Below are 113,177 nucleotides of genomic sequence, written 5' to 3'. Positions count from 1 at the left end.
CGAAGTTCTGGATCGCATCCAGGCGCTTGACGATCACCTTGCGCCGCGACAGCAGCACCGCACCCTTGGCCAGGGTGGAGGTGACGATCATCGGCAGCATCTCCGGCGTCAGGCCCACCGCCACCGACAGCGCGAACAGAAACGCCTCGGTCCAGTCACCCTTGGTCCAGCCGTTGATCAGCAGCACGAACGGCACCATCACCAGCGCGAAGCGGATCAGCAGCCAGCTGACACTGTTGACGCCGGCCTGGAATGCGGTCGGCGCACGGTCGGTGGCGGTGCTGCGCTGGGCCAACGTGCCGAAGTAGGTGCGGTTGCCGGTGGCCAGCACCACGGCGGTGGCCGTTCCGGACACCACATTGGTGCCCATGAACAGCAGGTTGTGCTGTTCCAGCAGGCCGGCCAGGCCGTCGCCCGGGTGCGCGAACTTTTCCACTGGCAGCGATTCGCCGGTCATCGCGGCCTGGGCGACGAACAGGTCCTTGGCGGTCAGTACGCGGCAATCGGCCGGAATCATGTCTCCGGCCGACAGCACGATGTGGTCGCCGGGCACCAGCTCGCGGATCGGCAGGTCCAGCAGGCGTGCCGGGCGACGGCTGTGCAGGTGCGCGCCGAAGTACTGGTCGGCCACATCGGCGGCCTCGGTGCCGGGATTGCGGCGCAGCACGCGCGCAGTGTTGCCGACCAGTGCCTTCAGCCGCTCGGCGGCACGGTTCGAACGCCCCTCCTGTACGAAGCGGATCAGCGTGGACAGCAATACCATCGCACCAATCACCACGGTGGCCTTGATGTCCTCGGTCAGCCAGGACACCGCCGCCAGCACGGTCAGCAGCAGGTTGAACGGATTGCGGTAGCACTGCCACAGGTGGCGCCACCACGGCAGCGGCTTTTCGTGATCCACCTCGTTGGGGCCGAGCGTGGCCAGCCGTTCCTCGGCCTCATGCGGGCTGAGGCCATCGGCATGCGACTCCAGTGTGGCCAGCAGCTCGGCTTCCTCCTGCTGGGCGAGGGTAACCAGGCCGGTGGTGAGCGCGAACGGCGCGGCCTCGGCGCTGCCCGGGCCAAAGCCGGCTTCGGGCATCGCGCGGCGGCGGAACAGGTTGCCTGCGCGACGGCTGCGCAGGAAGGCATTGAACCAGGCGTTGAGCAGGCTCATGGGACTCTCCTCGAATGTCAGAGCCGGCCGCGGCCGGAACACGAACGGAACGGATGGAACAGATCAGGCGTGGCGCATCGCCAGCACCGCCGGCGACCACGGCTGCATGTGCAGGCGCTGGCTGCCGCCGATGCATAGCGGCTTCATGGCATCGCGCAGCGGGTAGGGCAGATGGCGCAGCACGGTGATCCGCTCGCTGATCGGCAGCAGCGACAGCGCGTCGGCCACCACGCGCGGCGAACCGAGCGACAGCGAACGGGCGAACATCACGGGGCCGTGTTGCAACAGTTGGCTGCGCAGGCCGGCGACATCGCGCTCACCGATCAGGCGGCGCAGGGTGATGTAGAGGATCTTGTAGGACATGGGGGCGATCTCCAGGCAAGCAGCGCCTGGCGGTCCCCCGTCACTCAGGCAGGCAGGGACCGGCGGGCAGGCGCCAGGAACAGGCGGATTGCGTGCATCGGGGGCGCGGTGCGCCCGGCAGGGTCGGGGTCCATCTGCGTCTCCAGGAGGGGAGGGTGCCGGCCAGGATTGCCCTGGCCAATGGCGCTATTGTCCGCCCCTGAATGGGGCTGGCCTAGAGGCTCGTGGGTTAGCTGGGCTATACCTTGGTATTGCCGGGTGGTGTGACTGGCACCTGATACCCGGCCCCGTAGAGTCGACTGTGAATCGACTATCGCGCGCAGCGCGGGCCTCGAAGCAGTGTCGCCAACTGCAGTCGACTCACAGTCGACGCTACTACCTCGCACGGTGGGATGCCGGCCAGCGGCCGGCACTACCCACCTGTTCAGAAGCGGTCGGCAAAGGCATCTGTCGCGCGCACGAGCGCATCGACCGTGGCCGGCTCGTTGGCGCTGTGGCCGGAGGTCACCATCTCCAGCCGCGCTTCCGGCCAGGCCTTCGCCAGGTCCCACGCGCTGCGCGGCGGGCAGATGATGTCGTAGCGCCCCTGCACGATCACGCCGGGCAGGTGGCGGATGCGATCGATGTCGCGCAGCAACTGGTCGTTTTCCAGGAAGATGCCGTTGCGGAAGTAGTGCGCTTCGATACGGGCCTTGGCCAGCGTATCCAGCGGATCATCGGTGGATTGCGCATCCACGTCGTGCTGCAGGGTGGCGGCGTTGTCTTCCCAGCCCAGCCAGGCCTGCGCGGCTTCGATGCGGGTCGCCTCGTCCGGGCCGTCCATGCGCGCCCAGTAGGCCGCGATCATGTCGCTACGCTCGGCTTCCGGAATGTAGGCCTCATAGCGGTCCCAGCGCTCCGGGAAGATCCAGCGCGCACCCCCATCGGCCTCGGCGAACCAGCGGTTCTCCATTTCGCGGCCGAGGAACACGCCACGCACGATCAGGCCGGTGGCGCGCCCGGGATGCGCCTGCGCGTAGGCCAGTGACAGGGTCGAACCCCAGGAGCCGCCATAGACCAGCCAGCGTTCGATGCCCAGATGCTCACGCACCTTCTCGATATCGGCCACCAGGTCCTGCGTGGTGTTGTCGCGCAGCTCGCCGAACGGCGTGGAGCGGCCGCTGCCGCGCTGGTCGATCAACACGATGCGGTAGCGCGCCGGGTCGAAGAAGCGTCGATGGGTCGGCGAGATACCGGCGCCCGGGCCACCGTGCAGGTACACCACCGGAATGCCCTCCGGCGTGCCGCACTCTTCGATATGCAGCCTGTGCAGATCGCTCACCGGCAGGGTGAATTCGCGGTAGGGCTCGATGGCCGGGTACAGGGTGCGCATGGCGGGTGTCTCACAAGCAGGGGCGGCCAGCATAGCGCCGCCACCTGCGGCTTGCAGCGGTGGCCTCCTGCGCGGCGCTGGAAATGCGCTGGCCGATGCGCATAAGCTTCCGCGATGCAAGCGACCACGACCGGGACGACCACGTTCAACCTCACCCTCGGCAGTGGCGCACGCGAGCTGCTGAAGTGGATCGCGCTGCTGACCATGACCGGCGACCACGTGGCCAAGGTGGTCTTCGGCGGCTACGTGCCGGTGATCAGCGAACTGGGGCGTATTGCCTTCCCGCTGTTCGCGCTGGTGATGGCCTGCAACCTGGCCCAGCCCGGCGCCGACCTGCGCAAATCGATCCGCCGGCTCGCGCTATGGGGGCTGATCGCGCAGCCGTTGCACGCACTTGCGTTCGGTTCCTGGCTGCCGCTCAACATCCTGCTCACCTTCACCCTGGCGGTGGTGGCCGTGCATGCGCTTGCGAAAAATCGGCCTGTGCTGCTGTTGCTGGCTGCCGGCGTGCTGCCGATGTTCGTGGACTACCAGTGGGCCGGTGTTGGCGCCGTGCTGCTGGCCTGGATCGCGTTCCGGCATCGGGCGTGGTGGATGTTGCTGGTTGGGCTTGCAGCGGTGTGCGGGGTCAACCACAACGGCTGGGCAGTGCTGGCTGTTCCGGTGGTCGCGCTGGCGACGCGGGTGGCGTGGCGACTGCCGCGCTGGCGCTGGGTGTTCTATGGGTACTACGTGGGGCATCTGGCGGTGCTGGCGGTGGTGGCGCGCGTACTTTCGTGATCAGTGCGTGCGTGGTCATGCCTTGTGTCGGTAGATCCACGCCAGGCGTGGATGCGTTTGGCGGATCACCATGGAACCAGCCAGGCATGGCCTGGCTCTACAGTTTCCGGCAGATCCACGCCATGCGTGGATCCCGTTGACAGTTTGTCGTCCGGCTCAGAAATCCATCGTCGCAGAGAGCAACACCGTCCTCGGCGCACCCAGCGCCAGGCTTGAAAGCAACGGCATGCCCCAGTACGCCTTGTTGGTCACGTTGTTCACGCTGGCCCGCAGCGCAAGCGGTCGACCCGCCACGGTGGTGCTGTAGCGCGCGCCCATGTCGAACAACGTACGCCCCGGCACCGACAGGCTATTGTCGGCACTGATGTACTGCTTCGACATCGCCGTGGCATTGCCGGTCAAGGTGAGGCCCTGCAAGGTCGGCACATCCCATTCCACGCCCAGCTTGGCCTGCCGCTGCGCCACGGCGGTGGCGATGCGTCCTTCATTCACGCCGCCGGCCGTGCGGGTCAGCTTCGGCTGCACATAGGCCACGCCACCGAGCAGGCGCACGCCGTCCAGCGGTGCGCCGAAGAAGCCCCATTCCACGCCGCGGTTCCGCTGTTCGCCGCCAAACGAGAAGATATTCGTGACCGGGTCGGTGTAGCTGCTCGGACGCTTGATCTCGTACACGCTGAAGGTGTGCGCGAAGCTGCCCAGGTCAAGCTTCAGGCCCAGCTCTTTCTGCTTGGTGCGGAACGGTGCGAACACATCGCCGGCATTGGCAGCGGTCATCGGCGCGGTGGCGCCCTGGCTGAGGCCTTCGATATAGTTGGTGTAGAGGGAGAGCGTGCCGGTGGCCTTCACCAGCAGCGCCGCTGCCGGCGTGGTGGCGCTCTCGTCGTAGCGCGAGGTGCGCGCGCCGGTAGCGACGCTGAAGGTCTCGCTGACCACCTGCTGGCGACGCACGCCCAGCGTCAACTGCACGCGGTCATCGGCGAAGGAGAGGGTGTCGGCGAAGCCGAGGCTGTCCAGCGTCAGCTCGGTATGCGAGATGTGCGGTGCCACGAACGGTGCCGCAGGGCCCCACGCCGGGTTGTACAGATTGGTGGTCCAGTCCCAGCCCGGCACGCTGCGGCGGCCGTAGTCGTTCTGGGTGTGCTGGTAGTGGGTCACGTTGGCGGCCCACTGGTGGCCGACGCTGCCGGTGTGGAAGGAACCGCGCAGGCCGGCATCTCCGGACTGCTTCTTGATGTCGAAGGCGAGCTGGCCGATCACCGTGGTGAAGTCGCCAGCCGGATTGAGGATCTGCGCGCTGATCGAACCGTTGTAGCGGTAGTCGGTCTTGCTGGTGCCGTAGGCCAGATAGGCCATCAGGCTATCGTTGATATCCAGTTCGCCGCGCAGCATTGCGCCCTTGTCCTGGCTGTCCACGTAGGCCCAGTCCGGGTTGATCAGCGTATCGCCACGCGGCGGCCGCGGAATGGCCACGCCCGGTGCCAGGCCGACGCCACGTGCCGGGCCGTCCACGCGATCGTCGGCGCTGTACAGATCGGCCGACAGCCGCGCACGTTCGCCGCGCCAGTCCAGTGCCAGCGAACCGAGCTGTACCTTCTTGCGCTGCTTGCCGACGGCGCCGTCACCATCACGGTAGGCAAAGTTGAAGCGGATGCCGAACTGCTTGTCGGCACCGAGGCGGCGACCCATATCCACATGGGTGCCGAACTGCGCGTCGGAGGCGAAGTTGGCACTGACCCGCAGCAATGGCAGCTCACCCGCACGCTTGGGCACCAGGTTGACGCTGCCACCGACCGAGCCGCCCGGCGGCATGCCGTTGAGCAGCGCAGACGGTCCCTTCAGCACCTCGATGCGCTCGAACATTTCCGGCGAGGTGCGGTAGTAGGGCGCCATGCCGCTGAGGCCATTGAACGTGGTGTCGCTGGTGTTGGAGGCAAAGCCTCGGATCGCGTAGTTCTCGCTCCACGCACCGGTGACGCCGTTGCTGAACACCGTAGGGTCGGTGGCGGCGATGACGTCGGTCAGGTCCTTGGCCTGGCGATCACGGATGAAGGACTCGGTGTAGCTGACCGTACTGAACGGCGTGTCCATGAAGTCCTTGTCGCCGAGCAGGCCGACGCGGCTGCCGGCGGCCACTTGCCCGCCCGCATAGTCCGCAGTGACCCGGCGCTGTTCCTGCACCTGCACCGAGGGCAGGGTGGACGGTGCAGTGTCGGCCAGGGCGGCAAACGAGGCCAGCAGCCCTAACGCCAAGGCGGACACCCGATAACGCAGGTGCATGCCCGGCGGATGCATCAGGCCTGAGAATGCGGCAGCACGATGCTGTGCAGAAGTGAAGTTGTAAACGGTCATGCCAGAGTCCTGTGAATCGCAGGCGCGAGCGCGCCTGGCGCGCTGCCGACGGCAAGCACGGGGAGAGGGCGCAGCGCAGGGTTGTTGGCTGGGTGGGGACCTGGCGGGAGGTGAGCCATGGGCTCGATCACGGGCAGCGTGCTGGACGCCTTCCGAATTAGTTGAGTAAGTTAAACTAAATCAATCGAAGCGGACAAGAGGGTCCCTTTACTGGCACCCTCAGCAGGGTATGGACGCGCACCGTAAGAGCAGGCACCGTATGAGCACGCACCCCGATCCAACGGCGCCGAGCCGTGGCCGCCCGCCCACCATCACCCCGGAGCGCCTGGCCGACATCGGCATCCGTCTGGGCCTGCCCAACCTGACCATGGCCAACGTGGCCGCCGAACTGGCGGTGACCCAGGCAGCGCTGTACAAGCGCGTAGCCAACTTGGAGGCGTTGAAGCGCCTGGTGGCGGAGGCGGTGTTCCAGCGCTGGCAGATTCCTCGCGCGTCGGTCGACGCACCGGGTGGGCTGGAGGCCTACCTGATGGGGTTCGTGCAGTCACTGTGCGAAGTGGTGAAGGCGCATCCCGGGCTACCGCCCTACCTGCTGCGGCGCACGGTGGCGACCGCGCCGATGCTGGAAAAGATCGCATCGCACCAGGCGCACGTGGCCGAGGTGTTCGGCCTGCCGGTGGACAAGGCGCGCTGGCTGCTGGCCACGATCGCGTTCTACTGCATCGCCGGCGCCGACACGATCTACGCGATTGCGGACGACGAGGAGGGGCAGGTGATCACCGAGTTCAAGCAGGGCATGCGGGCGTTGGTGATCGGTTCGCTGGAGGTATCGCGGCTTCGGTAGATCCACGCCATGAGTGGATGATCGTGGCCGTTCACCATGACGCCAGCCAGGCATGGCCTGGCTCTACTGGACGGATCGCGTAGTGTCGAGAATACAATGCGGCTATGCCTGCCACGCCCACTCTCGATGATCTTCGCCGCTACGCGGTGGCGCGCACCCTGTTCAAGCCGACCACGCTGCTGACCGCGATCCGGCGGCTGGGCTTCGTGCAGGCCGACCCGATCCGGGCACCCGCTCGCGCGCAGGACCTGACCCTGCGCCACCGGGTGAAGGACTACCGCGCGGGCGATCTTGAGCGCCGCTACACGCGTCTGCCGGTGGAAGAGGATTGCCTGGTGAACTACGGCTTCCTGCCGCGCGAGCATCTGGCGCTGATGCACCCACGGGTTTCCAAGCGCGAGTGGGATGCCGAGACCCATCGCCGTGCGGCCGATGTGCTGGCCTTTGTGCGCGAGCGTGGCAGCGTGCACCCACGCGAGGTCGACCAGGCGTTCGCGCATGGGCGGGTGACCAACTACTGGGGCGGCACCAGCAATGCCAGTACCCATCTGCTGGACGGCATGCACTACCGCGGCCTGCTGCGCGTGCAACGGCGCGACAGCGGTACGCGCATCTACGCGGTGGCCGATCATGCCGAGCCCGATTCCAGCGAACAGGCGCAGATCGAACGTGCTGCCGCCCTGATCGATCTGGTGGTGCGCAAGTACGCACCGCTGCCTTCGGCCGGCCTGACCTATCTGGTGCGCCTGCTGGGCCATGGCGCTCCGCACCTGGCCGAGCAGACCCGCAAGGCATTGGCACTGGCCAAGCAGCAGCTGGCCAGCTGCACGTTGGAGGGCACCACCTGGTACTGGCCGGCGGACGAAAATCCGCGCTCGCGCCGCCATGCGCCGGACGAACAGGTGCGCCTGCTGGCGCCGTTCGATCCGGTGGTGTGGGACCGCCGCCGTTTCGAGTTGCTGTGGGATTGGGTGTACAAGTTCGAGGCGTACACGCCTGCACCGAAGCGCCAGTATGGCTACTACGCACTGCCGGTGTTGTGGCACGACCAGGTGGTGGGCTGGGCCAACCTGAGCATACGCGAAGGTGAGTTGGTGTCGAACGTGGGCTATGCCGGCAAGTCGCTGGCCCGCGACAAGGTATTTCGTGGCGCGCTGGACGACGAGCTGCAGCGCATGGCGGAGTTCCTGTAGCGCCGAGCGGCGCATGGGTAGCCATCGCGCCCGGTAGTCGCCAACCTTGGTTGGCGCTGGCTTCCATCGGTGCCCACCAAGGTGGGCATCTACCGGTCAAGCGGCGTCCTTGTGGTCCGCATCGTCCATGCCGGGGCTGACTCGCCGGCCGATGTCCTTCAGCCGCGCGAGCTGATCCACCATCGACGGTGCATCGTCCAGGCTGCCGGCGGAAGTCCACAGATAGGTCATCACCGCATAGACGTGACCGGGGGTAACGCCATCGGTGGTGGCAAGGCGGCCGATGGTCAGTGCGAACAGGGCCGCTGCCGTCGCGCCGACGGCCAGCACGGCGCCGGCTTCGCGATCGGAGAGCAGGATGCGCAGGCGTGACAGCGTGGTGTAGTGACGGCGCAAAACCGAGGGACTGACCCGGTCCACCAGTCGGATTTCCTGTTCCAGGCGGTTGTTGAGGCGCCCATGCAACTGCTCGTTGCGACGCGCGAACGACGGCAGCAGCAGGAGAGCACCGAACAGCGCGAGGAGAGCGGCTCCACCGACCAGCGGTTCAATTGCGAGCAGCATGACCGCAGCGCCAAACATGGATACCAGTGCGGTGGCGATGATCGGCACGTGCTTTTCGAAGAAGTCGACGAACTCGCGGGCCAGAACGACGCGGGCCGCCGAAGTGGAGGTGGCCTGGCCCAAACGGCGCTGCGCCTGCACCACGTTCACTGCCAGATCGGCATAGATGCGGGTAAACGTCCGGGTATCGACCGCACGGCGGGCGGCACCGACCAACCAGAACAGCAGCACTACGCCGGCGTAGGAGATGGCATGGCCGATGTTGCCGCGGATGATGGCATCCACCGCGAAGCCGGCGAACAGCGGATAGGCCAGCAGCAGCGCGTTTTCCAGTGCCACCAGCGAGAACGTGCCGGTGAGCTGCCAGGGGTAGGTGCGCAGGATGGCCTTCAGGGTGGCGGCCGCATTCTGCTGGCCGATGCTGCCGGCGGCGGCCGCTGGATCGTGGGGGTGTTTCATGGAATGCCTGGGTGGGTCGGGGGTAGAGTCGACTGTTGGTCGACTGCTCTTTGCGAACTGCTGGAAGAACCCGCGCTTGCGCGCGCAAGTCGCCTGACAGTCGACTCTACCCAGGCAGTTCCGGCATTTCGGGCTTTCCAGGGCAGCGATGGCCCTCAACGACGCGCGTGCACCGGCCAGCGGATCTCGAACGCGCTACCACCGCGTTCGGTCGCCCTGCATCGCGCCGTTCCGTGATGGGCCACGGCAATCGCGCGCACCACCGCCAGGCCAAGCCCGGAGCCACCGCTCTGCCGTGAGCGCGACACATCGGTGCGCTGGAAGGCTTCGAAAATGCTGTCGCGCAGGTCGTCCGGCACACCGGGGCCACCATCCTCAACGGTCACGGTGCAATGGCCTTCGGCCAGCGTGACGCGAACCCGGAGGGGGCAGGGGATGGCATGGCGTCGTGCATTCTCCAGCAGCGCCAGCACCGCCTGGCGGATGCGTGCCGGATCGCAGTCGGCAAGCGACGGCCGTGCATCCAATGTCACCGAGAATCCACTCTCGGTCAGCGCCTCGGACATCGCTTCGACCACCGCCGCCACCTGCACGCTGACATCGCTGCGCTGCAGGCGCAGATCCAGGTGACCGCTTTCGGCAAGGCTCACCACGCGCAGGTCTTCGATGATGCGGGTCAGGCCCTCCAGCTGGGTGAGCATGCTGTTGAACTGCTCCGGCCCGGGCTCGAACACGCCTTCGGCGATGCCCTGCAGGCGGCCGCGCAGGATGGTCATCGGCGTGCGCAGTTCGTGTGCGATCGCTGCATTCCAGAACACGCGGTTCTCGGACATCCGGCTGAGCCGCTCGGCCATGGAGTTGAAGTCGCTGACCAGTGTGGCGGCCTCGGCCATCGAGGTGTCGCCGCCGCGCGCACGCGCCTCAAGATCACCGCTGGCGACGCGACGCAGGCTTTCGGCCACCGAGTTCAGCGGGGTGATGATGCGCCGGGTCAGGCGCGAGGCGATCAACGTGGCCAGTGCCACCACCACGGTGGCGGTCAGGCCGATCCACAGCCACTCCAGCCCTGACGGCATGATGGTTTCCGGCTCGTCATACCAGCGTGGATAGAACACCTCCATGAGGTAATAGAACAGGTAGAAACCGCTGATCGACAGTACGGTCGAGCACAGCGATGCGACCGTGATGGATAGCGTGATCTGGCGCCCGATGCTCTTGCCTTTGCGGTTCATCGGTTCAGTCCAGGAAGCGGTAGCCGACACCGCGGATGGTGGCGGGAATGCCGATGATGCCGACGTCCTCGAGCTTGCGGCGCAGCTTGCTGACGTGGCTGTCCACGGTGCGCTCCTGCGCATCGCCTTCCGGCAGGCAGGTCTGGAGAAGATCCAGCCGGCTGTGCACCATGCGCGGTGCGCGCGCCATGTGTACCAGCAGACGGAACTCGGTGAGCGTGAAACTCAGAGCATGCACGTGGTCATCGGTGCGCACGGTGACTTCATGGCTGCGCAGGTCGATCTCGAACGGCCCCTGCCGGATCAGCCCGTTGGGTTCTTCTGCAATGGGCTTCGCGCTACGGCGCAGCACCGCCTGGATGCGGGCGACGATCTCGGCGGGATTGAATGGCTTGGCCACGTAGTCGTCGGCACCGACGCGCAGGCCAGTGAGCTTGTCCACGTCCTGGTCCAGTGCGGTGAGCATGATCACCGGGGTGTTGCCGCGCCGGCGCAACTCGCTCAGCACCTGCCAGCCGTCCATCTTCGGCATCTGCACGTCCAGCAGCACCAGGTCGGGGCGCAGCTGGCGGTGGCTGGTGAGGGCGGCTTCGCCGTCGGCGGCGCGGGCGCTGCGCAGCCCGGAGCGGGCCAGGTAGGCGCCGAGAATGTCGGCGATTTCGCCTTCATCTTCGGCAATCAGCACCAGGGGCGCCTGGCGCGTGCGGGCGTCGGATTTCATTGCATGCTGCGGTTTCAAGTGAGGAATGGGAAACGCCGGCGACGGTGTCATCGTGGCCGTTCCAGGGTCTGCGCTTCTTCGTGGGCGGCCCAGGCCAGGGTGGCCAGCACCAGCGTGTGCTGCAGGGCGGGCGCCAGTGTTGCGGTCGCGCGCAGGTGCTGTGCGAGCAGGGTCGATACGGCCGCAGGCAGCTTGCTCCACCGTGATTCCATGCCCGTTGCGTCCACCCGGTCCTGCAGGCGGCGGGCCATGTGGACCAAGGCCCGCAGGCGCAGGGCAAGCAACGCAGCCACCAGGACAGCCGCCATCCCTGCTGGCATGAGGCTCACGTCAGCGGCGGAGGCGGACCAGGCCGCGAGGCCGATCAGCGACGCCGACGCCAGGGTGCCCGCGCGCGCCGAATGACCGGGGCCTTCGCTGCGGAACCACACCAACGCGGCGGCACCGGCGCCCGCCAGCAGGGGCGGCGCCGGGTTCGCGCTGGCAAGCATCCAGGCACTGGTCGACGCCAGCACCAGTGCAAGCAGCCACGGCGAAGGCGCGCACCAGGCAAGGTAGGCGCGGCGGACATCGATGGGAGGCAGGTCTGGAAACGGAAGGGACACGGCGGGAGCGCAGTCGGCGAGGCCGACAAGGCTAGGAGCCGTTGATGGAGACTTGGTCGAGATTGTGTCGAGATTTCGTGGACGCGATCCGTGCCGTTCAGGAGCGGGCCCCGTGCCTGAACGGATGTGCGGCCTCCATGCAATCTCCACAGTGGCTCCAAGAAACATCCACCACCACCTCCCAGACTGCGGCTTCTGCGGTCACATCCGGTGGCTGCGTGCATGCGAGCCTTCCGATGAACAACCGCAGGACCTGGATCATTGCCGCAATCGTTGCGCTTCTTGCAGGCGGCACCGGCTGGTGGCTGTTCGCCGAAAGTGATGATGCCGCGCTGATCACGGCCCCGGCAAGGGTGGCGGACCTGGAAAGGACCGTGCAGGCCGTTGGCCGGGTCAACCCCAAGGAACTGGTGGCGGTGGGTGCGCAGGTATCGGGCCAGGTCAAGCGCCTGCATGTGGTGTTGGGCCAGCGTGTGCACGCTGGTGATCTGATTGCCGAAGTGGATTCGCAGCCGCAGCGCATCGCCCTGCGCAGCGCCGAAGCGGCTGCCAATGCGCTGCGTGCCCAGCATGCCGCCAGCCTGGCGCGCTACGCCCAGGCCATCCGCGTGCATGAGCGCCAGTCGCAGCTGGTGGCGTCTCGGCTGGTCTCGCAGGAAGGTTTCGAGTCCGCGCGGGTGGCGCGCGAAGCGGCGCGCTCTGACGTCGCAGCGCTGCAGGCCCAGATCGAGCAGGCGCTGACCCAGGTGGAAACGGCGCGGATCAACCTGGGCTACACCCGCATCGTCTCACCTTCCGATGGCTACATCGTGGCCATCGTCACCAAGGCCGGGCAGACGCTGAACTCGATGCAGACCACGCCGACCATCGTAATGCTGGCACAGATGGACACGATGACGGTTCGCACCGAGATCGCGGAGGCCGACGTGGAGCTGATCGCGCCTGGCCAACCCCTGTGGTTCTCTACGCTGGGGCCGGGCGGACGCCGCTACGAATCGCATCTGCAGCAGCTTGAACCTGCGCCATCGTCGATTGCCGATGTGGCCACCGGCAACACGGGTGGATCGGCGCAGACGCCGAAGGCGGTGTACTACGCCGGGCTGTTTGACGTACCCAATCCAGGCCTGAAACTGAAGCCGTCGATGACGGTGAAGGTGACGATCCAGCTGGCGCGCGCCGCCAACGCGCTGCAGGTGCCGTTGACAGCAGTGTCCGAGAGCGATGACAAGGCGGGCAACCGCGCGACTGTACAGGTGATCGACGCCAAGGGCCGTGCCCGCGAGCGCGCGGTGACGACCGGCCTGCGCACAGCTACTGCGGTGCAGATCCTGTCCGGCCTCAAGGCAGGCGAGAACGTGGTGGTCGGGCAGGCGCCCAGTGGCGCGGAAGCCGAGCCCACCAGCCTGCTGGGGATGTGAGCATGGCCGACGCGCTGCTGGAACTGCATGGCGTATCGCGCGCCTACCGCTCGGCCGCCGGCGAGGTGGTGGTGTTGAAGGACGTGTCGCTGCGCATCGCGGCGGGCGAGTTCATCGCCATCATCGGCCCGTCCGGTTCGGGAAAATCCACGCTGATGAACATCCTGGGCTGCCTGGACCGGCCAACCGAAGGCAGCTACCGCGTGCACGGCGCCGCAACCGAGCAGATGTCGCCCGATGAACTGGCGCACCTGCGTCGCGATCATTTCGGCTTCATCTTCCAGCGCTACAACCTGATGGAGAACCTGAGCGCCACCGAGAACGTGGCCTTGCCCGCCGTCTATGCCGGGGTGGAGGCCGATGCGCGCACCACGCGTGCCCGCCTGCTGCTGGAAACGCTTGGCCTGGGCGAGCGCACCACGAACCGGCCCAGCCAGCTGTCCGGCGGCCAGCAGCAGCGCGTTTCCATTGCGCGTTCGCTGATGAACGGCGGCGCCATCGTGCTGGCCGACGAGCCGACCGGCGCGCTGGATCATGCCAGCGGCAGTCAGGTGATGGTCGAACTCAAGCGCCTGCATGCGCAGGGCCATACCGTGATCCTGGTGACCCATGATGCGGCGATTGCCGCGCACGCTTCACGCGTGATCGAGATCGCGGACGGCCGGGTCGTATCCGACCGTGGTACGGGTGATCCTGCGGTTGCACGCAAGGCCGTCGCGCCCGAGCGCAGCACGGAACCGGGCGCCGAGCGCCGCGCGCGCCTGGATGCGACCAGGGAAGCGGCACGGATGGCGGTACGTTCGATGCTGGCCCATCGCCTGCGCACCTTGCTGACCATGCTGGGCATCATCATCGGCGTGGCTGCGGTGGTGACCGTGGTCGCGTTGGGCAAGGGCGCACAGGCGCAGGTCGAGTCACAGATCAACGAACTGGGTGCCAGTACGCTGGAGATCTTCCCGGGTGCGGATTTCGGCGACCCGCGCTCGGCCGAGATCGAAACGCTGGTCGTGGACGATGCCGATCACCTGGCCGCATTGAGTTACGTAGACAGCGTAAGCCCCAACCTGAGCAGCTCGGTGGCCGCTCTGCAGGGCAACCGGCGCGCCAACACACAGGTGCTTGGCGTGGGCGCTGATCTACCCCGTGTGCGCGGGCTGCGCCTGAAGGCGGGCCGGTTCTTCACCGATGCCGAGGTGGAGGCGCATCGCGCGGTGGCCGTGCTCGACCAGAAGGCGGCCAAAGCACTGTTCAACGGCAATCCGATCGGCGGCACGGTACTGCTGGGCGGCATGCCGGTGGACGTGATCGGGGTGGTGGGTGCCAGTGCATTCGCAGGCGGCGCGACGCCCACGGTCTACGTGCCTTACACCTCGGCGGCCTCGCGCCTGCTTGGCAGCCAGCGGCTGGAGAGCATCACCGTACGCGTGCGCGATGACGTACCAACCCGTGCAGCTGAAGCCTCGCTGGGCGCAGAGCTGCAGCGGCTGCATGGGCGCCGCGATTTCTTCATCTACAACTCGGACCAGATCCGCAAGGCGGTGATGAAGTCCAGCCAGACCATGGCGGCGCTGGTCTCGGCGATTGCGGCGGTGGCGCTGGTGGTCGGTGGCGTGGGCGTGATGAACATCATGCTGGTGTCGGTGAAGGAGCGCGTGCGCGAGATCGGTGTGCGGCTGGCAGTGGGGGCCCGGCAGGGCGACATCCTGCGTCAGTTCCTGATCGAGGCCGTATTGATCTGCCTGTTCGGTGGGGTGCTGGGCGTGTTGTCCGCGTTGGGTGTGGGAGCCTTGTCCAGTCTGCTGTCACTGGGCGTGCCGTTCCAGTTCACGCCTGGGCCGGTGCTCGCCGCGCTGGCATGTTCGTCGGCAATCGGGCTCGGTTTTGGCTACTTCCCGGCCCGCAATGCCGCGCAGCTGGACCCGATCCAGGCATTGGCGGCGGAGTAGCGTCGTCCGCGGTGGCATCGTAGAGCCGGGCCCGCGCTCGGCTGCTCTCCATTCAGACCGCGATGCGCCCTGCGCCGCGCGCAGCGAGCCGAGCATGGGCTCGGCGCTACAGCGACTCAGCGCGCCTTGCCTTTGATCGGCACGCTTCCTGGCAGCTGCGCATAGCCGCTGTCACCCCAGTGGCGGGTAATGCGCTGGAAGAACAACGAGTTGGGCACGCGCAGCAGGCAACCGCGCGCGCCTTCGCCACGATCACTCAGCGTGGTGTAGATCAGGTTGATGTCCACCACCTGACCACACAGGCCCGGTTTGTCCACGCTTTCCAGCACTTCGATGGTGTCATTGATGCGGAATGGGCGCGTGGCGACGATCAGGAACGAACAGAACAGGTTGGACAACACGCTCCACGCGGCAAAGAACGCCACCGCGCCGACGGCCATGAACCCGGTCAGCGCGGTCCACAGCACCGAGCGCGAAACGCCCAACCGCTCCAGTATCAGCAGCGCGGCCGCCAGATACAGCAGCAAGGCACCGCCGCGACGCAGGCCGACATGAAGCTCTGGAGCCAGCCTGCCGCGCTGCCGGGCCTGCACCAGCAGCCACGCCAGCGCACGCACCATCACCCACGCGACGCCGAGGATGGCCAGCACCTCGGCCACCGGCACAACCACGGTCAGCCAGTCCTCGATCCAGGCAGGCAATCCGGTCATGGAGGCTACAGCGTCGCCGCGCCGCCAGAAATGGTCAGCAGTGCACCAGAGGTATAACTGGCGCTGTCCGAAGCCAGCATCACATAGGCCGATGCCAGTTCGGCTGGCTGGCCGGGGCGGCCGAACGGCGTCTGCGAGCCGAACTGCTCGACCTCCTCGGCGGCCATGCCTGCCGGAATGAACGGCGTCCAGATCGGGCCGGGCAGCACCGCATTGACGCGGATCTGGTGCTCGGCCAGCAGGCCCGCCAGCCCCAGCGTCAGGTTGGCCACCGCGCCCTTGGTTGCGGAGTACGGAAGGATGTTCGGGGTCGGTCGCTTGGAATTGACCGATGCGGTGTTGATGATCGCGCCGCCACCGCGCAGGTGCGGGACGCACAACCGGGTCAGATTGAACACGGCATGGACATTGGTATCGAACGTCCGCTTCCAGTCATCCAGGGTGATGTCGTCGAAGTGCTCGTAGTAGCGCTGGTAGGCCGCGTTGTTGACCAGGATGTCGAGACCGTCCAGCTCGCTGGCCACGCGGTCGACCAGCGAGCGCGCCTGTGCCGGGTCGCTGATGTCACACGGCACCAGTAAGGCTTTGCGCCCGGCCTGTTCGATCTGCTGCTGCACATGGCGGGCATCGTCCTGCTCACCATCGAGGAACGCGATGGCAACGTCGGCGCCTTCGCGCGCAAAGGCGATGGCCACGGCTGCGCCGATGCCGCTGTCACCGCCGGTGATCAGTGCCTTTTTGCCCTGCAACAAGCCATGGCCGCGGTAGCTGTCTTCGCCGTGGTCCGGACGCGGTTGCATCTGCGCGGTCTTGCCGGGGAAGGATTGCTGTTGGGCGGGGAAGGGCGGGCGTGGGTAGTCGGGCAGGGCCATCGTCACTCTCCGGAAGGAAACCGGCGCCAGTCTCCCTCCATACGGGTAAACGGCCGGAGGGCGCGGTGTCGTTGCAGCGTGGACGCCTGCGCGGAGGACTTCACAACGGATGGGCGATCGTGGTCATGATGCTGTTGGCCGGTTGCCGTGAATCCAGCCGCGTGTGCTGCACGATGATCGGCTGGTCGGATTCAACGAGGGTGGCAAAGCCGGTGCCGCGCGGCACCGGCGCCGGATCCTGCAGGTCGTTGAAGCGCAGGTGACAGGTGCGTCGCGCCGGCACGGTGACCCTGTAGGGGCCCACCGGATCACGGTCTTCGAAGTAGAGGGTCAGCGTGACATGCGCGGGCTCGTCGCCGGCATTGAGTACGCAGCAGGTTTCGTGACTCTGCATCTCCGGTGACGGGCCGTTGCTCCAGGCTGGAATGTAGCCCTCGGCGATAGCCCAGCGTCGATGCCCGATGCAGGAAGCGTTCGTTTCCATGACGCGGTTTTAGCTGGAGGGGTGTTGCCATCGTGTCCAGTCCCCGCACGGAATCCGTGATGACCATCGGCTACCACGCATCGCATGAGCAGTTCCCGCCCGCCACCTTGCTGGGCCTGGCGCTGCGCGCCGAACAGGCGGGATTCGAGGCCGTGATGTGCTCGGACCATTTCCATCCATGGACGACTGCGCAAGGGCAGTCCGGCCACAGCTGGGTGTGGGCCGGTGCGCTGGCGGTGCAGAGCGCGTTGACCCTGGGCATGGTGACCTGCCCGATGCTGCGCCAGCACCCGGCATTGGTGGCACAGGCAGCGGCGACGCTGGAGCAGCTGGCGCCGGGCCGGATCTGGCTGGCGCTGGGTACCGGCGAGGCCCTGAACGAGCGCATCACCGGCCAGCCGTGGCCAGCCAAGCGCGAGCGGCAGAAGGCACTGCGCGATGCGGCCGAGGTGATGCGGAGGCTGTGGGGTGGCGAGCAGGTCGACCACGACGGTGGCTTCCAGGTGCGCCAGGCACGGCTCTACAGTCGCCCGGCGCTTCCCCTGCCGCTGCTGGGTGCAGCGGTCACGGAGGAGACTGCACGTTGGATGGGGGGCTGGGCCGATGGTCTGATCACCATCAGCCAACCGCTGGCGCAGTTACAGCGTGTGGTGGCAGCGTTCGAGGCAGGCGGTGGCAGGGGCAAGCCGATGTACCTGCAGGCCAAGCTCTCCTACGCGCGCGCCGAACAGGCGGCGCTGGAAGGTGCGATGGAGCAGTGGAGTGCCAACGTGCTGTCGCCGGAACTGGCCGAAGGCCTGGACCAGCCCGAACAGTTCGAAGCACAGGCCCGATCGGTCAGCGCCGAGGTGGTGCGCCAGCACGTGCATGTCTCGGCAGACCTGGGCCAGCATCGGGCCTGGCTGCAGGAGCTGCAGGGACTGGGGTTCGATCGCATCTACCTGCACAACGTGAACCGCGAGCAGGAACGCTTCATCGACGACTTCGCCGAACACGTGCTGCCCGCGCTGCGCACTCAGGCACCTTCGGCAGCCAGCCACGTATAGCCGTGACCCTGCAGGTAACAGCGGCGACCCTGCAGTTTGGCGCCGTGGCCCACCAGCGTGTTCAGCGGGCCGCGCAGGGGCACGTCCACCTCCGCTGGCTCGTCGCCGAAGTTGATCAGTGCCAGTGCCTGATGGGGTGCCTCACCGTAGCGGAGCATCAGCAGCGCAGGTGAGGGCGGGTCGAGCGTGTGAGGACCCTGCTGCAGCACGGAATGTGCATTGCGCTGCTGCAGCAGCTCGCGCACCCGCAGCAGCAGTGAACCTGGCGTCGCGCGTTGCGCCTCGACGTTCACCGTGCGGTAACCGTAGGGGCCGTCTGCCGGTGGCGCGCGCCAGGCATGCCGCGGTTCGTCGGTGAACCCAGCCCCTGGGCCGTTATGCCAGTGCATCGGCATGCGCACGGCATTGCGTTCGGGCAGTTCCAGGCAATCACCGAGGCCGATCTCTTCGCCATAGCGGATCACCGGCACCTGGCCCAGCGACAGCAGCGCCGCCCAGGCCATGGCCTGCCATGCGATGTCGCCCTCCAGCATCGGTGCCAGCCGGCGGCGGATGCCACGGCCATAGATGCGCATGCCACGCTCAGGGGCGAAGCGTTCCATCACCGCTTCGCGCTCATCCGGCTCCAACTGCTCAAGGTCCAGTTCATCATTGTTGCGCAGCCAGGCAATGCGTGTGTCCGGCGGCGCGTGCGGGCCGTACTCGGCCATGACCCGCGCCACTTCGCTGGCATCGCCACGTGCCAGTGCGAGGAAGAAATGATTGTTGAGGTGGAAATCCAGCAGGTGCGAAAGCCGCCGCCCGTGGCACAGGAAGTCACCGTAGTGGGACGCGCGGACATCCGCTTCGCCGATCAGTGGCAGCCCTGGTTGCTGCGCGTCTGCCGTGGCGCGCATCGCCTCCAGCAGCCACAGCCCGTCGTCGCGCGGGTCGGCGTGGCGGGCGCGCTCGACCATGTACGGAACGGCGTCCACGCGGAAGCCGGCCACGCCGCGCTGCAGCCAGAGCGTCATTACCCGCAGCAGTTCCTCGCGTACCGGCGCATGGGCCAGGTCGAGGTCTGGCTCGTGCCGGTAGAACATGTGCCGGTTGAACGCGCCGGCCGTGGCATCCCATGTCCAGACAGAGGCCTCGATCGGCGGGAACATCGGCTGCAGGCCGTCGTCAGGCATGTGGTCGCTCCACAGGTACCAGCGGCGCCAGGCCGGGTCGCCCTGCTGTGCGGCGACGAACCACGGGTGCGCGCTGGCGGTGTGCTGCATCACCAGTTCGACGATGATGCCGATGCCGCGCGCGTCGGCCGCATCGACCAGGCGCTGGAAGGCGGTCTCGTCGCCCAGGCGTGGATCGATGCGGTAGTGATCGGTGACATCGTAGCCGCCATCACGGCCGGCGTTGCAGTAGAACGGCAGCAGCCACACATGGCTGATGCCGAGCCACTGCAGGTAGTCCAGCTTTTCGGTGATGCCATCCAGGGTGCCCCAGCCGCGGCCTTGGCTGTCGCGGAACAGATACGGGTCGATCTGGTAGATCGCGCGCAGCGGACGCACCGCCATGGGGCTTCTCCGGCACTGTTCACGGGTGACCAGCCTGCTGTGCGCCGTGGCAGCGGTTCGTGAACCGAATGGCACCGCATCATGACGTGGCATCCACGGCCCGTGCATGCCCGGGCGCGCAGAGTGAATGCTCGTCCCGCTGCGCCGAGGAGCCTTTATCCATGCCCCGCCGCAAAACGCTTCGTATTGCGACGTTCAACGTCAACGGCATCGGCACGCGACTGCCGCAGCTGCTGGACTGGCTGCACAGGGAATCGCCGGACGTGGTTGCCCTGCAGGAGCTGAAGGCGACCGACGCCGCGTTTCCCGCTGCGGCATTGGAAGAGGCCGGCTACGGTGCGCTCTGGCAGGGTGAGGCGCGCTGGAACGGCGTGGCGCTGCTGGCCCGGGGGACCATGCCGGTCGAGAGCCGCCGCCGATTGCCGGGCGAACCCAAGGATACGCAGAGTCGCTATCTGGAGGCGGCGGTGCACGGCGTCATCGTGGGTGCCCTCTACCTGCCCAACGGCAACCCGCAGCCCGGGCCCAAGTTCGACTACAAGCTGCGCTGGATGGAACGCCTGATCCGGCATGCACGCAGCCTGGTCGAGCTGCCGCACCCGGCGCTGCTGCTGGGTGATTTCAACGTGATTCCCACAGACGCCGATGTCTATGATCCCAAGGCCTGGCGGCGCGATGCGCTGTTCCAGCCCGAGGTTCGCGATGCCTTCGAACGGCTGCTCGCGCAGGGCTGGACCGATGCGCTGCGGAAGGTGCACGGCGACGCCACGATCTATACCTTCTGGGACTATTTCCGCCAGCACGCCGAGCGCGACCGTGGGCTGCGCATCGATCATCTGCTGTTGAATCCCGTATTGGCGGAGCGACTGAAGGATGCGGGCGTCGACCGTTGGGTGCGGCTGCAGGAAAAGGCCAGCGACCACGCGCCGGCCTGGGTGACGGTGCGGGCTTGATCAACGCGCGGCAGGGTCTTCGCGTCGCTCCCGACGCACGCGCGCGCGGGTTCGGTACAGGCGGCTGTCCGCCTTCTGGATGGTGTCGGCCACGGGCTCACCGGCCGTGTTGATGGCCGCACCCATCGAGAACGCGCTGGGCGAAAGCGCGGCGTGGTCCTGGTACCAGTGCTCGAGTTCGCTCAGGCGGCCATTCGCTGGCGCGACCAGCACTACCATGAACTCGTCGCCACCCAGCCGTACCACGGTCTCGTCCTTGCCCAGCGGCGAGCGCAGGAAGGTGGCGAACTCGACCAGCACGGCATCGCCACGGCGGTGGCCCTGGGTGTCGTTGATGTGCTTGAAATGGTCCAGATCGAACATCACGCAGGCCCAGCGCTCGTCAATCAGTTCATCCAGCCGGTGCAGGTAACGCCGGTTGTAGCACTGCGTGAGCGGATCCTTGAAGGACATGTCGCGCAGCTGCTGCTCCTGCATCCTCAGCGCGGTGACGTCCTGTGCATGCCCCAGCACGTAGGGCGGGCTGGCTTCGTTGTCGAGCACGTTGTGGTACGCCCAGTAGTGGCGCGTACCATCGGCGGCAATCAGCTCGATCACGCCAGCGTCGGTGTGGTTTGCCTGGATCCGGGCGAGGTAGGCCCTGAAGCCTTCGCGTTTTTCCGGCGGCATCAGGTCACACAGGCTGCGCCCGATCATCTGGCTTTCCTCGAAGCCCAGCGACTGCACCGCCGCCGGATTCACCGAGGTCAATGTGCCGTCCAGCGTGTGGGTGCAGATCAGGCCCAGGCTGTAGTGGAACAGCCGACGGTAGCGGGTTTCACTCGCTTCCAGCGCGTCCAGCGCGGCTCGTTCGTCCGTGATGTCCTGGATTGCCCCGACCAGGCGCGGATGGCCGTCGACCTGTTGCCGGCTGCCGACCACCCGGGTCCAGATCGCGCGCCCGTCGGCCGTGGTCATCGGCAGCTGTACTTCCCACGATGTCCCCTCGTCGATGCAGCGCTGTACCGCCGCCTGGATGATGTTGCGGCTGTCCTCGCGATAGAACGAGAGTGCGGACTCCAACGTGGGCGTGAAGTTGCTGCGTACGCCATGCAACTGCTTGGTTTCCCGTGTCCAGCGCACCTCGTTGGTCAGCAGGTCCATCTCCCAGCCGCCCACCCGTGCGGCACGGTTGGTACGCTCCAGGAAGTCCTCACTGCGTTTCAGCTCGCGATGCAGCGCCTTGGCCTGGCCAACCTGCGCCATGAGAGTGCTGCGCTGTTCCAGCACCTGGGTGGTGACCCGAGCCAGATGCACCATCAGTTCGCGCTGGGAGGGTGACAGCACGCCGGGCATCGGGTCGAGCAGGCACAGCGTGCCGATGCGTGCGCCGTGCGTTGACCCCAGGGGAATGCCGGCGTAGTGGCGGATGCGCGGCCCACCGGTGACCAGCGGATTGGTGGAAAAGCGTGGGTCCTGGCGCGCATCGGGAATCTCGAACAGCTCGTCCTGGCGTATGGCATGGGTGCAGAAGGAAATCTCGCGGGCGGTCTCGCTGACGCCCTCCAGGCCGATGTTGGCCTTGAACCATTGGCGGTCTTCGGCCACCACGGTGATCAGGCCCATGGTCAGGCCGGTCGCGGCGCGGGCCGCGGCAACGATGGCATCGAACACCGGCTCCGGTGGCGTATCCAACAGGTGCAGTCGTTCGATTTCGAGCAGTCGTTCGGCTTCGTCCATGGCGCTTTTCAGGGCTGGGTGGCGAGGGCGGTTGCGGCGGCTGGCTGGCGCTACGCTAGTGTGCGCGCCGTTATGTATCGCCACGGCGGGGTGATGCCGATGTGAGGTGGGCGCGCCGGCTCAGTGCTGTTGGAGCGATGCCTGCAAGGCGGTGGCCAGTGCAGCGTCTCCGGATACCAGGTCCTGCCAGCGCAGTGTGATGCCCTTGCGCCGCCCCTTCTCAACCAGCTTGAGTCCCTCAGGGGCCACAGTGAGAGTGTAGGGTTGGCCGTCGATATGCAGTTCGCGGCGCAGTGGTTTGTCGAGCGGGGTCATCATCGTTTCCTCGCTGGGGCGGAAGCGCGACGTAGCTGGATCGATACGTGACGGTGATCACGGATGTGCCAACGCCAGGGGAAATCAACAGCGCGGGTGATGCCGATGCGGGGCCCGACCACTGGATCCTCCGGCGGCGGCACGCCATCGCTGGCGATGACAATGCCGTGGTTGCCGGTCACCAGATCAGCGCCGTCGAAGCTGCGGTCCAGCCCGAAGGCCTGCGAGAGCTTGCCGGGCCCGCTGGCCAGATCGTGGTCGCGGCGCGCGGCGGGGCGCAGTTCGCGCATGCGCTCCAGGCCCAGCAGCGGCTCGATGGCCCGCAGCAGCACCGCCACGCCTTCACCCACTTCGCCGCAGACAACGTTGCTGCCCCAGTGCATGCCGTAAGTGAAGTAGACATACAGGTGGCCGGCCTCGCCGAACATGCTGGCCGTGCGCGGGGTCTGCCCGCGATAGGAGTGTGCGGCCGGATCGACACTGCCCGCGTAGGCCTCGACTTCAACGATGCGACCGGCCCGGCCATCGTCACGGACGAGGAGTTTGTTGAGCAGCTCGGGCGCAACCTCGACGGGCGGGCGCCGGTAGAAGCTGCGGGGGAGAATCTGAAGAGCGGTGGGCAACCAATCCGGCACGGTAGAGGCAGGCTCGGGCAAACGGTGATGGCACTGTGGCACCAGACAGGTGAAACGGGCGCAGACGCAGTGTCATTCCTGCGCAGGCGGAGCGGCCAGTGCCGCGCGGCGGGAGGCATAGACCTCGGGTGTCTGCGGCTTGATGAACAGTGCCACCAGTTCCGGATACTCGCGCTTCACGGCTGATTCGATGCGGGTGATGCACGCCTCGATCTGCGGTGTCTTCCGGTCATCCTCGAACTCGGCGCTGAGCATGGCCACGACCTGTTCGGGGCCCATCTGCATGGTGGTCACGCCATTTGCGCGGCGCAGGTCCGGATCGGTTTCCGCCACGGCCATGATCCGCTCGGCCACGGCCGGGTGGGCCGGCTCACCCACCAGCAGTCCCTTGGTTTCGCGTGCGAGAAGAAAGGCGGTGGTGGCAAGCACGCCGGCGATGCACAGCGACGCCACACCATCAAGCACCGGCATGTCCAGGACCTGGGCGGCCACGAGCCCGATCAGTGCGAAACCCAGGCCCAGCAGGGCCGCGCTATCCTCCAGCAGCACTGTGAAGGTGGACGGGTCCTTGCTGCGACGGAAGGCTTCGAAGTAGCCCAGTTTGCCCTTGGTACGCCGGAACTCCCGTAGCGCGACCCACCATGAAGCTCCCTCGAACAGGATGGAGATGCCCAGCACGCTGTAGCTCAACGCGTGGTTGGTGGCCGGCTCCGGCCGGCGGATGTGCTGGATGCCCTCGTAGGCCGAAACACCGGCGCCGGCGGCGAACACCAGCAGGGCGACGATGAAGCTCCAGAAGTACAGCTCGCGGCCGTAGCCGAACGGATGCACGGGGTCTGGCGCCTTGCCGGCGCGGCGCAGGCCGTACAGCAGCAGGAGTTCATTCAATGTGTCGACCAGCGAATGCACGCCCTCACTGAGCATGGCCGAGCTGCCGGAGATGCCGGCAGCAATGAACTTGGCGATGGCGATGGCCAGGTTGCCCGCGAGGGCGGCGTAGATGACCAGACGGGAACCGGTGGGAGCGGACATTTCGGCGGCTGGGCGGGGCGGACGCCTGATCTTCCCGATCAGCGCGTGCCCATTGCGTGCACGGCGCGATCAGTGTCCCTTGGGATTGAGGTACAAACGCGCCCCATCCGATTCACGGTAGCCCGTCCAGCGCCCACCGCCTGACGCGCGGAAGCGCCCGAAAACGGTGTTGCTGGTGTCGGTGAGCAGCAGCTGGTTGCCCGACAGTACCCAACGGTTGGCCGAGAAGAAGCCATCCGGGCAGCCGGCGGGCACGTAGGCACTGTAGCCGCCGAACCACTCGATGTTCTTCAGCTCGATGGAGCAGGTGTTGCCGTTCTCCTGGCCCAGCGTCCAGCTGCCGAACAGATCGCTGTCGCGCACATCGCGGCCGCCACGGTGGCGGTCGTGGCCCCAGTCGTCGTTGTCGTCGTGGAAACCGAAACCCACGTCGATCTCCTTGCTTTCGCTGCGTGACTCGGACTGCGAGCTGCCGCTGGTGGTGGTCTGGGTGGTCACCGCGCCACTGCTCTGGGTCTGGGTGCTGCTGGATTGCGTGGTCTGGTCGGTGTGGGTGGTCTGTTCGCCGAAGCCGAACGAGGCGTCCTGGGCCAGGGCGGGCAGGGCCAGGCAGCACAACGCGGACAGGAAGGTACGGGCGAGCACGGCAGCCATCGCAGGATCCTCGGAAGGGGGGGCGCGCGAGTATCGAACCGGTGGGGTGGGAGACGGTGTGAGGGTGTGCGCTGGGGCAGCCCAGCGAAGGGTAGTGCCGGCCGCTGGCCGGCTCCCACTTGGCGCCCAGAGACCGAAGGAATGCCGGCCAGCGGCCGGCACTTCCAGCAGCCAGGCATCGCCTGGCGCTACGGGTCGGGCTTCACCCTCACCACCCGTTTCCGGTACTCGTACACGTTGTCACCGCGGATGCGCTTTTCCTCGGTGCCGGTGACCCGGCCCACCTGCTGGTCCGAACCGGTCACGGGCTGTGCCTCGATTTCGGTCTCGTGCTCGAAGGAATGCGATTTGTCGGTGTTGCGGTAATAGCGGTACAGCGCCCAGTACAGCGCGGTTGCGCCGGCTGGACCTGCCGCCAACAGCCAGAGGCCACTGTCGTCGCTCATGTGGATGCCACCAGGAAGGCAATTGCGAGGGCTTCAATGACGGTGCCGGTGGCCAGTGCCGCCAGCAGCATCTTCCATTGCTGCACGGGCACGCTGCCCATGGTTTCGCCGGTACGGCCGTTCACTGCGATGTAGTGCAGCATGCCGCCGTTCTTTCCGGGCTGGTGGTAGGAGTACAACCACACCGGCAGGTACATCGACACCCAGCGGGTGCCATGCACCTCCAGCTGTTCCTGCTCCCAGCGCACGCCACGGTTGTAGCGCTTCACCGAACCTTCCACCTGCGCGCGGGCAATCGACAGCAGCTGGTCTTCCAGTCGCGGCCGCAGTTTCTCCACGTCCAGGTTGCGCTTCTCCGAAGTGAAGCCGGCCAGATAGGACGCGTTCCACTTCACCGCGTTCTTGGTATCGAACGGCAGGATGGTGTTGATGATGTTGTTGGTGTTGGCGCGGGTGTCCAGATTGCCGCGCTCGGCCGAGGATTCCAGCGGCAGGTCATCAACGGTGAAATCGACCTGGCGCTCCACCTGGTAGACATCGGCGTCGTAGAGGGTGCGCTTGTTCTTCTCGCTGCCCACCGTGTACTCGCGCGTCTTGATCTCGCCCTTGCCGGCCACGGCCGCGCTTACATTGCTGTCGACGATCATGTAGGGCAGGAACACGCCCACCACGTTTTCCGGGGTGAACTCGTCCTTGAAGGCCTTCAGCGCAAACATGCGGCGCTTGTCGACGAACTGGCGGATGCGCGCGACCGCGTCGTCCTTCTTGATATGGAAGGGCAGCACCGCATCAGGCACCGCGCCATTGCTGATCTGTTCGTTGACGCCGAACACGTGGCGGCACCAGTGGCAGCGCGCCGTCATCGTGCTTTCGGTATTGACCGTGACTTCGGCGCCGCAGCCGGTGCACTTGAACGTCATCAACGCCGAGGTGTCGGCATCGATGTCGCGTGCGCCGGACGCGATGACGGTGCCGCGCAGCTGGTCGATGGCCTCGCCCAGCCCGAACTCCTCCTCGACCCGCGCGCCATGCCATTCGTGACGGCAGTACAGGCAGACGAGGATGTCGGTGCCGGCCTTGGGCCGGATGTCGGTGGCGCCGCACTGCGGGCAGCGGTTGAGGCCGTCCTTCAGCTCGCTGGCCGAGGTATCGATGGCCACGGGATCGGGCGCTTCCACTTCATCGCGGATCGCCTGCGGCAGCTTCGAAGTGTCCAGCGGGAAGCTGCCGGGCAGGGGAGGGACGTCCTGCGGCGAACCGGGCCCATCTAACGACGCCGCCGGCAGGGGCGGCGGCGTCGCGGGCGCGGATCCGGGCAGCGGCGGTGGGCCGTTTCGGGGATCGGACATGTCGGTTGTGCGTCCTGCTGTTACAGGCCCAGTGCCTTGGCCTTGAGCGCGTCGTAATCGCTCTGGGTGATCAAGCCCAGGTCCAGCATTTCCTTGGCCTTCTTCAGCTTGGCGACCGGATCGTCGGCAGCCGGGGTGGCCGGCTGCTGCATGCCGCCGACACCGAACATGCCCGAGGCCATGCCGACACCGACCAGGCCCGCCGCACCGCCGTTCTCGCCGGCCGACTGGATGCCCTGGGCGACGCTGGCCTGCAGGTTGGAATTGCCGCGCGAACCGGACAGCGCATCGGCGCGCTGCACGGTCTTCAGCAGTTCGCGGGTGTTGGCGTCGTACTCGATCGAGACGATGGCGGTCTTGACGATGGCCAGGCCGCGGTCGGACTTCCACTGGTAACCCTGCTCGACGGCGGCCGACAGGCTCTGCGCGAAGCCCAGCGAGTCCTGCTGCAGCTTGGTGATGCGGTTGCCCTTGCCCGGATCGTTGGTATACAGGCTGAAGGCCGGGGCCAGCGAACCGACCACTTCATTGAACAGCTGGCTGGCAGCGGCGTTGTCCAGATCGGTGAAGTCGAACACCTGGCCCGGCCGCAGGTAGCTGGCCGGTACGAAGTTCTTCACGAACAGGATCGGGTCGACGATCTTCAGAGTGTACGAACCGCGGGTGATCGCACCGACCTGGGTATTGAGGAAACCGTCGTCCCAGTAGATTTCCGACTGGGTGCCGAAGCGGTTGTCCGGCAGTTCCTTCAGCGAGACGAAGTAGGCCGCCTGCTGCGAACCCGGCTGGCCGCCGAACTTGAAACGCTCCCAGCTCTGCTTGATGAAGGTGCTGACCAGGCCGTCGCCGGCGAAGATCGACTGCGAGTTCAGATCGTCGGAGCGCCACTCGTAGCCACCCGGTTCGGCGACGAACGCGGTGATCGCGCCGTCCTGGAACAGCAGCAGGCCGTAGCCTTCGGGCACGATGATTTTCGAGCCGTTGGTGATGATGTTGGACGAGCCGCTGGTGTTGGAGCCGCGGCCGGCATTGGTGCCCTGCGGCACCGCCGCGAACAGGGCGGCCGTGGACGGCAGGCCCGCCGGCACGGTGTAGAAGTCCTTCCACTGGTCGGCCAGCACACCGCCAACCGCACCCTTCACCGCCTGTACCAGACCCATGTCCAACTCCCTGTGATTCGAGGGCAGGCACCATGCCTGCCGAGCTGGACTGAATATAGCAGTGGCCGGGGGCGGCTGTGGTGCCGGCAGGTGAATGGGCGCCACGGGGCCCCGGTAATAGTCCGGACGTTGATTCCGCCGCCGACTCCGGGCCTAATCGGAGGAGGGGCAATGACGTCCCAGCCGACGCTGTGTCGGGCCTGGCCAAGGAGGGTGCAGAGCATGCCGCGCTACAAATCCGATGAACGCAGTGCACAGTACTACGCACTCTTCGAGCCGACTGACATTCTGGAAAATGGGCGCTGGAACCTCGACGCTCCGGTTCTGATTGATGCGATGCCCGTCGCATCGGCCGAGTCATTTGCCACGATGGACGAGGCGCCGGATAACGTCGACTTTCTTCTGCTGAGCGTCGACGCGCGTGAGGTTGAAGACTACGAGCTGAGCGATGAAGAGTATGCGCGTGGCGAAGACGCTTGGTGCCTAATCACTCTTTCCAACCGCAACTTCGCCGGCGCCATCTCTGTGCGGACACTTCCAATTGGTGATGGCTCTGGTGAGGGAAGTAGGCCTGAAAGACTCTACATGTCCGTGCAGAAGGACGAGACAGGACGCGCGGCGACCTCGAGCAATAACCTGCGCTCCTTTCTGAGTGAGGCTGCCGAGACGTCGCAGGTCGAGGCAGCGCTTCGTAGCGTCGATGTGTCGCTGCATGGCGTTGCGGTCTACGACGTCGGGCAGGCCAACTTCAATGCCCTTGTGGATCAATACGAACATCCTCGTCTTTTCTTTGATTTTGGCCGGCCCATATACATAAAAGGCTTCAGCTCTCCAGCATTGGATAACTTCAATCCTCTGGTCTTCAGCAAGTCGTGGAAATCCAACGAGCCAGTGGTCCTGTCTCATTTGGATCAGGATCATTGGCACTTCGCATTCAAGTCTGGTGTGGCTCGCTGGGACAAGAGCAAGGGTGCCTGGATAGTGAATCCTGTATACCGTCGTACGGCTCGGGAAAGGCCATGGGTTGTCCGCTTGCCGCCATCGACGGTGGCCCTGGGTGCAAGTCACCTCCACCTTCTTTTGTCTCTCAAAAGCAGGAAACTGGCTGGAGGGGCGAGCGCGCTTCACATCTGGAACAGTAATTGGCCGGATATCAGTGTTGGCTCTGTGGTGATCCATCGATGCAATCCGGGCCCGAATACACCCAACACGCCTGCATATCTGAAGAACAACACTTCCCTGGCGCTAAGAGTGGAATCCGATCATGCGCGCGTTCTGCTGACCGGTGACGCTGACTATCCATCCATTCCGTCATCTGCCAAGCAGGATCTCACCGGAATGGTAGCTCCTCACCACGGCGGTGAGGTTACTGCGAACAGCACGCCAGCAGGGGTCGGCCCAGGTCGAATGGTATTTTCAACATTCAATGGTGCGTATCCCGGCAATCCATCCTCCCAATCATCGTCAGAAGCTCAATTTGCTGGCTGGATCGTGACACAGACCAATTGGCGCTCCTATTGCAGCAGATGCCAGAAGCAGCACGGGCATAAGTACATACCTTTGCTCGCAGCTCCACCTCGATGCGGCTGTACCCACGTGGAACATGCGCAGATATGCCTGCCCACAGGTCCGTGACACTTCAAGTGCGCCCTTACAACATGTACGGAATCTTGAACGCCACGGTGAAGTCCGGTGCATCCGGGGTCAGCCCGATGCCCAGCAATGTCACCAAGGTGGTGTGCTGGTTCAACGCATAGGTCACGCCCAGGTTCAGGGATGCCGCATTGGCATCACTGCCGATCACCTTCATCCACTTGCCGCCCTGGAAGCGGGTGGAGGCGCGGGCGCTGATGCGGTCACTGAAGGACAGGCTCAGGCTGGTCCGCTCGTTGAACGCAAAGGCCACGCCTGCGCCGAAGTACATCGAGCCACCCAGCTTCACGTCGCCCGGATTGACCGTGTCCGGATTGCTGTCGATGTCGTTGAATCCGCGCGGGATGGAGTGCACATAGCCGATGTTGGCGAACAGGATGGCCGGGTCGGCGGTCTTCACCATCGACAGGCCGAGGTTGGCCTGCCATACGCCGTTGCCGGTGGGCTGCTCGCGCGGCACGGCGAAGCGGATGTAGTCATCGTCATCGCGCTCGATCACCTTCCAGTCCAGTCCGTAGGGCGCGCGCCCGGTGGGGGCGGTGACGCCGGCCGTGAGCACGGTTTCCGGGCGCCAGCCGCGTTCGCCGAACAGCCGGTAGTTCGCGCTCAGGCCAATGTCGCCCAGGCCGTTGCCGTTGGTCTGCTCCTGCGCGATGGCGGCTGCTGCACCGCCGGCGCCGCCCTTCTGGTACACGGTGCGCCGCGCCAGGTAGGGCACATCCAGGTTGAGCGTCAGGTTCGGGCTGACGCCCCAGCGGGCCGCCACGTTGTAGGTCAGTGAGTCGGACTCCACGTTCTCGATGGCGATATTGCCGAGGAAGATCGCGTCCAACGCGAGGAAGCCGTTGAGGGTGAGCTGCTTGCGGTCGTAGCGTGCGTAGGTGAGGCTGTTCTCGATGGTGAAGCGGCGCGAGAACAGGGCCGATTGCTGCTGCTTCACATCGTCCACGCTGCGCCGCGACTCCTGCCTGGCCTGTTGTGCTTCTGCGGCGGTACTGGCGTAACCCTCGCTGCTCGGTGGAACCGCGGCGGCCGCTGCCTGCGCCAATGGCGCGGCCGGTGGGGTCGAGGCTGGGCCAACCCGCCCGCCCAGGCGCGCCTGCATGGCCTGCACCTGCATGTCCAGCTCGCGCAACCGCCGCACTTCCTGTGCGTAGTTGGCCTTCAGCTGTTCCAGCTGGTTGGCCAGGGCCTGCACGTCGGCGCCATCATCCGGCGTCGTCGGTGCGGCAAGGGCGGTGCCCGCCAGCGCCGCCAGCGCCAACGGGGTGATCCTCATCAGGGTGTGCATGATCGTGTCCTGCGTTGTGGAGCGTTTCCCCCAATGCCAGGCCTTGCTACTGGCCCGGCCCCATGCCGCGGTTCAACGCAATCGCCTGGGCCACGTTCTGGCTCAATGGCAGGTTGCCGCCCACGGCGTTGCGCACCAGCTCCAGCTGCAACTGGTTGCTGGCGATCTGGCCGTCACCGGCGAGGGCGATGCCCTGGCCGACGCTGCCATTGCGGATCCACTGCTGCACCAGCCCCTGGCCATCCACCTGCAGCAGCAGGCGTGCCTGGTTGCCTTCCAGCACCGCCGTCGCGCTGGCGCCGCCCTGCTGCGCACTGACATTGCCTGCGCCATCAGAAAGAGCCGCCGGCACGTCACCCTCGCGAACCGTCAGCGTGGTGACGTTGCGCGCGAGATTGCCATCGCCGGCCACCTGCACGCTTTGCACCAGGCCGCTGGCGTTGGCCAGGCCGCTGCTGTCGATGCTGCGTCCGTGGGTATCGGGCAGCGGCGCATCGGCTGCCGTGACATGCACGCTGGGCTGGAAGCTGAGTTTCGGCGCGCCACCGCCACGGAAGTCCATGCCCAGGGTCAGGCCGCCCTGCAGGGTCGTGCCGTTGCTGGCCTGCCACTGCGACACCATGGTGACCCCGAACCAGGCGACGTTGTTGCCGCCCACGGTGTAGCGCCCCCGCATCAGGCTCAGCTCCGGATCGGGGATTTCCGTGAGGCCACGCCCGGTCCTGCCGTCGGCGGCCTGCAGGGGCAGGGCAGGGGCCATCAGCAGCAGAACCATCCATACGTGTTGGCGGAACATGGTCATACCTCCTCAGAACAGGTCGGCGTGGCTGAAGCCGAAGTCGACCAGTTCGGCATCGGTGATCGGCCCTTGCCGCGCGAAGAGCGCGCGGGCACTGGGCCGTTCGCTGGGTTGCAGAAGAGCGGTGTTGCGATCGAAGTCGCTGCCGATCACCACGAAGACCGCGCGCGATGGCCAGGCGGCCAGGAACTCTGGCAGCGCCAGGCTGCGGTTGCCGAGGATCGGGTCAGCCACTTCCACGATGCCGTTGCGCACCTGCTTGAGCACCACGAAATGGCGGAAACCGCGCACGTCCATCAGCACCAGTCCCGGCACGCGAAGGGTGCGCAGTCGTGTTTCATCGATGCGGTAGCCCCGGCCACGCATGCCCAGCGATTCCACGTAGCGCTTGATGTCGAGCAGGGAGAAGCCGCGTTCGGCCACCAGCGCTGGATCGGAAACCCCCATCATCCCTTCAATCACCGTCGCCTCGTCGGTCTGCAGGTGGTAGGCGTGGCGAAGGATGGTCGCCAGCGCCGCAGCCCCGCAGCTGTAGTCGGTGTGCTGGCGTACCACGTTGCGGTAGCGCCGCTCCTGCATGCTCTCCACCTTCTGCTGCAGCAGCGCGCCATTGGGCAGTACGCCACTGAAGCGCACGTCGCCCGCCCACGCAGGAACGGTGGCCAGCAGCAACAGGCAGGCCAGCAGGCACATCGAAAGACGGCAACGGATCATCACGGTCTCCGGCAGCAGGGGGGAGCCCCTGCCCCAAGGGGGAGGAGGGACAGGGGCTCCCGGGACCCCGGCCATTGGCGGACGGCCGGGGTGTTGCGCTTACTCGCCGCTGCCACCACCGCCGCCGGTGCTGGGCTGGGCGACTGCCAGGGCCAGGCTGTTGGCCTGCAGGTTGCCGGTGCCTGCAGCCACGTTCACGCCGATGTTGCCGGAGGCGCCGGAGAAGGCGCTGCCGGACAATGCCGAGGTGTTGGTGGCGTTGACGTTCACCCAGCGCGTGGTGCTGACCGTGCCGCTGAGGCTGGCATACAGGTCGGCCACGCCCAGTTCGACGAACTGGCTGGTGCCACTCTCACGCGTATCGAAGCCCAGGCCGCCCACCCCCGGCCGGTTGGGGTTCATCGTGGCGTTCTGGATCTGGTTGTCCAGGTCGATGTGGCCGGTGCTGTTGCCACCAGGGTGTGGCAGCTCGCCACTCCACGTATCCAGGTAGTAGTTGGCCATCTGGTAGGCGTTGCCGGTACCGCGGTAGGTGCCCGCGCCATAGGCCAGGGTCAGGCCGCTGACGCCGCCATGCATGCCGACCTGCACGGTATCGGTGTAGGACTGCACGAAGCCGGCGTTGCTGACCGTGTTGCCAGTGGAGACCTGGTTGGAGCTGATGCTCGACTGGGCCACCGCGGTGGTCGCGACCGAGGCCGCGAGCGCGTTCTTCTGCTCGTTGTTGTTGCCCGAGGCGATGTTCACGCCGATGTTGCCGGACGCGCCGCCGAAAGCGTTGCCGCCAAGACCTGCGGCGTTGGTGACGCCGGAGTTCATGGTGGCGTTGCCGAAGCCGGCCTGGTTGACGAACACCTCGGCGTCAGCCATGCCGAAGCTGAAGGACGCATCGGCAGCGGACAACGACGCGGCATTGTCCTGGGCATTGTTGTCGCCGGAGACCACATTGAAGCCGAGATTGCCCGATGCGCCGGCACCCACGCTGTCACCGATGGACGCACTGTTGGTGACCAGGCTGTTGCTGGTGGCGTTGTTGCTGATCGACTGGCGGTTGTCGATCACGGCAATGGCCGCCGAGTCGAGGTCGATGTCGCCGGTGATGTTCGGATCGCCGGAGAAATTGATGTCGGTGCTCAGCCGCAGGTCCTTCTCCAGGTTCACGTCGACGCCGTGGTTGTTCTTCTCCTTGCGTTCGTCGGCCTGGATGTTGCTGTGCTTCTGCACATTGACGTTGACGGTGCGGTTGCGCACGTCGTTGTCGGTGTGGTTGTGCGTATCGTTGCGGGTTTCGCTGACGGTGTGGTTGTGGTTGATGTTCGCGTTGGCGTTCTGGTTGTCCCAGCCATTGGCCGCAGCGGCGGTCGAGGCAGTGGCAATCGCCATGGCGAGCATGGTCTGTTTGACGGTCGCTTTCATGGTGCCCTCTCTCTCATCAGGTGGTGCATCGGTTTGGTGGTTGTCACGGGCGGTCCTGCACGACCAGGCCCAGTACGTTGGCCGTATCGTTGCCGTTGCCCGCGATCTGATTGAGTTGCAGGACCCCGTCGAATCCCCGCAGCGCGGTGCTGGCTACACCGGCGCTGCGGGTGCCCGTCGCGACGCCGCGACCGGTGTCGTCCCGCCCCCCTGCCAACGCGGAACCCTCGGCGGCCAAGGCCGTATCGTCGGTTTCGCGTATGCCCTGTCGGGCCAGCGTCGCGCTGACGACGTTGAGCGTCGTGTTGGCGATGCCGCTGGCCTGGTTGATGGATGCGATGCCACTGGCACCGGCCAGTGCATCACCGCCAATGTATGCAGTGGCCTGCAGCGGCCCGGACAGCACGCGGTTGCCCTGCTGCAGTTGCCGCGCATTGATCGCCACGTCGGCGCGATCGCCCTTGGCGATACCCCGCAGGTTGGCCTGCACGTTGAGGTCCCCGGCGGCCTGGTTCACGGCGATGGCGCCATTGGCCCCGGCCAGTGCGTGGCCGTCGATGCGGGCCACGTCGAGATAGGCGAGCATGCCGCTGTAGTCATCGGCCCGGGTTGCCCACGGCGCGGCAGCGAGCAGCAGAAGCAATCCGTGCAGGGCTTTCATTTTCCACCTGCCGGGGCCGTGCCCTGCAGCGGGAACTGGGCCAGTGCGCCGCGCACGGTATCGGCGATACCGCGGGTGCTGCTGCCGACCGCACCGAGCGGCCCACTCATGGCGCCCCCCAGGCTGCTGCCGACCATGCCGTCGCCACTGCGGCCCAGCGTGCCGCCCAAGGCCTGCTGGGTGACCCGTTCAACGGTGGTTCCGCCCGGCGCCGCGATGGACGCGGCCTGGCCGGCGCCCATGCCGGCATAGTCCTCATCGCTCAACTCGTCCATGCCGGTCGTCGTGTCGCCGACACCCAATGCGGCGGCGATCTCGCGCTGCGGCTTCGGGTCGGCGATCAGCGCCATGCCCGGTGGTGCCATGCGATAGGCCGGCCGCGCGGAGACGTCCCGCAACAGGACGATTTCGCCCGGTTGTGCCTTCACGCCCTGGCGGGCGCCCGACGCGGACGCGACGGCGCCAACCGACAGCAGAGCTATTGCCAGCGCTGCGGCCAAGCCGCGAATCAGGGTGGTGCCGTCCATGCCGATCTCCCGCGATGGGTGCGGCGGAACCACGCATCAACCGTGCCAACTCCGAAGCGCCCACGCGCCAACAGGGTGACCGTGCCGCACCTGACCGGGTTGCTGCCATGCTGTTACAGGCACGTCGCGGAATTGTTGGGATTTCGAAGCGCCAGGCACCGCAGGGCAAAGGCTGCGGGCGACTGTCGCATCGGTGTTACAGGTGGCGTCGCCGTCTGCTACGGTGCCGCTTCAGCCAGGAATTTCTTGACGCACTGCCCATTGCGCCGCCGTTTAGGGAAGCGCTAGGATCCGCCCAACAAAGGCCACCCCGGTGGCCGTAGAGGTCCCGGCGGAGGGCGGCACGCCGGTGATTGCCTGACAGTCCGCCGACGGTGTCCGGATGCTGGGGGAAGCATGGCAGCGGTCCCGGAGGCTTCTACGTCACGTTGCGTGCTCTGGTTTGGCGAGCCGCTGGCAAACGAGCGCAGTGCGCTGGCGGCAGCGGGCTGGTATGTGCGCAGCATCCATCCCGATCCCGCCATGGCGATTGGCCTGCGCGGGCGCGATCGTTTGCTCGCCGTGCTCGATCTGCGCCATCTCGATGCGGTCGCGCTGCAGCTGCTTGCGCCGTGGATCGAGCAGCACCAGCATCTACCCTGGCTGGCGGTACTGCCACCGGGTGCCGGACCCACATCACCGGCTTGGCTGCCGTTGCTGCAGCGATGCTGCGCGCGCTTCACGCTGCCGTTCGGCCTGCAGGACCTGGTCTGCGCAATGCGCCAGCAGTTCGACGCGGATGATCCGCCTGTCGACGCAACCTGCGGTGGGCACGGACCGCACGCGCTGATTGGCGAAAGCGCCGCGTTGCATGCGGTGCGCACGGTGCTGCACAAGTTTGCGCCGGTGGAGCTGCCGGTGCTGGTCACAGGTGAAACCGGTACCGGCAAGGAACTGGCCGCACACGCGCTGCATGCGCTGTCGGGGCGTGCCGGCAAGCCTTTCATTGCAGTGAACTGCGGTGCGATTCCGGCCAACCTGGTGCAGTCGGAGCTGTTCGGCCACGAACGTGGCTCGTTCACCGGTGCCGACAAGCGGCAGATCGGCGTGTTCGAATCGGCCCACGGCGGAACGGTGTTTCTTGATGAGGTGGGCGATCTCCCGGCAGAGGCACAGACCAGTCTGCTGCGTGTGTTGCAGGAGGGAACCTTCGAGCGCGTGGGCAGCAGCCAGCCGCTGCGCGCAGACGTGCGTGTGCTTGCCGCGACCCACGTCGAACTGGAACACGCGGTGGCGCAGGGGCGGTTCCGCAGCGATCTCTACTACCGTCTGAATGTGTTGCGCCTGCTGATGCCGCCGCTGCGCGAGCGCGGTGCCGACGTGCAGCTGCTGGCCGAGCACTTCCTGCGCTGCTTCCGGTTGCGCCACGGCGTGCGTGCACGCGGCTTTGCACCGGCCGCAGTACAGGCCATGCGGCGCTTCGACTGGCCCGGCAACGTACGCGAACTGCTGAACCGTGTGCAGCGTGCAGCGATCATGGCCGAAGGCGAGCTGATCAGTGAGCGTGACCTGGAGCTGGGCGCATCGGCGGCGGTCCTGCCGGCGGCGATGCTGCACGATGCACGGGGGCAGGCCGAGCGCGATGTGCTGCTGCAGACCCTGCGCCAGACCGGCTACAACGTCTCCGAGTGTGCGCGGCAGATGCAGATATCGCGCGTGACGGTGTATCGCCTGTGCCGCAAGCACCGGCTGGAGCTGCCTGCGCAGCGCTGATCAGCCGGCCGCGAGGTGCTTGAACAGGCGCAACGGCTTGCCCGCGACGCGCTCGATCACGCCCTTGGCTTCCAGGTCCAGCTGCACGGCCTTCAACCACCAGCCGGCGGTGGCACCTGCCGGGAACAGGGTGGCGGGCAGATGTGGCAGCAGTGCCTGTTTTGCCTGCGCAACGGTCAGGCCGGGCGGTTGCGCAGGCAGGGCCCGCAGCAAGGCGTGGCGCATGGCGAGATACTTGGCCCGATCCACGCGCTGGATGTGCCCGGGCGTGGTGATGCTCTCGATCTCGATCCGCTCGGGCTCAGACATGGGTATCTCCCGCGACTTCGATGCGCGGGCTGCGGAAGCCCATGGCGATCCACGCCTTCATCAGGCGGGCGTAGAACCGCAGCGAGCGGGTCTTCAGGTTCGGCACATCGTCTGCAAGGACAGACGGGTCAGGAAGATCACGGACCATCGTCCGCATCTCCACGGCGGGTCTTGCCGACGCCGGCCACAACAGGCCATACAGGCTCAGCCAATGGCCACCGCTGAACTCCAGGAACAGCGGTGTATTGCAGCAGCCCGCCACGACGCGGCGGCTGCCGCCCCTGCTGGACAACCGCAACGCGCGCAGCATGGCATGTCCGGCATCGATGCTGACGCGATCCTTGCGGTGCATTACGAAGAGCGTCTGGCCGTGCGGGCCCAGGACGTCCGGTGCTCGGGGCATCGACTGCAGCATGGCGCCGGCCTTGCGGCAGCTGTCGCAGCAGCATTCGACGGTGGCGATGGGTTGGCCCGCGGCGGTCAGGCGCACCTGGCCGCAGGCGCAGGCAAGGGACTGGTGTGAGGCCATCTGCGTTTTCTCCTGGGGTTTCATCCTCTCGACGAACCGGGGCGCCGAAAATCGACAACATCTGCCTTCAAGGGCGCATCATCCGAAAGCGGATGCGGTACAGGTCCAACCCTGCACCGTCCGCGCGCCGCGCCGAATAGGTCAAGGTGTCGGGTTGCGAGCCATCCAGCATCGCGCCGTAGCTGTCGCCGGAGGCCTCGTTCAATGGCGAGGGCAATGCATGGCCTGCGTCATAACGGCCTCCACGCTCGTAGGCAAAGAACTGGCGCACCGGTGCACTGCCGAAGTCCAGGGCGCGGGCAAGCACCACCGTTCGGCCGTCGCCCAGGAACGTGGCATCGAACTCCTGCGCGGCGGTATTGATGCCACCAGCCAGCGGCCGCGCCGGCCGCGCCACGCCGCCGATCATCGTGGCGCTGTAGAGGTCATGGCCGCCGGCACCGCCCGCACGATCGCTGGAGAACAACAGCGTACGACCGTCCGGCGAGAGCATCGGCGCGAACTCATCGGCCGTGCTGTTCACCGCGGGGCCAAGATTGACTGGCTCCCCGAATCGACCGTCGCTCCCCATGCTGACCCGATACAGATCGTCGCCGCCCTGGCCGCCTGCTCGATCCGAACAGAAATACACCACACGGCCATCGGCGGAAAAGGCGGGATCGAAGTCACGTCCCGGCGTGTTGAACGAGACCGGCGTCGCCGGCCGCCAGCGCTGCCCATGGTGGCGGGAGACCCAGATGTCATACCCGCCCGAACCGCCGGGCCGGTTGCGGCTGAACCACAGTGCGGTTTTTCCGTCCGGGCTCAAGGTCAGTCGAATCTCGTCGTACTGCGTGGATGCAACGCCCGGGGCAAAGCGTTCGGCGGGGCCGACGATCCGCAGCACCCGTGATGGAGACGCGGGAGGCGACGCAGCAACCAGTAGCATCACGGCCAGCAGCGCCTTCATGCCTGTCGCTCGAAGTCGCTGACCCAGTTTGTTTCCCAGCTGCGCCCGCCATCGGTCGATGCCGCCTGTTCCCAACGCGCCGAGCGCGGGGTAATGCGTGACCAGATCACCCGTGTCCGGATTGTTCGACCGTCGTGCTGGTCTTCGCCGAAGAAGCGGCCGACACCGGCCTGGAAACCACCACGCAGTGGCGCGCCGATCCGGGTTGGCTCCCGGCCATCCAGCCACCAGCTCAGCCAGTGCCGCTCCGCCGCATTCCAAGCGCGGATGCCCATGCCTCGCAGCGGCGCTCCAGGCATGTCCATCAGGTTGTCACCCACGTTGCCGAATCCTCCCAGGACCGGCCAGTTGTGCAGGGTGCCGTTGAACGCGTCCCATGCATCGCTGCCTGCCAGCCGAGCGCGCAGGCGACGATGGCGCACGTTCCAATGGCCCACCAGGAAATCAAAATCGCCCGGTGCATCCGGCAGCTTCGGAAGCGGAGAGGGGACCGCAGCAGTGCGGCGGAACCAGTTGCGCCAGTTCACTTCCCAGTGCGCACCGGCATCGTCGGAGAACGCCTGTTCCCACCACGGCTCCTCGCCGTGAATGTCATGCCAACGGAACCAGACCTCGATGGGGCGCCCGTCGATCCGGTCGGTGCCGCGGAAGCTGCCGGCATCGCCCTTGAAAGCGCCGCGCACGGGGGCTTCGATATGGGCAGGGTTGCGGCCATCGATCCACCAGATCGACCACGTGGAAGACACCGGATCGAATGCACGCACGCCCAGGCCCCTGTAGGGGCCCGAAGGCAGCGCCATGACGTTGTCATCGATGGTGCCGAGTCCGCCCAGGGTGAGCCAGACCGCGCTGGAACCGGTGAAGGACTCCCAGCGGGTATCCCTGACCAGGCGCTCCTTCAGGCGTCGGTGCCGGACCTGCCAGTTGCCCTGCAACCATTTCCAGTCTTCGCTGTGGCTGGGCAGGGCCCACCCGGGGGGCAGCGCCGTAGATGCCGCCGCGGTGGCCAGGGTGGCCAGGAACTGCCGTCGATCCATGTGCGTGATCCCCTGTCGAAGGTGCCTCCATCGTTGCGCGTACCAGGGGGATTGACCACGCAGATATCGGGGCTCAGGCTAAGTCACACTTATGGTCACCCAACGCCAGCTGCCATCGCTTGCCGCCATCCGTGCCTTCGAGGCGGCGGCGCGGCTGGGCAGCTTCGCGCGCGCCGCCGAAGAGCTTGACACCAGTGCGGCATCGGTGAGCTACCACGTGCGGCGGCTGGAGGCCCAGACCGGTACCTGCCTGTTCCTGCGCCACGCACAGCATGTGGAACTGACGGTGGCAGGTGCCAGTGTCGCGCAGGAGGCCACCCGGGCCTTCGACGCGCTTCGTGCCAGTTTCATGCGCGCTGCGGACATCGATGCCTCGCGACTGCGCCTGTCTGTATTGCCAACACTGGGGACCAGCTGGTTGACGCCGCGCCTGGGCAGCTTCCGCGCCCGCCACCAGCAGTTCGTGCTGGAGCTGGATCTGTCAGCACAGCCGCAGGATCTGGCCGCCGGTCACTTCGATGCCGCCATCCGCAATGGCCAGGGCGAATGGCCGGGTCTTCAGGCAACTCCCTTGTTTCCCAGCGTGTTCACACCGTTGTGTGCGCCGGCGCTGCTGCACAAGGCGCGTGGGCTGGGCAGCAGCGCGCTTGAGATTCCCCTGCTCGGGCGGCCGGACTGGTGGGCCCTGTGGTTTGCCGCGCACGGGCACATTCCACCGCCGCCACCGGAGAGTTTCGTCGCGCCCTTTGCCGTCGAACATCTGGATGTCGGCGCCGCGATCGCCGGGCAAGGCATCGCCATTGGTTCGCCGATCCTGTTCCAGGCCGAGCTGGACAGCGGGCGGCTGGTGCAGGCGCATCCGGGCGTCGCCAGCGACGGTCGCAGCTTCTGGTTCGTGGCACCCACGGCGCGAAATGGCAGTGCCAAGGTCATTGCATTGCGTGACTGGCTGCTCGAGCAGGCCGCTGAGGCGCGGCACGCGGCACGCCACTACCTGGCCCAGGCGGTGGTGCCATGAATCAGAGCCCCGAACTGCTGCGGCGCCTGCTGCGTGCCAAGGACCGGATGGACCGCGCCAGCCATGAGGAATGGCCGGTCGCGCGCCTGGCCGAGGTCAGTGCGGTGTCGCCGGCGCACTTCGCCCGCTCGTTCAAGCAGGCCTTCGGGCTACCACCGCACCGCTATCTCCTCAGCCGGCGCATCGAACGGGCCGTGGCGATGTTGCGTGACACCGAGATGCCGGTCACCGAAATCGCCGCGCAGACCGGGTGGAGCAGCCTGGGTACCTTCGGCCGCATCTTCCGTGACATCACCGGTGACAGCCCGGGCAATGTGCGTGAGCGTGAGCGTGCAACCCGGGCGGCGTCGGCCAGCGTGCCGGAATGCCATGCACGCGCCGCACAGCGCCCGGACCTGAAGATCGCAGTTTTGGAGAAGCGCCGCCGCGAGGCGGTTGCTAACGTGGACCCCACCTGAGGGAGGTCCCATGACGAACACTGTGAACACGGTCGGCCTGTATGTGCGCGACCAGGATGAGGCGCTGGCGTTCTACGTCGGCAAGCTCGGCTTCGAAGTGCATACCGACGTACGCAATGGCAGTTACCGATGGCTGACGGTACGCAGTCCGGGCCAGGATGGTTTCCAGCTGGGCCTGTTCGTGCCAGGCCCGCCCACCCACGACGCCGCTACCGCGCTTGCGCTGCAGCAGCTGGTGGCCAAGGGCGCTATGCCGCCGCTGGTGCTGGCCGTGGATGACTGCCAGGCGCGCTACACGCAATGGCTGGCACAGGGCGTGGAATTCACCCAGGAGCCGATCGAGCGCTATGGCGCCGTCGACGCCGGATTCCGTGACCCATCAGGCAATGGTTGGAAGATGATCGAAGCCCGTTCCGAAGCGAGGCGCCGGCAATGAGCCGCGGTGGCTGGGCACGGCCCGTGCATCGTTGGACCTCGATCGTGTTCACCCTGGCGGTGATTGCCAACTTCGCCGTTCGCGGGCTGGGGCAGGGCGAACCTGCAGCGTGGATCACCTATTCGCCGCTGCCGCCGCTGTTCCTGCAACTGTTCACCGGCCTGTACCTGTTCGCGCTGCACTACGCCGGAAAGCGCCGCAGCGCCGCACTGGGCACTGCGGGCTGAGCAGGGTCAGGCGACGGCGTCCACCGCGTAGGCGGCAAGCAGGCCCGGCAGCTGGTCCATGCGCTGGAAAATCACCTTTGCACCCGCAGCACGCAGGGCTTCGGGTGTACTGTGGTGCGGGCCACCCTCACTGAAGCCGAACACGGTGGCGCCTGCGGCAACGCCCGCAGTGGCGCCGGTGACGGTGTCCTCGATCACTGCACAGCGCGTCGGGTCGACGCCCAGCGCTGCAGCTGCAGCCAGGTACACGTCCGGGTGCGGCTTGGTGCGCGGCATGTCCTGGCCACTGAACACATTGGCACCGAAGGCATCAAGGATGCCGACCTTGCCCAGCTGCAGCTTCACCTTGTGCAGGTCGGCACCGGAAGCGCAGGCGATCCGCCCGCCGGTGGCCGCAGCGATCGCACGCACGGCATCGGGCGCCCCCTGGATCGCTTCAAGGTCACGTTCCAGTGCCCGGTTGCGCTGCTGGCGGAATTCTCCAAGCCATTCCTCGGTGAACGGCTTGCCGGTGCGCTCTGCAATCAGACCGGCCAGATGGGCCACGGACTGGCCGAGGAAGACTTCACCCGCCTGCGCCGGGGTCAGCGCCCAGCCGCGTGCGGTCAGCATTTCCGAGAGAACGCGGGCGACCAGCGGCTCGGAATCGACGAGTACGCCGTCGCAGTCGAACAGCACGGCATCAAACGGGAAACGGGACATCTACAGCTCCAGGGGGCAATGCAGTGGTGCAATTGCCCGCCATTTTCCCACAGCCATCCCTGTGTGGCACCCGGACTGGGTGCCACCCATTCCCGGCCGGCCGGTCAGCCCAGGTCACAACCCGCCGGCTGCGGCCAGGTGCTGGCCGGCAGCATGTTCTTCAACGAGGCCGGTGCGTTGATCGCCACGTAGCTCGCACCCAGCAGCTCCTCCAGATCGGCGATGGTCACCAGATAGCTGTCGAGGCTGCCCAGATTGGCTTCGTTGGGAATGATCCAGCTGATCGCCTTGGCGGTGCCGGTGTTCGGGTCACGGGTGATGATGGTCTTCCAGAAGAACTCCGGCGTCGGGATGCCGTGGCTGGAAAGGAAGTAGTCGTTGGAGGCGTCGCCGTAGACCACGCCACCATAGACATCCACCGGCGCGATGTCGCGGTAGCACTCGGCCACGTTCTCGGCCTTCACCCAGATGCCCTGGTTGAAGCTGGACACCTGCGGAACGATGTTGGTCATGTAGTTGGCGCGGCGGATGTAGGTCGCGTTGTAGTCCATGTGGTTGGACGTCACCAGATGGCCGCGGTCATAGCCGGACGTGATGCTGGCGTAGGAGGCGGTGCTGGTCTGGCCGAGGCAGCCTGCCGGCAGGTCCGGATCCTTGTAGAAGCTGGACGGGCGCGCGGCCGAACCGGTGTCTGCGGTCAGGGTGTATTCGTAGCGGGTGGCGCTGTGGATGCTGCAGTCGTAGGTGAGCACGAAGCCGCCCTTGTTGAGGGTGACGACCTGGGCCTGGGCAGCGCCGGCGAAGGCACTGAGGACGAACGCGAAGAAGAAGGTTGCAAGGCGCATTGCGGTTCTCCAGCAGAAGTTCAGGGCGCAGCCGTCCGCCACGACCAGGCCGGGGCGAAGTCATGGGAGGGCGTTGCGGGGACGGGTGCTACGGATTGCGGTGGGACCTGACCGCACGGTGGGGCCATGCAGGCCCTGCGGTGTCGCAAGCGTCACAAGCTGTCGCCTTTCGGTCAACGACGAAAAGGCGAAGCTGTGACAGCGCGCAAGCACTGGAGAGGTGTCAGATCATGCGCCGCGTGGGTGACATGCGCGCGTGCTAGGGCGTCGTAGCGCAGGGGGTGTACGACTCGATATCCTGCGCAGCAGGACCGGAAACCGCAGGATCGAGCAAGGCGAATGATCCACAGTGAACTGCTTGCAGGGGGCGCTGCTGCTGCCCTGATCGGGGTTGCAATCGTGGCTGCGCTGCGTCGACAGAGACGCCCGCCACATCGCAGCTTCAAGTGTGGGCGCTGCGGCAACGCTGCCCTCCATGACGAACGTACCAGTGGCGCCTGGCGCGCCGGGAAGCAGCGCTTCTACTGCAGGGCGTGTCATGCCACCTGGCTGCGATCGCATCCGCAGGCGTCCGCGCCGCACCGCGGGGCGTCTGGATGCCTGGGCGTCGTTGCCGCACTTGCATTGATGCCACTTGCGGGCATGGTGGCGTGGGTGATTCACCGCGCCTGAATGTGATCCTGCATCGATCCAGCCGGCCGCCGGCTTCGAAAGCGCCATGCTGCGTCGCAAGGTGCCACCCACCATTCGCACTGGTACGGTCCGATCCGTTGCACCACCACCGACGGGGAGAGACCACGATGCGCAAGGTAGTGCTGCTGTTGATCCTGCTGACCGGGCTGGCGCCCACCGCCTGGGCGGCCACGTTCAAGACCACCCATCGCACCATTCCCAGCTGGGATGGAACGCCTCTCGGGGCCTTCGTCATCGAACCGCAGGACGCGGGCAGCGGACGGTATCCGCTGCTGGTGATGCCCAGCAGCTGGGCCGTGCCCAGCGTGGAGTACGTGGGCGTGGCGCAGTCGTTGGCCCGGCGCGGCTATGTGGTCATCAGCTACAGCTCGCGTGGCTTCTGGGAGTCCGGCGGCAGCATCGACATCGCCGGGCCGGCCACGGTCGAGGACGTCAGTGCACTGATTGACTGGGCGCTGGACAACACCCGCGCCGACCCGTCACGAATCGGCGTATCGGGCATCTCCTATGGGGCCGGCACCAGCCTGCTGGCGGCCGCACGCGATCCGCGCATCAAGGCAGTGGCTGCACTGAGTGGATGGGCCGACCTGCAGGCCTCGCTGTACAGCAACGACACCCCCAGCGCACAGGGCATCGCGCTGTTGGTTGCCGCAGGCCTGGCCATCGGTCGCCCGGGACCGGAGCTGTCCACCATCAATCGCAATGTGCTGGTCGGCAACTACCAGGGCGCGGTGGACTCGCTGTTGCCGGTGGCGGCGCAGCGCAGCCCCGGGGCCAGCATCGACGAGATCAACGCCAACCAGCCTGCGGTGTTCCTGGCCAACGCCTTCAACGACAGCCTGTTCCCGCCGGGCCAGCTGGTCGATTTCTTCAACCGCCTGAAGGGCCCCAAGCAGCTGCAGTTGCGCCATGGCGATCACGCGCTCAACGAAGCCTTTGGCGCACTGGGTGTTCCCAACGAGGTCTACGATTCGGTGGGCGACTGGTTCGACCATTACCTGAAGGGGGTGGCCAATGGCATCGACCGGCAGCCTGCGGTGCAGCTGAAGTCACAGAAGGGCAGCTGGAGCACGTATGCGAACTGGCAGGCGACCAGCAAGGGTGCGGTCAGCTACGGCCTGACCGCACCCTCTGGCCTGCTGCTGCCGACCGGTGGCCTGGTCGAGAATGGCAGCAATACTGGCTGGAACTATCGCATCGGCAGCGGGCTGCTGACCGCAGCCAATTCCGGCGTGGCGATGGCCTCCGGCGCGCTGCAGATGATCAATCTGCCGCCGGGTGCCTACGTGCCGTTTGTTGGCCGCAGTGCTGCCGGCGTCTGGCAGGGGCCGATCCAGTGGAGCGCCAAACGGCTGGACGGTACGCCGGAAGTGCGGATGACGGTTACGCCAAGCCGCGCCGACACCACGTTGTATGCGTATCTCTATGCCGAGGACGTGCTGGGCAATGGCCAGCTGATCAGCCACAAGCCCTATACGCTGCGGGGTGCCACGCCGGGGCAGGCGAAGACCATCGACCTGCGGCTGGAGGCCAGCAGCTGGGACGTGCCGGCCGGCAGTCGCCTGACCCTGGTGATGGACACCGTGGACCTGCGCTACGCAGGCATCAGCCAGTTGGGTGGCACGGTGACCTTCAGTTCACCGGCGAACGCGCCGTCGATGCTGAAGCTGCCGCTGCATTGATGGAAGGCCGCGCCCGTTGCGGCGGGCGCGGTACGCCAGGCTGGAAAACTGCGAGACTGGCGTTTGTTCCGGCAAAGGGATGAATCCATGGTCATTGCAGGGCTGCTGCTCGGTGCGGTGCTTGCGGCGCCCGCCGCGCAAGGCGCGCCGAGCGGATGGCCGGACACGCTGTTGAAGGATCTGGACGCTGCCGACGCCGCCATGCGCGGCAGCCATCCGGGCGCCGTGGATCTGCGGAATCCGGGTTTCGTTCCGCAGCTGGAGGCCGCCTCGGCGCTTGCCCGCTCGCGCGCGGCCAATGTCGACAGCTTCGCAGGCTACTGGTGGGCGATGAAGGGTTACGCAGCCTCCTTCAATGACGGCCACGTCAGCCTCAACGCGCTTGCCGACGCTCCCGATCTTCCAACGCAGTGGCCGGGGTTCCTGAGCGGTTTCGACGGTGATGCGCAGGTGGTCATGACCGTGGACGGTGGTCCGGGCCATCCGCCGCTGGGGGCTCGATTGCTGTCCTGTGACGGCATCGATGCGCAGACACTGGCTGCGCGCCGGGTGGGTGACTTCAGCGGGCGCTGGAACCTGCAGGCCAGCCGCATCCAGGGTGGTGGTGAAGTGCTGCTGGAGCAGGGCAATCCGTTCGTGCCAATGTTGCGCAGCTGCGTTTTTCGGGTGGATGGACGCGAGAAGCCCTACGCGCTGCAGTGGCAGCCACTGCAGGCGGCACAGCGCAAGGCGCGCCTGGCCGACACCCGGCGCAGCTTCCGACCGGCCAATGGCTGGCACACGATGCCCAATGGCGGCTACTGGATCACCACAAGCAGCTTCAATGCCGACCCTACGGAGCAGAACTTCAAGGAACTGACCGCGCTGCTCGAGCAGCTTGCTCCAAAAGCCGAAGCACTGCAGCAGGCACGGTCGGTCGTGCTGGATGTGCGTGGCAACAGTGGCGGTGCTTCGCAGTGGAGCATCGAACTGGCGCGATTGATCTGGGGCCGTGCCGCCGTGGACGCGCTGTCCGATCCCAGCTGGGTGGAGTGGCGGACCTCCGAGGCCAACATCGCCCAATTGCGCGGCTTCCTGCAGAAGCTGGTGCAGGCGCCCGACGCGTCGCCAGAGCTGCGTCGCATGCTGGAATCGGTGACGGCGGGCATGGCACAGGCGCGCGACCGGGGTGAGGCAGTGTGGCGCGAGCCATCCGAGGCCAGGGCGGATACAGCTGCAACCGCAGGCCCGGCCGCTCCGCTGCGCAGGGGCAGGGTGGTGATCGTGGCCGATGCCTCCTGCGGCTCGGCCTGCCTCGATGCACTGGATCTGTGGAAACGGCTGGGCGCGGTGCAGGTGGGCGTCGAGACTTCGGCCGACAGCCTCTACATGGATGTCAGGCCGGAGCGGCTGCCAAGCGGGCTGGCCAGGATTTCGGTGCCGATGAAGGTTTTCCGGGGGCGGGTGCGTGGTTCGAATGAACCGCATGTGCCGGATCGTCGCTATGACGGCGACATGCGGGACACACGCGCACTGGAAGCGTGGCTGCTGGCGCTGTGAGGACGCACCTGCCCATGACGCGGGATTCCCACGTGCCGTTGCCGGACGCACCGCTGGGTCAGCGCAGGTCCGGTGGATTCATCGAAGCGTCGCGGACACAGGGATCACCGGCGTCCGGTGTCAGGCGCGCCTCGATGTCCGGTGGAAACTGCGGAATCCTGCTGGTCTGCATCACCACCCAGCGCATGATCGTGTGCAGGTAGTTGAGTGGCAGCATCGTGAGCCACATGAAACCCGGGAGCTGCGCGTCTTCGGCGAAGATGCGCTCCTTGCCGGACGCGAAGCTCTCGCGCTTGCCGTCCAGCGGCATGCAGCAGTGCACCGCGTCCACGACGGCTGCCGGTCCTTCTTCCATGTAGCGCCGCAGGAACTCCCAGTGGGCATGTGCGTTCTCGATGCGAGAGGTCGCGATGCAGAACGCGAACGTCTCCCGTACTGTGACGCCATCCGCGTCCAGGATCAGTCCGCGGACATCCCAGTTGTACCATCCGAAGGTTCCCGTTCCGCGGCCAAGCGTGAAATAGACCTGGTCCCAGGGCACGCTGAGGATGGTGCCATCCAGCCGGAACACGTCTATCTGCCGGTGCTTGCGATCGAGCGCGATCGGATAGTGGGTCCAGCGGAACAGCTCGAGGCACGCCACCCAGATGCTCGCTGCAGTGAAGGCGGCCAGCATCGCCATGCCGATGAATATCGCCTCCCACAGGCCGTTTTCGTTGGGTAGCCTGTTCACGATCAGCAACCAGAGCAGCATCAGCACGCCGCCCAGCCCGAAGGCAATGCCGATCGCGCCCAGCAGGGCTGCAAAGCCACGCGCGGCGAACCAGCGATCCACCGAAACCAGGCCGTTCGAATTCATCTTCACCACGCACAGCTGTGCCAGCGGCACGACATCCAGCCGCTTCTTCTGCAGCAGGCGGTGCTCGCGATCAAACGCATTCAGTGGGCGGTTGTTGGGAAACTTGCGCGTGTATCCGGTGTAATCCATGGGCGATCCCTGCGCGATTCCGGCGCCCGTTGGATTCTAGCGGGATTCTCCCGGGGGGAGATCAGCGACGAACGTCGAACGGATGGCTCTCCATCAGTGCCCGGACTTCAGCTTCGCGGGCAGGGCTGAAGTCGCCGGGAATGGCGTGCTTCAACGCGCCCGCAGCCAGTCCGAAGCGGACGGTGCTTTCTGCGTCTAGACCGGACAGCAATCCGTGCAGGACGCCGGCGGCAAAGGCATCGCCACCGCCGATGCGATCAACGATGCCGGGCAGCGGCCTCGGAGCCGCCTGCGCGCGGGTTCCATCGCGTCCCAGCAGCAGCGCACCGAGCACGTGATGGTCTGCACTCACCACCTCGCGCTGGGTGCAGGACAGCCACCGCAGGTGCGGGAACGCGGCAAAGGCAGCGGCCGCAGCGGCCTCGGTTCGGGCGACCGCATCGTCCTGCGCGAAGTGCAGCCCCAGCACCAGTTCGATGTCCCGATGATCGGCAAAGACAATGTCGGCCTCGGCGAAGACCTCGCGCAGGATCGCCGCTGCGTCGCCATCCCAGCGTCGCCACAGTGAGGGACGATAATTGCCGTCGAAGGACACCTGCACACCGGCCGCGCGAGCCGCACGCACGGCACCCAGCACCGACTCGGCCACGTTGGCGCCCAGCGCCGGGCTCACGCCCGAGACATGCAGCAGGTGCGCGCCGGACAGCAGGGCAGGCCACGCATGGTCACTGGCATTGCTGTTTGCGAATGCAGAACCGGCCCGGTCATACACCACTTCACTGGCGCGCTGCACCGCACCGGTCGCCAGGAAGTACAGGCCCATGCGATCACCCTCCACTTCACGCACGGCGCCCACGCCCACGCCATGCCGCCGCAGCTCGGCCACAGCATGCCGGCCCAGCGCGTTACCGGGTACCGTGCTGACCATCTGCACATCGTGGCCCAGGCTGGCCAGCGAGACCGCCACATTGGCCTCGGCACCTCCCACATGAACCTGCAGCTGCGGCGTCTGCAGCAGCAGTTCACGACCGGGTGCACCCAGGCGCAGCAGCAACTCACCGAAACAAACGACGCGGCTCATCGGTTCTCTCTCACTCGGGGGTGGTGCAGCCCAGCATGCGCAGATCGATGGCATCGGCCATGCGCCGGTAGCCTTCGTCGTTGGGATGCAGATGGTCGCGGGTGATCTCGTTGGGCAACGATTCGGCTGCCTTCGGGTCACGCAGCGCGGCATCGAAATCGATGATGCCATCGAAGCCGCTGTTGCCGCCGCGTGCCCACTGGTTGATCGTGGTGCGGGTGGCGGCGGACACGGGCTCGTAGCGCTCGGAACCGCCGAACGGGGTCAACGTACCCAGCCAGGCGCGGATGCCGTGCGCATGCAGCCGCGCCGCAACCTGCTGATAGCCCAGCAGCATGTCCGCCGCACTGCGTCCAGGCAGCGGCTGCGCGCCACCACCGTGGCGGATGTCATTGATGCCTTCGAACAGGATCACCTGATCGGCGTCGGCCACCGCGATCACATCGCGATCCAATCGTGACAGCGCACTGTGGCTGCGGCCGTGGTCAAGCAGCTTGTTGCCGCTGATGCCCTGGTTGAGCACCACGAACCGGTTCGGGCAGGCCTGCTGCAGGCGCTGCGCCAATCGCTCCGGCCACTGGTTGAAGCTGCCGCGGCGTGCGGTGGCGCCTTCCGTGATGGAATCGCCCAGCGCCACGATTACCTGGGGACGATCATCACGCTGCACCATCACTGCCGAGAACACGTTCTGCTGGTAGCTCAGCCGCACGCTGTCGGCGACGGCTGTCTGCTTGCCATCTGCGACCCGCAGCTCGGTGCGGCGCACCGCGGGGCGGGTGGGCTGCGGGAAATAGGCACTCACGCTGATCTCCTGCAGCGCCGCCACCGGCATCCGCACCGGGTCGCTCAGCAGCGCGGCTCCGACCGGCACCTCGATGACCGCGCGGCCATCCACCGTTACCGGCAGCGGTGCGGCCTTGCCGTCCTTCACTCCCACACGCAGGTCCTCGACCCGCAAGGGCGTCGTGCCGAGCTCGTTGCTGATGCGCAGCCGCAGCGCATCGCCACGGCTGCCGATACGCATGTCCTGGCGCACGGTCTGTGCGGCGAACTGTACGGGTGCCTCGGACGTTCCGTCCTTGCGGTCGGGCGCGGGCGCGGCCGTCCAGGCAGTGACCCACACGGGTGCAGCCCACACGGCGGGCGCCGTCATGGCGGAGCAGAGCGTCAATGAAAACAGAAGTGTCCAGCGCTGCATGGGCAGGAGTCCGGTCAGGTGTCAGGAGAAGTAGGTGCCGCCGTTGACGTCCAGATTCGCGCCGGTGATGAACGCCGCCGCATCCGAGGCCAGGAACACCGCAGCGTCGGCGGCTTCGTCCGGCGCGCCCTGGCGGCGCAACGGGGTGGCGCCGGCAACGGCCGTGCGTACTTCCGGCTTGGTGAATTCATCGTGGAAGCGGGTGGCGATCATGCCGCAGCACAGCGCGTTCACCCGGATACCCTTCGGCCCCAGCTCCTTGGCCATGGCGCGGGTGAAGGTCATCACCGCCGCCTTGGCGGTGGCGTAGATCGATGCGCCCGGGCCGCCGCCATCACGACCTGCCTGCGAGGCGAAGTTGACGATGGCCGCGCCTTCGCGCATGTGCGGCACCACCGCGTGGGTGGTGAGGTAGGTCGAGGTCAGGTTCAGGTCCATCACGGTGTGGAAGAACACCGGGTCGATGTCGGCCAGCGGCCGGCGCTGCACCATGCCACCGGCCACGTTCACCAGCAGGTCGATGCGCTCGCCGAACGCGGCCTGTGCCGCAGCGACCAGGCCGGCGACGGCCGTGGCATCGGTGACGTCGGCGCGATGCACCATGGCCTGGCCACCGGCCGCCTGGATCCGTGCCAGCGTTTCCTGGGCACTGGCCTCGTCATTGGCGTAGTTGATGCAGACGCGTGCACCGGCGGCAGCCAGCTTGATCGAAACGGCGCGACCGATATCGCGGCCACCGCCGGTGACAATGGCCACCTTGTCCTGGAACGACATGCGGAAAACTCCTTGGTTTGCGGGGGGATGAAAAACGTGGGCTCAACCGCCGCGGCGGTCGAGCTTCCGGATAGGGCCGGTCCACCACCACAGCGCGGCCAGCGACAGCGGCACCAGGGCGGCAACGAGGATGAAGATCGGGGCATAGGAGTGGCGGGTCAGCACCGGCACCAGCCAGGTGGTGATCAAGGTGCCGGCCACGGCGGCCAGGCCACCCAGGCCTGCCAGCGTGCCCACCGAGCGGCCGTCGAACAGGTCGCCCGGCAGGGTCTGGATGTTGCCGATGGCCACCTGGAAGCCGAACAGCACCGCAGCGATTGCCAGCACCGCCAGCAGCGGCTGGTTGGCCAGCACGGCACCCAGCAGGGCAGGAGCCATGACCACGCAGCCCAGCGTGATGGACAGCTTGCGGGCGCGGTCCACGCTGTGCCCGGCGCGTATCAGGCGCCCGGACAACCAGCCACCACTCAGGCTGCCCAGCATCGCGCCGACAAACGGAACCCAGGCGAACAGGCCGATCTGCTTGATGTCGAAGCCGAAGGTTTCAGCCAGGTAGATCGGCAGCCAGGACACGAACAGCCACCAGATCGGGTCCAGCAGGAAGCGGCAGGCGAGCATGCCCCAGCTCTGCCGGTGGGCCAGCAGCTCACGAACGCTGGCCTTCGGCGCCACCACCGCCTGTTGCCCGGCCTGGTCTTCCTGGATCAGCCGGCGCTCGGCATCGCTCACCCACGGGTGCTTGTCCGGGCCGGCGCGGTAGACAAACAGCCATGGCAGCAGCCACAGGAAACCGATTGCACCGACCAGCACGAAGGTGCCGCGCCAGCCCAGCCACAGGTACAAGCCGGCGATGGCCGGTGCGGACACGATCGCGCCGATCGACGCACCCGCGTTGAACACGCCTTGCGCCAATGCGCGCTCGCGCGCCGGGAACCACTCGGCATTGGCCTTCACCGCGCCCGGCCACGCGCCTGCTTCGCTGATGCCGAGCATCGCCCGCACCAGGCTGAAGGACAGCATCGAATGGGTGATCGAGTGCAGGGCGATGGAGATCGACCACACGCTGATCGACAGGGCGAAACCCAGGCGCGTGCCGATCATGTCGAACAGGCGGCCGAACAGGAACTGGCCGGCGGCGTAGAACAGCATGAACACCGTCACCAGCAGGGCGTAGTCATCCTTGGTCGCGCCCACTTCCCTGGCGATTTCCGGCCACATCACCGCCAGTGCGTTGCGGTCGATGTAGTTGATGACCGTGGCCACGGCAATCAGGCCCACGATCAGCCAGCGCACGGCTGAACGCACCGGCACCTTGCGCAGCTTGGCCACCACCGCAGGGCCGTTCATTTGCCGTCACCCTTGCTGCGGTCCAGGCGCGCATGGCTGCCGTTCCAGCGGTAGACGTGGCCGTCGACGGTCACGCTGTGCTCGCTCGTGGTGGCGCTGTTATCGGCGACACCCAAGGCGATGCGTGCACCGCTGGCCAGGCGCAGCTCGATCACCTCGGCATCGCTGCCGCGGGTACGCACGATCTCCCTGATGCGGCTGTCGGCGCCATGCACGTACTCGGCGGTGCCGTTGTACTCGCCATGCGGCTCCAGCACGCTGAAGAAGGTGACGTCCTTCTGGCCGTCCACGCGCTGCAGCAGGGCAGGCTCGCGGCGCAGGTTGAATTCCGGATCGTTCGCGCCGCTTTCCACCAGCAGCGCCTGCGCCGGCGCACTGCTGCCGAAGCGGTAGGTGTAGAAGCGCCCGTCCAGCAGCCACGCCAGCGACCGCGGCTCGCTGCCGGGTTTGCTGCGTGCATCCAGCCACAGGTGCTGGTAGCCGTTGTCCTTGCCCAGAACCGGGCGCTGGCTGGGGAAGTGCTCGGCCTCGAAGCCGGTGGTGACGATGTGGCCGTTGAAGTGCAGCGGCAGGTCGTAGCGCGCGGCCTTGTCGCCGTGCACCTGCAGCAGGTCCAGCACCACCGGCAAGCCCAGGTCGGGGTGGCGCAGCAGCGCCTGGGTGCGGGTGAACGCCACGCCGGGATAGGCATCGCGCATCGTTGCCGAGGCAATCTGGGTATCGGCATCGGCCTGGAAGAAGCGCACTTGCGGGGCATGCGCCTCGCCACGCTTCCAGTCGCCGTTGAAGTGGCTCTGCTCGTCCACCACCAGGGTGTTGTGGGCCACGGTCTGCTTGGCCCAACTGCGGTTCTCGGCCAGGTAGATGCCACCGCGCTTGGCTTCCACGTTGAGGAAGCGGGCGGCGCCGTAATCGGTCACCACCGGGTTGCCGTTGTCGTAGAACAGCCAGTTGAGCTTGTCGAAGTGGCCGTGTCCCATGCCCTGCATCGTGTCCTTCTGCACCAGTGCCTGGCCGCGTTCGCCGTTCATGCGCAGGATCGCCAGGCCGCCGCGGTCGCCGTCGGGGCCATCGCGCAGCAGCATCGGGCGGTAGTCGAAGGGCTTGGCCTTGTTGGCGGCCAGTGCCCGCGCCACCTGCAGGCCTTCGGGCGAAAGCAGCAGGCGTTTCTGCTGCTGGGCCACCGACAGCAGGCGGTCATCACCGGTGCGCGCATAGGCGATGCCGATGCCGGCCACCAGCTCTTCGGTGTCGATGCCCTTGTCCAGGATCGCATCGTTGATCGGGAAGAACAGGCCTCCATAGCTGGACTGCACCAGCACATCCACCGCCTTCAGCAGCACGCCATCGCGACGCGCGAAGATCTTCCGCTGCGGCTCATTGCGTTCGATGGCGTTGGCGAACAGCAGGAACGGCGCCAGTGCATAGCGCTGGTAGTAGGGGCCTTCCTCGTAGTAGCCATCGGGCGAGAACAGCAGGTCGATCTGCCGCAGGAAGCCGAACTTGTCGTCCTTCTGGCTGCCGCGCAGGGACTTCTCCACCAGTTCCTGGTCGCGCAGCACGTAGCCGGTCATGCCGGTGGCGGCCACCGCCCACGTGGCGTGGTTATGGATCTGGTCGTAGTTCTTCGGTTCGCTGACGAGGAACTCGGCCATCGGCCGGAACACCTTCGATTCGATGGTGTTGCGGTCCTCGGCGGACAGCACGTCACGGATCGCGTCGTAGCCCTGGATGGCGTTGACCAGCCACACCGAATCGTTGAGCACCTGCCAGAACACGCGGCCGGGAATCTGGCCCCTGCCTTCCGGGTGCGGGCCGAGCGTCGGGTACAGCTGGGCATACTGAAGCAGCATGTCACGCGCGTAATCCACGTAGGTCCTGTCGCCGGTCAACCGGAACAGCGTGCCCGCCGCCAACAGTGCCTGGTAGTTGCGCTTGTGCTGTTCATGGGTGCGCCCGCCGCCCTTGTCCCTGGGCACCGGCACGTCGATGCCGGCCTTCATCATCTTCTTCAGTGTTGCCTCGGTGCGCGCCTGCTCCTTGGCGAACCACGGGTAGCGGCGGCCTTCGCTGGCCATCTGCTGCCACTGCGCAGCGGTGACCAGCACCGGCGCGGTGTCGGCCTGCCGCGCAGCGGCAGCGGGCGCTGCGGACAGCGATGCGCTCGGCAGCAGGGCGAAGGGGGCGGCCAAAGCCAGGGAAACGAACAGCGGCTGCAACCTCATCGATCAACTCCATTGCGGGTGCGTGACAGGGCAACTTCGCCCACCTTGGGATACCAGTCGACGCCGGTCGCCTCGCGCGCGGTCATCGCCAGGGCAGGATCGGCGCCCACGGCGGGCAGGGCAGGCGTGGCCACCCACAATCCGCTGGCAGCCTGCTGCAGACTGACGCCACGGCCCTCTACGCCACCCGGGAACACGGTGCTGGCTGCCGGCGACTGCACGTTGCCGCTGAAGTCGATGCCGGCCAGCGAACTGGCGGCATTCGGCGGGTTCCTGCTGCTGCGGTTGACGATCAGGTTGCCGGTGAAGCGGCTGCTGCTGGCGGCGACCACGATGCCTTTGGCTTCATCGTGGCCGACGCCGAAACTGATCTTCGCCACGTCCACGAAGGTGTTGCGATTGATCGTGGCATTCACCACCGGCGCATAGCCGGACAGCGGAGGACTGGCCTGCGCATCCATCACCGCCAGTGCCGAGCGGTTGCTGGACCCGGCCAGCCGCTCGAAGTAGTTGTTGCTGACGGTCTGGTCGGCGTTGATGATGCGTACGCCGCCGGTGCCGGCCTTGTCATCGCCGAGGAAGACGTTGTCGATCACCCGGTTGCCGTTGCCATGGCGCAGGGTCAACGCGCCGGCCGAACGGTAGAACACGTTGCCGCGGTAGGTGTTGCCGCCGGACTTGTTGCTGATGATCTCGGTCTCGCCGTCGCAGCCTTCGAACCAGTTGTTCTCCACCGTGCTGTTGGAATCGCTCAGTGAGCTGTCGCTGGTGCCGACGCGGATCGTTTCGCCACCGTTGACGCCCAGCGCCGGGCGCGGCCCGAACCAGTTGTGGTCGATACGGTGCTGGTTGTCCAGGCCCTGGGTGGCATCGCGCACCACCACCACGGTCGGTCCGGCGTTGGTCTTGCCGCGCAGCTGGCTGTGATCCAACCGGTTGTTGCTGCCATACAGCGATACCCAGTAGTCCTGGTCGCTGGCATCGGGGTTGGTGTAGTCATCGATCACCAGGCCGGTGACGCGGCTGTTGCTGGCGACGGCCTTGCTCGACTCGCGGAACGCCACCACCGCATCACCCGGCGCATAGCCGTTGCGGAACACCAGGTTGGACACCTGCAGGTAGCTCCCGGCCAGGCGCAGGTCCGAGCGCCCGCTGAGGACGACCTTGCCGGCGGTCTGCGCGCGCAGCACGATCGGCGCGGCTGCCGTGCCCTGGCCCTTAAGCAGCAGCCGGGCATCGGTCCAGGTGCCGTCAGCCAGCACGATCTCATCGCCAGGCTGCAGCGCCGAGGCGGCGGTAGTGAACTCCGCGACATCGTGGACGAGCCAGCTGGCTGCACTTGCTGCTGAAGTGGTCAGGCACATTGCCAGACCAGTGGTCAGGCAAAACAGCCATGAATCATTGGATCGGTGACGCGTCAGCGAGTGAATGCGCATGAAATCCTTCCAGGGACGGCCGGGCCGTCGTTTCAGGGTGGGCCTGCATACCACTTTCGGGTCTGTTGTAAGCCAGCTTTCGCGCAAAGTCATGCTGCATGAGCACATTAAATTGCGATCAAGTGGTATGGATCAAAGGCATTTGAACAATCGCATACCAATTGGTTGACATTTTCATGTCGCCGTGCCGAAGCTGCGTCCCACGCCTGGCATGCAGGCGATCCTTTGGGAGGAGGAAACCATGCGGCGACCCGCCGGAGCAGTGCACAGCATCTCGTTGTCCCCCACACCCCTGATCGTGGCGCTGCTCGCCGTGCTGGCGGGGCTGCCCACGGCCCAGGCGCAATCCGGCAAGGACGCGGCAGGGCAGGATCCCACCACGCTGGACCAGGTGCAGGTCACCGGCATCCGCGAATCGATGCAGAGTTCGATCAACAAGAAGCGCGATGACACGGTCATTGCCGACGTGCTCTCGGCCGATGACATCGGCGACCTGCCGGCGCCTTCGCTGGCCGATGCGATCGAGACCCTGACCGGCGCCGCTTCGACCCGCGACAAGACCGGCGCCTCGGAAATCTCCATCCGTGGCCTGGGTGCCTTCCTCAGCAGCACCAACTTCAATGGCCGCGAGATCACCAACGGCAGCGGCGACCGCTCGGTGAACTTCAACATGTTCCCCGCCGAGCTGATCAATACGGTGGCCATCTACAAGACCCAGCGCGCCGACATCATCGAAGGCGGCGTGGCTGGCACCATCGGCCTGGAAACAGTGCGCCCACTGGAGTACGGCAAGCGTGCGGCGCAGCTGGACCTGCGCGGCAGCTGGGCCGAGTATGACAAGAAGTACCGCGACGACGACGGCATCGGCTATCGCGGCACCGCCAGCTACATCGACCAGTTCGAGTTCGGCAACGGGCAGAAGCTGGGCATCTCGCTGGGCTTCCAGCGCCTGGACGGCACCGACCCGGAAGAGAGCATCACCAGCGGTTCCACCTGGTATGCCTGCGATGGCACGCAGAACGTGGGCAATGCCAACTGCAATGAAGTGTCCGCGCAGGCCATCGCCAACGGCGCGCCGTACTACCTGGTGCCAAGCAGCCGCATCTACCGGCTCAAGCAGGAGCGCAACGACCGGCAGAGCGAGTTCGCCGCATTGCAGTGGCGGCCCAATGACGTGGTTGAAGTGAACCTCGACTTCGAACACACCGAGCGCAACTGGTACGAGAACCGCAGCGACCTGAGCCTGTCCAACGCCCGCCGTGGCATCACCCGGCGCGAGGTGGACGAGGACGGCATCGTGCGCCACCTGCATGGCAGCACCTCGATTGATTCCACTTCAAACCGCTACTGGCGTGGCGAGGAGTACACCGGGGGTGGCCTGAACCTGATCCTGCGACCGACCCCGGCGTGGGAACTGTCCACCGATCTTTCGTACTCGCACACCAATCGCCTCGACAGCGAGCGCATGACCCGCCTTCGTGCCAACCAGCGCGACGTCAACAATGCCATCGTGCCGGGCATCAGCAGTGGTGCCACCGGCTACGTGGACTATGACTGGGACTGGCACGGCGAAGTGCCCAGTGTCGCGCTGGCGCCGAACTTCGACCCCAACAACTGGGACGCCTACACCGGCGCGGCGCGCGTCACCTCCAGCGCAACGGAGAACGACCACAGGATCAAGGCCGGCCGCTTCGATGCCAGCTTCATGCCGGAGTCCGGCTTCTTCACCCGTATCAAGGGTGGCGTGCGTGCCAGCCAGGCGGACTACCGCCTGCGCGACAACACCCTGGTAAGCGATTACGACCAGCGCGTGGCGGCCGACAAGGCGAAGATCATCGCCGCCAACCAGGCCTGCCGCGCGCCGTTCCCACAGGATGACTTCATGGATGCCGCCAGCGGCAACACGATCTCCTCGTGGGCGTACTTCGATCCGAACTGCCTGTACCAGTCGTTCCGTGGCAGCCTCGACAGTGGGTTGGATCCGGGTTTCCAGGATCCGAACAATGTCGATATCACCGAGAAGACACGCGCGCTCTATCTGATGGGGGAGTTCAGCAGCAGCCTGTTCGGCTTGCCGGTGACCGGCAACCTCGGCCTGCGCTGGGTCAAGACCGACGTTCGCTCCGAAGGCGTGCGTACCGGGCTGCGTATCGAGGACAATGGTGACGGCACGATCCGCCTGCAACCCACCGGTGCGTACAGCACGCAGGTGTTCAAGGCGGGCAACGACAAGCTGCTGCCCAGCCTCAACGCGGCCTTCGAACTGCGCCCGGACGTGTTGCTGCGGGTCGGTGCATACCGCGCGATGTCACGGCCGGACATCGCCGCGCTGGGTGCCGGGCGCACCATCAACGTGAGCAGTGATGCCACCTACGGCAATCTGGCCGACGCGCTGGATGACATCAGCGCCAGCGGCAACCCCGCCGCGCAGCCGCTGATGTCCTGGAACGGCGACCTGTCACTGGAGTGGTACCCGAACCCGGACACGATGCTGGCCGGCGCGGTGTACTGGAAGCAGTTCAACGGCGGCACCGCCACTGCGCTGGTGCCGGAGACCTACACCATCGACGGCCAGAGCGTGACCGTGCCGGTACGCCAGCAGGTAACCACCGACGAGGACAGCACGCTGACCGGCTTCGAGCTGACCGCCACCCATCGACTGTCGTACCTGCCCAAGCCGTTCGACGGACTGGGCTTCAAGGTCAGTTACAACTACGCCGATGCCGACTACCGGACCCAGGACTCGCGACTGGGCGAGCAGCTGGCCAGTGACGGCACGATCATTCCGGCGATCGTGCCGCCGGCGGGCCTCAGCGGCTTCTCGCGGCACGTCCTGTCCGGCTCGATCTACTGGGACGTCGGGCGCTTCAACATCCAGGCCATCGGCAAGTTCCGCTCGCACTACTACCAGGACTTCACCGGCAACACCGCACAGCAGAACCGCTACTACGATGACAACACCAGCGTGGACCTGCGCCTGCGCTACCGGGTGAACAAGCGGTTGTCGCTGTCGCTGGAGTTGATGAACCTGACCAACGAGCCGCGCGTGGCCTACCAGCCGCTTTATGGGAACTTCCGCGAAGTGGTGACCTACGGGCGGCGTGCGTATTTCGGTGTACGATACAAGTTCTGAACAGGGCGGCGCGGCCAGTGGTCGCGCCGTCGCTCCAACCGGACCCTTGCCGGCCGCGGTGGCAGGGCAGGGACCGGGAAGGAATCGCCAAGGGTCAGCCGCATGTCCGCCAACCGCCTTTACCAGACCATCGCTGCCAAGCTCCGCAAGCTGATCGAGGACGGCGAATTCCCGCCGGGCTCGCGGCTGCCGGGCGAGCGTGAACTGGCCGAACGGTTCGGTGTCAGCCGGGTCACCATCCGCGAAGCCGAGATCGCACTGGAAGCACAGGGCTGGATCGCGATCCGCATCGGTTCGGGCGTGCATGTAAAGCCGCGCCCGACGCAGGCGCCCGGCGGGCTGCCGGATGTCAGCGCCTTCGACCTCACCGCTGCCCGCGCGGTATTCGAGGCCGAGGCCGCCGCTCTGGCGGCAAGCAATCTGGATGATGCCGGCATTGCCGAGCTGCAGGCGCTGGCCGAAGCGCTGTGCCGTCGCGACCTGAGCGACGCGGAAGCCGGCGAGTACGACCGCCGTTTCCACCTGGCCATCGCACGGCTTTCCGGTAACCCGGTGGTGGAGTTCTTCGTGCAGCAGATCTGGCGCATGCGCAGCGAACTGCCGCGGGTAACCGAGGTCTATGCACGGGTCTGCCATGATGATGGCGCCAGCCGTGCCGACGAGCACATGGCGATCTTCGAAGCCCTGCGCGCGCGCGATCCGGTGGCCGCGCGCAATGCGATGCGCCATCACTTCCAGCGTCTGTTCGAGGCCATGCTGCAGGCGACCGAAAGCCAGGCGCTGGAGGAGATCCGCCGCCGCACGCAGCAGGACCGCGAACGGTTCATGGCCACGACGCGTATCTGAGTAACGGCGTTTCCAGGGCCGCCGGGGCGGGTCAGGACGCTGTGACGTGCGGGGAATCATCCTTGCCGGTGCCGACGAGCGCGAAGTAAGCTCTGCTTCGTCGACGAGGGGGACACCATGTACGCAAGGATCGCGGCAGCTGCGCTGCTGTGTATGACGGCCCTGCCTGCGTCGAGCGCCAACCGCGGCTCGACGGTGATGGAGGACTACGCGGCGGCGCTGAATGCCCGCGGGCAGATTCTGCAGTTGGATACCGGTGATATGTTCGGGGAGAGGATCGGGCTGTTTACCGGCTCGGTGGAATTTCTGCAGACCGACGTCGACCTGCCGGGCAACAGTGCGCTGGAGGTGGGCATCAAGCGGCGCTTGGTGGCAGGTGCACAGGGCCGGCAGGGATTGGGCATGTTCGGGGTGTGGGACCTGGCCCTGCCCAGGGTGCATGGAACGTTCAGCACCCAGGGGGGATGGAAGAATTACGTGGTGGCCGAGCCGCTCAACCGCTGTTCGAAGTTCACCCCGCCTCCAACCGAGATCGTCACGGTGAAGGCACAGACGCCGACAGGGCCGGGGACATTCACCGAGTACTTCAACTCCGACGAGTTCTGGCATGGAACGCAGCTCTACCTGCCAGAGACCGGTGACGAGGATCTACTCGCGCAAAGCAGCGAATGGCCGGTGCCGAGTACAGGCCATGCGTACCCGATGCGAACCAAGAGCGGCAATGTCATCCGCTGCGTCGCCATGGACGATGGGGCAGGTGAGGGCTTCGAAGTCACGACGCCTGCCGGTATCACCTATACGCTCAATCATATGGCCAGCCTTGGTAGCGGACCGCCATTGATCAAGAAGGGATACTCGCGGGGAAACTTCGGCTCGGTTACGGAGTTCGAGTTCGTTCTTTTCCGGCAGGAGTTCCATATTCTTCCGACCAGTGCCCGAGACCGGTTTGGAAATTCGGTGACCTACACGTGGGATCCGGCAAATCCACGGCAGTTGCTGCGCATCGCAGCCAACGATGGCCGCACCGTCGATCTCGAATGGACGGCTGGATCGCCCAGCACGCTGCCAAGCGAAGTGAGCGCGGTCCGTGCGGGTGGGAGGACGTGGACCTACGGTACCGTGGTGGGTGGCTACAAGGTCACCTTCCCGGACCAGTCCTACTGGCAGACTACGGGGTTCAACGTAGGCACCATGGGTGCCGGTGCCGTTCCCGCAGAGCGGGGTTTCTGCCGGAATCCGGGTGTGGTGACCTACGGCCATTCCGGTTCGATCCGCCATCCCAGTGGTGCAGTGGCGAAGTATCGCTTCGAGCCGACGCTGCATGGCCGCTCGTGGGCGCGTTATGGCTGCAATATGCCCGACAGCACCGGTAGCGGGTTCCTCGACTCGATCGAATACACGCCCGCCAGGTACTACACGTGGTCGCTGGTTTCCAGGACAGTCACCGGGCCGGGCATCGACCAGCCTTCTACGTGGGCCTACAGTTACGGCCCGGCCAACGGGTGCTATGCCGACGGCAGCAAGGAACTGTGCCAGGCCAATTCGCCGGCCACGAAGTGGGTGGACGTCAAGGATGCAGAGGGCGTCACCACCCGGCACACCTTTGGCAATCGATTCAATGTGGACGAAGGCTATCTGCTTTCCTCGGTCCAGCCGGGCCGCGCCACCACCCTCAGCTATCAGCTTGACGCTTCCGGCAGCTATCCGGCATTGGCCGGGCGACCGGCATATCAGCGTGCCAGCGGAATCATCGCAGCCAAGCAGATACCGTTGTTGCAGAAGGTCATCGAGCAGGATGGCGTACGCTACCTCTGGAAGGTCAATACGTTCGACAGCATGGCACGACCAGTGTCCATCACTGAAGCCAGCCAGCCCGTGCAGTAGGCGTACGGTGTGGCAGGACATGGGCGGCAACGCGGGCAGTCGCACGTGCTGGATTGCCCCGCCGCGCCCTGTTCACCCTGGAAGAGGGAGCAGCAAGGACGAAGGCACTACACCGCCGGAACCGTGATCCTCTGCAGATCCAGTCTGGCCCTGGCCCACCCGTGCTGTCGATGCCTGGCCCGTGACCCCGCACCGACGCATCCGAGGAATCCCGCATGTCCGACAACCCTCCACCGCTGAACATCCTGGCGTTTGCCGGCAGCCTGCGCAGCAACAGTTACAACCGGCGCCTGGTCAGGGCTGCAGCAGGCGCCGCGCCTGCGGGCCTGCTGCTGACCGTGCATGACACCATCGCCGATATTCCGCTGTTCGACGAAGACCTGGAAGCCGCCGACCCGGCCGGCCCTGCCGGGGTCAAGCGCCTGCGCGCGGCCATTGCATCCGCTGACGGCGTGCTGATCGCCACGCCGGAGTACAGCCAGTCACTGCCCGGCGTACTCAAGAACACGCTTGATTGGCTGTCCCGCGACGATGCCGAGTACCGCACGGTCCTTTCGGCCAAGCCGGTGGCGATCATCGGCGCTACGCCGGGTCACTGGGGCACCAAACTGGCACAGTCGCAGCTGCGCCATACACTGACCGCCATGGGCGCATTGACCATGGCCTCGCCACAGCTCTATGTGGCCGAAGCAGCGGCCGCCTACGACGATGACGCGGAAGATTTCGACGCGCCGACGCGCAAGCGCCTGCAGCGCTTCCTGGAGGGATTCCAGAGCTGGGTCCAGCTGCTGCAGGGTGGGGCGTCGCGCGCTTGAGCGGTGCCGGCAGAGGCCGTCATCGCCCGCCGGTGCCAAGGACCGGATCATGCAGCCCGCGCAGCTTCTTCTTGTTGATCTTGCCCACGCTGGTCCGCTCGATTGCATCCACGAAGCTCACGCGCTCCGGGATCGCATAGCGTGAGATGTCTCCGGAACGGCTGCGCGCCGCGACCAGTTCGATGATCTCCGCTTCGGCCACATGGCTTCCCGGCTTCCTGACCACCAGTGGCAATGGCCGCTCGCCCCATTTCGTGTCGGCGATACCGATCACCGCGACCTCGCTGACCGCCGGGTGCAGTGCGATGATGTCTTCCAGCGCGAGCGAGGAGATCCATTCGCCCCCGGTCTTGATCACGTCCTTGATGCGGTCGGTGACACGCAGGTAGCCAGCTTCGTCGATGTTGCCGATGTCGCCGGTGTGCAGGTAGCCGCCCGCCCACAGCGTTGCCGAAGCCTCGGGATCGTGCAGGTAACCCTGGGTCAGCCAGGGTGCACGCGCCACCACTTCGCCGGTGGCGATGCCATCATGGGCGACATCGCCCATGTCCGGGTCGACGATGCGCAGGTCCACCAGCGGAACCGGAATGCCGGCCTTGGTGCGCAGTGACAGCACCTCATCGGCATCGGTCACGCTGTCCACGTCGATCTGGGCGATGGTGAGCAGAGGGCAGGTCTCGGACATGCCATATCCGCCGAAGATGTCGATGCCCCGTGCCAGTGCACGCTGCGCCAGGGCACGGGGCAGGGCGGCACCGCCGATGATCACCTTCCAGCCCTCCAGGTCGGTCTGCGCCGCGTCCGGGTGCTCCAGCAGCATGTGCAGGATGGTGGGCACGCAGTGCGAGAAGGTCACCTTTTCGCGGGCGATCAACGCCAGCAGCTTCGCAGGCAGGTAACGCCCCGGATAGACCTGCCTGATGCCCATCGCGGTAGCCACGTAGGGCAGGCCCCACGCATGCACATGGAACATCGGGGTGATGGGCATGTAGACATCGTCACGATGCAGGCGGCCCTGGCGGGGTGCACCGCCGAGCGCGGCCATCGCCGCCAGCGAATGCAGCACCAGCTGCCGGTGGCTGAAATAGACCCCCTTGGGCAATCCGGTGGTTCCGGTGGTGTAGAACACCGTGGCACGGGCATTCTCGTCGAAGTCCGGGAAGCGGACGACCGGCGTGGCACCGCGCAACCCCGCTTCGTACTCGGTGGCGAAGCCTGGCGGCAGCGGGCCACCGGCATCGTCCAACAGGATGCGCGTGCGCAGGTCCGGCAGCTGCTCGTCGATGGCGTCCAGCAGTGGCAGGAACTCGCGGTTGGCCAGGATCACCCGCGCGCCGCTGTGGTTCAGCGTGTACGCGATCTGCTCGGGGGCCAGGCGCACGTTCACCATCATCAGCACCGCACCGATCATCGGAACCGCGAAGTAGGCCTCCAGGTAGCGGTTGCTGTCCCAGTCCATCACCGCCACCGTGTCGCCGTGGCCGACGCCCAACGAGGTCAACAGGCCGGCCAGTTGGCCGATGCGCACCTGCAGGGTGCGGTAATCGAATCGGACCTGGTCGCCGTAGACGATTTCCTGTTCAGGACTCACCGCCAGCGGCATCAGCAGCAGCTGCTTGACCAGCAGTGGATAGGCATGGGCATCGGGAGTGGGGGCAGATGACATGGCATTTCCTCGTGGGCGGCGTTGCGGTCGCCGGCCTTCTCCTCACCACACTAGCAAGCCCTTCCTGCTGTACCAGCGTACCTAGGTACCTGTTCCCGCGCGCACCCGATTTGATAATCTCGCCAGGACATGCCAACCCTGCTCATTGCCGACGATCACCCCTTGTTCCGCGCGGCACTGCATCGCGCGGCGGAAGAGGCGGTCGCCGATCTGCAGATCAGCGAGGCGGATTCACTGGACAGCGTGCTGGAGGCGATCGAGAACCAGTCGATCGACCTGATGCTGCTGGACCTGCATATGCCGGGCAATCATGGGCTGGCCGGCCTCGCCACCATTCGCGCACTTCAGCCAGGTCTGGCGATCATCATCGTCTCGGCCAATGAAGAGCCGCAGGTGATCCGGCGCGCCATCGACCTCGGCGCCGCGGGCTACCTGCCCAAGAGCTCGGGTTTGAACGAGCTGCAGTCCGCGCTGCAGTCCGTGCTGGAGGGCGAACGCTGGATCCCGGCGCTGCTGCGCGAGCCGGTGGCGCGGGTGGCGCCGTTCAGCAGGGATGCCGACCTGGCCGCACGCCTGGCCAGCCTGTCCGCACATCAATACAAGGTGCTGGGGCTGGTGGCCGAAGGCCTGCTCAACAAGCAGATCGCCGACCGGCTGGGCGTGCAGCTGCGCACGGTCAAGGCGCACATGACACGCATCATGGAGCGGCTGGGCGTGCGCAACCGTGCGCAGGCCATCCGCGTGCTGCACGAAATGGGGTTGGCCGATCCGTCCCGGCAGATCGAAGAGCTGCCCGAGCCCTGAACGGTCAGCGCGTGGCAGTGGCCGCCAGCAGGTGGTTGATCGCCCAGCGCAGCGCCAACGGCTTGAACGGCTTGTTGAGCAGGGACAGCCCAGCGCCGCGCACCGCCTCGCGTGTATCGCTGCCGGTATCCGCACTGAGGATTACCGTCGGCCGCGGTCCATGCATGTCCGCGAGCCGCTGCCACAGCGCAACACCGGTATCGCCGTCATCCAGGTGATAGTCAAACAGCCACAGCGCCGCCTCGTGCCCTGAGGGCCCGATGGCATCGGCGCTGCCTGCCGCGATGACGTCGCAGCCCCAGGAAAGCAGCAGTTGCCGCATCGCCTCCAGCGCGTCCGGGTCGTTGTCCACTGCCAGTATGCGGATACCCTTGAGGGCGTTGCTGCCACCCGTCGGTGCCGAACTGCGCGGGGTCACTGACGGTGCTGCGCGTTGCACGCTGATCGAGAAGGCCGAGCCGTGCCCGGGCACGCTGCGCAGGTGCAAGGGTGCATGCAGCAGATCGGCGATGCGGTGGGCGATGGTCAAGCCCAGTCCCAGTCCCTGGCCGTTGCTGCGATCGACCCGGTGGAACTCCTCGAACACCACCGCGTGCTGCTCCGGAGCAATGCCGGGGCCGGTGTCATGCACGCCGATCATCAGTGCCTGCCCCTGGCGGCGCACACCCAGCAACACACCGCCATGGCGGGTGTAGCGAATGGCATTGGCCAGGAAGTTCTGCAGCACCCGGCGCAGCAGCAGGGGATCGCTATGGACCCAGGCCTGGCTCCGCACATGGCGGAACTGCAGGCCGCGCGCCGCCGCCAGCACCGCGAACTCCTGCGCGAGCGGATCCAGCACCGTCGACAGCGCGAACGGGCGTGGATCGGCCACCAGCCCACCGGCTTCCAGTCGCGAGATATCGAGCAGGCCGGACAGCAGGTCATCGGTGGAATCCAGTGCGCCGCGGATCTGCTGCAGGAAACTGTCGAGGAACTCGGATTCGATGTGCTGCGACATCGCCTCGGTCAGCAGCTGGGCCGCATGCAGGGGCTGGATGAGGTCATGGCCGACCGCCGTCAGGAAGCGGGTTTTCGCCGCGTTCGCGCGCTCGGCCTCCTGGACCGCCTGCTGCAGCCTCGCGGTGCGGTCCTGTACGCGGCGTTCCAGCGTTTCATTGCTGCGCTTGAGCGCATCCTCCGCGCGACGGAACGCCGTGACATCGGTGAAGGTGGCTACATAGCCGCCACCCGGCATCGGGTTGCCGCGGATCTCGACGATGGTGTCATCGGGAAATATCCGTTCCGACAGGTGTGGCGTGCCACGGCGCATATGCGCGACGCGGCGCTGCAACGCCCTGGTGGGCGTGTCGCCGGGGCCATCGCCGATCTTCAGCTGCCCCAGTGCCCACGCCGTGAGGTTGACCACCGGCTGCCCGACCTGCAGCAGCTCCGGCGGGAACTTGAACAGCGCGGCGTAGCGGCTGTTCCAGGCCACCAGCTGCAGCTGCGCATCGACCACGCTGATGCCCTGGCTCATGTTCTCCAGCGCGGCTTCGAGCAGTCGCTGGTTGAAGCGCAGCACCTGGGTAGCTTCGCCGACGGCGCGGGTCACCGCATCCAGCGGCGCGGCGCCGCCCTCGCGTGCGGCTTCGACCAGCAGCCGTGCCATGCCTGCGCCCACCACGGCCGTCAGCTCACGCTCGACGGCGGTGACCCGGTCGTCATCCAGCATCTGCCCGGCGTGGCCCTCCAGCAGCTGGCGCGCACGCTCCTGGCCAAGGAAGCGTCCGGCGGTCCTGCGCAGGGACGCCGCAGCCACCGCATCCCGCCGCCGCGGCAATGACGGACGCACGGCCCGCGACACCAGGGCCACGGTCAGCAGGTTGATCGCCAGGCTGGCCCCCATGCTGATCGCGATATGGCCCGGCTGCACGCGCAGCGAGACCACCGACAACCAGTGCAGCCCGTCGGCGCCGACCGACGGCGTCGCGGCCGGGATCACCATCGGCAGCAGTACCAGCCACAGCCAGGCCAATGAGCCCAGCACGATGCCGGCGATGATGGCCGCGGAGGGCGTACGTGGGCGATACACCGCCAGCAGCACAGCCGGTGCCAGCTGCGAGAGGGCGGTGAAGGACATCAGGCCGAAATCGCTGAGTGCCTCGGTGTCGCTCATCGCGCGGCTGTACAGCCACGACATCAGGAACACGGCGAGGATGCCGGCACGGCGGAACGCCAGCACGCGCGGGCGCAGATCGGCATTGGCCACGCCGCCCCCGATGCCGCCGAGCAGGCGCGAACCGAATCCATGGTTGCCAAGCATGATCGACAGCGTCAGCCCGGACAGGATCATCATGCCGGTGGCCGCACTCAGGCTGCCCAGATAGGCCAGCAGCGCCAGCAGATGATGGCCAGCGGCCTGCGGCAGCGCCAGCACGTACAGGTCGGGCGATACCGAGGCCGGCAGCTGCGCAGCGCCGGCCAATGCCATCGGCACCGACGGCAGGCCGATCAGCAGCAGGTAGACCGGGAACATCCAGCGTGCCGTCTTCAGGTCCGAGGTCTGGCGAAGCTCGACCACGCCGACATGGAACTGGTGCGGCAGGGTGAACGCGGAGATCGCCCCCAGCGCGACCATGGTGAGATAGTCCGGCACGATGGCCGGTGGTGGCAGCTGCGCCATCTTCTCCAGCAGCGGTGTGCCGGCTTTGTGCACGGACAACGCCGCATACAGGCCAATGGCCAGCAGCGCCACCAGCTTCAATACGGACTCCAGGCCCAGCGCGACCACGATGCCGCGGTTGGGCTCGGTGGCCGAGGCCTTACGTGCACCGAACAGCAGAGTGAACGCGGCCATCGTCAGCGCGAACCAGAACGACATGTCCAGCTGCGCACCGGCAGGCGCGAACCCATCACCCAGCAGGGTGCCCAGCCCCTGGCTGACGGCTTTCAGCTGCAGTGCGATGTACGGAATGATGCCGAACAGCGCCACCAGGGTGATGGTGAAGCCGAGGCCGCGATCGGCACGCAGTCGTGCAACGACCAGATCGGCGATGGTGGCACTGTTGTGCTGCTTGGCCAGCCGCCCGAGACGGAGCAGGAACGGCAGGCCGAACGCGAAGATCAGCGCCATGCCGGCCAGGGTTGGTGGAATGGGGAAACCCCATTGCCGCCCCTGCGAGGCCGCACCGTAGTAGGTCCACGCGGTGCAGTGCACGGCCAGCGACAGTGCATAGATGAGCGGCCATGCCTTCGAAAGCCGGTGCCCCCGGCGCTCGCCCCACAGCGCCACGCCAAACAGCAGTGCGGTCCATGCAATGCAGGCGAAGAGGACGATGGAGGGCGTCAACATCGCTCCAGTGTAGGGAGAGAATCGGGCGGGGTGGTGCTAGGGCGTGATCACGATCAGTGACAGCTGCTCAGCGACCAGTGCCAGCTCGCCATCGGCGACCCGCTCGACGGCCTTGCGCTGGATCAGCAGCCACTGGCCGGGCTGGCGCGCATCCAGTGACACCAGCTGCGAGCGTACCCGCACCTCGGACCCGCTCGGCACTGGCGCCAGGAAGCGGACCTTGTTCAAGCCGTAGTTGAGCACATGGGCGATGCCGGGGAAGCCGGCCAGAGCGGCCACATCGTCCTCCACCGTCAGCGAGAGCAGCAGGAAGCCGTGTGCGATGGTACGCCCGCCCGGCATCTGCGCCTGCGCCCGCGCTGGATCGACATGGATCCAGTTGTGGTCGCCGGTGGCGTCGGCAAAGGCATCGATGCGCGCCTGGTCCAGGCAGGTCACGCCACTCAGCCGCTCACTGGCGGCCCACTGCTGCACCGCCTGCAGGGCGGGAGGCAGCTCGCTGTCCGCACTCACACCACACGCTCCAGCAAGGCAAGGATCGCGTCGCGCGCCTCTGGTTCGGACAGCATCGGAGCGTGGCCGACATCGGGCACCTCCACCAGACGGGCACTTTCCGAGGTGGCCGCCATCTGCCGCGCCACATCGGCCGGCAGAATATCGGACAGCGCGCCGCGCACCACCAGCACCGGCACCCGTGCGGTCAGCCCACGGACCGCACGCCACAGCAGCGGACGCAACAGCCACAGCAGCCATGGCCGGGTGGTGCGGATCACTGCTGGGTCGTAGTCCAGTTCCAGCAGGCCATCGCTGCGCGGGCGGAAGGTGCGCACGGCCATCTGCCGCCAGTCGTCGGTGCTGAAGCGCGGGAACGCGGCCTTGCCGATGGATTCCACGTAGGCCGTGGCCTGCACCAGGTCCATCGGCGGTACCGGCTTGCCGGCGTACTTGCCGATCCGTGCCAGCGCCTCACGCGGCACCCTGGGGCCGGCATCGTTGAGCACCGCGCCCGCGACCCGCTCGGGCGCGCGCGAAGCGAGGGTGATGGTCACCAGCACGCCCAGTGAGGTGCCGACGAACACCGCCTTGTCGATGTTCTGCGCGCGCAGCAGCGCGACCATGTCATCTGCGTAGGTGCGCGGGTTGTAGCTGGACGGATCATGCGCACGTTCTGAACCGGCGCGGCCACGCAGGTCGACGGCGATCACGCGCCATCCCTCGGCGGTGAGTGTTTCGGCCAGTGCATCGAAATCGGCACCATTGCGGGTCAGGCCGGGAATGCAGACCACGGTGCCGCGGGGCGCCTGCCGGGCATCCGCTGCATGGTCGCGCGCGTGCAGGCGCAGGCCATCGTCGCTGTTCCAGTACAGGTCGTCGTAAGACTGCGTCATGCAGAAGCTTCCTGAAGATCGTAACGGATGCGCTAGAAATCGTAACGGACGCTGAGGCCATATTGGCGCGGCGGGCCATAGAAGCCAATCAGCGTGCCGACTGCAGGAATGTTGTAGCCAGTAGTGCGGTATTCCTTGTCGGCCAGGTTGGTGCCCTGCAGCGAGAAGGTCCACGCATCATCCAGGCGCCAGATGACGCCGGCATTGACCAGCCCGTAACCCTGCTGGCGGATCACCGGGCTGAGGTCGGTGGTCGGCCACACTTCGCTCTGGTAGCTGTAGCTCACGCGTGCCGACAGGTTGCTGCCGTTGGCCAGGTCGGTGCGGTATTCCACGTTGAACGCACCGGAGATATCCGGGGCATTGGTGAACTTCATCTGCCTGGCCACGTTGATGCCGCGGTCCATGTACTCGTCGTATCTGGTATCCAGCCACGCCAGGTTGCCGGAAATCAGCCAGTGCTGGCTGGGCAGGTACTGATACTCGACTTCCAGGCCTTTGACGGTACCGGCGCCGGCATTGGTGAAATCACCGAAGAAGGAATCATCGATGCCATCGCCATTGGTATCCAGGCCGGTGAACACCGACAGCTGGATGTCCTTGTACTTGTTGTAGAACGCTGACAGGTTCAGGAACAGGCGCTGGTCGAGGAAGGCCATCTTGCTGCCGACCTCATAGCTGTCCACGGTCTCGTCATCGAACGGCTCCGCCGAGCGCGGTACCGCCACCGCGTTGGCGCGGATGTTGTAGCCGCCGGACTTGAAGCCACGCGTCGCCAGGCCATAGACCATGATGTCCGGAGTGATCTGGTAGTCCAGCGAGACCTTGGGCGAGACGTTCCTGAAATTGGTCTTCTTGTCGAAATCGGCGGTCACCGCCACCGGCCGGCTGAAGCCCGGGTCGGCGTAGAGGCGGTTGAGCACGATCGCGCGCTTGTCCTCGTCGGTGTAGCGGGCGCCGACATCGAGCTTCAGTCTGCGGGTCAGGTCGAAGGTCCAGTCCGCATACAGCGCGATGCTGTCGGTCAGCACCTTGCCCTGGTTGTCGGCGAACTGGGCACTGAAGTAGTTGTTCTGGATCTGCCCGCCAGCCTCGCCACTGAACTGGTACAGGCCGACCACACCGCGCACCCGGCCGCCGGCATCGTAGTTCAACTGCACTTCGTTGCTGACCTGGTCGTCGTGGTAGGTGCCACCCACGTCGGCGAGCTTGACCGGGGCGGTATCGAAGTCGATGTTGGCCTCGCTGTCCGATTCACGCTTGGCGACCACGTATTTCAGCGCGATGTCTTCGTTCGGCCGCCAGTTCACCGTGGCCGAGGCGCCCTTGCTCTCCACGTTGTTGAGGTTGCGCATGCCCGAGCGGATGTCATAGCGGCTGTCCATCGGCGGGTAGGCGCGCAGGAACGGATTGGGTGCCAGCATCTTCGAGCCGCGCATGCCGGACTGATCGTCGATCCAGTCCAGTGCGAACTGCACGTCGAAGTCGTCGCCCGCATACGCGCCCAGGTTCAGGCGTGCCGCGTTGATCTGCTTGTCACTGACCGGCTGGCCGTTGAAAGTGTTCTCGCCAAACCCGTCGTGGTTCATGCTGGCCACCGCCACGCGGGCGCGCAGGCCGCTGTCAGCACCGCCGATCGGACCGCCGATGGCTGCCTTGGCATCCAACTGGCTGTAGTTGCCCACGGTGACCTGGGCGAAGCCCTCGGTCTGGGTCGGCAGGCCGCGCGAGATGTACTTGATCGCGCCGCCGATGGTGTTCTTGCCGTAGAGCGTGCCCTGCGGGCCGCGCAGCACCTCGATGCGCGAGACATCGAACACATCCAGCAGCGCACCCTGCGGGCGCGCGATGTAGACGTCATCCAGGTAGATGCCCACGCCCGGATCGGCGCCCCAGGTGGGGTCGGACTGGCCGATGCCACGGATGTAGGCGGTGACCGTGCTGCTGGCACCGCGGGCGGCGTAGATGGTCAGGTTGGGCACCTGCGCATCCAGGTCGCTGATGTCCTGGACATTCATCTTGTCCAGCGCTTCGGAGGTAAATGCGGTAACCGCTACCGGGACCTCCTGCAGGGTTTCCTCGCGCTTGCGCGCGGTGACCTTGATGCTGTCCAGGTTGGTGGGTGATGCAGTCCTGGCCGCCGTCGGCGTGGCCTGGGGCGTTTCCTGTGCCAGTACCGGCCCGGAGGCCAGCAATGCGCCGATCATGAGACTCAGGCAATTCCGTTTCATTCGGTCCTCCCCCAGGCAGCTGCTTGCAGATGGCCCATTGCCATCCTGCAGCCAAGGCTAGCGGTGTCATCACGCAGCGGCGAGTGGACCTAGGTCCAGTCGGCAGCGGCCGCTGGATGCGGATACTGGGCGCGCCCCCAGCCGGAAGCGCGTCCCGGTACCACTTCATCCACGACTCACGCATGAGGATCTGGCCATGAAATCCGGAATCGATTCGATCAAGGTTGTACTGCTGGTGCTGTGCAGTTGGCTGGCGATGGCGGGCAGTGCCCTTGCCGCAGGCCCGGCCGGGCATTGGGACATTGGCCTGTACGGCAATCTGTTCGGCGCCCGCGAGTACCAGGTGTGGGTGCCGGCGGGCTACGACGACCAGCAGCCGCTACCGTTGCTGCTGGTGCTGCACGGCTGCGTCAACGGGCCCAACCTGATGGGGGAGGCGTCAGGCTTCAATGATGTGGCCGACACCGAAGGGTTCATCGTGGTCTACCCCCGGCAGAACGTCACCTCCAATCCGGCCCGCTGCTGGAACTGGCAGCTGCCGATCAACCAGGCCCGCGACAGCGGCGAAGGGTCGATCCTGGCCGGCATCGTGGACAAGGTGAAAGCGGACTACAGCGTGGATCCGCGCCGGGTCTATGTCACCGGCATTTCGGCAGGTGGTGCGATGACCTCGATCATGCTGGCCTGCTATTCGGATGTGTTCGCTGCCGGCGCCATCCACTCCGGTGGCATGTTCAAGGGCGCGACCACGATTTCCGGCAGCGCCTACGCACTGCTGGCCGGCAGCATCTATTCGCCGGACAGCAATGGCCGCCTGGCGTGGCAGTGCTCGGGTTCGCCGTCGCCGCGACCGCTGCCGGTGCTGGTGTTCCATGGCAGCGCCGATCTCACCGTCAATCCGGTGAACGGCCAGCAGGCCGTGCGCCAGTTCCTGCAGACCAATGACCTGGCCGACGACGGCCTGGACAACGACTCGGTGAAATACGTGCCGACCAGCACCTATCACGGACAGGTGCCGGGCGGCCGCGGGTATACCGTCGACACCTACGCCTACGGTGGCAGGACGCTGGTCCAGCACTACGTGGTGCAGGGCATGGGGCATGCCTGGAGCGGCAGCCAGTCGGGCCTGCCATTCACCGACCCGAAGGGGCCGGACGCCACGCTGATCACCTGGTTGTTCCTGAAGGACTACCAGCGCTGACGGGGGGCAGGGGGCCTTCCAGGGAGGGGCGCGACCGGAGGTGCCGGATGGCACCTTCAGCCGCTCATGGCAATCGATTATCGTGAGCGCCCGTTCCCACGACCTTCAAGCGCCGGCGCATGGAATCCATGTCAACGACTGCCCGAAACCGGCAATGGCTCAATGCCGTCGTGCTATCCGCAGTGCTCCTTGCCGTCGGCTGCGAGGGCAGGAAGGCACCGCCGAACGATGTGGGGGCGGCGGTCGACGAGGCGGCCCATGCCCTGATCGAACAGCCTTTGCTGCACTCGGCCTCCATCGGCGTGGTGTACCGGGGCAAGACCTTCATCCGTCACCGCGGCGAGATGGTAGCCGGCAAGCCCGATGTTCCGACCGACGCAACGCTGTATGAGATCGGCTCGCTGAGCAAGACCCTGGCGGGCACGTTGATGGCCCGTGCGGTGCTTGAGGGCAGGGTGGGCCTGGAGGATGACGTTCGCAGCTACCTGCAGGGCGACTATCCGAACCTGCAGTACCAGGGCCAGCCCATACGGGTCCGTCACCTGCTGTCACACACCAGTGGCCTGCCGAACATGCTGCCGGAGCGGGCGAACACCGTGTTGGAGGACTTCACCGATCACCGCGTGCCCGGTGAACTCAGTGCCCTCTATGCGCATTACGGCAAGCCGGATTTCCTGCGGGATCTGCACGCCGTGCGGATCCCACGGATGCCCGGGAAAGAGTACGCCTACTCCAGTGCTGGGACGGAGCTGACGGCCCACATTCTGGAAGGCGTCTACAAGACCGACTACACGTCATTGCTGCGTGGCTTCTTCAGCGACGCCGCAGCAATGACCAGCATCGGGATCAAGCTGGGGAATGCGGAAAAAGACCGTCTTGCCATCGGCTACCACAGCGACAATCCGGTGCCGACCTCGCCGATGCCACAGTTGCCATGGGGCGCTTCCGGCAACGTCAAGGCAACAGTGCCCGACATGGTGAAATACCTTCAGTTCCAGCTGGCCAACGGCCCGGTGGTGCAGTAATCGCATCGCACTCTGGCCAGATTCGACGACGAGTTCAGCATTGGCTATTTCTGGAACATCGTCGCTGGCGATCGCCAGAAGGGTGTCTATTACGCCCACCACGGTGGCGTTCCACGCTCGCAGTGCTACATCTACATCATGCCGGAGCACGATCTGGGCATCTTCGTGATCACCAACCAGAGCGGCGACCGGACCGCGCGTGCCATGGAGGCGGCGATCGATACCCTGGTCGGGAGAATCGCGGCGCGTTGAACCTCCCGCTGAGGCTCGGGCCCACGCGGCCCGGTCCGTGGACCAATGTGGCTTCGCAGGACGACGTGTCGGACAAGCCTGGAACCGATCTGGACAGACTGCTCGGCCCCGGCGGCTGTCGGCCGCAGGGCTTTGCGCTCGCATTCCTGGCGTTCGTCGCTGGATATCATCGTTGGTCGCATGGTCTGCGCCGCGGCAATGCCCTCGGCTAGGCTATAGCGATCGACCGCAGGGATGACGACCCCATGAACCGCTGGCTTTTCCTGGCGCTTGCTGCGCTCCCGTTCACTGCCGGTGCCGTGGTCATCCGTGATGACGTTGACGACGCCCGGTATCAGATCGATGCCTCTGTCTTCCCGGCGCTGGCTGACATGCCGGGTGAAGGACATGGCGTTCTCATCGCCCCGCGCTGGGTACTGACCGCAGCGCATGCGGCACCCATGGAAGGGATGGAAGAATCCATCTCCATCAATGGACGCGCCTATGCGGTCGAGCGCGTCTTTGTGCATCCCGGTTTCAGAAGAATGCCGGAGGCCCTGGGCAAGGAGGCGCTGGCGACAGGAAATCCCTCCAGGATCCACGCGTTCCTGGCAGCATCGGATGACATCGCACTGATCAGGCTTGCGACTGCTGTAAAGGATGTACAGCCCGTAGCGCTCTATCGCCGTGCTGCCGAAGTCGCGCAGATCGCGGCCCTGATAGGAAAGGGGGCTACCGGCAATGGCGTCGTAGGGCTGGTGCCGGGCGGCCCGCATCGCACGACCCTGCGGCGGGCATTCAACGCGATTACCGGCGGCAACGAACGGTATCTCTGGTACCGGTTCGATCCGCCACCGCAGGCCCTGCCGCTGGAGGGGGTTCTCGGCAACGGTGACAGCGGCGGTCCGCTGGTGATTGATGATCACGGAACGCCGCAGCTGGTGGGGCTTGGTTCGTGGATCACTGCGGTTCCAGAGCATGCGCTCGAGGCGGGGTTCTATGGCCAGGTGGTCTACAACGTTCGCGTATCGCGCTACATCGACTGGATCGAAAGCATCAGCCGTGACGCGTCACATTGATTGCTTTTCGTGGAGGCGTAGCAGTGCAGGGGGGCGTTACCCTGATCTCAGCCGGTGCGACGAGCGTTCGTATGCTTCCCATCATGGGCTCATCATTTCACCGTCCAGATTTCATGATCGTCACCCGGCCGTCCGGCTGGGTGCAGAGCGGCGAGCGCTGGGATCTGTGGTGGAACGGCCGTTCGGTGGCCAGTATCGTGCCGCATGCCGTGCTCGGGTTCCGCCTGAAACTGGACGCACGCAGGATGTCACAGAGCAAGGTCGTGTCCGTCGCCAGCGCCCGCCAGGCGAAGCGCTACGCCGAGCGCTGGTGCGCGGCGCGGCTCTGCCCACAACTGCCACTGCGTGACGCCGTCGCCCGACTGGTGCAGAGTGCACCCGAACCGGGCGCCGTGTTCGCGCCGCCACTGACCCGGACGCAGCGGCAGCAGGCCCGGCGCCTGGCCGAGGCCGGCGCAAGCGAGATGGGGCGGATCAAGGAAGCGCTGGCGCCACGGCCGCGCGTGATGGCCGCCAGGCCCGAGGTGCAGGGACGAGGTGGAACCTGGTCTGTGCCCGGCCAGAATCCATCCTCGCCGCACCGAAACGGGAACACCTCCCCAGCCAGGGTTACGCCGAAAGCTCCTCACGCACGATCCTGGCCCCTTCGCTGAGCGCGCGCAGCTTGCCGCGTGCCACTTCCCGTGCAAGCGGCGCCATGCCGCAGTTGGTGCTTGGGTAGAGTTTGTCGGCATCCACGAACTGCAGCGCCCTGCGCAGCGTGTTGGCCACGTCTTCCGGCGTTTCCACCGTATTGGAGGCCACGTCGATGGCGCCCACCATCACCGTCTTGCCGCGCACCAGTTCGATCAGGTCGATCGGCACGTGCGAGTTCTGGCATTCCAGCGAGATGATATCGATGCTGGAGGTCTGCAGCTTGGGGAACGATTCTTCATACTGCCGCCATTCCGAGCCCAGTGTCTGCTTCCAGTCGGTGTTGGCCTTGATGCCATAGCCGTAGCAGATGTGCACCGCCGTCTGGCACTTCAGGCCCTCAACCGCACGCTCCAGCGCGGCCACGCCCCAGTCGTTCACTTCGTCGAAGAACACGTTGAAGGCCGGCTCATCGAACTGGATGATGTCGACGCCAGCGGCTTCCAGCTCCTTCGCTTCCTCGTTGAGGATCTTCGCGAACTCCCAGGCCAGCTTTTCGCGGCTCTTGTAGTGCGCGTCGTACAGCGTATCGATCATGGTCATCGGGCCGGGCAGGGCCCACTTGATCGGCTGCGTGGTCTGGCGGCGCAGGAACTTCGCATCCTCGACGAACACCGGCTTCGGACGGCTCACGGCGCCGACCACGGTCGGCACGCTGGCATCGTAGCGGTTGCGGATGCGGACCGTTTCGCGCTTCTCGAAATCGACGCCGCTGAGGTGCTCGATGAAAGTGGTGACGAAGTGCTGCCGGGTCTGTTCGCCGTCGCTGACGATGTCGATGCCGGCGTGCTGCTGCTCCTGCAGGGACAGGCGCAGTGCATCCTGCTTGCCTTCAGTCAGGCCGTCGTCCTGCAGCTTCCAGGGTGACCAGAGCTTCTCGGGCTCGGCCAGCCAGGAGGGCTTGGGCAGGCTGCCTGCGGTGGAGGTGGGAAGCAGTTTCTTCGTCGACATTGCGTCTGGTTTCCTGGGGGCGAATGGGGAATCAATGAATCAGCGGGCAGCCCACTGCTCAAGCACGGCGCGGTACGGCTTGATGAAGTGTTCTTCGGTAAACCGGCCCTGCTTGACCGCCAGCTGGCTGCGCTCTTCGCGGTCGTAGACGATGCGGGTGGAGGAGTAATCCTGGTGCTTCAGGCTGGGCTGGTAGACCTTGCCGGCCACGGAATTGGCGTTGTAGATCTCCGGGCGGTAGATCTTCTGGAAGGCCTCCATCGTGCTGATGGTGCCGATCAGCTCCAGGTTCGAGTAGTCGCCCAGCAGGTCGCCCTGGAAGTAGAACGCCAGCGGTGCGACGCTGCCCGGCGGCATGAAGTAGCGCACCTGCAGGCCCATCTTGTCGAAGTACTGGTCAGTGGGAGAGAACTCGCCCTGGCGGTATTCCACGCCCAGGATCGGGTGGTGGTTCTCGGTGCGGTGATAGGTCTTGCTGCTGGATACGCTGATGCAGATTACCGGCCCCTTGCTGAAGTTGGCGCGGTAGGCCTCGGACTCCAGGAAATGCTTGAACAACTTGCCATGCAGGTCGCCAAAGCCCTCCGGGATGCCAAAGGTGGCCTTCCCTTCGTTGCTGGCCGGCAGCACCACGCTGAAATCGTAGTCGCGCACGTAGGACGAGAAATTGTTGCCGACGATGCCTTCGATGCGCGCGCCGGTGCGGGTGTCGACGATGGTCGGGCGCAGCACCTCGATCAGCGGGAACGGATCACCGCCACCGCTGCTGCCGATGTGCATCTCCACCGAGATGATGTCCAGCTCGACCGCGTAGCGATCCGCGCTGGGGTTGTCCCAGTGCGCCAGATCGTTGAAGCGGTTGTTGATCATGCTGATCGTGTTGCGCAGGTTTTCCTGGCGGGACGCGCCGCGGGCAAGGTTGGCGAAATTGGTGGTGATGCGCGTCCCGTCGGCAGGCTGGTAATCCTCGTTGAAGGGGATCTGCGTGATGCTGAAGGTGAAGGTGTCGGTCGTCATGGGTGGCGTTCCGTAGTGCGGGGTGACATCCGGATGCGGGCGAGGGCATCCGGCATTCAAAGTGCTGCGGCCGCTTCCAGGTCGGCAAGGCGCTGGCGAGGCAGGTCCAGCAGCGGCATGGCCCGCCGCACCGCCAGCCGTGCGCGCTCGACCAGGGCGTCGTTGTGCACGCGACCGTCGGCGAAATCCCGGTCGGTGGCGTAGACGCCCAGCGGCAGGGTGCGCGCCTGGAAGAAGCTGAAGAGCGGGCGCAGCTGATGGTCGATCACCAGCGAGTGGCGCTCGCTGCCGCCGGTCGCGGCCAGCAGGATGGGGGTGTCGACCAGTGCGTCCTGGTGGACGAAGTCGAAGAAATGCTTGAACAGCCCTGTGTACGAGCCGCGATAGACCGGCGTGCTCACCACCAGCACATCGGCCTGCTCGACGGTGGTCAACTGGCGTTCCACGGTGTCGGGCAACTGCGAACGCCAGAGCGCACCGGCCAGCTGCGGGGCCAGTTCGCCCAGTTCGACCAGGTGCTGCTCGCTGTGGATGTCCTCGCCGATCAGGCCCATCAGATGCTCGGCCAGGGTGGCGGCCTTGGAGGGGCGCTGCAATCCGCCGGACACGGCGACGATTCGAAGGGGGCGGGCAGGTGAAAGCATGACCCGATGCTAGCCATGCCCTTCCATGACGTAAAATGGTATTACTTCACCTATCCATGAGCAGGATTCATCGTCATGCTGGAGCGGATCCACCTCAGCATCGTGCAGCAGGTCGAGCAGCAGGGCTCGCTTACCGCGGCCGCCGGCGTACTGAACCTGACCCAGTCGGCCCTGAGCCACAGCATGAAGAAGCTGGAACAGCAGCTGGGCACTGATGTATGGCTGCGCGAAGGCCGCAGCCTGCGCCTGACCCAGGCCGGGCAATACCTGCTGGCCGTCGCCAACCGCGTGCTGCCGCAGCTGGATCTGGCCGAGGAGCGGTTGGGCCAGTTCGCACAGGGCGAGCGCGGCGCGCTGCGCATCGGCATGGAATGCCATCCCTGCTACCAGTGGCTGCTGAAGATCGTCTCGCCGTACCTGGCCGCGTGGCCGGATGTGGATGTGGACGTCAAGCAGAAGTTCCAGTTCGGCGGCATCGGCGCGCTGTTCGGCTACGAGATCGATCTGCTGGTTACCCCCGATCCACTGCTCAAGCCAGGCCTCAAGTTCATTCCCGTGTTCGACTACGAGCAGGTGCTGGTGGTGGCCAGCAACCACGCCCTGGCCAAGGTGGATTACGTGAAGCCGCGCCAGCTCGGCCAGGAAGTGCTGATCAGCTATCCGGTGCCGTTCGAGCGCCTGGACATCTACAACCAGTTCCTGCTGCCGGCCGGCATTACGCCGCGACGGCACAAGGCCATTGAAACCACCGACATCATGATGCAGATGGTGGCCAGCGGTCGTGGCGTGGCCGCCATGCCGCGCTGGCTGGTGGAAGAGTACGCCACCCGCATGGACGTGGTGCCGGTGCGCCTCGGTGCGAAGGGCATTCCCAAGCAGATCTATCTGGGTGCGCGCGAAGCCGATACCAGCATCGACTACCTGCAGGCCTTCATCGAACTGGCGCGGAACAGTTCGCCACTGGCCGGCAATGCAGGCGGAGCCCGTTGATGGCTGCACCTGGATCACTGCGGGCGGAAGCCTTCATCAACACCTTTTCACTGGAGGTCAGCGCGAAGTCCATGCCCGCGCTGCGCGCCGAGGCCGACCGCATACCGCGCGGCACAACGATCTCCATTCCCTGGCTGGCCAGTGAGGATGACGACGCACGCCTCGCCGCCGCGCGCACGGTGCGCGCGCTTGGCTTCGAGCCGATGCCGCATCTTTCGGCCCGCCGCATCCGGTCGCGCACGGTGCTTGAACGGTTCCTGCAGCGCGCCGCCAACGAGGCCGGAGCAGCGCAGTGCCTGGTGATCGCCGGCGACCTGGCCACGCCCGCCGGACCGTTTGCTGACAGCGCTTCGATCATCGAGAGCGGCCTTCTGGAGAGGGCCGGTATCAAGGTCGTCGCCATCGGCGGTCACCCCGATGGCCATCCGGTCCTGGGCAGTGACGCGTGCTGGCAGGTACTGGAACACAAGTGCCAGTCCATCGAAGCGCGCGGCATGGCGCCAGTGATCATCACGCAGTTCGCCTTCGATGCCGACATCGTCCTGGCCTGGTTGCACGCGCTGCGCGCCCGTGGCATCCACGTTCCGGTGCTGGTTGGCGTGCCGGGCCCGGCAAGCATCGCGCGGCTGGTACGCTACGCCGCAATGTGCGGGGTGGGGGCCAGTGCATTGATGCTGTCCCGGTATGGCATCTCGATCGGCCGGTTGCTGGGCAGCGCGGGCCCGGAGGTGTTCGTGGACCGTCTGGCGGGCGGTTTGACTGATGCCCACGGGTTGGTCAGCCCGCACTTCTTTCCGTTCGGTGGAATTGCCCAGTCGTTGGACTGGATCAACCAGCATCGGGCGCTGCCATCGGTTGCCCGCCGCTGACAGGCCATCAATCGTGCATGCCGGGCAGCGCATGGCCCGGTGCCGCCCCGCTCAGCCCCGGCGGTGGCGTATCCCTGACGGGGTACTGATCAGGCCCGCATTGCTGATGGCCTGGCGCGTACCGCACGCCCGGCACGCAAGCACGGTTCCTCCTCGCACATGCTCCATCTCCTGCTCGCCCCAGACGCTGGTTGCGCCGCAGGCCGTGCAGGTGGCTTCGATCTGCAGGGCACGGGCCAGGTCGCCCTCCGCGCCTGGCGTGTAGGTGAGGTCCCTGATCTTGAATAGGCCGGTATGACTCATTGGAACGGCGTTGTGGGTGCACTACGGGAAGATGCGAGGCGAAGGTGTCGACAGGGTTGGCACAGTGTCGAGAAAGGGCGCGCTTCAGCTCATGGATCACTACGCAGCACAAACTCCTCCAGCCGCGCCCGGCTGACGGACTGGTGGTTGCCACAGCCTGGGCAACTGAGCGAAGCAGCGCCGTTGAGATCGACGAGGCCATGATCAGGAATGGCGCGGAACTGCCTTGAACACTTCAGGCAGGAACAATCGATCCGGGTGACCTGCAGCAGGGTGCCATCCTCACGCGCCACTCCTTCGACGCTGTTTACATAGAACTGTCCGATGTCGCGCATGAAGATGAATAAAGCCCTGAACGTACGGGGGCGTTCATCATGCCGCCTGTCGCGCTGCTAGGCGCGAACCGTATTCTGAAGAATTAAGAATACGCATCACGGCCCGGACTTGCGCCGGGTGCTAGAGTGTGAATAGGTGCCGACGTGGCCCTGCATTCAAGGCGAAGCCCATGCCCATCCGGGCCGTTGTATACGCAAGCCAGGCAGCTGAAGGCCTTTCGATTGACCGCCTGGAAGCACTCGTCACCGATGCCGCGAGGTTCAACAAGCTTGCAGGGGTGACAGGCGTGCTGCTGCATGACGGCACGCGGTTCGTGCAGTACTTCGAAGGGCCGGAAGATGGGGTGGCCAGCGTCTACGAGCGGGTGCTGCAATCGACCAGCCACACGGATGTGGTGGAGCTGGCCCGGGGGCGTGTCTCTACCCGGCAGTTCCCCTATTGGTCGATGCACCAGCTTCCTGCCGACCAGCTTCTGGTCGGCAGGCTTGCCAGGGCCGACTGGTCACGCTTCAAGAGAAGCCAGCCCGAGGAGATTGCGGGTTCTGCGTGGGGTATCGATGTGCTGGCCGCCGCGGTTGAGCCCTACGTGCACGCCGCTTAGTTTGCGGTTCGGCGGCCGCTTGATCGAGGTGTGCAGTGAAATGAAGGCGCTCATCACGCTCATCACGCTCATCGCTGCACTGGCTGCGAGCCCGGCGCTTGCCGATTCCCCGCTGCCGCCGCCAGAAAGGTTCACGGCATGCTCCTCCACGCGAAATCTCTGTACCGATTCGGATCCAGCCGTCAATTCAACGCGGGTAACGCCACAGGCATCGGGTCAGGATGCCTGGCTGATATGCGGATGGCATCGCGGGGTGTTCCCGTCTGACGATGGGGAGTCGGTCGTGGTCGGCTGCGAAGGCATGAACCTGGTTCCGGCTGACGTGACGTTGAGCGAGCCGGTGCTGCATTTCTACAATCGCGGCCGCCTGGTTCGCACCGTTACGCTCGATCAGTTGTATCGGCGCACCATGGCGTGACCACGCCATCACCCGTATTCACCCCGCAGCAGCGAAAATGCACCATCGGGCGTGCCCCTACGCGCGCCGCTCACTGCCCGCAGGATCGCGAAGATGTCCAATCCCCCCTTTGGTGAATCGTCATGCGCCGCCGCTGCCAGCGGTTGCGTCGAGGTGCGTGGCGCGCGCGAGCACAACCTCAGGAATGTCGACGTCTCCATCCCGCGCAACGCATTGGTGGTGTTTTCCGGTGTTTCGGGCTCCGGCAAGTCATCGCTGGCGTTCGGCACGATCTTCGCGGAGGCGCAGCGGCGCTACTTTGAGTCGGTTGCGCCGTATGCACGGCGTCTGATCGACCAGGCCGGCGTGCCCGATGTGGACGCCATCGACGGGTTGCCGCCGGCAGTGGCCCTGCAGCAGCAGCGCGGCGCCAGCAACGCGCGCTCATCGGTGGGCAGCGTCACTACGCTGTCCAGCCTGGTGCGCATGATGTATTCGCGTGCAGGTGCATACCCGGCCAACCAGCCGATGCTTTACGCCGAGGACTTTTCGCCCAATACCCCGCAGGGCGCCTGCAGCACCTGTCACGGGCTGGGGCACGTCTACGAGGTGACGGAAGCCTTGATGGTGCCGGATCCGTCGCTGAGCATCCGCGAGCGCGCCATCGCCTCCTGGCCGCCGGCCTGGCATGGCCAGAACCTGCGCGACATCCTGGTCACGCTCGGCTACGACATCGACGTACCGTGGAAGAAGCTGCCGAAGAAGGATCGGGAGTGGATCCTGTTCACGGAAGAAACGCCCACCGTGCCGGTCTATGCAGGCTTCACGCCTGCCGAGACCCGGGCTGCGCTCAAGCGAAAGCTCGAGCCGAGCTACATGGGTACATACACCGGCGCGCGTCGCTATGTGCTGCATACCTTCGCCAACACCCAGAGCGCGCTGATGCGCAAACGGGTTTCCCGCTACATGGAAGGCAAGCTGTGCCCGGTCTGCCACGGAAAGCGCCTGAAGCCGGAAGCGCTCTCGGTCACCTTCGCGGGCGTGGATATCGGTGAGTTCATGCGGTTGCCCCTGGATCAACTGGCGGATCTGCTGGAGCCCATCGCGGAAGGTGATTTCGGCGCACACAGCAAGGGTGCACCTATCAGCAGGCATGCGACACCCCGCGATCGTGCCCGGCGCGCCGCGAGTGGCCGCGCGACGCACGAGGGCGCCCCCGACGTGCGCCTGACCTCGGCCCTGTCCGAAGAGAAGCGGCTGGCCGCACAGCGGCTGGCGGGCGGAGTCATGGGGCGGGTACGGCAACTGCGCGAGCTTGGCCTGGGCTATCTCTCGCTGGACCGCGCCACGCCCACGCTGTCCGCCGGCGAACTGCAGCGCCTGCGGCTGGCCACGCAGCTCAGCTCGTTGCTGTTTGGTGTGCTGTACGTGCTCGACGAGCCTTCGGCCGGACTGCATCCCGCCGACAGCCAGGCGCTGTACGACGCGTTGGACCGGCTGCGTGATGGCGGAAACTCGGTGTTCGTGGTCGAGCACGATCTGGAGCTGATGCGCCGCGCGCAGTGGCTGGTGGACGTGGGCCCGGAGGCCGGCGAGCGGGGAGGGCGCGTGCTCTACAGCGGTGAGCCGGGCGGCCTGCGCCAGGTGCAGGAGTCGCGCACGGCACTGTATCTGTTCGACCAGGTACCCGCGCCCACCCGTCGGCAGCGCACCGCCACCCACTGGCTGGAACTGCAGGGCATCCATCGCCACAACCTGCAGGGAGTGGACGCGCAGGTGCCGCTGGGATTGCTGACGGCCGTGACCGGCATTTCGGGGTCGGGCAAGTCCAGCCTGATGGCACAGGCCTTGCCCGAGCTGATGCTGCTGCACCTGGGGCATGAACCCGCGGACGATGGCGCCGAGGCGTCGCCGAACGACGGGCCGACGGTGATGGAAACCACCCGAGGCCAGTTGGCCGGTGATGTGGACGCCATCCAGCGGGTCGTGCAGGTCGACCAGAAGCCGATTGGCCGCACACCGCGCTCCAACCTCGCCACCTATACCGGGATGTTCGATCACGTACGCAAACTGTTCGCGGCGACGCCCGCCGCACGTCGTCGTCGCTTCGATGCGGGTCGTTTCTCGTTCAACGTAGCCAAGGGCCGATGCGAAACCTGCGAAGGCGAGGGTTTCGTGAGTGTCGAACTGCTGTTCATGCCCAGCGTCTATGCCCCATGCCCCACCTGCCACGGCGCCCGCTACAACGAGGCCACGCTGAAGGTGCTGTGGAACGACCGCAACATCGCCGAGGTCCTGCAGATGACCGTGGACCAGGCGCATGCATTCTTCATGGCGGAAGAGGTCATTGCCCGGCCGTTGCAGCTGCTGCAGGACATCGGCCTGGGTTACCTGAGGCTGGGCCAGCCGGCCACGGAGCTTTCAGGCGGCGAGGCCCAGCGCATCAAGCTGGCCACTGAACTGCAGCGCAGCCAGCGCGGGCGCACGCTTTACGTGCTGGACGAACCCACCACCGGCCTGCACGCGTCGGATGCGGACAGGCTGCTGGTTCAGCTGCAGCGGCTGGTCGACGCAGGAAATACGGTGGTGATGATCGAGCATGACATGCGGGCGGTCGCCCAGGCGGACTGGGTGATTGACGTCGGGCCGGGCGCAGGCAGCGCGGGTGGCACCATCGTGGCGAAGGGAACGCCGCAACAGGTGGCCCGCGCGCGGGGAAGCAGGACAGCGCCTTTCCTTGCGCGCGAGCTGGCTCCTCTGTAGGGCCGAGCCATGCCCGGCCATCACCCTCGGCCAGATCCGGGGGCGGCCTGTCCAGCAAACGATGCTCAGGTCTCCCCGCGCCACTGGCTCATCAACATCTGCAGAAAGCGTTCCGCAGTAGGCGAGAGCAGGGCGCCCCGGCGACGGACGATCCCGATCGTGCGCGACACCACGGGGTTACCAATCGTGCGCGTCACCAGGGTCGGATGATCCCCGTCTGGCGTGGCCATTTTCGGCAGGACCGACACGCCGATGCCGGCCTCGACCATGCCCAGTGACGTCGACAGGTGGGTCACTTCGTAGTGCCAGCTCAGCTTGAGGTTCTCGCGCGCCAGGGCACCATCCAGCAGCGTGCGGTTGCCGCTGGTGCGATGCACGGTGATCAGCTGGTGCTCGGCCAGATCGGCCCATTCCACCTTGCGCTTGCGGGCCAGCGGATGATCGCGTCGGCAGGCCAGCACGAAGGGATCTTCGGCCAGCACGTCGAAATCGAGATTCGGATCGTTGGCGCCCATGAAGTTGATGCCGAACTCGACTTCGCCACGCTCTACCGCCTGCAGGCCTTCGGTGGCCGGGATATCCAGGATCCGGAAGCGCACGTTGGGATGCGCTTCGTGGAAACGCGCCATCACGCTGGGCAGGAAGTAGAACGCCGCCGTGGGCAGGCAGGCGATGGTGACGGTAGCGCCCCGCGTATCGTCCCGGCCCCGCAGTGAGAACAGTGACCCATCGAATTCCTCCAGCATGCGACGCACCAGCGGCAGCAGGTTCTCGCCGACGGCGGTGGTGCTGACGCTGCGCGTGGTGCGCTCCAGCAGTGGCGAACCCACAGCCTGCTCCAGCTTCTGTATCCGTCGGCTGAGTGCCGGCTGGGAGACGTGCAGGATCTCCGCGGCGCGGTGGAAGCTGCGCGTCTCCGACACCAGCAGGAATGCGCGTAGATCCAGGATTTCGCAATTGATGCTCATTGGGTATCAATCATCAAAAAATCAGCAATTCACAGATCAATCGGGGTCATGCCAGTATCGAATCACAGAGGGGTCATTCATCCCCTATACGCATCAATCTAGCACACGTATGTCCAACGATCTGCTCAGCATTCCCTGCGTACTCATGCGCGGTGGTACATCCAAGGGCCCGTTCTTCCTGGCCAGCGATCTTCCGGCGGACATTGCTGAACGCGATCGCCTGCTGGTGGAAGTAATGGGGTCGGGCCATCCGCTGCAGATCGATGGCATCGGTGGCGGCAATGCGCTCACCAGCAAAGTGGCCATCATCGACGGCTCGAGCCGGGCAGACGCCGACGTGGATTATCTGTTCGCCCAGGTACGGGTGGAGCAGCAGGTGGTGGACACGTCCCCCAACTGCGGCAACATGCTGGCGGCGGTGGGCCCGTACGCCATCGAGCGGGGGCTGGTGCAGGCTCAGGATCCGCAGACCGAGGTGCGCATCCACAACGTCAACACCGGCAAGCTGATCATCGCCACGGTGGAAACGCCGGGTGGCCATGTGGTCTACCGCGGTGATACGCGCATTGCCGGCGCACCGGGCTCGGCCGCGCCGGTCAGGCTTTCCTTCCTTGATGCCGCAGGCGCCCGCACCGGCAAGCTGCTGCCCAGCGGCCACGCCCGGGAAACCATCGATGGCGTGCCGGTCAGCCTGGTGGACTGCGCCATGCCGATGATGCTGGTGCGTGCCGAAGACCTGGGCGTGCACGGTGATGCCTCGCCCGCCGAACTGAACGCGGATGCCGCGTTCATGCGCCGGCTGGAAGCGCTGCGCATCGAGGCGGGCGCCCGAATGGGTATCGCCGACGCCGGCAACAAGGTCATTCCCAAGCCGGTGCTGCTGTCGGCGCCGCAACACGGCGGCGATCTGCAGGTGCGTTACTTCATGCCGCACCAATGCCACACCGCACTGGCCATTACCGGCGCGGTCGGCCTGGCCACCGCCGCCGTCACGCCGGGCACGCTGGCCCACACTTTGGTCGGGTGCCTGTCCGTTCCCGGCAGCATTACCCTCGAACATCCGAGCGGGGATCTGCAGGTGGGCCTCAGTCGCAGCTCGGATGACGCACCGGTGATTGCCAGCGTGGTCCGCACCGCACGCCGCCTGTTCGAGGGGCGCGTGTACGCGACTTCGCCCGCGCCCGCCGCGGCCAGTGCCACCCAAGCCCGCCAATGGACGTCAGCGGCATGATCTGAACCCGGCAGGGCCGGCGCAGACGCGCATGCCTGCCATTACAACGTAGATGCTTCACTCCTGGGAGGGATGATGTACAAGCAGTTCTTCATGGCCGCGCTGTGCGCGGCCGGCCTGGCCGCGGCCGGTTGCAGCAACAGCGGGCGCGCGGAAGGCGCATCCACCGGCACCGGTGACGATGCACCCGTGCGCATCAGCGTCGGCTCCTACAACCTCAACAACCTTCCGTTCTTCATTGCCGATGCCAAGGGCTACTTCAAGGACGTCGGCCTGGACGTAAAAACCGAGAACTTCGCCCAGGGTGGCTCGAAGGTGCTGCAGGCCCTGGTGGCGAATTCCACCGACGTGGCGGTCGGTTTCTACGACCACACCATCCAGATGCAGGCCAAGGGCAAGGATGTGGTCGCCTTCGTGCTGCTTTCGCGCAATTCGGGCCTGGTGATGGCCGGCCGCGAGGATGCCACCTTCGATCCGGCCCGCCCGGACACCATCAAGGGCCAGAAGGTCGGCATCACGGCCCCGGGCTCCTCGTCCGACTTCTTCGTCCGCCACTTCCTGGCGCAGCACGATATTCCGGCCGACAGCATTTCGCTGATCGGCGTCGGCTCGGGCGCTGCTGCAGTCGCCGCGCTCGAGCAGGGCAAGATCGACCTGCTGGTCAACTACGATCCGGCTGCAACCCTGATCACCGAGCGCAAGGTCGGGAAGATCATCCTTGACGCGCGCAGCGACGAAGGCGCCCGCCAGGTCTATGGCGGGCTGTACCCGACCTCGGTGATGTACGCCAACCAGAGCTTCCTGGACAAGCGCCCCGAAGCGGCCGAGAAGATCGCCCGTGCCGAACAGATGGCGCTGAAGTTCATCGCCGACAACAGTGCCGAGGAGATCGTTGCCGCGCTGCCGGACAGCTACGTCTCCGGCGACCGCGCCACCTATGCCCGCGCGGTGGAGAACGCGCGCGCGATCTTCACCCGCGATGGACGCTTCACGCCGGCCGACCTGGAGACGCCGTTGAAGGTGCTGCGTGAGTTCAATACCGATGTGGCCAAGGCCAACATCGATCTGTCCAGGACCTACACCAATGCCTTCGTCGAGCGTGCCAACGCTGCGGCGCCGGCTGCCCAACCGTAAGCGGAGGTAACCCCATGGCCCTCAATGCCACCGTGCGCCAACTCAACGGCGCGCCGCAGCTGGAGCCTGCACAGACCATGGTCGCCATCAACAAGGTGACCATGTCCTTCGGCGAGTTCACCGCCGTTCGCGATGTCGACATCCAGGTGGGTGACGGCGAGTTCCTCGCCATCGTCGGGCCCACCGGCTGCGGCAAGAGCACCATCCTCAATTCCGTAGCGGGCCTGCTGAAGCCATCCTCGGGCGACGTGGCGATCGATGGCCGCACGGTCAGCGGCGTGCAGGAGTCGGTCGGCTACCTGTTCCAGCAGGACGCCCTGCTGCCGTGGAAGACAGCTTTCCAGAACGTCGAGCTGGGCCTGCGCTTCCGCGGCGTGCCCGAAGCCGAACGCAAGGCCAAAGCCAACGCGTGGCTGGCCAAGGTCGGCCTGGCCGGTTTCGAGCATCGCTATCCGCACCAGTTGTCCGGTGGCCAGCGCAAGCGTGTGCAGATGGCGCAGGCGCTGATCGTCGAGCCGAAGGTGATCCTGATGGACGAGCCGTTCTCGGCGCTGGACATCCACACCCGCCACCTGATGCAGAACGAGCTGCTGCGCCTGTGGCAGGAGGATCGCCGCTCGGTGATCCTGATTACCCATGACCTGGAAGAAGCAATCGCGCTGGGTGACCGCGTGGTGGTGCTGTCCTCCGGCCCGGCGAGCCGCGTGGTGCGCAGTTTCGACGTGGATCTGGAACGGCCGCGCAATGTGGCCGAGATCAAGCTGGATGACCGTTTCACCGACCTGTACCGCGACATCTGGGCCTGCCTGCGCGGCGAAGTGGAGAAGAGCTATGCACGCCAAGACTGACAAATTCATCCAGCTCGCGCTGGTGGTCGCCGTGTTCGGCGGCTGGGAAGGCGGTATCGCGCTGGGCGTGATCGATCCGTTCTTCTTCCCTTCGCCGACGGCCATCGTGCAGCAGGCCTGGACCTGGTTGTCCGATACCTCGTTCTACCAGCATGTCTACATCACCCTTACTGAAACCGCGCTGGGCTACATCATCGGCACCGGCATGGGCGTGGCTGGCGGTGTCTGGCTGGGCCTGAGCCGCCGTTCGGCGCGCATCCTCGATCCCTTCATCAAAGGCTTCAACGCGATTCCGCGCGTAGTGCTGGCGCCGATTTTCGTGTTGTGGCTGGGGCTGGGCCTGTGGTCGAAGGTGGCGCTGGCGGTCACGCTGGTGTTCTTCACCACGTTCTTCAACGCCATGCAGGGCGTGCGCGAGGTGAATCCGGTGGTGCTGGCCAATGCCCGCATCCTGGGCGCAAGCCGCAGCGATCTGCTGCGCCATGTCTACTTCCCGGCAGCGGCGAGCTGGATCCTGTCCTCGCTGCGCACCTCGGTCGGCTTTGCCGTGGTCGGCGCGATCATCGGCGAGTACCTCGGCGCTTCGGCGGGCCTGGGTTACCTGATCGCGCAGGCCGAGGGCAACTTCAATGCCGTGGGTGTGTTCGCCGGCATCATCATCCTGGCCGCCTTCGTGCTGGTCATCGACGCCCTGCTGGACGTGGTCGAGAACAAGCTGATCACCTGGCGTCCCAACGCCCAGGCACAGGCCACCAGCTGACCGGGCCGGGCTGAGCCCGCCTGCCGCGCCGCCGGTCCGATCCGGCGGCGCGAGCTTCCTCCCCCGATCTTCCCCCGCACCACCGCAACAGGCCAGCGCCGGGCCAGGGGGCCGGCTGGCCGGAGAGAGAGTCCATGAACCCTTCCACCGTGCTGCCGCTGGCAGCGCTGCCGGTCGCGCTCGGCCTGCTGTTGGCCAGTGGCCACGCCGACGCCCAGTCTGTTTCATCCCCGCCCACGCCACTGAGCCAGGCCGAGCTGTCACGCCTGGTACAGCAGCAGGCGCTGCAGATCCAGCAATTGGAAGCGCGCCTCCGCGCCGTCGAGGGCGGGCAGGGCACCGCGGCCGCACTATCCGCGCCGCCCGCGCCCGCGCTGGAAACGCGGGTGGCCGCACTGGAATCCGGCCAGTCCAGGCAGCCCAAGGTCTCCTGGGCCAAGGGCGCACCCGAGTTCAGCAGCGCCGACGGCACTACGGTGTTCCGTCCCCGCGGCCGCCTGTTCGTCGATGCCTCCAGTACGGACGGTTCGGCGGTCGGTGATCGCAACGTTTCGGGCACCGAGGTCCGTTCGGTGCGCCTGGGGGCCGAGGGACGCTACGGCACACTGGGCTGGGTGGTGGAGGGTGACTTCGCCGACAACGCGGTGGCCTGGAAGTCGGTCTACGCCACGCTGGACCACACCCTGTTCGGCCTGCCGGCCGATCTCACGATGGGCAACCGCTTGAACGATCGCGGTATCGATGGCTCCAGCAGCACCTCCAACACGCCGTTCCAGGAACGCAACGTGGTCGGCACGTTGATGCTGCCGCAGCGCGGCCTGTTCGGTGTCGGGCTGACCGAGCGGGTGTACGGAAAGGGCTGGCACGCCAGCCTGTCGGTGGCCGGCAACGATCTCAACAACGCCGGCACCGACAACGACAGCCAGACCTGGGCCACGCGCGTGCACTGGAATCCGCTGGACACCGCTGGTGCCACGTTGCATCTGGGCGCATGGGCGTTCCACGAGAAGATTCCCGCCGGGGCCAGCGGCGTGGTGCGCAGTTCGGCTATCGCGGGGCATTTCAACGATCTGGTCAGGATCACACCGGGCACGCTGCTGGGCGCCGAGCGCAGCACCGCCTACGGTGCGGAACTGGCCGGCTTCTTCGGCCCGGCGTGGGCAACGGGCGAGTGGGGTACGCGAAGCCTGCGCGGGGCCGATGCCGGCGGTCGCTACGATCGCGACCACGCGGCGTGGGCGATCTCGGCTGGCTGGTTCCTGGCGGGCGCCCAGCCTTCGTACTCGGGCAAGGCCGGTACCTGGGGGAAGGTGAAGGTCGCCGATCCGGTGACGCGCGGCGGCGGCGGTGCCTGGGAGCTGAAGGGCCGCTATGAAGACGTGGACTATGCCGAGCTGCCCAGTGGTGGTACCGGTAACGCGTGGACCCTGGGCGCGAACTGGTACCTCAACGATTTCAGTCGCGTGATGTTCGAAGCCGTCCGTTGGCAGACCCGTCACCGCAACGGCAGCGCAATGGGCAGGGATGAAGGCACCACCTTCAATACCCGCCTGCAGCTGGTCTTCTAGGGCAGGGGCGCCGCCTGCACTCTGGTCACAGCAGCAACAACGCTGCGATGAGTGCAGGTGGCATCACCAGCGCGCCGACGCGCAGGAAGTCGAGCGCGCTGACATGCTCGCCTTCGCGACGCAACGCCATCAGCCACAGCATCGTGGCCAACGAGCCGGTCACCGACAGGTTCGGGCCCAGATCCACGCCGACCAGCAATGCGGCACGGGTCTGCGCCGGCAGGTCCGCCATCTGCCCCAACGAACCAGCCGCCAGGCCGACCGGCAGATTGTTGGCCACGTTGCTCAGCAGTGCAGCGGCGCCGCCGGCCAGCCAGCTGGCCTGGTGCGGAGACGTTTTCGCCAGCGCCTGCAGCGCGCTGGCCGAACTCTGGATGACACCGGTCTGCGCTACCGCTTCCACCAGCACGAACAGCCCCGCCACCAGCGGCAGCACCCCCCAGGATACGTGGCGTAGCAGCGGCAGCGGGCTGCGTCGCTGGCGGATCGCCAGCGCCACCACGCTCAGCGTGCCCGCGCAGAAGGTGGTCAGGCCCAGCGGCCCGTTCAAGGCGGACGTAACCAGCAGCACCGTGCCGGTGAACAGCACGCCCAGTGCGCTCAGTCGGCCGCCGTCGGTCAACGGGCGATGCGCCGGCGCGGCCACCAGCGGCTGGGCGATCTCGCGCCGATGCACCCAGCGCAGGACCAGATAGGTGGCACCGATCGCCGCCGCCGACGGCAGCGCGAACTGCGCCAGCCACTGCAGCAGCGGCGGCATGTGCTGGCCGTACACCACGAGATTGGCCGGGTTGGAGATGGGCAACACGAAGCTGGCCGCGTTGGCGATGAAGGCACAGACGAACAGGTAGGGCAGGGGATTGGCCCGGGCCGCCTTGCAGGCCGCGTAGACCGCCGGCGTCAGCACCACGGCCGTTGCATCGTTGGACAGGAATACCGTCACCAGCGTGCCGACCAGGAACACCAGGTCGAACAGGCGCCGCCCCGATCCGCCCGCGTGCCGCACCGCGTACAACGCCAGCCAGTCGAACAGCCCTTCGCGGCGGGCGAGCTCGGCCAGCACCATCATGCCGACCAGGAACAGGTAGACATCGCGGCCTTCGGCGACTGCGTGCCAGGTAGTGCCGAACGACACAGTGCCGCTGAGCGGAAGCAGCGCGGCCGCACCGAGCGCCCACACATACTCCGGAATGCGGAACGGACGGAACAGCAGGCCGACAGTGGCAACGGCCACCGCCATCCAGATGATGAGGGAAGAATGGGAAGCGAGCATGGGGTAGGGGGCGTGCGCGGTGCCGTCCATCGACCGCGTCGCCGGTTCTCCGGCGCATGTGATCGGCGTGCAGGCGCCCGCTGCGATCAGTGCAAGTGCCGGGGTTGCGGCATCATACCGTGCCGGCTGCCCAGCAAAGGCCCTGGCGCGGCACGTTACGTGACGGCCGCACCAGGGCATTCAACACCGCGCCTACTGCGACGCACACTCCACCTTGCGATCGAACTCGGTGCCCAGTACGACCGAGGTGATCGCAAGCGTTGTGCCCTTTCCGGCGCGCAGCGCAAACGGCACGTTCAAGCGGCTCATGTCCGCCCCGGCGTTGGCCAGGCACTTGAGGGGAACGCCCAGCCTGACCCACTCATTGCGCGGCGCCGCCGACAGCGCGGGGCCCAGCGCAACCTCGGCAGCACACGCCGCCCCGCAGGCGGTACCGAGTGTCACTGCGGATTCCGCGGGGAGCTGTTCGACACGCATGGTCGCTACCAAGGACAGCTCGCCGTTGGTCTCGCGCGACCAGTCCAGCGGAGTATTGGCCTGCAACGCCACCGTGGCCGGCGCCCGGAAACTGAACCGGCGTGCGCCCTCCTGCACATCGGTGTTGATTGCGACCATCGCCAGTGACTGGTCGGCAGTCGTTGCATTGGGGTGCACGACATCGGTCGATTCGCCATTGGCGGCAGTCAGGCGAAGCATCAGCCCAGTGCCGGCCACACCACGATCGAACAGGGTTCCGCTACCGGCGGCGTCCGGATCAATGCCCGGGTCCTCGGAAAGCGCAGGCAGATTTCCCTTGTCGGCATAGGTCAGGCCGTATCCGAAGGCGAACTGCGGGTCGTAGTCCTTCTGCCCCACGTTGTTCTGGTACTGGTTGGCGTGGCGTGGCCAGGAGTAGCTCAGCTTTCCGCGGAAGTCGTGTTGCACGCGCCCATCGGCCCCACGCAGCAGCACATCGGCCACGCCCCCACCTTCCGATCCCGGTAGCCATGCGGCCACGAAGGCATCGGCGGCGTTGATTTCGCGGTTCAGCCACAACGGGCGCCCGCTCAGGAACACCCCCACGACCGGAATGCCGTCTGCCTTCAGGCGTCGCATCAGCTCCAGGTCTCCGGACTTGCCGTTCTTGAACATCAGGTTGGGCAGGTCGCCCTGGAATTCGGCATACGGATCTTCGCCGAACACCACGATGGCCACATCCGGCCGGTTGCGGTAGCGGCCATCGACCGCCAGTTCGGCCTGGCCGCCGCCCGACCTGACCTGTGCCTCCAGACCTTCCCAGATCGTTTCAGCATTCGGGAAGTCCTCGCGACGCGTGCCATCGCCCTGCCAGCTGAGCGTCCAGCCGCCCGCCTGACGGCTCATGTCGTTCGCGCCATCGCCCGCAACCAGCACCCGTTGTTTCGGCGGGAGTGGCAGCAGCTGGTTCTGGTTCTTGAGCAGCACCAGCGATTCACGCACGGCCTGCCGCGCCACCTGGCGATGCGCCGGCGCCCCGAGCAGCTCGAATCTGCCGCCCAATGCGCGCTCGGACGGCTTGGGTTTGTCGAACAGGCCCATGCGCATCTTCGCCCGCAGAATGCGGCGGACGGCATCGTCCAGCCGCGCCTCCGGCAGGCTGCCGTCCTTCACGTGGGCCAGCGTGCTTTCATACATCCCCTTCCAGCTGTCCGGCGCCATCGCCATGTCCAGGCCGGCAACATAGGTCTTCGCGCAATCGGTGTTGCTGCAGCCCTTGATCTGGCCATGGCCGTTCCAGTCACCGACCACGAAGCCGCCGAAACCCATCCGGCCCTTCAGCACATCGGTCAACAACGGCTTGTGCCCATGCATCTTCTCGCCATGGAAGCTGTTGAAGGACGCCATCACCGACTGCGCGCCCGCATTGATCGCCGGCAGGTATCCGGCGGCATGGATGTCGCGCAGTTCTGCCTCGCTGACCGTGGTGTTGCCCTGGTCCTTGCCGTTGCCCGTGCCGCCATCGCCGAGAAAATGCTTGACCGTGGTCATCACGTGGTGGTCGTCGAGGAAGTCAGCAGCCCCCGCCTTGCCCTGCAGGCCTTCGACGAAGGCCCCTGCATAGCTGGCCACCAATGCCGGATCTTCCGAGTAGCCTTCGTACGTGCGCCCCCAGCGGTCGTCCTGTGGAACGGCCACGGTCGGCGCGAAGGTCCATTCCATGCCGGTCACACGGGTTTCGGCAGCGGTGATCCTTGCGATCTCGCGCAGCAGTTCCGGGTTGCGCGCTGCGCCCAGGCCGATGTTGTGCGGGAACAGAGTGGCACCCACCACATTGCTCTGGCCATGCATCGCATCAATGCCCCAGACGACGGGAATGGCCTTGCCACCGTTGCGCGTGTCCATCGAGGCTTCCCAGAACGCGTCGGCCAGCGCAAGCCATTCGGCGGGTTTTGCGTTGTAGCGGCCACCTGGGTCGGATGCGCCGCCTGCCAGTATTGAACCCAATCGATATCTGCGCACGTCGTCGGGCGTGATGCTGGCGATATCGCCCTGTACGATCTGGCCGACCTTTTCTTCCAGCGTCATTGATGCGATCAGCGCGTCGATGCGTCGTTCCATGGCCGGATCGTTGGCCAGCGGCCAGGTTGCCTTGGGCCAGTGCGCGGGAGTGATGGTACCTGCGTCGTTCACCGGGGCAGGGGCCGCACCGGTCGCAGGCACCAGCGCCATGGCAAGCGATGCAGCCAGCATCAGGCGGTGTGGACGTAAAACGGGGTTGCGCTTCGCACGATCGGAATGACGGACGTTCATCGGGAACAATCATCTCGGAAGGGTGGCTTGGATGGGCTCGGCGACCAGAAAGCAACCTGACAGCGTTGTCAGTCGAAGTCGAGCATACCCAGCCCGTGGAACGAATGCTTGCTGCACAGCGGCATGGGTTTTGAGGATAAAGTTGCATCTGCATCCACATCCCGTGGTGCAGGATTTCGGTAGAGATGGTGAGGCTATGACGGGCAGAGGGCGGGGGATGCCGGGACCTGAGCAGGTGCTCGCAGGCAGGCCGGGACGCGTGCGGATCGAGGATGTCGCGGCAACGGCCGGGGTCTCGATGAAGACCGTCTCGCGGGTGCTCAACAACGAGCCGAACGTCTCCAAGAGCACCCGGGCCCGGGTGGACGCGGCAGTGGAAAAGCTGCGTTACCGCCCCTTGCCCTCTGCACGGGTCCTCGCCGGCCGGCGTTCCTACCTGATCGCGATGCTCTTCGATAATCCGTCCTCGAACTATCTGATGGAGATCGAGATGGGGGTGCTGGATGCCTGCATGGAACAGCACTACAACCTGATGCTCGCTCCGCTGATCTACGACGCGGCCGATATCGTGGAAAAGGTCGAGTCATTGATCATGCAGTCGCAGCTCGACGGCGTGGTGCTGACGCCGCCCCTGACCGACGACACGGCCCTGCTGGAACGCCTGGTCGACCTGGGCATTCCGTACTCCAGCATTTCGGCGAAGGAACAGAACCGGAACGTGGGCGTCGTCGTGGATGAAATCGGCGCGGTGGTGGCGCTGATCGCACACCTGGCCTCGCTGGGCCATACCCGCATCGCCCATATCAAGGGACACGCCGCGCATGGCGCAAGCATGTGGCGCCTGGCAGGCTATCGCGAAGGCCTGCGCAGGGCAGGCCTGCGCTACGACCCCAGCCTGGTGCTGGAGGGCGAGTTTTCATACGAGTCGGGCTACAACGGTGCCAACGCGCTGCTTGACCGACCTGATCGGCCGACCGCCATCTTCGCTGCCAACGATGATATGGCGGCAGGCGTCATCTGTGCGGTGTTCGAACATGGCCTTTCGGTGCCGGGCGACATCTCGGTCTGTGGTTTCGATGACACGCCGATTGCCCGCCAGATCTATCCGGCGTTGACCACGGTCTGCCAGCCCACCCGTGAGATGGGCCGGCGGGCGGCCATGGAGCTGATCAAGGAAGTGCGCGAGCTCGGCAGCGGTGGTGTGGTCGATATTGACTACGCTCTGCAGGTCCGGCGATCCACGGGACCGGTCCGTCACGATTGAACGCGGTCCAACGGCCTGCCGCCGCGATCGCCACGCCGCGCTGGCAGGGCAGGGGCGCGGCTCAGCTCAGTGGCCCGCTTCGGTTGCCAATCGCTCCAGGTCAACACCCTGGCGACGAAGTGTACGGCCAGCCGCCCAGGCGTAGAACGCCAGATAGCAGAAACACAGCACGCCAATGATGAAGCTGTAGTGCACGCCGACCTTGTCGGCCAGTGCGCCCTGCGCCCAACTGACGATGCCGCCGCCCATGATCATCATGATCAGCAGGCTGCTTGCCTGGTTGGTGTGGCGGCCCAGGCCGCTGATGGCCAGGGTAAAGATGCAGGGCCACATCGTGCTGCAGAACAGCCCGACACTGATGAAGGCGATCACACTGGTCATGCCGGTGGTGAACATGCCGACCAGCTGCGCCGCAATGCCACACACGGCAAAGTACAGCAGCATGCGCGACGGATTGCCCCTGCTGGCAAAGGTTGCAATGATCATCAGGACGATCACCGGCGCGTAGTGGAGGAACTGTGCGGAGTTGTGGCCAGAGATCGCGTTGACGGCAAGGTAGATGGCGAACGCGACGAACGGCAACACCAGCATCAACAGCTTCCGGGTGCCTGCGCGCACATCGAACGCGCCTGCGGCACCACCCCAGCGGCCGATCATCAGGCTGGCCCAGTACAACGACACGAACGGGGCGATCACCGAGGTTTCCAGCCCCAGTCCACCCTTGCTCAAGGGCTGCTCAAGGTAGGCTGGAAGATTGTCGATGGTCGATACCTCCACGCCGACGTAAAGGAAGATCGCGATCATGCCCATGACCAGCTGCGGGTAAGCGAGCGCAGATCTGCGGCTGCCTTCCTGATCAGCTTCGGGCACACCTGCCGGGATGGCTGCATGCAGCTGGACATGATTGGGCACGGACGAGAGCCGCAGCAGCACGGCCACCAGTACGAAGGCGGCGCCCAGTACCAGGTACGGTATCTTTACGCTCTCGATGCTGGCCTCTGTATTGCCCGCTGACACACTGCCGAAGATGGCAATGCTCACCAGCAATGGGCCTACTGTTGCTCCCAGGTTGTTGACGCCGCCGGCCATGGTCAGGCGCTGCGATCCGGTGGCCGGGTCACCCATGATCACCGCCAGCGTATTGGCCGCGATCTGCTGGAGCGAGAAGCCCAGGCCCACGATGAACAGCCCGGACAGCATCAGTGCAAACGAGCCGGTGTTGGCTGCTGGATAGAAGAGCAGGGCGCCCAGTGCCGAGACCAGCAGGCCGATGCAGATGCCGTCGCGATAGCCGACCCGATGCAGCAGGTCGGAGCCGATGGCACGTGAAACAGCGATGTAGATCAGTGAACCAGCGGTGTAGGCAACGTAGAAGGCCATCGCCACGTACATGCTCTGCGCCTGGCTGAGATGGAACGCCTTCTTGAACACCGGGATGAGGATGCCGTTGCTTGCGGCAACGAAGCCCCAGAAGAAGAAGACGGTGATGAGTACACCGAACTGCGACCAGCGGGTTGTGTGTTTCATGATTCTCGTGTCATCGCGGGCAGGGCGACGCCCCGTGCGTTGTCGCACAGGGCGGGACGTGGTGATTGCGCACGGAGGGCCGGCGAAACCGGCCCTCCTTCAAGGCTGCGTTGCTCAGAACTGGTAACGCAGGCGCAGGCCGTAGCTGCGCGGATCGTTCAGGAAGCGGACGTTGATGCCGGAACCCACCAGGGCCTTCTGCGAGACGTCGTTGCCCAGCAGATTGTTGCCCCAGGCTTCCACCCGCCAGTTGCCGCTCAGTGAGGTGAAGCCAATGCCCGCGTTCAAGGTGGTCTCGCCCTTCTGGCGGTCAGGGAAGCCGGCCGCAGCGGCACTTTCGGTACGGTCATGGACCAGCTCACCAGTGGCCGGATCCTGTCGGATGAACTCTACGTCCCGGTTGTTGTACTGGGTGAGATAGAAGGCCGAGCGGTACGAGGCCAGCAACTGCCAGTCGAAGGTGCCAAAGCGCAGCTCGGTCGTATGCTGCAGGCGCACGTTGAAGGTGAGCTTCGAGGCCAGCGGCAGTTCATTGCCGGACAGGTCGATCAGCGAAGTGGCACCACCGGCGTCGTAGTTCTGGCTGCGGACATCGGCGACGGTGCCGCGCTTGATCTCGCTGTCCATCCAGAGTGCATTGATGTTGACCATGAAGTTGTGCGGGAATCGCAAGGTGCTTTCCGCCTCCAGGCCGTACACAGCGGACTTGCCGACGTTGCGGTTGACCAGCGCATAGCCGGTGGCTTCACCGGTGGTCGGGTTGGTGGCGATCACCGCCAGGTCCTGGAACACCTGGTCGCTGTAGTCGTAATAGAACCCGCTGACGTTGAAGGTCGAGGTGCGACCCAGCATCTGGAAGGAGTTCTTGCTGCCGATTTCGTAGGCAATGATCGATTCGGGCTTGAAGGTCTCGGGAATCTCCTTCGGATCAAACGTGTCGTTGAAGCCGCCCGCCTTGTGGCCGGTCGACACCAGGCCGTACAGCAGGCTGTCGTCGCTCACGTCGTACTCGAAACCCGCGCGCCAGTCGGTAAAGCTGAACTTGCTCTTGCCGAACTGCTGGGCCGGAATCGCGCTGACCTGGGCCCAGCTCTGGTACGGGCAATCGACGGTATCGCCACCGATGTCGGGACGGTCCACGCAGCCGAATGGGCCGCCATCGGGCACCGCGCCGATCTGCTGCAGCAAGGTGTCGTTGCGACCGTGTCGCAGCACGCCCTGCAGCAGGAAGCGGGCCATCTCCGCCTGCGAGGTGATGTTGCTGACATCAAAGTTCGGACGGCTCATGAACGCGGGCTCGAAGCCGGGCGTGCCGAGGCGCGTGGCAAAGTCCCCGCCCTGGCCAGGCAGGCCCAGCGACCAGTTGCCGCCGATGCCGTAACGCGACTTCTTCTCCTCGGAGTAGCGCAGGCCGCCCTTCAGGCGCAGGCGATCGTTGACGTCGAACGTGCCATCGGCGAACACGGCGGAAGACTTGCCATTGACCTTGGGCATGGTGAATTCAGTGCCCGAGTACCAGCGCCCTTTGTCCACCAGCGAAAGGTAGCCCACCCGCTGGTCCTCGTTGAAGTGGAACAGGCCGGTGGTCCAGCGCAGCCGCTCGTCCTGGTCGGACGTGAACCGCAGCTCATGTACCTGCGACTCCGACTCGGTCAGCCAGTACTGGGTGGAGTAGTTGTCGTAATCGATGCCACCGGGGTTGCTGGGCGATACCGGATCGATGTTGCGGCCCGGCCAGAGGATGCCTTCGCTCTGCGCATTGGTCTGGCGGTAGTCCACGTTGCGGTAGCTGCCGTTGTACTCCACCGCCACCTTGCCGAAGTCGTAGGAAATGCTGGTCTGCGCCCCCCAGTTGGTGCTGTCGAGCTTGCCCTGCGCGCCACGGTAGATGATCTTCCGCAGGTCGACATCGTCCGGCAGGTAGCCGGCCCTGGCGGCGGTGTAGACGTTGGCGCCGGGATAGCCCGTGCCGCCTTCCTTGCCGATGTCGGCCATGGCGAAGATCGACAGCTTGTCATCCGGCTGGTAGAGGAACGACAGTCGAGCGCCCCGGTCGTCCTGCACGCCAGCCGGTTCCAGGTCCTGCGCGCGCCCCGCATTCTTGAACGGAGAGTCCTTCTCCACCTTGTAGCCAGCCACGCGGAAGGCCGCGCCACCACCGATCGGGAGATTCAGGGCGAACTCGCCACCGCGATGGTCACGATTGCCGGCCTCGGCCTGAACATACCCACCGAACGCTTCCAGGTCGGGGCGCTTGGTGATGATGTTCAGCGTGCCGGCCAGCGCATTGCGGCCGCGCAGCGTGCCCTGCGGGCCCTTGTTGATTTCCACCCGCTCGACATCGTAGAACATGCCGCCCAGACCGCGCGGTCGTGCAATGTAGGCCCCGTTGATGTGAGGCGCGGCGCCCGGATCACCCAGTTCGGTGTTGTTCGAAGAGCCCACGCCGCGGATGAAGATCTCCAGGTTGCCTTCCTGGTTGGCCATGCTCATACCCGGCACCAGGGCCTGGATGTTGCGCAGCTCATTGTTGATGCCCAGCGCACGCGTATCGTCCGCGGAGATTGCCTGGGCGGTACCTGCATATTTCTGCAGGTCCTGTTCCCGGCGTTCGACAGTGACGATGACGGCGTCCAGCGTTGAGGCCTCCCGTGCCTCGCTGGTGGCGGTCGAGCTGCTTTCCTTGACTGATTGCGCTGCGACCGGCAGCGCTGCAGTGGCGGTGACGATGGTGGCAAGTACTGCCTGTGCGAGTGTGCTCTTCCTGAAATGGCCGGTCATAGGGTCCCTCTCTCCCCATAAGTGATGTCTGGACGTTCCCGCGCCACGCGCCGGACGTGGGCTCTTGTAAGCGCGGCCTGACAACGCTGTCAATCAGAATGAACGATGGATGACCAGAAGCTCGGGAAATCAGACAGTTGAGCGATCAGCAGTGCTGCCTGGCACGCCGCATTTGCTGCAATGCGAAACGAAATCGAGCGGCGTTGCGCCCTGCCTGCGACTGCAACGGCTGGATTGGAACCATCAGAAAGCGGATCGGCAGCAAGGGCCATCGGCTTCGCGTATCCGCTGGCGGGCTGCGGGGCCATGCAGGTGGCGTGGTGCTGATGCTGTCATGTGGCCGGGCATGACTTCAGGCACTCAGTCTTGACTACAGTTGTAGTCAATATGGGCAGGCATTCACCGGAAGAGATGCCCATGAAAACTGCACGATGGTTGTCCAGCTTCGCGGCCTTGATGCTGGCCCTCCCTGCACTGGCCAGCACGACCACCACGGCCGACGCCGTCGCGACGATCGAACGCAACGCCCGTGCCGCGCATTCCGACGCGGTGCTTGTCTGGAAGGATGGAAAAGCACTGCTGGAGCCAGAGCCAGAGACTGGCGAGGAGCCGGTTCACCTCATGTCTGCCACCAAGTCGGTGGTGGCGCTGGCCGTCATGCTCCTGCTGGACGACGGAAAGCTGGCCTCGGTCGACGAGCCGGTAAGCAACATCTTCGCGGAGTGGAAGCAGGGGCGGAAAAGGGACATCACGGTACGCATGCTGCTGGACCATACCTCCGGCCTGCAGAACATGGCCAACGCGGGGGAAGAGCTGGAAGCTGCGCCGGACCTGGTCAAGCTCGCACTGGCGGCAGAGCTGAGCAGCGATCCAGGTACCACGTTCTCCTACAACAACAAGGCTACCAATCTGCTGCCCGGCATTGTCGAGCGTCTGGCAGGGGAGCCGATGGATGCCTACCTTGAGAAGCGCCTGTTCAAACCGCTGGGCATTGCCCGATATACCTGGTTGAAGGACGGTGCGGGCACCCCCTTGGGCATGGCCGGATTGTCGCTGAGTGCCCGCGATCTGGCGAAGATCGGGCAGCTGCTGCTTGATGGCGGCGTGACCCCGGCGGGTACGCGCGTGCTGAGCGAGCGGTCGGTGGCGCTGCTGACTGGAGCAAGTGCCCGCTCCCCGGATGTTGGTCTTCTTTGGTGGCGCATTCCAGCATGGGAGCGTTATGAGCTGAAAGGCCAGATGGCCGGCTTCCTGGCGCGGCATGGGGTCAGCGCTCCGGTCCAGCAGGCATTGCTGGCCACCGGGGGCAGGGTATTCGACAGCAAAAGTGCATTGATTGCGTACGTGGCCGAGCGACTTGGGGCGGACTGGCCGCAGCACTATGGCAGCGAGATCACCGGTCGTGGACTCAAGCTGTCCGACATGTTCGACATCCAACGCGGCCCCACCGTTGCCTACGCCGCCAACGGTTACCTGGGCCAGCACCTGGTCATCGTTCCGCAACAGCGCGTGGTTGCCGTGCGCCTCATCCACCGACGCGACAGCCATCGCGCGCCACTGGATGACTACGCGACATTCCCGGCGGATGTACTCACGCTGGCCCAGGCGCTTCAGTGAACGGAGGAGCCGGGCCTGCGCCCGGATCCTCGTCCACTGCTTCATGCTGCTGGCCGGAGTGGCAGGGTCTGGCAGGGCGCGCCACTACTTCGGCATCAGCACGGTATCGACAACGTGGATGACGCCGTTGGATTGGTTGACGTCGGCGATGCTGATGCCTGCTTTGCCACCCTTGGCGTCGATCACCCACAGCTTGCCGTCGTGGAGCGCCACGGTAAGCGGCTCGCCTTGCACTGTCTTCAGCGTGGCTTTTCCACCGTGCTTCCTGGCATCGGCCAGGAGCTGGGCGGAACTGAACCGTCCTGGGACCACGTGGTAGGTGAGGATCCGGGTGAGCTGCGCCTTGTTTTCAGGCTTCACCAGTGTATCGACCGTGCCTGCTGGAAGCTTGTTGAAGGCCGCATTGGTGGGCGCAAAGACGGTAAAGGGACCGGCGCCATTGAGGGTCTCGACCAGGCCTGCGGCCTTGACCGCTGCCACCAGCGTGGTGTGATCCCTGGAGTTCACGGCGTTTTCAACGATGGTCCTGGTCGGGTACATCTCGGCCCCGCCAACCATTACCGGATCTGCGGCGAAGCTGGCGGAAGCGGCTGAGACGAGTACGGCGAAGCTGACTGCGGCGGCGATGCGCTGAAGAGCGTTCACGGTGCGTTCCTCGATAGGATGCCCGCACAGCGCGGGCATCCTACATACGGCTGGCGGGAGCGCCTGGATGCACCGGATGCAGGCCGGGTCAGTCAGGGGGAGGGCCGTGATGCGTGTCGAAATTCTCCCTGCAGCGGCGGAATTCCTCGGCGTGTCCCACTACCCAGGTCCACATCGGGATCATAAGAACCAGCAGCTCCCTGCCCAGCGGAGTGATGGTGTACTCCACGCGCGGCGGAACCTCACGGAAATCCTGCCTATGGATCAGTCCGTCCCTTTCAAGCTGACGCAGGGTACGCGTCAGCATACGCTGCGTGACTCCTTTCATCCGCCGCGCCACATCGGCGTGACGCAGTGTTCCGTAGACCCCCAGGGCGTGAATGATGCCCAGCGACCAGCGGCTGCCGGCATGCGCGAGCACCTCGCGGCGCAGACCGTCGTCGTCCGCGCTCATGCCGTCGCATATCGATTGTGAATGTCGCAGAAGCTCATCGGTGCTCATGAACGGTGCGGTCGGTATCATCGGTGTGCCTTCTTACGTGGCAACTAGGGAGGGGCGCAGAATCGCCGCCATCGTACACACAGATGGTGGTTTCAATGTCTCCCCCGATTGTTTCCCGCTCAATCCTGGTGCTGGGTGCCGGCGAACTCGGAATGCCCGTCATCCGCAACCTGGCCCAGCTCGCGGTTGTGCATGACGCAACCATCAGCGTGATGCTGAGGCCTGCGTCGATTGAATCCACACTACCGGACAAGCGTACGGTCATTGACCAGATCCGCTCGCTGGGAGTGGCCCTCGTTCCTGGCGACCTGGTCACTGCCACGGTCGATGAGCTGGCTGATCTGTTTTCCGGTTATGACACGGTCATCGGCTGCACCGGCTACGCTGCTGGCCGCGACACTCCCATGAAGGTAGCGCGCGCCGCCGTGAAGTCGGGCATTCCCAGGTACTTCCCTTGGCAATTCGGGGTCGACTTTGACGCCATCGGACGCGGCGGGCCGCAGGATCTTTTCGACGCCCAGCTGGATGTACGCGACTTTCTCCGCTCACAGGCCGAAATGGACTGGGTGGTCATTTCCACCGGCATGTTCACCAGCTACCTCTTCGAGCCGGAGTTTGGCGTCATCGATCTTCCCGGCAGAAAGGTCAATGCACTTGGCACAGCCTCCAATGCGGTTACGCTGACCACACCAGAGGACATCGGTGCAATGACTGCACAGATCGTCTTCCACTCGCCCCCCCTTCGAAACGAGATCGTCTATCTTGCGGGAGACACGGTCCGTTATGAGCAGCTGCCCGCCATCCTTGAGGAAAAGTTCGGTGCTCCCTTCAAGCTGATCGTGTGGAGCGTTCCCCAGCTGATGGAGGAGCTTGCCAGTGACCCGTCAAACATGATCAGGAAGTACCGTGCTGCCTTCGCCCAAGGCAGGGGCGTCTCCTGGAGCCTGGACGGGACGTTCAATGCCAGCATTGGCGTGAAACTGGAGGGTGTCGACGACTGGCTGAAAGCCCACTTCGAGACTTGATGAGCCGTTGAGCGGCAATCGCGTGGACGAAAACGGATTCTCCTACAGACTCCAATCGACCCGCAGGCCGGCGATCAACGCATTCGGCAGGTCCCGCTGGCGTGCGGGTTCGTTGAACTGGTCCGGATGCACGATGTAGTGCAGGTTCGGCGCGACCCGAAGCTGGGGGGTGACCTGGATGCCATAGCTCAGCTCCATCATCACCTGGCTCCCGTGCGGGGTGCCGCTGCCGCCCGCTGCGGCACGGGCAAGGCGCAGGTTTTCCAGCGCGATGCTGCTGTACTTCTGCTGCGTCACGACGAAGGCGATGCTGTCCTGCGGTCGGCTGGCGAACGTACCTTTCTGCACCAGCCCGGCCTGAAGGAAGTGATCCTCGATCACCTGGCCGGAGGTGCCCTTGAGCGCGGCGCCGAAAAGGGTCAGGCCACGGCCGCTGCCATCGCTGCTGAGCTGCTGCTCGAAGCGGGCGAACGCACCGGAGCGACCATGACGTGTCGCGTACTCCTGGCCACTGAGCAGCGCCGGCATGCCATTGGCATCGCGCAGCGGGTCGCGGTAGGTCGAGTTGTCCTGCCAGCCACCCAGTTCGTAGCGGGCCTTCAAGCGCGCCGACGCGGGGCTGCGCCAGCCGATCGTGTAGGGCACGATCCAGCCAGTGGCCTGGTTCGTGCTCCATTTCAGGCCGTGCTGGCCATCTTCGGCCTGGCTCGGGTCGACCTGGTACGCGCCCATGCGTACGTAGACATCCGGCGTCACCCATGCCGTGGCATCAGCCATCCAGCTCGATACCGGCCACCAGGTGAAGTTGCTGGTACGGAATACGTAGGTCGGGTTGCCGCAGGCCGAGTTGCCCTGGAAGTACTGGCACAACTCCGAACCTAGATGATGGATGTTGGCGACGCTGCGTCCCGCCTCAAGCACCAGCCGGTCGTCCAGCAGTTTCTGCTCCAGCGTCAGGTTGGCCAGGCGCGTGCCCTGGCCACCGAAGATTTCCTGCACCGAGGTGCTGTTGCCCGTGCTGCTGTTGGCGAGGTTGGTGCCATGACGATTGATGCCGTAGGCCTTGATCGTCACGCCTCGCCAGCCAAACGCAGCGTCCAGGTCCACGTCGGCACCGAACATCAGTTGGCCGGCATAGGCCGTGCCGCTGCGCTTGCCCCCATCGAGCGTGGCGGCGGCTTCGCCGGTGTAGGCGAGCTTGGGAGTGAAGACGTCGCTCGCGTCTGCGGTGGCAGCCAGGGATGGCAGGGCAAGCGCGATCACCATCGGCAACACGTGTCGGGAAGAGCGGGTCATGGGCGAGGGTCCTTGTGCAGGGCGTAGGTCGCTGCGCCCCTGCGTGCGCAGGGGAGGTGGCAGGGTCTTGGCGATGGGGTGGATCAGGCCGGCGTGGTGACCGGCTTCTTGAGGATGCGCAGCGCGACCGCAGTGACAGCCACGCCGGCCAGCAGTGCCAACAGGTAGATGCCGAGGTGAGTGACTGCGTTCGGGATCGGCAGCACGAACACGCCGCCGTGCGGCACCTTCAGCTCGACGCCAGCGGCCATCGAGATTGCACCTGCCACGGCAGAACCAAGGATCAGCGCCGGAATGGTGCGCAGCGGATCACGTGCGGCGTAGGGGATCGCGCCTTCGGTCACGAAACTGAGGCCAAGCACGCCGGCGGCACCGGCCGTGCCGCGCTCCTCGGCGGTGAAGCGGTTGCTGAACAGCCATGTCGCCAGCGCAATACCCAGCGGCGGCGTCATGCCGCCGATCATCGTCGCCGCCATCGGCGTGTAGACCTGGCTGGAAATCAATGCAGTAGAGAACGCGTAGGACGCCTTGTTGACCGGCCCGCCCATGTCCACCGCCATCATTCCGCCCAGCAGCAGGCCAAGCAGGATCGCGCTGCCGCCCTGCATGCCGCGCAGCCAGTCGGTCAGCCACGCCAGAAGCCCGGCGACCGGCGTGCCGATCACGTACATCATCAACAGGCCGACCAGCAGCGTGCCCAGCACCGGCAGGATCAGCACCGGCTTGAGGCCTTCCAGGCTGCGCGGCAGGCGCAGCGCACGGTTGATCCAGTGCACGCCATAACCGGCGATGAAGCCAGCCAGGATGCCGCCGATGAAGCCAGCATCCATGTTCACTGCTACCAGTCCGCCGATCATGCCGGGCGCAATGCCGGGCCGGTCGGCGATGGAGTAGGCGATGTAACCGGCCAGCGCCGGCACCATCAACATGAAGCCGGACTTGGCGCCGATCTGGAACAGCGACCACGCCAGCGTGCCCTTGTGCGCGTCATCGAAGGCATAGATGCCGCCGAGTGCGAACGCCAGTGCGATCAGCAGGCCACCGGCAGTGACGAACGGCAGCATGAACGACACGCCGGTCATCAGGTGCTTGTAGGGGCCGGTGGCCCTGGTTTTTTCGGCCGTGCGGCCCGGAGTCGCGCTACCTGCCTGCACGCCGGCCTCGGCCAGCGCCTTGCGGATCAGGTTCTGGCCATCGTTGATCGCCGGCTTGGTGCCACTCTTGAACAGGCGCTTGCCGGCGAAGCGCGACAGATCGACTTCGCGGTCTGCGGCGATCAGGACGAGGTCGGAGGCAGCGATTTCCTCGTCGCTCAACGCGTCCTGCGCGCCGACCGAGCCCTGGGTTTCGACCCGGATTGCATGGCCCAGCGCCTTGGCGGCCTGTTGCAGGCCCTCCGCCGCCATGAAGGTGTGGGCGATGCCGGTGGGGCAGGAGGTGACGGCGACGATGCGCTTGCCCGCATGCGTGCCGGCGTTGCCCGACACCGCGGCCGCGAGCGGTGCGAGCGCCGCAACCGGGTCGTCCAGTACCTCGCCCAGGCTGGCATGCACGATCCCGGCATTGGCGAAGCGCGCGATGTCCGCCTCACCCTCACCCACCAGCAGCAACTGCGTCGCGGCGGCGGCGTCCGAGGCAGACAGTGCGCCGGTCACGCCCTGGTCGCTGCGGATCTCGATCATCAGCTCGAGCCCGCGCTGGCGGGCGGCACGGCGCAGCGCTTCGGCGGCAAGAACCGCCTCGATGCTGCGTTCGCCAGCGGCGATGACTACGGTGAAAGCGTGCATGGAAACTCCTGGAATTCTTCGGGCTCGTGCTTGCCGAAAGCGCTGCGGTCGGCCCGAAGCCGCCGCCGTGCTCCCGGCAGGGGGGTCAATCCAACCGCTCGATCAGTACATCGCCGGTCCAACCGCGTACCTGCGCCGGGTCCAGCCGTCGTGCGTCACCGCTTTGCAGCCGGCTCATCGAGAACGCGGTCGCCAGCCGCGCGCAGCCGTCCAGATCGAGGGAGGGCTCCAGCATCGCGGCAGCGATGCCGGCGACCATGGCGTCGCCCGCACCGACCGTGCTGCCCTGGGCCAGTCGCGGCGGTCGTGCGACCAGCGCGCCGCTGCGATCAATGAACAGCGCGCCGTCGGTGCCCATCGAGATCGCTACGAGCGCAACGCCACGTTCGACCAAGGCCTGGCCAGCGACGCGGAGGGCGCTGCGGTCAGGCAGCTGCGTGCCGGTCCAGGCCTCCAGTTCGTGGCGATTGGGCTTGACCGCGTAGGGCAGCGCACCGGCGGTGTCACTCAATGCAGCCACAAGTGCGTCGCCGCTGGTGTCCAGCAGCACGCGCGCACCGGCGGCGGCGGCCTGCGCCTGCAGTCGCGCCCATGCATCGGACGGCAGTCCAGACGGCAGGCTGCCGGACAGCACCACCGGAAGGCCCGGCAGCAGCAAGGCGCCAAGCCTGCGCGACACTGCGTCCAGAGCGGTATCGTCGAGGGCCAGGCCGGGCAGGTTGATGTCGGTGGTTTCGCCGTTGTCCTCGTCAACCAGCTTGATGTTGGTGCGGGTGCTGCCGGGGATACGCAGGCAGCCATCCACGATGCCGCGCGTGGAGAAGAGCGCGCTGAACACACCGTCGTTGCCGCCACCGAGCACGCCCAGCGCGGTGGTCGGCACGCCCCAGTCGGCCAGGCAGGCGGCCACGTTGATGCCCTTGCCACCCGCATCGTCGCGGCTGCTGCGGGCGCGGTGCACATGGCCCGGCCGCAGGCTGGCCAGCCGCACGGTCTGGTCGATCGCCGGGTTCAAGGTAACGGTGACGGCGCGGGCGTTCATGCGCGGGCTCCGTCGAGGGCGCGCACCTGCTCGGCGGTTTCGCAGTCCAGCGCCGTCGCAGCCAGCGTTTGCAGATCGGCCAGCGCGCTGCCACGCAGGCGTGCCTTCACGGACGGGATGTCGTTCGGGGTCATCGACAGTTCGTCCACGCCCAGCCCTGCCAGCAGCATCGCGCCGAACGGATCGCCGGCCAGGCCGCCGCAGACACCCACCCAGCGCCCCTGCGTGCGTGCGCCGTCCACCGTGGTGCGGATCGCGCGCAGCACGGCCGGATGCAGGCTGTCGGCCTCTGCGGCCAGCTCCGGGTTCTGGCGATCGATCGCCAGCACGTACTGGGTCAGGTCGTTGGTGCCGATCGAGAAGAAGTCGGCGTGGCGCGCCAGCACATCGCTCTGGGCGGCCGCGGCCGGTACTTCGATCATGATGCCGATCGGCACGTCGGGTGCCTCGAGTTCGGTGCGCAGGCGCTCGCAGATGGCACGCAGTGCGACCAGCTCGGGCACCGAGGTGATCATCGGGAACATGATGGACAGGCGTGCACCGTCCTTGGCTGCGCGGTACAGCGCACGCAGCTGCGGCTCAAGCAGATCCGGGCGGCGCAGCAGCAGGCGCGCGCCGCGCACGCCGAGGAACGGGTTCTCCTCGTGCGGCAGCTCCAGGTGGGCGACCTGCTTGTCGCCACCGATATCGAGCGCACGCACGATCAACGGACGGCCTTCCAGCGCTTTGGCCATCGCCATGTAGGTTGCGTACTGCTCCTCCTCGCTGGGCGTGCTGCCGCGTTCGAGGAACAGGAATTCGGTGCGCATCAGCCCGACACCTTCCGCGCCCTGTTCCAGCGCCAATGGCACCTGCTCAGGCAGGTTCACGTTGGCGCCGATGTCGATGCGATGGCAGTCGGTGGTCTGCGCCGGCTGCGCGCGTTGTGCGGCTTCGCGCGCGCGGATCTGCTGCTGCTCGGCGATCCAGGCGCGTGCCGAAGCAAGATCGGCCTCGGAAGGGGACAGGTAGAGTCGCCCGCTGCTGCCATCGATGATCGCTTCGCGGCCGGCCTGGATCGCCAGCAGTTCGGCGCCACCGGCAACCAGCGCCGGCAGGCCGAGCGTGCGCGAGAGGATCGCAGTGTGCGATGTGGGGCCGCCCTGTGCGGTGGCGAGGCCGAGCACGCGGGTGGTGTCAAGGTTGGCGGTATCCGAGGGCGACAGGTCGGCGGCAAGCAGGATGCACGGTTGCGCCGGTAGATCCGCCAGGCCGCCACCGGCCGCAGAGGGGTCAAGCTGCGCCAGTACGCGCCGACCCACATCGCGCAGGTCGGCAGCGCGCCCGGCCAGCACCGGATTGCCCAGCGCCGCCAGCCCGGAGGCGATCTGCTCGATGGCCTGGTGCCAGGACCACGCGACGCCATGACCTTCAACCATCAGCTGGCAGGTACGGGTAATCAGGTCGGTGTCGTCAAGCAGCGCAGCCTGCGCCCTGAAGATCGCCGCATCCGAGGCGCCAAGGCGGCGCTGGGTGTCGTCCTGCAGCGCGGCCAGCTGCTGGCGGGTACGGCTGAGCGCATCCTGCAGGCGCGCGCCGCCCTCGCCAAGCGGGGCAGGGCGATCGGCAACATCGGCCTGCGCGCTGCCCAGTACATGCAGCGGACCGATGGCCAGCCCGGGGCTGGCGCCGATGCCGACGATCGCTGCCTGCGCTTCGGGCGGATTCCAGCCCGCGACCGGCGCCGTCTTTCGCTGCGCTGCACGCTCCGCATCGGCCTTTTCCTGCGCGACCAGCCCGTCCATGGTCTTGCGTAGTGCAGCCAGCAGTGCGGGGGCATCGGCGCCTTCGGCAGAAACACGTACGGCATCGCCCTCGCGAAGCCCGAGCTGCAGCAGCGCCACCAGACTCTTGGCATCGGCCGCCTGATCGCCCGCGCGCACCTGGGCGCGGGCCATGAAACCCCGCGCCGTCTCGGCCCAGCGCGTGGCCGGGCGCGCGTGCAGTCCGCTGGGGTAAGCAATGGTCCAGTCGAAACGCTCGGCCAGGTCCGCCACCGGAACGTGAGTGGCAGAGACTGCGACATCGCTGGCCAGCGCATTGACGATTTCGCTTGCATCGGAGGTAGTGAACAACCGCTGCAGCGTGGCCTCGTCCTGGATCAGGCGGGTCAGCCTGCGCAGCAGGGTGATGTGGGTATCGGACTGGGCGGCAATGCCAACCACCAGGCGGGTGACCTGGCCGGGGTTCCATTCCACGCCTTCCGGCAACTGCAGCACCGCAATGCCGTCGCGACGCACCAGGTGGCGGTCCTCGCCGAGCCCATGCGGGATCGCCACGCCATGGCCGAGGAAGGTGTTCGCCAGCGCCTCGCGGCGTCCCATGCTGGCCTCGTAGCCCGGCGCCACGCAGCCGGCAGCGACCAGCATCTGGGCCACCTGGGCGATGGCATCGGTCTTGTCCTGTGCCCGCGCGTCCAGGCGGATCAGTTCCCGGCTGACGGGGGAAGGGGAGGTCAGGGGCGACAAAGCGGGCTCCGGGAGGGATGGCTGGGGCGTATTGGGAACGTTCCCACTGCACATTTCAATGTGCACTGCACAAAAATCCAATAGTCCTTTGGCGTTAGCATTGCCCTGAACAGCCATCCGGCCATGAACAGCGTACGTTTCCGGGAACGTTTCCAATGAGCATCAGCATCAACGACGTCGCACGCGTGGCGGGGGTGTCCAAATCCACGGTGTCACGGGTGCTCGGGGGCGGTCCGGTCAGCGAGGACGTGCGCGGCAGGGTCGAGCTGGCGATCCGCCAGACCGGCTATCGACCCAACCTGCAGGCAAGACGGCTGCGCTCCCGGCACTCCGGCATCATCGGCTTGATCGTGGCGGATATCCGCAACCCGTTCTTCACGGCGCTGATCCGCGCCGTGGAAGAGGTGGCCTATCGCGAAGGTCTTCGGGTCACCCTCTGCAACACCGACGAGGACCCCGAGCGGGAGGCGCTGTATCTGCAATTGATGCACGAAGAGCGCATCAGCGGCCTGATCTTCGCGCCGACCCGGACCACGGTGGGCCGGCTCGAGCGGCTCACGCTGGACTATCCGACGGTGCTGGTGGACCGTGCCGCGCCCGGCGGTCCGATCGACAGCGTGGTACTCGACAATCCGGCAGCGATGGCAGGCCTGGTCGAGCATCTGGTGGAGCGCGGCTATCGGCGTATCGGCGGACTGTTCGGCAGCACCAGTACCACCGCGGCCGAGCGACGTGACGGTTATCTCGCTGCGATGCGCACGCATGGGTTGCAGCCGGACTACCGTGAGGTTGAACCCACGGCCGAAGCCGCCATCGCGACGGTCGATCAGTGGCTCGCCACGCCAGCCCGCCCCGAAGCACTGGTCACCAGCAACAGCCTGCTGTTGATGGGAGCATTGAAAGCCGCCCGCGGCGCCGGGCTGGCGATTCCAGAGGCGTTGGCACTGGCCGGCTTCGACAACGAACGCTGGACCGAGCTGGTCGAGCCGGGCATCACCGTGATCGAGCAACCGGTTGAGGAGATGGGGCGGGCCGCGATGTCGCTGCTGCTTGAGCGCCTGCGCACGCCGGAGCTGCCGGTACGCCGACTCGTAATGACGGGCCGGTGCGTGGTCAGAGGGTCGACGGCAGCGCGATAGCTCGGCGCCCGATCGCGGCGAAGCCTTGGAATGCCGCCCGGGTGTTGGCGGGCCAGCCGCTGCCTGTTACAAGC

Annotated in this window: 98 protein-coding genes (1 of these 98 cut by a window edge); 38 read left to right on the top strand and 60 right to left on the bottom strand. The window is 66.1% G+C overall.

Going from position 1 to position 113,177, the window contains the following annotated elements:
• The 3 genes from mgtA to pip form a co-directional block, all read right to left on the bottom strand.
• Positions 1–1,156, bottom strand: the 5' portion of a protein-coding gene (mgtA, locus tag Q9Q79_RS11080) for a magnesium-translocating P-type ATPase (RefSeq protein WP_201862002.1). The gene continues 1,604 nt to the left of window position 1, outside the view; the window shows 1,156 of its 2,760 coding nt (coding positions 1–1,156); the start codon lies at positions 1,154–1,156; its stop codon lies beyond the left edge, outside the window.
• 63 nt (positions 1,157–1,219) lie between these two features.
• Positions 1,220–1,519, bottom strand: a complete 300-nt coding sequence (locus Q9Q79_RS11075) for a hypothetical protein (protein WP_005409807.1) — start codon at positions 1,517–1,519, stop codon at positions 1,220–1,222.
• A 424-nt stretch (positions 1,520–1,943) separates the two neighbouring features.
• On the bottom strand, positions 1,944–2,891 hold the full coding sequence (pip, locus tag Q9Q79_RS11070; protein ID WP_111197015.1) for a prolyl aminopeptidase: 948 nt from the start codon (positions 2,889–2,891) through the stop codon (positions 1,944–1,946).
• Positions 2,892–3,005: 114 nt separating this feature from the next.
• Between pip and Q9Q79_RS11065 the strand changes: the two genes are divergently transcribed.
• Positions 3,006–3,671, top strand: coding sequence for a TraX family protein (locus Q9Q79_RS11065; RefSeq protein WP_111197013.1), 666 nt, complete (start codon positions 3,006–3,008; stop codon positions 3,669–3,671).
• A 156-nt stretch (positions 3,672–3,827) separates the two neighbouring features.
• On the opposite strand, the gene Q9Q79_RS11060 is transcribed toward Q9Q79_RS11065, so the two are convergent.
• On the bottom strand, positions 3,828–6,020 hold the full coding sequence (locus Q9Q79_RS11060; protein WP_201862003.1) for a TonB-dependent siderophore receptor: 2,193 nt from the start codon (positions 6,018–6,020) through the stop codon (positions 3,828–3,830).
• Positions 6,021–6,279: 259 nt separating this feature from the next.
• Here Q9Q79_RS11060 and Q9Q79_RS11055 point away from each other — a divergent pair, with 259 nt between their 5' ends.
• Complete coding sequence (locus tag Q9Q79_RS11055) at positions 6,280–6,864, top strand: TetR/AcrR family transcriptional regulator (RefSeq protein ID WP_044570285.1); 585 nt, start codon at positions 6,280–6,282, stop codon at positions 6,862–6,864.
• Positions 6,865–6,968: 104 nt separating this feature from the next.
• Positions 6,969–8,057 carry a crosslink repair DNA glycosylase YcaQ family protein gene (locus Q9Q79_RS11050; protein ID WP_201862005.1) on the top strand — a complete coding sequence of 363 codons (1,089 nt, stop codon included), beginning with the start codon at positions 6,969–6,971 and terminating at the stop codon, positions 8,055–8,057.
• A 96-nt stretch (positions 8,058–8,153) separates the two neighbouring features.
• Here the strand turns inward: Q9Q79_RS11050 and Q9Q79_RS11045 are convergent, their stop codons facing one another.
• The 4 genes from Q9Q79_RS11045 to Q9Q79_RS11030 all read right to left on the bottom strand — a co-directional run bounded on the left by Q9Q79_RS11045 (position 8,154) and on the right by Q9Q79_RS11030 (position 11,638).
• Positions 8,154–9,080, bottom strand: a complete 927-nt coding sequence (locus Q9Q79_RS11045) for an ABC transporter six-transmembrane domain-containing protein (RefSeq protein ID WP_201862006.1) — start codon at positions 9,078–9,080, stop codon at positions 8,154–8,156.
• 155 nt (positions 9,081–9,235) lie between these two features.
• Complete coding sequence (locus Q9Q79_RS11040; RefSeq protein WP_005413562.1) at positions 9,236–10,312, bottom strand: ATP-binding protein; 1,077 nt, start codon at positions 10,310–10,312, stop codon at positions 9,236–9,238.
• Between the two features lie 4 nt (positions 10,313–10,316).
• On the bottom strand, positions 10,317–11,033 hold the full coding sequence (locus Q9Q79_RS11035; RefSeq protein ID WP_201862008.1) for a response regulator: 717 nt from the start codon (positions 11,031–11,033) through the stop codon (positions 10,317–10,319).
• Positions 11,034–11,080: 47 nt separating this feature from the next.
• Positions 11,081–11,638, bottom strand: a complete 558-nt coding sequence (locus Q9Q79_RS11030; protein ID WP_235651781.1) for a hypothetical protein — start codon at positions 11,636–11,638, stop codon at positions 11,081–11,083.
• 236 nt (positions 11,639–11,874) lie between these two features.
• On the opposite strand from Q9Q79_RS11030, the gene Q9Q79_RS11025 reads away from it, so the two are divergent.
• Positions 11,875–13,056 carry an efflux RND transporter periplasmic adaptor subunit gene (locus Q9Q79_RS11025; RefSeq protein ID WP_043033373.1) on the top strand — a complete coding sequence of 394 codons (1,182 nt, stop codon included), beginning with the start codon at positions 11,875–11,877 and terminating at the stop codon, positions 13,054–13,056.
• 2 nt (positions 13,057–13,058) lie between these two features.
• Positions 13,059–15,002: a MacB family efflux pump subunit gene (locus tag Q9Q79_RS11020; RefSeq protein WP_099474041.1), complete on the top strand. Its 1,944-nt coding sequence runs from the start codon at positions 13,059–13,061 to the stop codon at positions 15,000–15,002.
• 116 nt (positions 15,003–15,118) lie between these two features.
• Here the strand turns inward: Q9Q79_RS11020 and Q9Q79_RS11015 are convergent, their stop codons facing one another.
• From Q9Q79_RS11015 to Q9Q79_RS11005, 3 genes are all read right to left on the bottom strand, one after another.
• Positions 15,119–15,712, bottom strand: coding sequence for a mechanosensitive ion channel domain-containing protein (locus Q9Q79_RS11015; protein WP_049395964.1), 594 nt, complete (start codon positions 15,710–15,712; stop codon positions 15,119–15,121).
• Between the two features lie 5 nt (positions 15,713–15,717).
• Positions 15,718–16,584, bottom strand: a complete 867-nt coding sequence (locus tag Q9Q79_RS11010) for a glucose 1-dehydrogenase (protein WP_062607156.1) — start codon at positions 16,582–16,584, stop codon at positions 15,718–15,720.
• A gap of 100 nt (positions 16,585–16,684) precedes the next feature.
• Positions 16,685–17,068, bottom strand: a complete 384-nt coding sequence (locus tag Q9Q79_RS11005) for a sensory rhodopsin transducer (protein ID WP_005409793.1) — start codon at positions 17,066–17,068, stop codon at positions 16,685–16,687.
• Between the two features lie 59 nt (positions 17,069–17,127).
• Between Q9Q79_RS11005 and Q9Q79_RS11000 the strand changes: the two genes are divergently transcribed.
• Entirely contained in the window at positions 17,128–18,114 is a 987-nt protein-coding gene (locus Q9Q79_RS11000) for a TIGR03885 family FMN-dependent LLM class oxidoreductase (RefSeq protein WP_111118069.1), read from the top strand.
• Here Q9Q79_RS11000 and Q9Q79_RS10995 read toward each other — a convergent pair.
• Positions 18,084–19,670, bottom strand: coding sequence for an alpha-amylase family glycosyl hydrolase (locus Q9Q79_RS10995; RefSeq protein WP_201862009.1), 1,587 nt, complete (start codon positions 19,668–19,670; stop codon positions 18,084–18,086). The two genes, Q9Q79_RS11000 and Q9Q79_RS10995, sit on opposite strands and share 31 nt — an antisense overlap.
• Before the next feature lie 161 nt (positions 19,671–19,831).
• Here Q9Q79_RS10995 and xth point away from each other — a divergent pair, with 161 nt between their 5' ends.
• Positions 19,832–20,623, top strand: a complete 792-nt coding sequence (xth, locus tag Q9Q79_RS10990; protein ID WP_005413552.1) for an exodeoxyribonuclease III — start codon at positions 19,832–19,834, stop codon at positions 20,621–20,623.
• Here xth and Q9Q79_RS10985 read toward each other — a convergent pair whose 3' ends face one another.
• The 8 genes from Q9Q79_RS10985 to Q9Q79_RS10950 form a co-directional block, all read right to left on the bottom strand.
• Positions 20,624–22,342 (bottom strand): PAS domain S-box protein, encoded by a 1,719-nt coding sequence (locus Q9Q79_RS10985; RefSeq protein ID WP_099527451.1) that lies wholly within the window; start codon positions 22,340–22,342, stop codon positions 20,624–20,626.
• A 120-nt stretch (positions 22,343–22,462) separates the two neighbouring features.
• Positions 22,463–22,657 carry a hypothetical protein gene (locus tag Q9Q79_RS10980; RefSeq protein ID WP_005413550.1) on the bottom strand — a complete coding sequence of 65 codons (195 nt, stop codon included), beginning with the start codon at positions 22,655–22,657 and terminating at the stop codon, positions 22,463–22,465.
• Positions 22,657–23,292, bottom strand: coding sequence for a DNA-3-methyladenine glycosylase (locus Q9Q79_RS10975; RefSeq protein WP_201862011.1), 636 nt, complete (start codon positions 23,290–23,292; stop codon positions 22,657–22,659). Before Q9Q79_RS10975 ends, Q9Q79_RS10980 begins: the two co-directional genes overlap by 1 nt.
• 72 nt (positions 23,293–23,364) lie before the next feature.
• Positions 23,365–24,324, bottom strand: coding sequence for a cation diffusion facilitator family transporter (locus tag Q9Q79_RS10970; protein ID WP_201862014.1), 960 nt, complete (start codon positions 24,322–24,324; stop codon positions 23,365–23,367).
• A gap of 69 nt (positions 24,325–24,393) precedes the next feature.
• Positions 24,394–24,978, bottom strand: a complete 585-nt coding sequence (locus tag Q9Q79_RS10965) for an AprI/Inh family metalloprotease inhibitor (RefSeq protein ID WP_065184027.1) — start codon at positions 24,976–24,978, stop codon at positions 24,394–24,396.
• A gap of 188 nt (positions 24,979–25,166) precedes the next feature.
• Positions 25,167–25,424, bottom strand: coding sequence for a hypothetical protein (locus tag Q9Q79_RS10960; protein WP_005409784.1), 258 nt, complete (start codon positions 25,422–25,424; stop codon positions 25,167–25,169).
• Positions 25,421–26,773, bottom strand: coding sequence for a TFIIB-type zinc ribbon-containing protein (locus Q9Q79_RS10955; RefSeq protein ID WP_201862016.1), 1,353 nt, complete (start codon positions 26,771–26,773; stop codon positions 25,421–25,423). Before Q9Q79_RS10955 ends, Q9Q79_RS10960 begins: the two co-directional genes overlap by 4 nt.
• 20 nt (positions 26,774–26,793) lie before the next feature.
• Entirely contained in the window at positions 26,794–27,933 is a 1,140-nt protein-coding gene (locus Q9Q79_RS10950; protein WP_099527455.1) for an SPFH domain-containing protein, read from the bottom strand.
• Positions 27,934–28,155: 222 nt separating this feature from the next.
• On the opposite strand from Q9Q79_RS10950, the gene Q9Q79_RS10945 reads away from it, so the two are divergent.
• Complete coding sequence (locus Q9Q79_RS10945; protein ID WP_201862017.1) at positions 28,156–29,568, top strand: hypothetical protein; 1,413 nt, start codon at positions 28,156–28,158, stop codon at positions 29,566–29,568.
• 16 nt (positions 29,569–29,584) lie between these two features.
• Here Q9Q79_RS10945 and Q9Q79_RS10940 read toward each other — a convergent pair whose 3' ends face one another.
• The 6 genes from Q9Q79_RS10940 to Q9Q79_RS10915 all read right to left on the bottom strand — a co-directional run bounded on the left by Q9Q79_RS10940 (position 29,585) and on the right by Q9Q79_RS10915 (position 34,994).
• On the bottom strand, positions 29,585–30,877 hold the full coding sequence (locus tag Q9Q79_RS10940; RefSeq protein WP_201862019.1) for a transporter: 1,293 nt from the start codon (positions 30,875–30,877) through the stop codon (positions 29,585–29,587).
• A gap of 46 nt (positions 30,878–30,923) precedes the next feature.
• Positions 30,924–31,673 carry a hypothetical protein gene (locus Q9Q79_RS10935; protein ID WP_111118073.1) on the bottom strand — a complete coding sequence of 250 codons (750 nt, stop codon included), beginning with the start codon at positions 31,671–31,673 and terminating at the stop codon, positions 30,924–30,926.
• Positions 31,674–31,685: 12 nt separating this feature from the next.
• Positions 31,686–32,390: a C39 family peptidase gene (locus Q9Q79_RS10930; RefSeq protein ID WP_012480358.1), complete on the bottom strand. Its 705-nt coding sequence runs from the start codon at positions 32,388–32,390 to the stop codon at positions 31,686–31,688.
• Positions 32,391–32,489: 99 nt separating this feature from the next.
• Positions 32,490–33,806 (bottom strand): hypothetical protein, encoded by a 1,317-nt coding sequence (locus tag Q9Q79_RS10925; protein ID WP_005409778.1) that lies wholly within the window; start codon positions 33,804–33,806, stop codon positions 32,490–32,492.
• 43 nt (positions 33,807–33,849) lie between these two features.
• Positions 33,850–34,467 (bottom strand): hypothetical protein, encoded by a 618-nt coding sequence (locus Q9Q79_RS10920; protein ID WP_099531364.1) that lies wholly within the window; start codon positions 34,465–34,467, stop codon positions 33,850–33,852.
• Entirely contained in the window at positions 34,464–34,994 is a 531-nt protein-coding gene (locus Q9Q79_RS10915; protein ID WP_099531362.1) for a hypothetical protein, read from the bottom strand. The genes Q9Q79_RS10920 and Q9Q79_RS10915 overlap by 4 nt, the downstream gene beginning before the upstream one ends.
• A gap of 396 nt (positions 34,995–35,390) precedes the next feature.
• Between Q9Q79_RS10915 and Q9Q79_RS10910 the strand changes: the two genes are divergently transcribed.
• Complete coding sequence (locus Q9Q79_RS10910) at positions 35,391–36,746, top strand: sigma-54 dependent transcriptional regulator (RefSeq protein ID WP_060380358.1); 1,356 nt, start codon at positions 35,391–35,393, stop codon at positions 36,744–36,746.
• Here Q9Q79_RS10910 and Q9Q79_RS10905 read toward each other — a convergent pair whose 3' ends face one another.
• The 4 genes from Q9Q79_RS10905 to Q9Q79_RS10890 form a co-directional block, all read right to left on the bottom strand.
• On the bottom strand, positions 36,747–37,055 hold the full coding sequence (locus Q9Q79_RS10905; protein ID WP_005413537.1) for a hypothetical protein: 309 nt from the start codon (positions 37,053–37,055) through the stop codon (positions 36,747–36,749).
• Positions 37,048–37,584 (bottom strand): hypothetical protein, encoded by a 537-nt coding sequence (locus Q9Q79_RS10900; RefSeq protein ID WP_201862020.1) that lies wholly within the window; start codon positions 37,582–37,584, stop codon positions 37,048–37,050. Before Q9Q79_RS10900 ends, Q9Q79_RS10905 begins: the two co-directional genes overlap by 8 nt.
• 67 nt (positions 37,585–37,651) lie before the next feature.
• A complete protein-coding gene (locus Q9Q79_RS10895) occupies positions 37,652–38,533 on the bottom strand; it encodes a PD40 domain-containing protein (RefSeq protein WP_201862021.1) in 882 nt (293 codons plus the stop codon).
• Positions 38,530–39,570, bottom strand: a complete 1,041-nt coding sequence (locus tag Q9Q79_RS10890; protein WP_060380357.1) for a hypothetical protein — start codon at positions 39,568–39,570, stop codon at positions 38,530–38,532. Before Q9Q79_RS10890 ends, Q9Q79_RS10895 begins: the two co-directional genes overlap by 4 nt.
• A 91-nt stretch (positions 39,571–39,661) precedes the next feature.
• Between Q9Q79_RS10890 and Q9Q79_RS10885 the strand changes: the two genes are divergently transcribed.
• Genes Q9Q79_RS10885 through Q9Q79_RS10870 form a run of 4 tightly spaced genes read left to right on the top strand, consistent with a single transcriptional unit; the run spans position 39,662 to position 41,709 of the window.
• Complete coding sequence (locus Q9Q79_RS10885; protein WP_060380356.1) at positions 39,662–40,588, top strand: LysR substrate-binding domain-containing protein; 927 nt, start codon at positions 39,662–39,664, stop codon at positions 40,586–40,588.
• A complete protein-coding gene (locus tag Q9Q79_RS10880; RefSeq protein ID WP_060380355.1) occupies positions 40,585–41,046 on the top strand; it encodes a helix-turn-helix transcriptional regulator in 462 nt (153 codons plus the stop codon). Before Q9Q79_RS10885 ends, Q9Q79_RS10880 begins: the two co-directional genes overlap by 4 nt.
• A gap of 10 nt (positions 41,047–41,056) precedes the next feature.
• Positions 41,057–41,482, top strand: a complete 426-nt coding sequence (locus Q9Q79_RS10875; RefSeq protein ID WP_005409768.1) for a VOC family protein — start codon at positions 41,057–41,059, stop codon at positions 41,480–41,482.
• Positions 41,479–41,709, top strand: a complete 231-nt coding sequence (locus Q9Q79_RS10870; protein ID WP_033834252.1) for a hypothetical protein — start codon at positions 41,479–41,481, stop codon at positions 41,707–41,709. The genes Q9Q79_RS10875 and Q9Q79_RS10870 overlap by 4 nt, the downstream gene beginning before the upstream one ends.
• Positions 41,710–41,715: 6 nt before the next feature.
• Here the strand turns inward: Q9Q79_RS10870 and Q9Q79_RS10865 are convergent, their stop codons facing one another.
• Together Q9Q79_RS10865 and Q9Q79_RS10860 are read right to left on the bottom strand one after the other, a co-directional pair.
• The gene (locus Q9Q79_RS10865; protein WP_043033401.1) at positions 41,716–42,411 is read right to left on the bottom strand and encodes an HAD family phosphatase; all 696 of its coding nucleotides are present in this window, start codon (positions 42,409–42,411) and stop codon (positions 41,716–41,718) included.
• Positions 42,412–42,515: 104 nt separating this feature from the next.
• Entirely contained in the window at positions 42,516–43,256 is a 741-nt protein-coding gene (locus Q9Q79_RS10860) for a DNA/RNA non-specific endonuclease (RefSeq protein ID WP_043033403.1), read from the bottom strand.
• Positions 43,257–44,056: 800 nt separating this feature from the next.
• Between Q9Q79_RS10860 and Q9Q79_RS10855 the strand changes: the two genes are divergently transcribed.
• Positions 44,057–45,631 carry an alpha/beta fold hydrolase gene (locus Q9Q79_RS10855; RefSeq protein ID WP_076740033.1) on the top strand — a complete coding sequence of 525 codons (1,575 nt, stop codon included), beginning with the start codon at positions 44,057–44,059 and terminating at the stop codon, positions 45,629–45,631.
• A gap of 87 nt (positions 45,632–45,718) precedes the next feature.
• Positions 45,719–47,170, top strand: coding sequence for a S41 family peptidase (locus Q9Q79_RS10850; RefSeq protein ID WP_076740032.1), 1,452 nt, complete (start codon positions 45,719–45,721; stop codon positions 47,168–47,170).
• A 58-nt stretch (positions 47,171–47,228) separates the two neighbouring features.
• On the opposite strand, the gene Q9Q79_RS10845 is transcribed toward Q9Q79_RS10850, so the two are convergent.
• The 7 genes from Q9Q79_RS10845 to Q9Q79_RS10815 all read right to left on the bottom strand — a co-directional run bounded on the left by Q9Q79_RS10845 (position 47,229) and on the right by Q9Q79_RS10815 (position 56,219).
• Entirely contained in the window at positions 47,229–48,158 is a 930-nt protein-coding gene (locus Q9Q79_RS10845; protein WP_076740031.1) for a DUF6708 domain-containing protein, read from the bottom strand.
• 61 nt (positions 48,159–48,219) lie between these two features.
• The gene (locus Q9Q79_RS10840; RefSeq protein ID WP_005409760.1) at positions 48,220–49,239 is read right to left on the bottom strand and encodes a sugar kinase; all 1,020 of its coding nucleotides are present in this window, start codon (positions 49,237–49,239) and stop codon (positions 48,220–48,222) included.
• Between the two features lie 10 nt (positions 49,240–49,249).
• Positions 49,250–50,437 carry a GDSL-type esterase/lipase family protein gene (locus Q9Q79_RS10835; protein WP_012480340.1) on the bottom strand — a complete coding sequence of 396 codons (1,188 nt, stop codon included), beginning with the start codon at positions 50,435–50,437 and terminating at the stop codon, positions 49,250–49,252.
• 21 nt (positions 50,438–50,458) lie between these two features.
• Positions 50,459–51,211, bottom strand: a complete 753-nt coding sequence (locus Q9Q79_RS10830; protein ID WP_005413520.1) for a glucose 1-dehydrogenase — start codon at positions 51,209–51,211, stop codon at positions 50,459–50,461.
• 42 nt (positions 51,212–51,253) lie between these two features.
• Complete coding sequence (locus Q9Q79_RS10825; RefSeq protein WP_024956790.1) at positions 51,254–52,558, bottom strand: MFS transporter; 1,305 nt, start codon at positions 52,556–52,558, stop codon at positions 51,254–51,256.
• Positions 52,555–54,783, bottom strand: a complete 2,229-nt coding sequence (locus tag Q9Q79_RS10820) for an oligoalginate lyase (RefSeq protein WP_076740030.1) — start codon at positions 54,781–54,783, stop codon at positions 52,555–52,557. Before Q9Q79_RS10820 ends, Q9Q79_RS10825 begins: the two co-directional genes overlap by 4 nt.
• Positions 54,780–56,219 carry a polysaccharide lyase 6 family protein gene (locus tag Q9Q79_RS10815; RefSeq protein WP_060380645.1) on the bottom strand — a complete coding sequence of 480 codons (1,440 nt, stop codon included), beginning with the start codon at positions 56,217–56,219 and terminating at the stop codon, positions 54,780–54,782. Before Q9Q79_RS10815 ends, Q9Q79_RS10820 begins: the two co-directional genes overlap by 4 nt.
• Positions 56,220–56,460: 241 nt before the next feature.
• Between Q9Q79_RS10815 and Q9Q79_RS10810 the strand changes: the two genes are divergently transcribed.
• From Q9Q79_RS10810 to Q9Q79_RS10795, 4 genes are all read left to right on the top strand, one after another.
• Positions 56,461–59,352, top strand: a complete 2,892-nt coding sequence (locus tag Q9Q79_RS10810) for a TonB-dependent receptor (RefSeq protein ID WP_060380648.1) — start codon at positions 56,461–56,463, stop codon at positions 59,350–59,352.
• 102 nt (positions 59,353–59,454) lie between these two features.
• Positions 59,455–60,198 (top strand): FadR/GntR family transcriptional regulator, encoded by a 744-nt coding sequence (locus Q9Q79_RS10805; protein WP_005409753.1) that lies wholly within the window; start codon positions 59,455–59,457, stop codon positions 60,196–60,198.
• A 117-nt stretch (positions 60,199–60,315) separates the two neighbouring features.
• Positions 60,316–62,082 carry a wall associated protein gene (locus Q9Q79_RS10800; protein WP_201862022.1) on the top strand — a complete coding sequence of 589 codons (1,767 nt, stop codon included), beginning with the start codon at positions 60,316–60,318 and terminating at the stop codon, positions 62,080–62,082.
• Positions 62,083–62,297: 215 nt separating this feature from the next.
• Positions 62,298–62,897 (top strand): NADPH-dependent FMN reductase, encoded by a 600-nt coding sequence (locus Q9Q79_RS10795; protein WP_060380445.1) that lies wholly within the window; start codon positions 62,298–62,300, stop codon positions 62,895–62,897.
• A 19-nt stretch (positions 62,898–62,916) separates the two neighbouring features.
• On the opposite strand, the gene Q9Q79_RS10790 is transcribed toward Q9Q79_RS10795, so the two are convergent.
• Positions 62,917–64,563 carry a fatty acid--CoA ligase gene (locus Q9Q79_RS10790; RefSeq protein WP_060380444.1) on the bottom strand — a complete coding sequence of 549 codons (1,647 nt, stop codon included), beginning with the start codon at positions 64,561–64,563 and terminating at the stop codon, positions 62,917–62,919.
• A 129-nt stretch (positions 64,564–64,692) separates the two neighbouring features.
• Between Q9Q79_RS10790 and Q9Q79_RS10785 the strand changes: the two genes are divergently transcribed.
• Complete coding sequence (locus tag Q9Q79_RS10785) at positions 64,693–65,367, top strand: response regulator transcription factor (protein WP_049452421.1); 675 nt, start codon at positions 64,693–64,695, stop codon at positions 65,365–65,367.
• Between the two features lie 4 nt (positions 65,368–65,371).
• Here Q9Q79_RS10785 and Q9Q79_RS10780 read toward each other — a convergent pair whose 3' ends face one another.
• The 4 genes from Q9Q79_RS10780 to Q9Q79_RS10765 are packed head-to-tail and all read right to left on the bottom strand — an operon-like array spanning position 65,372 to position 72,320.
• A complete protein-coding gene (locus Q9Q79_RS10780) occupies positions 65,372–68,701 on the bottom strand; it encodes a PAS-domain containing protein (protein WP_076740026.1) in 3,330 nt (1,109 codons plus the stop codon).
• Positions 68,702–68,737: 36 nt separating this feature from the next.
• Positions 68,738–69,214 carry a MaoC family dehydratase gene (locus Q9Q79_RS10775; protein WP_049450730.1) on the bottom strand — a complete coding sequence of 159 codons (477 nt, stop codon included), beginning with the start codon at positions 69,212–69,214 and terminating at the stop codon, positions 68,738–68,740.
• Positions 69,211–70,089, bottom strand: coding sequence for an alpha/beta hydrolase (locus tag Q9Q79_RS10770; RefSeq protein ID WP_060380442.1), 879 nt, complete (start codon positions 70,087–70,089; stop codon positions 69,211–69,213). Before Q9Q79_RS10770 ends, Q9Q79_RS10775 begins: the two co-directional genes overlap by 4 nt.
• A 32-nt stretch (positions 70,090–70,121) precedes the next feature.
• Entirely contained in the window at positions 70,122–72,320 is a 2,199-nt protein-coding gene (locus Q9Q79_RS10765; protein ID WP_224481927.1) for a TonB-dependent receptor, read from the bottom strand.
• A 196-nt stretch (positions 72,321–72,516) separates the two neighbouring features.
• On the opposite strand from Q9Q79_RS10765, the gene Q9Q79_RS10760 reads away from it, so the two are divergent.
• The 4 genes from Q9Q79_RS10760 to Q9Q79_RS10745 all read left to right on the top strand — a co-directional run bounded on the left by Q9Q79_RS10760 (position 72,517) and on the right by Q9Q79_RS10745 (position 76,509).
• Complete coding sequence (locus tag Q9Q79_RS10760) at positions 72,517–73,521, top strand: PHB depolymerase family esterase (RefSeq protein WP_076740024.1); 1,005 nt, start codon at positions 72,517–72,519, stop codon at positions 73,519–73,521.
• Between the two features lie 128 nt (positions 73,522–73,649).
• Positions 73,650–74,546, top strand: coding sequence for a serine hydrolase domain-containing protein (locus Q9Q79_RS10755; RefSeq protein ID WP_236672532.1), 897 nt, complete (start codon positions 73,650–73,652; stop codon positions 74,544–74,546).
• A gap of 497 nt (positions 74,547–75,043) precedes the next feature.
• Positions 75,044–75,856 (top strand): trypsin-like serine protease, encoded by an 813-nt coding sequence (locus Q9Q79_RS10750; RefSeq protein ID WP_076740023.1) that lies wholly within the window; start codon positions 75,044–75,046, stop codon positions 75,854–75,856.
• A 71-nt stretch (positions 75,857–75,927) separates the two neighbouring features.
• On the top strand, positions 75,928–76,509 hold the full coding sequence (locus Q9Q79_RS10745) for a hypothetical protein (protein ID WP_087802665.1): 582 nt from the start codon (positions 75,928–75,930) through the stop codon (positions 76,507–76,509).
• Here the strand turns inward: Q9Q79_RS10745 and Q9Q79_RS10740 are convergent.
• The 3 genes from Q9Q79_RS10740 to msuE are packed head-to-tail and all read right to left on the bottom strand — an operon-like array spanning position 76,466 to position 79,161.
• On the bottom strand, positions 76,466–77,500 hold the full coding sequence (locus Q9Q79_RS10740; RefSeq protein WP_012480323.1) for a methionine synthase: 1,035 nt from the start codon (positions 77,498–77,500) through the stop codon (positions 76,466–76,468). The genes Q9Q79_RS10745 and Q9Q79_RS10740 overlap by 44 nt on opposite strands.
• A gap of 39 nt (positions 77,501–77,539) precedes the next feature.
• On the bottom strand, positions 77,540–78,517 hold the full coding sequence (locus Q9Q79_RS10735; RefSeq protein ID WP_012480322.1) for a DUF1852 domain-containing protein: 978 nt from the start codon (positions 78,515–78,517) through the stop codon (positions 77,540–77,542).
• A 56-nt stretch (positions 78,518–78,573) separates the two neighbouring features.
• Entirely contained in the window at positions 78,574–79,161 is a 588-nt protein-coding gene (gene msuE, locus Q9Q79_RS10730; RefSeq protein ID WP_012480321.1) for an FMN reductase, read from the bottom strand.
• Positions 79,162–79,236: 75 nt separating this feature from the next.
• Between msuE and Q9Q79_RS10725 the strand changes: the two genes are divergently transcribed.
• Both Q9Q79_RS10725 and Q9Q79_RS10720 read left to right on the top strand, forming a co-directional pair.
• Positions 79,237–80,151, top strand: a complete 915-nt coding sequence (locus Q9Q79_RS10725) for a LysR family transcriptional regulator (protein ID WP_201862023.1) — start codon at positions 79,237–79,239, stop codon at positions 80,149–80,151.
• Positions 80,151–81,020 (top strand): methylenetetrahydrofolate reductase, encoded by an 870-nt coding sequence (locus tag Q9Q79_RS10720; protein ID WP_201862024.1) that lies wholly within the window; start codon positions 80,151–80,153, stop codon positions 81,018–81,020. The genes Q9Q79_RS10725 and Q9Q79_RS10720 overlap by 1 nt, the downstream gene beginning before the upstream one ends.
• A gap of 392 nt (positions 81,021–81,412) precedes the next feature.
• On the opposite strand, the gene Q9Q79_RS10715 is transcribed toward Q9Q79_RS10720, so the two are convergent.
• Complete coding sequence (locus Q9Q79_RS10715; RefSeq protein WP_005409734.1) at positions 81,413–81,658, bottom strand: hypothetical protein; 246 nt, start codon at positions 81,656–81,658, stop codon at positions 81,413–81,415.
• 170 nt (positions 81,659–81,828) lie between these two features.
• Between Q9Q79_RS10715 and Q9Q79_RS10710 the strand changes: the two genes are divergently transcribed.
• The 3 genes from Q9Q79_RS10710 (at position 81,829) to Q9Q79_RS10700 (ending at position 85,420) form a co-directional block, all read left to right on the top strand.
• On the top strand, positions 81,829–82,260 hold the full coding sequence (locus Q9Q79_RS10710; RefSeq protein WP_076740019.1) for a BLUF domain-containing protein: 432 nt from the start codon (positions 81,829–81,831) through the stop codon (positions 82,258–82,260).
• A 40-nt stretch (positions 82,261–82,300) separates the two neighbouring features.
• Positions 82,301–82,678 carry a hypothetical protein gene (locus Q9Q79_RS10705; RefSeq protein WP_139338798.1) on the top strand — a complete coding sequence of 126 codons (378 nt, stop codon included), beginning with the start codon at positions 82,301–82,303 and terminating at the stop codon, positions 82,676–82,678.
• Between the two features lie 93 nt (positions 82,679–82,771).
• On the top strand, positions 82,772–85,420 hold the full coding sequence (locus tag Q9Q79_RS10700; protein ID WP_076740018.1) for an excinuclease ABC subunit UvrA: 2,649 nt from the start codon (positions 82,772–82,774) through the stop codon (positions 85,418–85,420).
• 65 nt (positions 85,421–85,485) lie between these two features.
• On the opposite strand, the gene Q9Q79_RS10695 is transcribed toward Q9Q79_RS10700, so the two are convergent.
• Positions 85,486–86,388: a LysR family transcriptional regulator gene (locus Q9Q79_RS10695; RefSeq protein WP_005409730.1), complete on the bottom strand. Its 903-nt coding sequence runs from the start codon at positions 86,386–86,388 to the stop codon at positions 85,486–85,488.
• A gap of 109 nt (positions 86,389–86,497) precedes the next feature.
• Between Q9Q79_RS10695 and Q9Q79_RS10690 the strand changes: the two genes are divergently transcribed.
• The 5 genes from Q9Q79_RS10690 (at position 86,498) to Q9Q79_RS10670 (ending at position 91,929) form a co-directional block, all read left to right on the top strand.
• Positions 86,498–87,619 carry a 4-oxalomesaconate tautomerase gene (locus tag Q9Q79_RS10690; protein WP_076740017.1) on the top strand — a complete coding sequence of 374 codons (1,122 nt, stop codon included), beginning with the start codon at positions 86,498–86,500 and terminating at the stop codon, positions 87,617–87,619.
• A gap of 75 nt (positions 87,620–87,694) precedes the next feature.
• Positions 87,695–88,753, top strand: coding sequence for an ABC transporter substrate-binding protein (locus Q9Q79_RS10685; protein ID WP_005409728.1), 1,059 nt, complete (start codon positions 87,695–87,697; stop codon positions 88,751–88,753).
• A 14-nt stretch (positions 88,754–88,767) separates the two neighbouring features.
• Positions 88,768–89,601, top strand: coding sequence for an ABC transporter ATP-binding protein (locus Q9Q79_RS10680; protein ID WP_005413494.1), 834 nt, complete (start codon positions 88,768–88,770; stop codon positions 89,599–89,601).
• Positions 89,585–90,361: an ABC transporter permease gene (locus Q9Q79_RS10675; RefSeq protein WP_076740016.1), complete on the top strand. Its 777-nt coding sequence runs from the start codon at positions 89,585–89,587 to the stop codon at positions 90,359–90,361. Before Q9Q79_RS10680 ends, Q9Q79_RS10675 begins: the two co-directional genes overlap by 17 nt.
• A 134-nt stretch (positions 90,362–90,495) precedes the next feature.
• Positions 90,496–91,929, top strand: a complete 1,434-nt coding sequence (locus Q9Q79_RS10670) for a porin (protein WP_043033424.1) — start codon at positions 90,496–90,498, stop codon at positions 91,927–91,929.
• 25 nt (positions 91,930–91,954) lie between these two features.
• Here the strand turns inward: Q9Q79_RS10670 and Q9Q79_RS10665 are convergent, their stop codons facing one another.
• Together Q9Q79_RS10665 and Q9Q79_RS10660 are read right to left on the bottom strand one after the other, a co-directional pair.
• Positions 91,955–93,202: an arsenic transporter gene (locus Q9Q79_RS10665; protein ID WP_076740146.1), complete on the bottom strand. Its 1,248-nt coding sequence runs from the start codon at positions 93,200–93,202 to the stop codon at positions 91,955–91,957.
• 192 nt (positions 93,203–93,394) lie between these two features.
• Complete coding sequence (locus tag Q9Q79_RS10660) at positions 93,395–95,971, bottom strand: glycoside hydrolase family 3 protein (RefSeq protein WP_099562438.1); 2,577 nt, start codon at positions 95,969–95,971, stop codon at positions 93,395–93,397.
• Positions 95,972–96,188: 217 nt separating this feature from the next.
• Here Q9Q79_RS10660 and Q9Q79_RS10655 point away from each other — a divergent pair, with 217 nt between their 5' ends.
• Positions 96,189–97,235 (top strand): LacI family DNA-binding transcriptional regulator, encoded by a 1,047-nt coding sequence (locus tag Q9Q79_RS10655; RefSeq protein WP_059034470.1) that lies wholly within the window; start codon positions 96,189–96,191, stop codon positions 97,233–97,235.
• Positions 97,236–97,301: 66 nt separating this feature from the next.
• Here Q9Q79_RS10655 and Q9Q79_RS10650 read toward each other — a convergent pair whose 3' ends face one another.
• The 3 genes from Q9Q79_RS10650 to Q9Q79_RS10640 form a co-directional block, all read right to left on the bottom strand.
• On the bottom strand, positions 97,302–98,762 hold the full coding sequence (locus tag Q9Q79_RS10650) for an MFS transporter (RefSeq protein WP_201862025.1): 1,461 nt from the start codon (positions 98,760–98,762) through the stop codon (positions 97,302–97,304).
• A 114-nt stretch (positions 98,763–98,876) separates the two neighbouring features.
• Positions 98,877–101,543, bottom strand: coding sequence for a TonB-dependent receptor (locus tag Q9Q79_RS10645; protein WP_099527472.1), 2,667 nt, complete (start codon positions 101,541–101,543; stop codon positions 98,877–98,879).
• An 89-nt stretch (positions 101,544–101,632) separates the two neighbouring features.
• A complete protein-coding gene (locus Q9Q79_RS10640; RefSeq protein WP_138969981.1) occupies positions 101,633–101,815 on the bottom strand; it encodes a hypothetical protein in 183 nt (60 codons plus the stop codon).
• A gap of 145 nt (positions 101,816–101,960) precedes the next feature.
• Between Q9Q79_RS10640 and Q9Q79_RS10635 the strand changes: the two genes are divergently transcribed.
• Positions 101,961–103,160: a serine hydrolase domain-containing protein gene (locus tag Q9Q79_RS10635; RefSeq protein WP_171956706.1), complete on the top strand. Its 1,200-nt coding sequence runs from the start codon at positions 101,961–101,963 to the stop codon at positions 103,158–103,160.
• An 84-nt stretch (positions 103,161–103,244) separates the two neighbouring features.
• On the opposite strand, the gene Q9Q79_RS10630 is transcribed toward Q9Q79_RS10635, so the two are convergent.
• Both Q9Q79_RS10630 and Q9Q79_RS10625 read right to left on the bottom strand, forming a co-directional pair.
• Positions 103,245–103,844, bottom strand: coding sequence for a fasciclin domain-containing protein (locus tag Q9Q79_RS10630; protein WP_012480305.1), 600 nt, complete (start codon positions 103,842–103,844; stop codon positions 103,245–103,247).
• A gap of 49 nt (positions 103,845–103,893) precedes the next feature.
• Positions 103,894–104,328: a helix-turn-helix domain-containing protein gene (locus Q9Q79_RS10625; RefSeq protein WP_077684447.1), complete on the bottom strand. Its 435-nt coding sequence runs from the start codon at positions 104,326–104,328 to the stop codon at positions 103,894–103,896.
• A 74-nt stretch (positions 104,329–104,402) separates the two neighbouring features.
• On the opposite strand from Q9Q79_RS10625, the gene Q9Q79_RS10620 reads away from it, so the two are divergent.
• The gene (locus Q9Q79_RS10620; RefSeq protein WP_076740011.1) at positions 104,403–105,332 is read left to right on the top strand and encodes an aromatic alcohol reductase; all 930 of its coding nucleotides are present in this window, start codon (positions 104,403–104,405) and stop codon (positions 105,330–105,332) included.
• 42 nt (positions 105,333–105,374) lie between these two features.
• On the opposite strand, the gene Q9Q79_RS10615 is transcribed toward Q9Q79_RS10620, so the two are convergent.
• The 4 genes from Q9Q79_RS10615 to ptsP all read right to left on the bottom strand — a co-directional run bounded on the left by Q9Q79_RS10615 (position 105,375) and on the right by ptsP (position 112,018).
• Entirely contained in the window at positions 105,375–106,628 is a 1,254-nt protein-coding gene (locus tag Q9Q79_RS10615) for a carbohydrate porin (RefSeq protein WP_076740009.1), read from the bottom strand.
• 83 nt (positions 106,629–106,711) lie between these two features.
• Positions 106,712–108,415, bottom strand: a complete 1,704-nt coding sequence (locus Q9Q79_RS10610; RefSeq protein ID WP_005409714.1) for a fructose-specific PTS transporter subunit EIIC — start codon at positions 108,413–108,415, stop codon at positions 106,712–106,714.
• A gap of 85 nt (positions 108,416–108,500) precedes the next feature.
• A complete protein-coding gene (locus Q9Q79_RS10605; RefSeq protein WP_201862027.1) occupies positions 108,501–109,457 on the bottom strand; it encodes a 1-phosphofructokinase family hexose kinase in 957 nt (318 codons plus the stop codon).
• The gene (ptsP, locus tag Q9Q79_RS10600) at positions 109,454–112,018 is read right to left on the bottom strand and encodes a phosphoenolpyruvate--protein phosphotransferase (protein ID WP_172476256.1); all 2,565 of its coding nucleotides are present in this window, start codon (positions 112,016–112,018) and stop codon (positions 109,454–109,456) included. Before ptsP ends, Q9Q79_RS10605 begins: the two co-directional genes overlap by 4 nt.
• Before the next feature lie 101 nt (positions 112,019–112,119).
• Between ptsP and Q9Q79_RS10595 the strand changes: the two genes are divergently transcribed.
• Entirely contained in the window at positions 112,120–113,103 is a 984-nt protein-coding gene (locus tag Q9Q79_RS10595; RefSeq protein WP_076740005.1) for a LacI family DNA-binding transcriptional regulator, read from the top strand.
• Positions 113,104–113,177 lie beyond the last annotated feature (74 nt).

The organism is Stenotrophomonas sp. a6 (assembly GCF_030913325.1).
GTDB lineage: Bacteria > Pseudomonadota > Gammaproteobacteria > Xanthomonadales > Xanthomonadaceae > Stenotrophomonas > Stenotrophomonas maltophilia.
The sequence above is the reverse complement of the archived record's forward strand: the minus strand, read 5'-3'. Positions and strand labels throughout refer to the sequence as shown.

Bases quoted from the DNA above. Each gene is read 5' to 3' on its own strand.
- Q9Q79_RS11075 (WP_005409807.1), bottom strand. From the start codon at position 1,519: ATGTCCTACAAGATCCTCTACATCACCCTGCGCCGCCTGATCGGTGAG.
- pip (WP_111197015.1), bottom strand. From the start codon at position 2,891: ATGCGCACCCTGTACCCGGCCATCGAGCCCTACCGCGAATTCACCCTG.
- Q9Q79_RS11065 (WP_111197013.1), top strand. From the start codon at position 3,006: ATGCAAGCGACCACGACCGGGACGACCACGTTCAACCTCACCCTCGGC.
- Q9Q79_RS11060 (WP_201862003.1), bottom strand. From the start codon at position 6,020: ATGACCGTTTACAACTTCACTTCTGCACAGCATCGTGCTGCCGCATTC.
- Q9Q79_RS11055 (WP_044570285.1), top strand. From the start codon at position 6,280: ATGAGCACGCACCCCGATCCAACGGCGCCGAGCCGTGGCCGCCCGCCC.
- Q9Q79_RS11050 (WP_201862005.1), top strand. From the start codon at position 6,969: ATGCCTGCCACGCCCACTCTCGATGATCTTCGCCGCTACGCGGTGGCG.
- Q9Q79_RS11045 (WP_201862006.1), bottom strand. From the start codon at position 9,080: ATGAAACACCCCCACGATCCAGCGGCCGCCGCCGGCAGCATCGGCCAG.
- Q9Q79_RS11040 (WP_005413562.1), bottom strand. From the start codon at position 10,312: ATGAACCGCAAAGGCAAGAGCATCGGGCGCCAGATCACGCTATCCATC.
- Q9Q79_RS11035 (WP_201862008.1), bottom strand. From the start codon at position 11,033: ATGAAATCCGACGCCCGCACGCGCCAGGCGCCCCTGGTGCTGATTGCC.
- Q9Q79_RS11025 (WP_043033373.1), top strand. From the start codon at position 11,875: ATGAACAACCGCAGGACCTGGATCATTGCCGCAATCGTTGCGCTTCTT.
- Q9Q79_RS11020 (WP_099474041.1), top strand. From the start codon at position 13,059: ATGGCCGACGCGCTGCTGGAACTGCATGGCGTATCGCGCGCCTACCGC.
- Q9Q79_RS11015 (WP_049395964.1), bottom strand. From the start codon at position 15,712: ATGACCGGATTGCCTGCCTGGATCGAGGACTGGCTGACCGTGGTTGTG.
- Q9Q79_RS11010 (WP_062607156.1), bottom strand. From the start codon at position 16,584: ATGGCCCTGCCCGACTACCCACGCCCGCCCTTCCCCGCCCAACAGCAA.
- Q9Q79_RS11005 (WP_005409793.1), bottom strand. From the start codon at position 17,068: ATGGAAACGAACGCTTCCTGCATCGGGCATCGACGCTGGGCTATCGCC.
- Q9Q79_RS11000 (WP_111118069.1), top strand. From the start codon at position 17,128: ATGACCATCGGCTACCACGCATCGCATGAGCAGTTCCCGCCCGCCACC.
- Q9Q79_RS10995 (WP_201862009.1), bottom strand. From the start codon at position 19,670: ATGGCGGTGCGTCCGCTGCGCGCGATCTACCAGATCGACCCGTATCTG.
- xth (WP_005413552.1), top strand. From the start codon at position 19,832: ATGCCCCGCCGCAAAACGCTTCGTATTGCGACGTTCAACGTCAACGGC.
- Q9Q79_RS10985 (WP_099527451.1), bottom strand. From the start codon at position 22,342: ATGGACGAAGCCGAACGACTGCTCGAAATCGAACGACTGCACCTGTTG.
- Q9Q79_RS10980 (WP_005413550.1), bottom strand. From the start codon at position 22,657: ATGACCCCGCTCGACAAACCACTGCGCCGCGAACTGCATATCGACGGC.
- Q9Q79_RS10970 (WP_201862014.1), bottom strand. From the start codon at position 24,324: ATGTCCGCTCCCACCGGTTCCCGTCTGGTCATCTACGCCGCCCTCGCG.
- Q9Q79_RS10965 (WP_065184027.1), bottom strand. From the start codon at position 24,978: ATGGCTGCCGTGCTCGCCCGTACCTTCCTGTCCGCGTTGTGCTGCCTG.
- Q9Q79_RS10960 (WP_005409784.1), bottom strand. From the start codon at position 25,424: ATGAGCGACGACAGTGGCCTCTGGCTGTTGGCGGCAGGTCCAGCCGGC.
- Q9Q79_RS10955 (WP_201862016.1), bottom strand. From the start codon at position 26,773: ATGTCCGATCCCCGAAACGGCCCACCGCCGCTGCCCGGATCCGCGCCC.
- Q9Q79_RS10950 (WP_099527455.1), bottom strand. From the start codon at position 27,933: ATGGGTCTGGTACAGGCGGTGAAGGGTGCGGTTGGCGGTGTGCTGGCC.
- Q9Q79_RS10945 (WP_201862017.1), top strand. From the start codon at position 28,156: ATGCCGCGCTACAAATCCGATGAACGCAGTGCACAGTACTACGCACTC.
- Q9Q79_RS10940 (WP_201862019.1), bottom strand. From the start codon at position 30,877: ATGCACACCCTGATGAGGATCACCCCGTTGGCGCTGGCGGCGCTGGCG.
- Q9Q79_RS10935 (WP_111118073.1), bottom strand. From the start codon at position 31,673: ATGTTCCGCCAACACGTATGGATGGTTCTGCTGCTGATGGCCCCTGCC.
- Q9Q79_RS10930 (WP_012480358.1), bottom strand. From the start codon at position 32,390: ATGATCCGTTGCCGTCTTTCGATGTGCCTGCTGGCCTGCCTGTTGCTG.
- Q9Q79_RS10925 (WP_005409778.1), bottom strand. From the start codon at position 33,806: ATGAAAGCGACCGTCAAACAGACCATGCTCGCCATGGCGATTGCCACT.
- Q9Q79_RS10920 (WP_099531364.1), bottom strand. From the start codon at position 34,467: ATGAAAGCCCTGCACGGATTGCTTCTGCTGCTCGCTGCCGCGCCGTGG.
- Q9Q79_RS10915 (WP_099531362.1), bottom strand. From the start codon at position 34,994: ATGGACGGCACCACCCTGATTCGCGGCTTGGCCGCAGCGCTGGCAATA.
- Q9Q79_RS10910 (WP_060380358.1), top strand. From the start codon at position 35,391: ATGGCAGCGGTCCCGGAGGCTTCTACGTCACGTTGCGTGCTCTGGTTT.
- Q9Q79_RS10905 (WP_005413537.1), bottom strand. From the start codon at position 37,055: ATGTCTGAGCCCGAGCGGATCGAGATCGAGAGCATCACCACGCCCGGG.
- Q9Q79_RS10900 (WP_201862020.1), bottom strand. From the start codon at position 37,584: ATGGCCTCACACCAGTCCCTTGCCTGCGCCTGCGGCCAGGTGCGCCTG.
- Q9Q79_RS10895 (WP_201862021.1), bottom strand. From the start codon at position 38,533: ATGAAGGCGCTGCTGGCCGTGATGCTACTGGTTGCTGCGTCGCCTCCC.
- Q9Q79_RS10890 (WP_060380357.1), bottom strand. From the start codon at position 39,570: ATGGATCGACGGCAGTTCCTGGCCACCCTGGCCACCGCGGCGGCATCT.
- Q9Q79_RS10885 (WP_060380356.1), top strand. From the start codon at position 39,662: ATGGTCACCCAACGCCAGCTGCCATCGCTTGCCGCCATCCGTGCCTTC.
- Q9Q79_RS10880 (WP_060380355.1), top strand. From the start codon at position 40,585: ATGAATCAGAGCCCCGAACTGCTGCGGCGCCTGCTGCGTGCCAAGGAC.
- Q9Q79_RS10875 (WP_005409768.1), top strand. From the start codon at position 41,057: ATGACGAACACTGTGAACACGGTCGGCCTGTATGTGCGCGACCAGGAT.
- Q9Q79_RS10870 (WP_033834252.1), top strand. From the start codon at position 41,479: ATGAGCCGCGGTGGCTGGGCACGGCCCGTGCATCGTTGGACCTCGATC.
- Q9Q79_RS10865 (WP_043033401.1), bottom strand. From the start codon at position 42,411: ATGTCCCGTTTCCCGTTTGATGCCGTGCTGTTCGACTGCGACGGCGTA.
- Q9Q79_RS10860 (WP_043033403.1), bottom strand. From the start codon at position 43,256: ATGCGCCTTGCAACCTTCTTCTTCGCGTTCGTCCTCAGTGCCTTCGCC.
- Q9Q79_RS10855 (WP_076740033.1), top strand. From the start codon at position 44,057: ATGCGCAAGGTAGTGCTGCTGTTGATCCTGCTGACCGGGCTGGCGCCC.
- Q9Q79_RS10850 (WP_076740032.1), top strand. From the start codon at position 45,719: ATGGTCATTGCAGGGCTGCTGCTCGGTGCGGTGCTTGCGGCGCCCGCC.
- Q9Q79_RS10845 (WP_076740031.1), bottom strand. From the start codon at position 48,158: ATGGATTACACCGGATACACGCGCAAGTTTCCCAACAACCGCCCACTG.
- Q9Q79_RS10840 (WP_005409760.1), bottom strand. From the start codon at position 49,239: ATGAGCCGCGTCGTTTGTTTCGGTGAGTTGCTGCTGCGCCTGGGTGCA.
- Q9Q79_RS10835 (WP_012480340.1), bottom strand. From the start codon at position 50,437: ATGCAGCGCTGGACACTTCTGTTTTCATTGACGCTCTGCTCCGCCATG.
- Q9Q79_RS10830 (WP_005413520.1), bottom strand. From the start codon at position 51,211: ATGTCGTTCCAGGACAAGGTGGCCATTGTCACCGGCGGTGGCCGCGAT.
- Q9Q79_RS10825 (WP_024956790.1), bottom strand. From the start codon at position 52,558: ATGAACGGCCCTGCGGTGGTGGCCAAGCTGCGCAAGGTGCCGGTGCGT.
- Q9Q79_RS10820 (WP_076740030.1), bottom strand. From the start codon at position 54,783: ATGAGGTTGCAGCCGCTGTTCGTTTCCCTGGCTTTGGCCGCCCCCTTC.
- Q9Q79_RS10815 (WP_060380645.1), bottom strand. From the start codon at position 56,219: ATGCGCATTCACTCGCTGACGCGTCACCGATCCAATGATTCATGGCTG.
- Q9Q79_RS10810 (WP_060380648.1), top strand. From the start codon at position 56,461: ATGCGGCGACCCGCCGGAGCAGTGCACAGCATCTCGTTGTCCCCCACA.
- Q9Q79_RS10805 (WP_005409753.1), top strand. From the start codon at position 59,455: ATGTCCGCCAACCGCCTTTACCAGACCATCGCTGCCAAGCTCCGCAAG.
- Q9Q79_RS10800 (WP_201862022.1), top strand. From the start codon at position 60,316: ATGTACGCAAGGATCGCGGCAGCTGCGCTGCTGTGTATGACGGCCCTG.
- Q9Q79_RS10795 (WP_060380445.1), top strand. From the start codon at position 62,298: ATGTCCGACAACCCTCCACCGCTGAACATCCTGGCGTTTGCCGGCAGC.
- Q9Q79_RS10790 (WP_060380444.1), bottom strand. From the start codon at position 64,563: ATGTCATCTGCCCCCACTCCCGATGCCCATGCCTATCCACTGCTGGTC.
- Q9Q79_RS10785 (WP_049452421.1), top strand. From the start codon at position 64,693: ATGCCAACCCTGCTCATTGCCGACGATCACCCCTTGTTCCGCGCGGCA.
- Q9Q79_RS10780 (WP_076740026.1), bottom strand. From the start codon at position 68,701: ATGTTGACGCCCTCCATCGTCCTCTTCGCCTGCATTGCATGGACCGCA.
- Q9Q79_RS10770 (WP_060380442.1), bottom strand. From the start codon at position 70,089: ATGACGCAGTCTTACGACGACCTGTACTGGAACAGCGACGATGGCCTG.
- Q9Q79_RS10765 (WP_224481927.1), bottom strand. From the start codon at position 72,320: ATGAAACGGAATTGCCTGAGTCTCATGATCGGCGCATTGCTGGCCTCC.
- Q9Q79_RS10760 (WP_076740024.1), top strand. From the start codon at position 72,517: ATGAAATCCGGAATCGATTCGATCAAGGTTGTACTGCTGGTGCTGTGC.
- Q9Q79_RS10755 (WP_236672532.1), top strand. From the start codon at position 73,650: ATGTCAACGACTGCCCGAAACCGGCAATGGCTCAATGCCGTCGTGCTA.
- Q9Q79_RS10750 (WP_076740023.1), top strand. From the start codon at position 75,044: ATGAACCGCTGGCTTTTCCTGGCGCTTGCTGCGCTCCCGTTCACTGCC.
- Q9Q79_RS10745 (WP_087802665.1), top strand. From the start codon at position 75,928: ATGCTTCCCATCATGGGCTCATCATTTCACCGTCCAGATTTCATGATC.
- Q9Q79_RS10740 (WP_012480323.1), bottom strand. From the start codon at position 77,500: ATGTCGACGAAGAAACTGCTTCCCACCTCCACCGCAGGCAGCCTGCCC.
- Q9Q79_RS10735 (WP_012480322.1), bottom strand. From the start codon at position 78,517: ATGACGACCGACACCTTCACCTTCAGCATCACGCAGATCCCCTTCAAC.
- msuE (WP_012480321.1), bottom strand. From the start codon at position 79,161: ATGCTTTCACCTGCCCGCCCCCTTCGAATCGTCGCCGTGTCCGGCGGA.
- Q9Q79_RS10725 (WP_201862023.1), top strand. From the start codon at position 79,237: ATGCTGGAGCGGATCCACCTCAGCATCGTGCAGCAGGTCGAGCAGCAG.
- Q9Q79_RS10720 (WP_201862024.1), top strand. From the start codon at position 80,151: ATGGCTGCACCTGGATCACTGCGGGCGGAAGCCTTCATCAACACCTTT.
- Q9Q79_RS10715 (WP_005409734.1), bottom strand. From the start codon at position 81,658: ATGCGCGACATCGGACAGTTCTATGTAAACAGCGTCGAAGGAGTGGCG.
- Q9Q79_RS10710 (WP_076740019.1), top strand. From the start codon at position 81,829: ATGCCCATCCGGGCCGTTGTATACGCAAGCCAGGCAGCTGAAGGCCTT.
- Q9Q79_RS10705 (WP_139338798.1), top strand. From the start codon at position 82,301: ATGAAGGCGCTCATCACGCTCATCACGCTCATCGCTGCACTGGCTGCG.
- Q9Q79_RS10700 (WP_076740018.1), top strand. From the start codon at position 82,772: ATGTCCAATCCCCCCTTTGGTGAATCGTCATGCGCCGCCGCTGCCAGC.
- Q9Q79_RS10695 (WP_005409730.1), bottom strand. From the start codon at position 86,388: ATGAGCATCAATTGCGAAATCCTGGATCTACGCGCATTCCTGCTGGTG.
- Q9Q79_RS10690 (WP_076740017.1), top strand. From the start codon at position 86,498: ATGTCCAACGATCTGCTCAGCATTCCCTGCGTACTCATGCGCGGTGGT.
- Q9Q79_RS10685 (WP_005409728.1), top strand. From the start codon at position 87,695: ATGTACAAGCAGTTCTTCATGGCCGCGCTGTGCGCGGCCGGCCTGGCC.
- Q9Q79_RS10680 (WP_005413494.1), top strand. From the start codon at position 88,768: ATGGCCCTCAATGCCACCGTGCGCCAACTCAACGGCGCGCCGCAGCTG.
- Q9Q79_RS10675 (WP_076740016.1), top strand. From the start codon at position 89,585: ATGCACGCCAAGACTGACAAATTCATCCAGCTCGCGCTGGTGGTCGCC.
- Q9Q79_RS10670 (WP_043033424.1), top strand. From the start codon at position 90,496: ATGAACCCTTCCACCGTGCTGCCGCTGGCAGCGCTGCCGGTCGCGCTC.
- Q9Q79_RS10665 (WP_076740146.1), bottom strand. From the start codon at position 93,202: ATGCTCGCTTCCCATTCTTCCCTCATCATCTGGATGGCGGTGGCCGTT.
- Q9Q79_RS10660 (WP_099562438.1), bottom strand. From the start codon at position 95,971: ATGAACGTCCGTCATTCCGATCGTGCGAAGCGCAACCCCGTTTTACGT.
- Q9Q79_RS10655 (WP_059034470.1), top strand. From the start codon at position 96,189: ATGCCGGGACCTGAGCAGGTGCTCGCAGGCAGGCCGGGACGCGTGCGG.
- Q9Q79_RS10650 (WP_201862025.1), bottom strand. From the start codon at position 98,762: ATGAAACACACAACCCGCTGGTCGCAGTTCGGTGTACTCATCACCGTC.
- Q9Q79_RS10645 (WP_099527472.1), bottom strand. From the start codon at position 101,543: ATGACCGGCCATTTCAGGAAGAGCACACTCGCACAGGCAGTACTTGCC.
- Q9Q79_RS10640 (WP_138969981.1), bottom strand. From the start codon at position 101,815: ATGGCCCTTGCTGCCGATCCGCTTTCTGATGGTTCCAATCCAGCCGTT.
- Q9Q79_RS10635 (WP_171956706.1), top strand. From the start codon at position 101,961: ATGAAAACTGCACGATGGTTGTCCAGCTTCGCGGCCTTGATGCTGGCC.
- Q9Q79_RS10630 (WP_012480305.1), bottom strand. From the start codon at position 103,844: ATGCCCGCGCTGTGCGGGCATCCTATCGAGGAACGCACCGTGAACGCT.
- Q9Q79_RS10625 (WP_077684447.1), bottom strand. From the start codon at position 104,328: ATGATACCGACCGCACCGTTCATGAGCACCGATGAGCTTCTGCGACAT.
- Q9Q79_RS10620 (WP_076740011.1), top strand. From the start codon at position 104,403: ATGTCTCCCCCGATTGTTTCCCGCTCAATCCTGGTGCTGGGTGCCGGC.
- Q9Q79_RS10615 (WP_076740009.1), bottom strand. From the start codon at position 106,628: ATGACCCGCTCTTCCCGACACGTGTTGCCGATGGTGATCGCGCTTGCC.
- Q9Q79_RS10610 (WP_005409714.1), bottom strand. From the start codon at position 108,415: ATGCACGCTTTCACCGTAGTCATCGCCGCTGGCGAACGCAGCATCGAG.
- Q9Q79_RS10605 (WP_201862027.1), bottom strand. From the start codon at position 109,457: ATGAACGCCCGCGCCGTCACCGTTACCTTGAACCCGGCGATCGACCAG.
- ptsP (WP_172476256.1), bottom strand. From the start codon at position 112,018: ATGTGCAGTGGGAACGTTCCCAATACGCCCCAGCCATCCCTCCCGGAG.
- Q9Q79_RS10595 (WP_076740005.1), top strand. From the start codon at position 112,120: ATGAGCATCAGCATCAACGACGTCGCACGCGTGGCGGGGGTGTCCAAA.